This window comes from Martinezella rhizogenes (assembly GCF_027460065.1).
GTDB lineage: Bacteria > Pseudomonadota > Alphaproteobacteria > Rhizobiales > Rhizobiaceae > Agrobacterium > Agrobacterium rhizogenes_C.
This window is the reverse complement of record NZ_JAPYZZ010000001.1, coordinates 55324-170666: the sequence shown is the minus strand read 5'-3', so window position 1 is coordinate 170666 and position 115343 is coordinate 55324. Positions and strand designations below refer to the sequence as shown.

At 60.4% G+C, this 115343-nt stretch carries 105 protein-coding genes and 2 pseudogenes (2 of these 107 only partly in view); 65 read left to right on the top strand and 42 right to left on the bottom strand.

Features of this window, described 5'->3' with window-relative positions; genetic code table 11:
- From moaB to O8B93_RS00810, 4 genes are all read right to left on the bottom strand, one after another.
- On the bottom strand, positions 1-116 hold the 5' portion of the coding sequence (moaB, locus tag O8B93_RS00825; RefSeq protein WP_269707955.1) for a molybdenum cofactor biosynthesis protein B. 430 nt of this gene lie to the left of the window's left edge; only the first 116 of its 546 coding nucleotides appear in the window; it begins with the start codon at positions 114-116; its stop codon lies beyond the left edge, outside the window.
- Between the two features lie 26 nt (positions 117-142).
- Positions 143-1042: a 4-(cytidine 5'-diphospho)-2-C-methyl-D-erythritol kinase gene (locus O8B93_RS00820; protein ID WP_269707954.1), complete on the bottom strand. Its 900-nt coding sequence runs from the start codon at positions 1040-1042 to the stop codon at positions 143-145.
- Positions 1043-1048: 6 nt separating this feature from the next.
- The gene (locus O8B93_RS00815) at positions 1049-2893 is read right to left on the bottom strand and encodes a tetratricopeptide repeat protein (RefSeq protein ID WP_269707953.1); all 1845 of its coding nucleotides are present in this window, start codon (positions 2891-2893) and stop codon (positions 1049-1051) included.
- Positions 2894-3084: 191 nt separating this feature from the next.
- Positions 3085-4101, bottom strand: coding sequence for a polyprenyl synthetase family protein (locus O8B93_RS00810; protein WP_010971026.1), 1017 nt, complete (start codon positions 4099-4101; stop codon positions 3085-3087).
- Positions 4102-4212: 111 nt separating this feature from the next.
- Between O8B93_RS00810 and O8B93_RS00805 the strand changes: the two genes are divergently transcribed.
- From O8B93_RS00805 to O8B93_RS00760, 10 genes are all read left to right on the top strand, one after another.
- Complete coding sequence (locus O8B93_RS00805; RefSeq protein WP_065114928.1) at positions 4213-4443, top strand: putative signal transducing protein; 231 nt, start codon at positions 4213-4215, stop codon at positions 4441-4443.
- Between the two features lie 6 nt (positions 4444-4449).
- Positions 4450-5250: a tRNA1(Val) (adenine(37)-N6)-methyltransferase gene (locus tag O8B93_RS00800; protein ID WP_269707951.1), complete on the top strand. Its 801-nt coding sequence runs from the start codon at positions 4450-4452 to the stop codon at positions 5248-5250.
- Between the two features lie 87 nt (positions 5251-5337).
- Positions 5338-6207, top strand: a complete 870-nt coding sequence (locus tag O8B93_RS00795) for a S49 family peptidase (protein ID WP_269707950.1) — start codon at positions 5338-5340, stop codon at positions 6205-6207.
- Positions 6208-6227: 20 nt separating this feature from the next.
- A complete protein-coding gene (locus O8B93_RS00790; protein ID WP_269707949.1) occupies positions 6228-6422 on the top strand; it encodes an NfeD family protein in 195 nt (64 codons plus the stop codon).
- Between the two features lie 100 nt (positions 6423-6522).
- The gene (locus tag O8B93_RS00785; protein ID WP_269707948.1) at positions 6523-7485 is read left to right on the top strand and encodes a glycine--tRNA ligase subunit alpha; all 963 of its coding nucleotides are present in this window, start codon (positions 6523-6525) and stop codon (positions 7483-7485) included.
- Positions 7486-7563: 78 nt separating this feature from the next.
- Positions 7564-8115, top strand: a complete 552-nt coding sequence (locus tag O8B93_RS00780; protein WP_269707947.1) for a LemA family protein — start codon at positions 7564-7566, stop codon at positions 8113-8115.
- 88 nt (positions 8116-8203) lie between these two features.
- Entirely contained in the window at positions 8204-9481 is a 1278-nt protein-coding gene (locus O8B93_RS00775; protein ID WP_269707946.1) for a 3-phosphoshikimate 1-carboxyvinyltransferase, read from the top strand.
- Positions 9482-9503: 22 nt separating this feature from the next.
- The gene (locus O8B93_RS00770) at positions 9504-11441 is read left to right on the top strand and encodes a DUF2207 domain-containing protein (protein WP_269707945.1); all 1938 of its coding nucleotides are present in this window, start codon (positions 9504-9506) and stop codon (positions 11439-11441) included.
- Between the two features lie 98 nt (positions 11442-11539).
- Positions 11540-13906: a glycine--tRNA ligase subunit beta gene (gene glyS, locus O8B93_RS00765; RefSeq protein ID WP_269707944.1), complete on the top strand. Its 2367-nt coding sequence runs from the start codon at positions 11540-11542 to the stop codon at positions 13904-13906.
- Positions 13907-14137: 231 nt separating this feature from the next.
- On the top strand, positions 14138-14632 hold the full coding sequence (locus O8B93_RS00760) for a 2-thiouracil desulfurase family protein (protein WP_269707943.1): 495 nt from the start codon (positions 14138-14140) through the stop codon (positions 14630-14632).
- A 115-nt stretch (positions 14633-14747) separates the two neighbouring features.
- Here O8B93_RS00760 and O8B93_RS00755 read toward each other — a convergent pair whose 3' ends face one another.
- From O8B93_RS00755 to purD, 3 genes are all read right to left on the bottom strand, one after another.
- The gene (locus tag O8B93_RS00755) at positions 14748-16571 is read right to left on the bottom strand and encodes a methyl-accepting chemotaxis protein (RefSeq protein ID WP_269707942.1); all 1824 of its coding nucleotides are present in this window, start codon (positions 16569-16571) and stop codon (positions 14748-14750) included.
- A gap of 325 nt (positions 16572-16896) precedes the next feature.
- The gene (locus tag O8B93_RS00750) at positions 16897-17406 is read right to left on the bottom strand and encodes a plant virulence effector HPE1-like domain-containing protein (RefSeq protein ID WP_269707941.1); all 510 of its coding nucleotides are present in this window, start codon (positions 17404-17406) and stop codon (positions 16897-16899) included.
- 156 nt (positions 17407-17562) lie between these two features.
- A complete protein-coding gene (gene purD / locus O8B93_RS00745) occupies positions 17563-18834 on the bottom strand; it encodes a phosphoribosylamine--glycine ligase (protein ID WP_269707940.1) in 1272 nt (423 codons plus the stop codon).
- A 201-nt stretch (positions 18835-19035) separates the two neighbouring features.
- Here purD and O8B93_RS00740 point away from each other — a divergent pair, with 201 nt between their 5' ends.
- The 4 genes from O8B93_RS00740 to ubiA all read left to right on the top strand — a co-directional run bounded on the left by O8B93_RS00740 (position 19036) and on the right by ubiA (position 24910).
- Positions 19036-21360 (top strand): Tex family protein, encoded by a 2325-nt coding sequence (locus O8B93_RS00740; protein ID WP_269707939.1) that lies wholly within the window; start codon positions 19036-19038, stop codon positions 21358-21360.
- Between the two features lie 168 nt (positions 21361-21528).
- Complete coding sequence (locus tag O8B93_RS00735; RefSeq protein ID WP_269707938.1) at positions 21529-22785, top strand: SAM-dependent methyltransferase; 1257 nt, start codon at positions 21529-21531, stop codon at positions 22783-22785.
- 251 nt (positions 22786-23036) lie between these two features.
- A complete protein-coding gene (locus O8B93_RS00730) occupies positions 23037-23837 on the top strand; it encodes a MipA/OmpV family protein (protein ID WP_269707937.1) in 801 nt (266 codons plus the stop codon).
- A gap of 119 nt (positions 23838-23956) precedes the next feature.
- Positions 23957-24910: a 4-hydroxybenzoate octaprenyltransferase gene (ubiA, locus tag O8B93_RS00725; protein ID WP_269707936.1), complete on the top strand. Its 954-nt coding sequence runs from the start codon at positions 23957-23959 to the stop codon at positions 24908-24910.
- 76 nt (positions 24911-24986) lie between these two features.
- Here the strand turns inward: ubiA and O8B93_RS00720 are convergent, their stop codons facing one another.
- Complete coding sequence (locus tag O8B93_RS00720; RefSeq protein ID WP_269707934.1) at positions 24987-25553, bottom strand: DUF6101 family protein; 567 nt, start codon at positions 25551-25553, stop codon at positions 24987-24989.
- A 367-nt stretch (positions 25554-25920) separates the two neighbouring features.
- On the opposite strand from O8B93_RS00720, the gene O8B93_RS00715 reads away from it, so the two are divergent.
- On the top strand, positions 25921-28359 hold the full coding sequence (locus tag O8B93_RS00715) for a DUF1217 domain-containing protein (RefSeq protein ID WP_269707933.1): 2439 nt from the start codon (positions 25921-25923) through the stop codon (positions 28357-28359).
- Positions 28360-28400: 41 nt separating this feature from the next.
- Here the strand turns inward: O8B93_RS00715 and O8B93_RS00710 are convergent, their stop codons facing one another.
- A complete protein-coding gene (locus O8B93_RS00710) occupies positions 28401-29351 on the bottom strand; it encodes a LysR substrate-binding domain-containing protein (protein WP_269707932.1) in 951 nt (316 codons plus the stop codon).
- A gap of 202 nt (positions 29352-29553) precedes the next feature.
- On the opposite strand from O8B93_RS00710, the gene O8B93_RS00705 reads away from it, so the two are divergent.
- A complete protein-coding gene (locus O8B93_RS00705; RefSeq protein ID WP_269707931.1) occupies positions 29554-29847 on the top strand; it encodes a YjiS-like domain-containing protein in 294 nt (97 codons plus the stop codon).
- 172 nt (positions 29848-30019) lie between these two features.
- On the opposite strand, the gene O8B93_RS00700 is transcribed toward O8B93_RS00705, so the two are convergent.
- The 7 genes from O8B93_RS00700 to O8B93_RS00670 form a co-directional block, all read right to left on the bottom strand.
- On the bottom strand, positions 30020-31393 hold the full coding sequence (locus O8B93_RS00700) for a glutamate--cysteine ligase (RefSeq protein WP_269707930.1): 1374 nt from the start codon (positions 31391-31393) through the stop codon (positions 30020-30022).
- A 118-nt stretch (positions 31394-31511) separates the two neighbouring features.
- The gene (locus O8B93_RS00695; protein ID WP_269707929.1) at positions 31512-32249 is read right to left on the bottom strand and encodes a 16S rRNA (uracil(1498)-N(3))-methyltransferase; all 738 of its coding nucleotides are present in this window, start codon (positions 32247-32249) and stop codon (positions 31512-31514) included.
- A gap of 18 nt (positions 32250-32267) precedes the next feature.
- A complete protein-coding gene (locus O8B93_RS00690; protein WP_269707928.1) occupies positions 32268-33773 on the bottom strand; it encodes an inorganic phosphate transporter in 1506 nt (501 codons plus the stop codon).
- Positions 33774-33935: 162 nt separating this feature from the next.
- Positions 33936-34376, bottom strand: coding sequence for an NUDIX hydrolase (locus O8B93_RS00685; RefSeq protein ID WP_269707927.1), 441 nt, complete (start codon positions 34374-34376; stop codon positions 33936-33938).
- A 270-nt stretch (positions 34377-34646) separates the two neighbouring features.
- Positions 34647-35417: an HAD family hydrolase gene (locus O8B93_RS00680; RefSeq protein WP_269707926.1), complete on the bottom strand. Its 771-nt coding sequence runs from the start codon at positions 35415-35417 to the stop codon at positions 34647-34649.
- Positions 35414-36760, bottom strand: a complete 1347-nt coding sequence (locus O8B93_RS00675; protein WP_269707924.1) for a glycosyltransferase family 4 protein — start codon at positions 36758-36760, stop codon at positions 35414-35416. Before O8B93_RS00675 ends, O8B93_RS00680 begins: the two co-directional genes overlap by 4 nt.
- A 103-nt stretch (positions 36761-36863) precedes the next feature.
- Positions 36864-37637, bottom strand: coding sequence for a FadR/GntR family transcriptional regulator (locus tag O8B93_RS00670; RefSeq protein ID WP_269707923.1), 774 nt, complete (start codon positions 37635-37637; stop codon positions 36864-36866).
- Between the two features lie 36 nt (positions 37638-37673).
- Between O8B93_RS00670 and O8B93_RS00665 the strand changes: the two genes are divergently transcribed.
- Positions 37674-37943 (top strand): hypothetical protein, encoded by a 270-nt coding sequence (locus tag O8B93_RS00665; protein ID WP_269707922.1) that lies wholly within the window; start codon positions 37674-37676, stop codon positions 37941-37943.
- Positions 37930-39204 (top strand): DUF3422 family protein, encoded by a 1275-nt coding sequence (locus O8B93_RS00660; RefSeq protein WP_010971050.1) that lies wholly within the window; start codon positions 37930-37932, stop codon positions 39202-39204. The genes O8B93_RS00665 and O8B93_RS00660 overlap by 14 nt, the downstream gene beginning before the upstream one ends.
- 164 nt (positions 39205-39368) lie before the next feature.
- Here the strand turns inward: O8B93_RS00660 and O8B93_RS00655 are convergent, their stop codons facing one another.
- Entirely contained in the window at positions 39369-40268 is a 900-nt protein-coding gene (locus O8B93_RS00655) for a LysR family transcriptional regulator (protein WP_269707920.1), read from the bottom strand.
- Between the two features lie 111 nt (positions 40269-40379).
- Here O8B93_RS00655 and O8B93_RS00650 point away from each other — a divergent pair, with 111 nt between their 5' ends.
- From O8B93_RS00650 to glcF, 4 genes and pseudogenes are all read left to right on the top strand, one after another.
- The gene (locus O8B93_RS00650) at positions 40380-41831 is read left to right on the top strand and encodes an FAD-linked oxidase C-terminal domain-containing protein (RefSeq protein WP_269707919.1); all 1452 of its coding nucleotides are present in this window, start codon (positions 40380-40382) and stop codon (positions 41829-41831) included.
- Positions 41806-42063, top strand: a pseudogene (locus O8B93_RS00645) (FAD-binding oxidoreductase); the annotation flags it as partial. The gene O8B93_RS00650 and the pseudogene O8B93_RS00645, both read left to right, overlap by 26 nt.
- Before the next feature lie 473 nt (positions 42064-42536).
- Positions 42537-43751: a glycolate oxidase subunit GlcE gene (gene glcE, locus O8B93_RS00640; RefSeq protein WP_269707918.1), complete on the top strand. Its 1215-nt coding sequence runs from the start codon at positions 42537-42539 to the stop codon at positions 43749-43751.
- Positions 43752-43754: 3 nt separating this feature from the next.
- Positions 43755-45056: a glycolate oxidase subunit GlcF gene (glcF, locus tag O8B93_RS00635; RefSeq protein ID WP_269707917.1), complete on the top strand. Its 1302-nt coding sequence runs from the start codon at positions 43755-43757 to the stop codon at positions 45054-45056.
- Between the two features lie 244 nt (positions 45057-45300).
- Here the strand turns inward: glcF and O8B93_RS00630 are convergent, their stop codons facing one another.
- Together O8B93_RS00630 and O8B93_RS00625 are read right to left on the bottom strand one after the other, a co-directional pair.
- Entirely contained in the window at positions 45301-45960 is a 660-nt protein-coding gene (locus tag O8B93_RS00630; protein WP_269707916.1) for an outer membrane beta-barrel protein, read from the bottom strand.
- A 259-nt stretch (positions 45961-46219) separates the two neighbouring features.
- Positions 46220-46996: a L,D-transpeptidase gene (locus O8B93_RS00625; protein ID WP_269707915.1), complete on the bottom strand. Its 777-nt coding sequence runs from the start codon at positions 46994-46996 to the stop codon at positions 46220-46222.
- A 238-nt stretch (positions 46997-47234) separates the two neighbouring features.
- Here O8B93_RS00625 and O8B93_RS00620 point away from each other — a divergent pair, with 238 nt between their 5' ends.
- Both O8B93_RS00620 and O8B93_RS00615 read left to right on the top strand, forming a co-directional pair.
- On the top strand, positions 47235-47864 hold the full coding sequence (locus O8B93_RS00620) for a DNA-3-methyladenine glycosylase I (RefSeq protein WP_269707914.1): 630 nt from the start codon (positions 47235-47237) through the stop codon (positions 47862-47864).
- Complete coding sequence (locus O8B93_RS00615) at positions 47861-48301, top strand: hypothetical protein (protein ID WP_269707913.1); 441 nt, start codon at positions 47861-47863, stop codon at positions 48299-48301. Before O8B93_RS00620 ends, O8B93_RS00615 begins: the two co-directional genes overlap by 4 nt.
- 10 nt (positions 48302-48311) lie before the next feature.
- On the opposite strand, the gene O8B93_RS00610 is transcribed toward O8B93_RS00615, so the two are convergent.
- Complete coding sequence (locus tag O8B93_RS00610; protein ID WP_269707912.1) at positions 48312-49355, bottom strand: YeiH family protein; 1044 nt, start codon at positions 49353-49355, stop codon at positions 48312-48314.
- An 81-nt stretch (positions 49356-49436) separates the two neighbouring features.
- On the opposite strand from O8B93_RS00610, the gene O8B93_RS00605 reads away from it, so the two are divergent.
- Positions 49437-50354 carry a LysR family transcriptional regulator gene (locus O8B93_RS00605; RefSeq protein ID WP_010971057.1) on the top strand — a complete coding sequence of 306 codons (918 nt, stop codon included), beginning with the start codon at positions 49437-49439 and terminating at the stop codon, positions 50352-50354.
- A gap of 25 nt (positions 50355-50379) precedes the next feature.
- Here the strand turns inward: O8B93_RS00605 and O8B93_RS00600 are convergent, their stop codons facing one another.
- From O8B93_RS00600 to relB, 3 genes are read right to left on the bottom strand one after another with little or no spacing between them, the layout of a single operon-like run.
- A complete protein-coding gene (locus O8B93_RS00600; protein WP_269707911.1) occupies positions 50380-51144 on the bottom strand; it encodes a hypothetical protein in 765 nt (254 codons plus the stop codon).
- 6 nt (positions 51145-51150) lie between these two features.
- Complete coding sequence (locus O8B93_RS00595) at positions 51151-51420, bottom strand: type II toxin-antitoxin system RelE family toxin (protein ID WP_144575703.1); 270 nt, start codon at positions 51418-51420, stop codon at positions 51151-51153.
- On the bottom strand, positions 51404-51631 hold the full coding sequence (gene relB / locus O8B93_RS00590; RefSeq protein ID WP_010971060.1) for a type II toxin-antitoxin system RelB family antitoxin: 228 nt from the start codon (positions 51629-51631) through the stop codon (positions 51404-51406). The genes O8B93_RS00595 and relB overlap by 17 nt, the downstream gene beginning before the upstream one ends.
- 156 nt (positions 51632-51787) lie before the next feature.
- On the opposite strand from relB, the gene hisS reads away from it, so the two are divergent.
- From hisS to hisG, 3 genes and pseudogenes are all read left to right on the top strand, one after another.
- Positions 51788-53293 carry a histidine--tRNA ligase gene (gene hisS, locus O8B93_RS00585; RefSeq protein ID WP_269707910.1) on the top strand — a complete coding sequence of 502 codons (1506 nt, stop codon included), beginning with the start codon at positions 51788-51790 and terminating at the stop codon, positions 53291-53293.
- Between the two features lie 85 nt (positions 53294-53378).
- Positions 53379-54451: pseudogene (locus tag O8B93_RS00580) on the top strand (ATP phosphoribosyltransferase regulatory subunit).
- Positions 54448-55140, top strand: coding sequence for an ATP phosphoribosyltransferase (gene hisG, locus O8B93_RS00575; RefSeq protein WP_269707909.1), 693 nt, complete (start codon positions 54448-54450; stop codon positions 55138-55140). Before O8B93_RS00580 ends, hisG begins: the two are co-directional and overlap by 4 nt.
- Positions 55141-55198: 58 nt before the next feature.
- Here the strand turns inward: hisG and O8B93_RS00570 are convergent, their stop codons facing one another.
- The 4 genes from O8B93_RS00570 to groES all read right to left on the bottom strand — a co-directional run bounded on the left by O8B93_RS00570 (position 55199) and on the right by groES (position 58722).
- A complete protein-coding gene (locus O8B93_RS00570) occupies positions 55199-55645 on the bottom strand; it encodes a DoxX family protein (protein ID WP_269707908.1) in 447 nt (148 codons plus the stop codon).
- A gap of 155 nt (positions 55646-55800) precedes the next feature.
- Positions 55801-56235: a hypothetical protein gene (locus tag O8B93_RS00565; RefSeq protein WP_309568485.1), complete on the bottom strand. Its 435-nt coding sequence runs from the start codon at positions 56233-56235 to the stop codon at positions 55801-55803.
- Between the two features lie 482 nt (positions 56236-56717).
- Complete coding sequence (gene groL / locus O8B93_RS00560; RefSeq protein WP_269707906.1) at positions 56718-58352, bottom strand: chaperonin GroEL; 1635 nt, start codon at positions 58350-58352, stop codon at positions 56718-56720.
- A 73-nt stretch (positions 58353-58425) separates the two neighbouring features.
- The gene (gene groES / locus O8B93_RS00555) at positions 58426-58722 is read right to left on the bottom strand and encodes a co-chaperone GroES (protein WP_003522946.1); all 297 of its coding nucleotides are present in this window, start codon (positions 58720-58722) and stop codon (positions 58426-58428) included.
- A 370-nt stretch (positions 58723-59092) separates the two neighbouring features.
- On the opposite strand from groES, the gene O8B93_RS00550 reads away from it, so the two are divergent.
- The 4 genes from O8B93_RS00550 to O8B93_RS00535 all read left to right on the top strand — a co-directional run bounded on the left by O8B93_RS00550 (position 59093) and on the right by O8B93_RS00535 (position 64944).
- Positions 59093-59941, top strand: coding sequence for a TIGR01459 family HAD-type hydrolase (locus O8B93_RS00550; protein ID WP_269707905.1), 849 nt, complete (start codon positions 59093-59095; stop codon positions 59939-59941).
- A 59-nt stretch (positions 59942-60000) separates the two neighbouring features.
- Complete coding sequence (locus O8B93_RS00545; protein ID WP_269707904.1) at positions 60001-60981, top strand: bifunctional riboflavin kinase/FAD synthetase; 981 nt, start codon at positions 60001-60003, stop codon at positions 60979-60981.
- Between the two features lie 272 nt (positions 60982-61253).
- On the top strand, positions 61254-64163 hold the full coding sequence (gene ileS / locus O8B93_RS00540; protein WP_269707903.1) for an isoleucine--tRNA ligase: 2910 nt from the start codon (positions 61254-61256) through the stop codon (positions 64161-64163).
- A 142-nt stretch (positions 64164-64305) separates the two neighbouring features.
- Positions 64306-64944 (top strand): hypothetical protein, encoded by a 639-nt coding sequence (locus O8B93_RS00535; RefSeq protein WP_269707902.1) that lies wholly within the window; start codon positions 64306-64308, stop codon positions 64942-64944.
- Between the two features lie 70 nt (positions 64945-65014).
- Here O8B93_RS00535 and O8B93_RS00530 read toward each other — a convergent pair whose 3' ends face one another.
- Positions 65015-65473 carry a nucleoside deaminase gene (locus O8B93_RS00530; protein ID WP_010971070.1) on the bottom strand — a complete coding sequence of 153 codons (459 nt, stop codon included), beginning with the start codon at positions 65471-65473 and terminating at the stop codon, positions 65015-65017.
- 71 nt (positions 65474-65544) lie between these two features.
- Here O8B93_RS00530 and O8B93_RS00525 point away from each other — a divergent pair, with 71 nt between their 5' ends.
- The 3 genes from O8B93_RS00525 (at position 65545) to O8B93_RS00515 (ending at position 69097) form a co-directional block, all read left to right on the top strand.
- Positions 65545-67545: a pseudouridine synthase gene (locus tag O8B93_RS00525; RefSeq protein ID WP_269707900.1), complete on the top strand. Its 2001-nt coding sequence runs from the start codon at positions 65545-65547 to the stop codon at positions 67543-67545.
- A complete protein-coding gene (gene rsmD / locus O8B93_RS00520) occupies positions 67526-68083 on the top strand; it encodes a 16S rRNA (guanine(966)-N(2))-methyltransferase RsmD (RefSeq protein WP_269707899.1) in 558 nt (185 codons plus the stop codon). The genes O8B93_RS00525 and rsmD overlap by 20 nt, the downstream gene beginning before the upstream one ends.
- Positions 68084-68170: 87 nt before the next feature.
- Positions 68171-69097 carry a patatin-like phospholipase family protein gene (locus O8B93_RS00515; protein WP_269707898.1) on the top strand — a complete coding sequence of 309 codons (927 nt, stop codon included), beginning with the start codon at positions 68171-68173 and terminating at the stop codon, positions 69095-69097.
- A gap of 192 nt (positions 69098-69289) precedes the next feature.
- On the opposite strand, the gene O8B93_RS00510 is transcribed toward O8B93_RS00515, so the two are convergent.
- Positions 69290-71119 (bottom strand): monovalent cation:proton antiporter-2 (CPA2) family protein, encoded by a 1830-nt coding sequence (locus O8B93_RS00510; protein ID WP_269707897.1) that lies wholly within the window; start codon positions 71117-71119, stop codon positions 69290-69292.
- A 116-nt stretch (positions 71120-71235) separates the two neighbouring features.
- Here O8B93_RS00510 and O8B93_RS00505 point away from each other — a divergent pair, with 116 nt between their 5' ends.
- From O8B93_RS00505 to lpxK, 6 genes are all read left to right on the top strand, one after another.
- On the top strand, positions 71236-72582 hold the full coding sequence (locus O8B93_RS00505) for a TldD/PmbA family protein (RefSeq protein WP_269707895.1): 1347 nt from the start codon (positions 71236-71238) through the stop codon (positions 72580-72582).
- A gap of 93 nt (positions 72583-72675) precedes the next feature.
- Positions 72676-73482 carry a 3'(2'),5'-bisphosphate nucleotidase CysQ gene (locus O8B93_RS00500; RefSeq protein ID WP_269707894.1) on the top strand — a complete coding sequence of 269 codons (807 nt, stop codon included), beginning with the start codon at positions 72676-72678 and terminating at the stop codon, positions 73480-73482.
- Between the two features lie 61 nt (positions 73483-73543).
- Positions 73544-73783, top strand: coding sequence for a DUF4170 domain-containing protein (locus tag O8B93_RS00495; protein WP_080825864.1), 240 nt, complete (start codon positions 73544-73546; stop codon positions 73781-73783).
- A 214-nt stretch (positions 73784-73997) separates the two neighbouring features.
- Positions 73998-75320 carry a lipid IV(A) 3-deoxy-D-manno-octulosonic acid transferase gene (gene waaA, locus O8B93_RS00490; protein ID WP_269707893.1) on the top strand — a complete coding sequence of 441 codons (1323 nt, stop codon included), beginning with the start codon at positions 73998-74000 and terminating at the stop codon, positions 75318-75320.
- A complete protein-coding gene (locus O8B93_RS00485; protein ID WP_269707892.1) occupies positions 75314-76051 on the top strand; it encodes an HAD family hydrolase in 738 nt (245 codons plus the stop codon). Before waaA ends, O8B93_RS00485 begins: the two co-directional genes overlap by 7 nt.
- A 356-nt stretch (positions 76052-76407) precedes the next feature.
- Positions 76408-77448: a tetraacyldisaccharide 4'-kinase gene (gene lpxK, locus O8B93_RS00480; protein ID WP_269707891.1), complete on the top strand. Its 1041-nt coding sequence runs from the start codon at positions 76408-76410 to the stop codon at positions 77446-77448.
- Between the two features lie 180 nt (positions 77449-77628).
- Here lpxK and O8B93_RS00475 read toward each other — a convergent pair whose 3' ends face one another.
- Positions 77629-77850 (bottom strand): DUF2093 domain-containing protein, encoded by a 222-nt coding sequence (locus O8B93_RS00475; protein ID WP_269707890.1) that lies wholly within the window; start codon positions 77848-77850, stop codon positions 77629-77631.
- 151 nt (positions 77851-78001) lie between these two features.
- On the bottom strand, positions 78002-79834 hold the full coding sequence (gene mutL / locus O8B93_RS00470; RefSeq protein ID WP_269708615.1) for a DNA mismatch repair endonuclease MutL: 1833 nt from the start codon (positions 79832-79834) through the stop codon (positions 78002-78004).
- Positions 79835-80242: 408 nt separating this feature from the next.
- On the opposite strand from mutL, the gene O8B93_RS00465 reads away from it, so the two are divergent.
- Together O8B93_RS00465 and O8B93_RS00460 are read left to right on the top strand one after the other, a co-directional pair.
- A complete protein-coding gene (locus O8B93_RS00465) occupies positions 80243-81862 on the top strand; it encodes a response regulator (protein ID WP_309568491.1) in 1620 nt (539 codons plus the stop codon).
- Positions 81863-81948: 86 nt separating this feature from the next.
- On the top strand, positions 81949-83301 hold the full coding sequence (locus tag O8B93_RS00460) for a putative bifunctional diguanylate cyclase/phosphodiesterase (protein ID WP_080825850.1): 1353 nt from the start codon (positions 81949-81951) through the stop codon (positions 83299-83301).
- A 63-nt stretch (positions 83302-83364) separates the two neighbouring features.
- On the opposite strand, the gene O8B93_RS00455 is transcribed toward O8B93_RS00460, so the two are convergent.
- Genes O8B93_RS00455 through O8B93_RS00440 form a run of 4 tightly spaced genes read right to left on the bottom strand, consistent with a single transcriptional unit; the run spans position 83365 to position 86580 of the window.
- Positions 83365-84252 (bottom strand): SMP-30/gluconolactonase/LRE family protein, encoded by an 888-nt coding sequence (locus O8B93_RS00455; protein ID WP_269707888.1) that lies wholly within the window; start codon positions 84250-84252, stop codon positions 83365-83367.
- A 4-nt stretch (positions 84253-84256) separates the two neighbouring features.
- Positions 84257-84886 (bottom strand): 2-dehydro-3-deoxy-6-phosphogalactonate aldolase, encoded by a 630-nt coding sequence (locus tag O8B93_RS00450; protein ID WP_269707886.1) that lies wholly within the window; start codon positions 84884-84886, stop codon positions 84257-84259.
- A gap of 15 nt (positions 84887-84901) precedes the next feature.
- The gene (locus O8B93_RS00445; RefSeq protein WP_269707885.1) at positions 84902-85816 is read right to left on the bottom strand and encodes a 2-dehydro-3-deoxygalactonokinase; all 915 of its coding nucleotides are present in this window, start codon (positions 85814-85816) and stop codon (positions 84902-84904) included.
- Positions 85816-86580: an SDR family NAD(P)-dependent oxidoreductase gene (locus O8B93_RS00440; RefSeq protein ID WP_269707884.1), complete on the bottom strand. Its 765-nt coding sequence runs from the start codon at positions 86578-86580 to the stop codon at positions 85816-85818. Before O8B93_RS00440 ends, O8B93_RS00445 begins: the two co-directional genes overlap by 1 nt.
- Before the next feature lie 118 nt (positions 86581-86698).
- On the opposite strand from O8B93_RS00440, the gene O8B93_RS00435 reads away from it, so the two are divergent.
- The 14 genes from O8B93_RS00435 (at position 86699) to O8B93_RS00370 (ending at position 100366) form a co-directional block, all read left to right on the top strand.
- A complete protein-coding gene (locus O8B93_RS00435) occupies positions 86699-87538 on the top strand; it encodes an IclR family transcriptional regulator (RefSeq protein ID WP_269707883.1) in 840 nt (279 codons plus the stop codon).
- A 211-nt stretch (positions 87539-87749) separates the two neighbouring features.
- Positions 87750-88490 carry a helix-turn-helix transcriptional regulator gene (locus tag O8B93_RS00430; protein ID WP_269707882.1) on the top strand — a complete coding sequence of 247 codons (741 nt, stop codon included), beginning with the start codon at positions 87750-87752 and terminating at the stop codon, positions 88488-88490.
- Between the two features lie 78 nt (positions 88491-88568).
- Complete coding sequence (locus O8B93_RS00425) at positions 88569-89792, top strand: CmpA/NrtA family ABC transporter substrate-binding protein (RefSeq protein WP_309568484.1); 1224 nt, start codon at positions 88569-88571, stop codon at positions 89790-89792.
- 117 nt (positions 89793-89909) lie between these two features.
- Positions 89910-91061 carry an Mrp/NBP35 family ATP-binding protein gene (locus O8B93_RS00420; RefSeq protein WP_269707880.1) on the top strand — a complete coding sequence of 384 codons (1152 nt, stop codon included), beginning with the start codon at positions 89910-89912 and terminating at the stop codon, positions 91059-91061.
- A 336-nt stretch (positions 91062-91397) separates the two neighbouring features.
- Complete coding sequence (locus O8B93_RS00415) at positions 91398-92375, top strand: magnesium transporter CorA family protein (protein ID WP_269707879.1); 978 nt, start codon at positions 91398-91400, stop codon at positions 92373-92375.
- Between the two features lie 15 nt (positions 92376-92390).
- Entirely contained in the window at positions 92391-94310 is a 1920-nt protein-coding gene (locus O8B93_RS00410; RefSeq protein WP_269707878.1) for a potassium transporter Kup, read from the top strand.
- A 347-nt stretch (positions 94311-94657) separates the two neighbouring features.
- A complete protein-coding gene (locus tag O8B93_RS00405; protein ID WP_269707877.1) occupies positions 94658-95821 on the top strand; it encodes a cell wall hydrolase in 1164 nt (387 codons plus the stop codon).
- Between the two features lie 270 nt (positions 95822-96091).
- The gene (locus O8B93_RS00400; protein WP_269707876.1) at positions 96092-96457 is read left to right on the top strand and encodes an AtpZ/AtpI family protein; all 366 of its coding nucleotides are present in this window, start codon (positions 96092-96094) and stop codon (positions 96455-96457) included.
- Between the two features lie 64 nt (positions 96458-96521).
- On the top strand, positions 96522-97271 hold the full coding sequence (locus tag O8B93_RS00395; RefSeq protein ID WP_269342220.1) for a F0F1 ATP synthase subunit A: 750 nt from the start codon (positions 96522-96524) through the stop codon (positions 97269-97271).
- Positions 97272-97344: 73 nt separating this feature from the next.
- The gene (locus tag O8B93_RS00390) at positions 97345-97572 is read left to right on the top strand and encodes a F0F1 ATP synthase subunit C (RefSeq protein WP_003494147.1); all 228 of its coding nucleotides are present in this window, start codon (positions 97345-97347) and stop codon (positions 97570-97572) included.
- A gap of 79 nt (positions 97573-97651) precedes the next feature.
- A complete protein-coding gene (locus tag O8B93_RS00385) occupies positions 97652-98293 on the top strand; it encodes a F0F1 ATP synthase subunit B (protein WP_269707875.1) in 642 nt (213 codons plus the stop codon).
- 1 nt (position 98294) lies between these two features.
- Positions 98295-98780, top strand: coding sequence for a F0F1 ATP synthase subunit B (locus O8B93_RS00380; protein ID WP_004440269.1), 486 nt, complete (start codon positions 98295-98297; stop codon positions 98778-98780).
- Between the two features lie 280 nt (positions 98781-99060).
- On the top strand, positions 99061-99522 hold the full coding sequence (locus tag O8B93_RS00375; protein WP_269707874.1) for a pyridoxamine 5'-phosphate oxidase family protein: 462 nt from the start codon (positions 99061-99063) through the stop codon (positions 99520-99522).
- 181 nt (positions 99523-99703) lie between these two features.
- Positions 99704-100366, top strand: a complete 663-nt coding sequence (locus O8B93_RS00370) for a GAD-like domain-containing protein (protein WP_269707873.1) — start codon at positions 99704-99706, stop codon at positions 100364-100366.
- 68 nt (positions 100367-100434) lie between these two features.
- Here the strand turns inward: O8B93_RS00370 and O8B93_RS00365 are convergent, their stop codons facing one another.
- Both O8B93_RS00365 and O8B93_RS00360 read right to left on the bottom strand, forming a co-directional pair.
- A complete protein-coding gene (locus O8B93_RS00365; RefSeq protein WP_269707872.1) occupies positions 100435-101088 on the bottom strand; it encodes a ribonuclease HII in 654 nt (217 codons plus the stop codon).
- 333 nt (positions 101089-101421) lie between these two features.
- Positions 101422-102579: a PA0069 family radical SAM protein gene (locus O8B93_RS00360; RefSeq protein ID WP_269707871.1), complete on the bottom strand. Its 1158-nt coding sequence runs from the start codon at positions 102577-102579 to the stop codon at positions 101422-101424.
- A 289-nt stretch (positions 102580-102868) separates the two neighbouring features.
- On the opposite strand from O8B93_RS00360, the gene O8B93_RS00355 reads away from it, so the two are divergent.
- Entirely contained in the window at positions 102869-103387 is a 519-nt protein-coding gene (locus tag O8B93_RS00355) for a glycosyl transferase (protein ID WP_269707870.1), read from the top strand.
- A gap of 15 nt (positions 103388-103402) precedes the next feature.
- On the opposite strand, the gene O8B93_RS00350 is transcribed toward O8B93_RS00355, so the two are convergent.
- From O8B93_RS00350 to O8B93_RS00340, 3 genes are all read right to left on the bottom strand, one after another.
- Positions 103403-104830 carry an FAD-binding oxidoreductase gene (locus tag O8B93_RS00350; protein WP_269707869.1) on the bottom strand — a complete coding sequence of 476 codons (1428 nt, stop codon included), beginning with the start codon at positions 104828-104830 and terminating at the stop codon, positions 103403-103405.
- Positions 104831-104877: 47 nt separating this feature from the next.
- On the bottom strand, positions 104878-105855 hold the full coding sequence (locus O8B93_RS00345) for an L-threonylcarbamoyladenylate synthase (protein ID WP_269708614.1): 978 nt from the start codon (positions 105853-105855) through the stop codon (positions 104878-104880).
- A gap of 63 nt (positions 105856-105918) precedes the next feature.
- On the bottom strand, positions 105919-106527 hold the full coding sequence (locus O8B93_RS00340) for a DUF6656 family protein (RefSeq protein ID WP_269707868.1): 609 nt from the start codon (positions 106525-106527) through the stop codon (positions 105919-105921).
- A 332-nt stretch (positions 106528-106859) separates the two neighbouring features.
- Here O8B93_RS00340 and O8B93_RS00335 point away from each other — a divergent pair, with 332 nt between their 5' ends.
- From O8B93_RS00335 to O8B93_RS00320, 4 genes are all read left to right on the top strand, one after another.
- Positions 106860-108104 carry an aromatic ring-hydroxylating oxygenase subunit alpha gene (locus tag O8B93_RS00335; protein WP_010971101.1) on the top strand — a complete coding sequence of 415 codons (1245 nt, stop codon included), beginning with the start codon at positions 106860-106862 and terminating at the stop codon, positions 108102-108104.
- A gap of 7 nt (positions 108105-108111) precedes the next feature.
- On the top strand, positions 108112-109194 hold the full coding sequence (locus tag O8B93_RS00330; protein WP_269707867.1) for an FAD-binding oxidoreductase: 1083 nt from the start codon (positions 108112-108114) through the stop codon (positions 109192-109194).
- 270 nt (positions 109195-109464) lie between these two features.
- Complete coding sequence (locus O8B93_RS00325) at positions 109465-109929, top strand: BA14K family protein (RefSeq protein WP_269707866.1); 465 nt, start codon at positions 109465-109467, stop codon at positions 109927-109929.
- Positions 109930-110150: 221 nt separating this feature from the next.
- Complete coding sequence (locus tag O8B93_RS00320) at positions 110151-110675, top strand: BA14K family protein (protein WP_269707864.1); 525 nt, start codon at positions 110151-110153, stop codon at positions 110673-110675.
- Positions 110676-110721: 46 nt separating this feature from the next.
- Here O8B93_RS00320 and O8B93_RS00315 read toward each other — a convergent pair whose 3' ends face one another.
- Positions 110722-111717: a transporter gene (locus O8B93_RS00315; protein ID WP_173986380.1), complete on the bottom strand. Its 996-nt coding sequence runs from the start codon at positions 111715-111717 to the stop codon at positions 110722-110724.
- A 222-nt stretch (positions 111718-111939) separates the two neighbouring features.
- Between O8B93_RS00315 and O8B93_RS00310 the strand changes: the two genes are divergently transcribed.
- From O8B93_RS00310 to O8B93_RS00300, 3 genes are all read left to right on the top strand, one after another.
- On the top strand, positions 111940-113724 hold the full coding sequence (locus O8B93_RS00310; RefSeq protein ID WP_269707863.1) for an acyl-CoA dehydrogenase family protein: 1785 nt from the start codon (positions 111940-111942) through the stop codon (positions 113722-113724).
- A 10-nt stretch (positions 113725-113734) separates the two neighbouring features.
- Entirely contained in the window at positions 113735-114493 is a 759-nt protein-coding gene (locus O8B93_RS00305; protein WP_269707862.1) for a crotonase/enoyl-CoA hydratase family protein, read from the top strand.
- Positions 114494-114777: 284 nt separating this feature from the next.
- Positions 114778-115095: a hypothetical protein gene (locus O8B93_RS00300; protein WP_309568490.1), complete on the top strand. Its 318-nt coding sequence runs from the start codon at positions 114778-114780 to the stop codon at positions 115093-115095.
- Here O8B93_RS00300 and O8B93_RS00295 read toward each other — a convergent pair whose 3' ends face one another.
- On the bottom strand, positions 115096-115343 hold the 3' end of the coding sequence (locus tag O8B93_RS00295; RefSeq protein WP_269707860.1) for a class I SAM-dependent RNA methyltransferase. Its footprint extends 1003 nt past the window's final position; only the last 248 of its 1251 coding nucleotides appear in the window; its start codon lies beyond the right edge, outside the window — the gene reads right to left on this strand; it ends in the stop codon at positions 115096-115098.

Here is a 115343-nt window from a genome sequence, read left to right as displayed (position 1 = left end):
GCTTCTTCCAGCCTTGCGACGAGCGTGTCGCCGGACTTGTCGTTCTCCAGCGTGCGGCTGTCCGAAACGGTCAGAACCGCAATGCCAAGGGGAATGAAGGGTCTATCGCCTGCCATGGCCTTATCCTCGAAATATCCGGCCCTCAAATGGTCCGCGTTGCCTGAAAATACCAGCCGGGGCGTTTCTTCCGAAGCGATGTTTCCGCGTTTTGGGCGGCATCGAAGGAATGAAAAATCCCGAAACAGGTTGCCCCGGAACCGGACATGCGGACAAGGGCTGCCCCTTCCGCAGACAGCAGCCCGGTAATCTCCCCGATATCAGGCAGCATCGCCTGAGCCGGCGGCTGCAGATCGTTGCGGCTTTGGGCGAGAAAATCCATCCAGCCAGTTGTCGCCCAGCCAATCGTCGCAGGTGTGGGCAGGTGCGGATTGGCCTTGTTCTGCAATCGCCGGAAAATCTCCGGTGTCGAGACGGCCTTCATGGGATTGGCCAGAACCACGGAGAGTTCCGGCAGGTCGGTGAGGGCTTCGATGTCCTCGCCGATACCGCGCGCAATCAGCGGCCGGCTTGCAAGGCACATCGGGACATCCGCACCGAGTTTCAATGCGAGAGAGGCGAGTTTTTCCGGTGCGATCTCGGCATCCCAGTGCCGCAAAAGCCCCCGCAGCGTTGCGGCGGCATCCGCCGAACCGCCACCGATGCCCGAAGCAACCGGCAGGTTTTTTTCAAGGTGAATGTCGACCGGGCGGGCGGGCTGGCCTGTTGACGCGAGAGCGTCGCGCAACATGTCTCGGGCGCGGGTGACGAGGTTATCGCCACCATCGCCGGCGCTTAGAACATCGCCGAAAGGGCCGGAAATGGAGAAAGCGTCAGTTGTGGCGTCGCGAATGCGGATCACATCGCCGGCTGCGGTGAATGTCACCAGCGTTTCAAGCAGATGGTAGCCATCTGCCCGCTGACCGGTGACATGCAGCGCCAGATTGATCTTGGCCGGGGCCGCCTCGATTGTTTCGGTGGCCCCGGAAACCTCATGCAGGCGCATGCGGCGTCAGGATTTCTTGTCCGGCGTTGGGGTCGCCGGTGCCGGAGGGGCCGGTGGTTGCGGCGCCACGTCCTTCTTGGCGGTGTTTTCAGCGTCCTTTTCGACAGGCGGCAGGCCGTTGGCGATTTTTTCCTTCACCTTGGCCTTGTCCACATCGTCATTGTCGCCGATGAGCGCGCGGTTCCACTGATAAACGGCCTCGATCTTGCGGCCCACGCGCCAATAGGCATCGCCCAGATGGTCGTTGATGGTGGGGTCACCGGCCTTGAGCTCGATAGCGCGCTCTAGTTCCGTCACGGCCTGATCGAAATCGCCGAGGCGATAATGCGCCCAGCCGAGCGAATCGACGATATAACCGTCATTCGGCCGAAGCTCGACCGCGCGGCCGATCATCTTCATGGCGTCATCGAGATTGATGCCCTTATCCACCCAGGAATAACCCAGATAGTTCAGAACCTGCGGCTGATCGGGGTTAAGCTCCAGCGCCCGCTTGAAATTCGGTTCGGCCTTGTCCCATTGCTTCAGCCGCTCATAGGCGATGCCGCGCTGGAAGAACACCGACCAATCCGACTTCTGCGGCACGGCACCGATCACCTCGATAGCCTTGTCGTAGTTCTCGGCCATCGCCTTGTAGTCCTTGGCGTCGGAAAGAACGCTGCCATAAGCGAGGTAGGAACGGATGTCCTTCGGATCGGATTCAAGCAGCGACAGAAGATGCTTGCGCGACTCTTCCACCTTGCCGGTCTGTGCCAGCGTCAATCCGAGCTGCAGCTCGGAGATGCGGTGCATCGGTGAATCCTTCGGCACTTCGCGATAGAAGGTGATGGCACGCTCAGGCTGCTTCATAGCTTCGGCAAGACCGCCGAGAAGTATGAGCGTATCCGGGCTCTTTGGATCAAGGGCACGCGAGGTCTGTAGATAAAGGGTCACAATCTCTTCGGCGCCCTCGCGGTTCAACGCGCCGGCAATCGAGAACATAACGCTGGCCGCACCCTCCACCGCATTGGTAATCTGCTGCTCCGGCTTTTCACCCTTTTCGATCGCTTCGCGAAGCGCTTTCAGCGGCGCGTAATTCGGCGCGAAAGTGTCGCCGACGGCGATCGCATCCAGTGCCTTCTGCTTGTTGCCGGCGGAAGCCTCCAGCCGCGCAAGCGCCATGACCGCGCGCATATAGGTATCGGAGGCGGTGGCCCCGCCTTCGCGGTCCGTCACGGCTTCGTTCAGGCTCTTGCGGGCGGCTTCGACATTGCCGGAAACCAGGGCGATGGCCGCGGCATTGTATTTCTGGAAGATCGAAATCCAGCCCGGGCCCTTCATATTGTTGACGAGCGCCAGCGCTTCCTTCGGCTTGCCGGAACCGGCACGCGCCCAGGCGGTCAAAAGCGTGTTGACCATGCGGTCAAGATCGTTCGGACCGGTATATTTCAGGATTTTCTCGGCCTTGGTGAATTCCTTGTCCTTGATGGCATCGAGACCGCGCACGATGGTCGTGACGCGCTCCACCGAGGTATCGTCCTTCATCGAATCGGCGATCTTGGCGCCGGCCTCGAAATTACCGCTCAGAAGTTCGGCGATCATCAGCCGCTGGCGGATTTCCGAATTTGCCGGATCATATTCCAGCGCCTTCTTGTAGAGCGAAATCGCGGTAGGATAGTCCTGATCGACATCGGCATTGCGTCCGGCGAGGAAAGCGCCGGAGAAGGTGTTGACCTTGCCGGGATCGAAGGTAACGGCTTGATCTTCCGGTTTCGCCTTTGTCTCCGCAAAGCCGGGGCTGGCACCCGCGCCGATTGCGAGAGCGGCGGCAAGAGCCGCGCTGCAGAGAAGACGAAGTGCTGGTTTACGCCGCATGAGGGAACCTTTGCCTTTGTGCGAATGCACGGAAAAATCAGTTTCCATTGTTTGGTCACGATAGAATGGCTTTTTTGAAGCAACCCCGCAAGAAATTATGGCCTGTGCCACAATCACGCCTTGCGGGGAAACCGGCCCGGAACGTCGGGCGGATGGACCTGTCCATCCGCCTTTTGCTGAGGGCTTGAGCGTCAGTTGAGACGCTCGATGCAGAAGTCGATGACCTCGAGAAGCGCATTTTTCCATGGGCTCTGCGGCAACGGCGCAAGCGCGTCACGGGCGATCGTGCCGTAATGCGTGGCGCGACCGATCGTGTCGCCCAAGCCGTTATATTTGGTAATCAGACCGAGCGCCTTTTCCAGGTTCTCGTCGCTGCTTTCGCCCTTCTCGATGGCGTTGCGCCAGAAGGCGCGCTCATCCTGCGTGCCGCGTCGATAGGACAGGATGACCGGCAGCGTGATCTTGCCTTCGCGGAAATCGTCACCGGTGTTCTTGCCGAGATCGGCGGACTTGCCGCCATAATCCAGCACGTCGTCAACCAGCTGGAAAGCGAGGCCGAGATTCATGCCATAGGATTTCAGTGCGCTGCGGCTGGCCTTGTCCGTTTTGGCGACGATGGGGCCGACTTCGGCTGCGGCGGCAAAGAGGGCAGCCGTCTTGGCGCGAATCACCTGCAGGTAATCGTCCTCGGTCGTTTCCATGTTCTTGGCGACCGAAAGCTGCAGCACTTCGCCCTCAGCGATGACGGAAGCGGCGGTGGAGAGTACGTCGAGCGCGTCCAGCGAACCGACATCCACCATCATGCGGAAAGCCTGGCCGAGCAGGAAGTCCCCGACGAGAACGCTCGCCTGGTTGCCCCAGATGGTGCGGGCGGTGGATTTGCCGCGGCGCAGATCGCTTTCATCCACCACATCGTCGTGCAGAAGTGTCGCCGTGTGCATGAATTCCACGCTGGTGGCAAGCTTGATGTGGTTATCGCCCTCGTAACCGAACATCGAGGCCGAGGCGAGCGTCAGCATCGGCCGCAGGCGTTTGCCGCCGGAGGAGATAAGATGGTTGGCCACCTCGGGTATCATCTGGACATCGGAACCGGCCCTGGAAAGGATAAGCTGGTTCACCCGTTCCATGTCGGGACGGGTCAGGTCGACAAGCGGCTTGACGGATGCGAGTTTGTTTTTGCTTTCTTCAAGCGGTATGACGACGCCCAAGGGACAGGACTCCAGTTCGAATTTGAACTCGACAATAAAAACTGATGCCTTGTGCGGCAAGGGGCGAATTGCCGCTAGCCATTCAAAAAGATGGGAATTTAGGGCTTATCCATGCGTGAACTGATCCGTACCAACGATGCCGTGCTTCTTTCCTTCGCTGAAAGCCTGATGAAGGACGCCGGCATCCATTGCCTCATAGCCGATCAGGCGATGAGCATTCTGGAGGGATCGCTCGGCCTTCTGCCGCGAAGGTTCCTGGTGGAAGAAGATCGCGCCGACCAGGCCCGCCGCATTCTCATGGATGCCGGGCTGGGGGACGAGTTGCGCAACGAAGAGGCTTGAGCGGCGGTGGGCGACGGCATTTCCGAAACGATCGACGCGTTTCACCGGGGTCGGTTTCACATCATCCAGCCGAAGGGCAGGGGGCACCGGGCGGGCATGGACGCCATGCTTCTGGCGTCATTGGTGGCGGATAACCGCGCCTGCCGGATCGCCGATCTCGGCGCTGGCGCCGGTGCCGCCGGCATGGCGGTGGCGGCGCGGCTCGAAAAGGCCGAGGTGACACTCTATGAACGTTCCCCGGAAATGGCTGAATTTGCCCGCCGCGGTCTCGAATTGCCTGAGAATGCCGCTTTTTCGGCCCGCGTCGAGGTTCTCGAAGCCGATGTGACACTGCGGGCGAAAGCGCGTGTCGAAGCCGGATTGCCTGATGAGCATTTCCATCACGTCATCATGAACCCGCCCTATAATGACGCGGGCGACCGCCGCACGCCGGATGCCCTGAAGGCCGAGGCGCATGCCATGACGGAGGGCCTGTTCGAGGACTGGATCAGGACCGCGAGCGCGATCATGGTTTCGGGTGGGCAGCTTTCCCTGATTTCACGGCCGCAATCGGTGGCGGAGATCATCGCCGCCTGCGGCAGCCGCTTCGGCGGCATCGAGATCACCCTCATCCATCCCCGCCCCGGCGAGGATGCGGTGCGCATGCTCGTCACCGCGATAAAGGGATCGCGCGCACGGCTCACTTTCCGCACGCCGCTCATCATGCACGAGACCGGCAGTCATGCCTTCACGCCCTTCGTGGATGACCTCAATAATGGCCGCGCCGCCTATTCGCGCAATGTAAGGGCAATCCGGACGGCGTCATAAATATCGGGTGATGCCATCGGCAAACCATTGTGTTTTGCCGGGCGATACATACATCGATGACGATAGAGCAATTGCTGCGAGGATTGATTGGTGGGTTTTCTGAAGTATCTGGTGCCGAAACGCTTTCGCAAAAAAGAGCTCGTCATCCCCGTCGTGCGCATGCAGGGCGCGATCATGGCCGGCGGCAACCAGTTCCGCCCCGCCCTCAATCTCGCCTCCTATGCGCCGTTGCTTGAAAAGGCCTTTGCCGTCAAGGACGCCCCGGCCGTCGCCATCTCTCTGAATTCTCCCGGCGGTTCGCCGGTGCAGGCGCGGATGATCTATAACCGTATCCGCCAGCTTGCCGAGGAAAAGGACAAGAAGGTCCTGATCTTCGTGGAAGACGTGGCGGCCTCCGGCGGTTATATGATCGCACTTGCCGGCGACGAGATCATCGCCGACCCCACCTCCATCGTCGGTTCGATCGGTGTCGTATCCGGCGGCTTCGGTTTTCCGGAAATGCTGCGGAAGATCGGCGTGGAGCGCCGCGTCTATACGGCCGGCGAAAACAAGGTCATCCTCGATCCGTTCCAGCCGGAAAAGGAAGGCGATATCGATTACCTCAAGTCGTTGCAGGTCGAAATCCACAATGTCTTCATTGATATGGTCAAGATGCGCCGCGGCTCGAAGCTGAAGGGCGACGAGGCGATCTTCTCCGGCTTGTTCTGGACCGGCATGCGCGGCCTCGACCTCGGCCTGATCGACGGGCTGGGCGACATGCGGGAGGTTCTGCGCCGCCGTTACGGGACAAAGGTCAAGCTTCAGCTCGTCAGCGGCGGGCGCTCGCTGTTCGGCAAAAAAGTGCCTGGCGTGAATGCGGCGCTCGGCCTCAATGCAGAAAGGCTCGCGGCAGGCGCCGTCTCGGGTCTTGCGGAGGTTGCCGAAGAAAAGGCATTGTGGTCGCGTTTCGGTCTATGATGTCGCAGGAATAAGGCCTTATGGCGCAGCTCATTACAATTCTTCTTCTGGTGGTGGGGTCCATCATCCTCTATCGCCGCTTTGTTCGCGACGCGGAAAAGCTGTCGGCGAAATCGAAACAGCGCGAAAAGGAACGCCAGACCGGCGCCATCGGCACGCTGATCAAGGACCCCGAAACCGGCGAATACCGGGTGAAGCGCGAGGATGAGGCGTAAGGCTGCGGCTTTACGCATAAAACCTTGACCCCCACGCCCTGCCGTGGCACCAGTCCGCATCCGAAGTAAGTCACTGCTTACTTATCCTCCTAACGCCGCGATGACTGCAATGACCGATATTCCCGACCATATGAACCCGAAGCGTTCCTTTCAGGCACTGATCCTGACGCTGCACAATTACTGGGCCGACAAGGGCTGCGCGGTGCTGCAGCCCTACGATATGGAAGTGGGCGCGGGTACGTTTCATCCGGCGACGACACTGCGCGCACTCGGCCCGAAGCCGTGGAGGGCCGCCTATGTGCAGCCGTCGCGCCGTCCGTCGGACGGTCGTTACGGGGAAAACCCCAACCGGTTGCAGCATTATTACCAGTATCAGGTCATCCTGAAGCCCAACCCCTCTAATCTTCAGGAGCTGTATCTCGGTTCGCTGAAGGCCATCGGTCTCGATCCGCTGCTGCACGATGTGCGCTTCGTCGAAGACGACTGGGAAAGCCCGACACTCGGCGCCTGGGGTCTTGGCTGGGAATGCTGGTGCGACGGCATGGAAGTGTCACAGTTCACCTATTTCCAGCAGGTTTGCGGCATTGAATGCTCGCCGGTCGCGGGTGAGCTGACCTATGGTCTGGAGCGTCTGGCCATGTATGTTCAGGGTGTCGACAATGTCTACGACCTAAACTTCAACGGCCGCGAGGGCGAAGAGAAGATTTCCTATGGCGACGTCTTTTTGCAGGCCGAACAGGAATATTCCCGTCACAACTTCGAATTTGCCGATACGGCCATGCTGCACCGCCATTTCATCGATGCGGAAAAGGAATGCCTGGCGCTTCTCGCCGCCGGTGCGCCCGGTGACAACGACAATCAGCGCCTGCACAAATGCGTGTTCCCGGCCTATGACCAGTGCATCAAGGCGAGCCACGTCTTCAACCTTCTGGATGCGCGCGGCGTAATTTCGGTCACGGAACGCCAGAGCTATATCCTGCGCGTGCGCACGCTGGCGAAAGCCTGCGGCGAAGCCTTCCTGCTGACGGATGCCGGCGGGTTGAACTGGAACAGGGCCGCCTGACGATCTATCTAAGGCGGGCAACAGTCTAACGTGCGGATGCCGCTCATGGCGTCCGCGCCTCTTGAGGAGGGGTCGGGAATGTTCATCACGCTGGCAATCATCGCGGCAATCGCGCTTTACGTCGTCTTCATCTATAACGGCCTCGTCAAGGCGCGGCAGATGAAGGAAGAGGCGTGGTCGGGCATCGATGTGCAGCTGAAACGCCGCACCGATCTCATCCCCAACCTCATCGAGACCGTAAAAGGTTATGCGGCGCATGAAAAAAGCACCTTCGAGGAGGTGATTGCCATGCGCAACCGGGCGCAGGCCGTGCCGGCTGGCGATGTTGAAGGCCGGGCCCAGGCGGAAGGCCTGCTGTCGCAGGCGCTCGGCAAGCTCTTTGCACTCGCCGAAGCCTATCCCGATCTGAAAGCCAACACGAACTTTCTGGAATTGCAGCGGTCGCTTGAAACCATCGAAGGCGAACTCCAGATGTCGCGCCGTTATTACAATGGTGCCGCGCGCGATCTCAACGTCAAGGTGGAGAGCTTCCCGTCCAATCTGGTCGCCGGCCAGTTCGGCTTTACCAAGGCGCCCTATTTCGAGATCGACAATCCGGCCGACCGTGCCGTGCCGACGGTAAAATTCTGAGGACGCCCTTCCTCTGACGGTTTAAAAACCTCCTGCTCAAATTCCGATAATCCGGCTCCGTGCCGCATTCTTTGACAAGACGACGATCATGATCGAACTGACCATCACCCCGCCCGGCCACCCGCTTTCCGGCAAGGTCGAGCCGCCCGGCTCCAAATCCATCACCAACCGCGCGCTGCTGCTCGCCGGCCTCGCCAAGGGCAAAAGCCGCCTGACCGGTGCACTGAAGAGTGACGACACGCTTTATATGGCCGAAGCCCTGCGCGAGATGGGCGTGAAGGTGACCGAGCCTGATGCCACCACTTTCGTGGTGGAAGGCACGGGCGTTTTGCAGCAGCCGGAAAAGCCGCTTTTCCTTGGCAATGCCGGCACCGCCACGCGGTTCCTCACCGCCGCTGCCGCACTTGTCGACGGTGCCGTCATCATCGATGGTGACGAGCACATGCGTAAACGCCCGATCCTGCCGCTGGTGGAGGCGCTGCGCTCCCTCGGTGTCGAAGCGGAGGCGCCGACCGGCTGCCCGCCCGTCACCGTTTGCGGCAAGGGCACGGGTTTCCCGAAAGGCAGCGTCACCATCGATGCCAACCTCTCCAGCCAATATGTGTCAGCGCTTCTGATGGCCGCCGCCTGCGGCGACAAGCCGGTCGATATCATCCTCAAGGGCGAGGAAATCGGTGCGAAAGGCTATATCGATCTCACCACCTCGGCCATGGAAGCCTTCGGCGCGAAGGTGGAAAGGGTCAGCAACGCCATTTGGCGCGTGCACCCAACCGGTTACACGGCAACCGATTTCCACATCGAGCCGGATGCCTCCGCCGCCACCTATCTCTGGGGCGCGGAGCTTCTGACCGGCGGCGTGATCGATATCGGCACGCCGGCCGACAAATTCACCCAGCCGGATGCCAAGGCCTACGGCGTCATGGCAAAGTTTCCGCACCTGCCCGCCGAAATCGACGGTTCGCAGATGCAGGACGCCATTCCGACCATTGCGGTTCTGGCCGCCTTCAACGAGACGCCGGTGCGTTTCGTCGGCATCGCCAATCTGCGCGTCAAGGAATGCGACCGCATCCGCGCCGTCTCGCTCGGCCTCAACGAAATCCGCGATGGTCTGGCGCATGAGGAAGGCGACGACCTGATCGTGCATTCCGATCCGGCTCTGGCCGGCCAGACGGTCAAGGCTTCCATCGATACCTTTGCCGACCACCGCATCGCCATGAGCTTTGCGCTGGCGGCCCTGAAGATCGGCGGCATTGCGATCCAGAACCCGGCCTGCGTCGGCAAGACCTATCCGGGCTACTGGAAGGCGCTCGCCTCGCTCGGCGTCAACTATACGGAAAAGGAAAGCGCTGCCGAACCGCAGCACTGAAGCCATCAAGGAGGGATCGCCCGTGAAGACCATCGCCGCAAGACTTCTCGCGCTGTTCGTCTTGCTGGGCGCCGCCTTCCCGGCCTTTGCGGAGGAATTTATCCGCTCCTACCATTCCGTCGTCGAGGTGGCGGCGGATGGCAAGCTGACGGTGACGGAAACCATCACCGCCCGCGCTGAAGGCCAAAACATCAAGCGCGGCATCTTCCGCGATTTCCCGCTTTATGCGCTGGATGCGAATAACCGCCGCACCAAGGTGGATTTCAACGTCGTTTCGGTGGAGCGCGATGGCGCGCCGGAAAACTGGCGCACCGAAACGATCGATGGCGGCATCCGTATCTATACCGGCAGCGCCGACCGCTTTCTGCCGACCGGCGAACACATCTTCCAGATCACCTACACCACCGCCCGGCAAATCCGTTATTTCAGCGATTATGACGAACTGACCTGGAACGTCACCGGCAATGGCTGGCAATTCCCGATGGGCGAGATTTCCGCGACCATCACTCTGCCGCAGGGCGTCAAGGCCACCGATACGGCCGTCTTCACCGGTCCGCTGGGCGCGAAAGGCAAGGATGCCCGCATCCTCAGCGAAGGCAATGAAGTCTTTTTCGCCTCCACCCGTCCATTTTCGGTGGGTGAAGGCATGACGGTCGCCGTCAAGCTGGCCAAGGGGGCCATCGCCGCGCCTGATAGCTCGCAGGAGGCGGGCTGGTGGCTGCGCGACAATCTCGCCATCCTGCTTTCGGGCGGCGGGCTTTTCGCCGTGCTGCTTTATTACCTGCGGGCGTGGTTCGCGGTGGGCCGCGATCCGGCCAGAGGCGTGATCGTGCCGCGCTGGGATGCGCCGGAAGGGCTTTCCCCGGCTCTGGTCAATTATGTCGATAATCGCGGTTTTTCCGGCGCGGGCTGGACGGCGCTCTCTGCCTCGGCCCTTGACCTTGCGGTAAAGGGTTTCGTCGTTCTGGAAGACCTGAAGAATTCCATCGTCATTCGCCGCACGGAAAAGGCAACCGCTGCCGATCTGCCGACCGGCCAGAAGACGCTGCTTTCCTCCATCGGCGGCTCGGGCGAGACGCTGACCATCGACAAGGCCCATGGCGCGGAGGTTGAGAAGGTCGGCAAGCAGTTCCGCGCGGCGATAGAAAAAGAACATCGCGGCAAATATTACCGCAGCAATGCCGGTTACACCGTCTTCGGCATTCTTTTCAGCATCGCCATCATCATCGCGACGCTGGTGTTCGGCGATCTCGATGAAAGCGCCATTGCCGCCGTCCTCGTCTTCGGCTTTTTCGCCTTCTTCTTCAGCATCCTGTCGATTGGCATCGGCAGGCAGTTCTCGCGCGGCGCACCGCTGCGCAAGCGCATCGGTGGCATCGTCATGCTGGCCTTTGCCGGTTTCGTGGCCTTTTCGGCCATTGGCGGCATCGCCACGCAAATCCTGCTGGATGTGACGCACGATACAAAGTCGCTGGCGCTGGCCGCCATCGGCGGCATCGTGCTCACCAATGCACTGTTCCTGTTCCTGATGGGCGCGCCGACCCCGCTCGGCCGCAAGCTGATGGATGGCATCGAAGGCCTCCGAACCTATCTGACGCTGGCGGAAAAGGACCGGATGAACATGGCCGGCGCTCCTGCCATGTCGCCACAGCATTTCGAGACATTGCTGCCCTATGCCGTGGCGCTGGGCGTCGAAAAACCGTGGAGCCGCACCTTCGAGGCCTGGCTTGCAACGGCTGCCGCCGGTGCCGCTGCTGCAACTTATGCGCCCGGCTGGTATGCGGGCAGTCATTACGGCAGCTTTGGCGACAGGATCGGCGGCTTTTCCACCTCCATGGCCAATACCATTGCCTCCACCATTCCCCAGCCCGTCAGCTCTTCCGGCTCCAGCTTTTCGGGCGGTGGCGGCGGTGGTTTTTCCGGCTCTGGCGGCGGCGGTGGTGGCGGCGGCGGCTGGTGATGCGCGCTGGCGGTAATTTAACCGATAGCTGGTGACTTTTGCCGCTGGTCTTGCTAAGTCCGCGACACTCTTTTGCAACAGATTAAAGTCCTTATCCCATGCCCGATCTTCTGCTTGAACTTCGCTCCGAGGAAATCCCCGCCCGCATGCAGCGCAAGGCGGCGGGCGATCTGAAGAAACTCGTCACCGATGCCTTGGTGGAGAGAGGGCTGACCTATGAGGGCGCACGCGAATATTGGACGCCGCGCCGCCTGACGCTGGATATTCGCGGCCTCAACGCCCGCTCCGCCGATGTGCGTGAGGAGAAGAAGGGCCCGCGCACCGACGCCAATGAAAAGGCCATCGAGGGCTTTCTGCGCGGCGCCGGCCTCAACGATATCTCGGAAGCGCAGGTTGTTTCCGATCCGAAGAAGGGCGATTTTTACATCGCCATCATCAACAAGCCCGGCCGCCCGGCGGAAGAGATCATCGCCGAGGTGATGCCCGGCATCATCCGCTCCTTCCCCTGGCCGAAATCCATGCGCTCCGGCCCGGCCTCCATGCCGAAGGGTTCCAGCTATGCCGGCATCGAAGGCAAGGGCTCCGAAAGCCTGCGCTGGGTGCGCCCGCTGCAATCCATCGTCTGCCTGTTCGGCCCCGAACATGACGAAACGCAGGTCATTCCTTTCGTGATCGACGGCATCGTCGCCGGCAATGTCACCTATGGCCACCGTTTCCACGCGCCGGGCCCGATTACCGTTCGTCGTTTCGAGGATTATGTCTCAAGCCTCGAAAAGGCGAAGGTCATTCTCGATGCCGAGCGCCGCAAGGACATCATTCTGCACGACGCCAAGGATCTGGCCTTCGCCAACGGTCTCGACCTCGTGGAAGACGAGGGTCTTCTCGAAGAAGTCTCCGGCCTCGTCGAATGGCCGCAGGTGCTGATGGGCACCTTCGAGGAAGATTACCTGCAGATCCCCGCAGAAATCATCCGCCTCACCATCAAGACCAACCAGAAGTGTTTCGTCACCCGCAATCAGGGTGCGGAAGAGGGCCTTTCCAACCGCTTCATCCTGATCTCGAACATCGAGGCAAGCGACGGCGGCAAGGAAATCATCCACGGCAATGGTAAGGTCGTACGCGCCCGCCTGTCGGACGCCCGCCATTTCTGGAACCGTGACCAGGGCGATCTGCCCGATCTGGAAACGCTCAAAGATTCGGCTGCGAAATTCGGCCTCGACCTTAAAAAGCCGCTCGACCAGCGTATGGCGAAGCTGGATGCGCTGAACGTGACGTTCCATGCCAAGCTCGGCTCTCAGGGCGAGCGCGTTACCCGTATTCGCGAACTTGCAAAAGCGCTGGCCCCCGTCGTTGGTGCCGATGAAGCGCTGGTAGACCGCGCCGTGGTACTGGCGAAAGCCGACCTGCGCACGGAAGCCGTGGGAGAGTTCCCCGAGCTTCAGGGCCTGATGGGCCGCAAATACGCGACGCTTCAGGGCGAAAACGAAAGCGTCGCCGCCGCCATCGAAGACCACTACAAGCCGCAAGGCCCCTCGGATCGCCTGCCAGCCGGCAAGGTGGCGATCACGGTTGCTCTCGCCGACAAGCTCGATACGCTCGTCGGTTTCTGGGCCATCGATGAGAAGCCGACCGGTTCGAAGGACCCCTTTGCGCTGCGCCGTGCGGCGCTGGGTGTGGTGCGCGTTTTGCTGGAGCGGAATGTACGTCTGCCGCTAAGTGAAGCAATTCGAATTCCAATGATTTTGATCATGATGGAAATCGAGAATAAAGATCGTGAAGCTCGATTCCCGATACAGCAGTACTTTGATATCGCGTTTGCAAAACGACGTGAATGGACCGACGCTGAGCGCGCGGAAGAAGTTTCTCGGGTGTATGCTGATTATGTGAAGTTTACAGATGCACCCGATGACGGAGGAGAATTCCTTAGGAATGTGGCTGAGCGCCCCAGCGACCTTCTCTCCTTCTTCCACGACCGCCTGAAGGTCTATCTCCGCGATCTCGGCGCCCGTTACGATCTGATTGACGCGGTCCTTACGCCAGAATCGGACGACCTGCTAATGATCGCCCGCCGCGTCGAGGCGCTCACCGCGTTCATCACAGGCGAGGATGGCAGGAATCTTCTGGCGGGCGCCAAGCGCGCCACCCAGCTTCTGGCCGCCGAGGAAAAGAAGGGCACCGTGGTGGCCGATGGCGTCTCGGAAGAGCTCTTGAAGCTCGACGCCGAAAAGGCGCTCTACGCGGCGATCAAGACAGCCTCTGCCGATGCCGCCAAGGCCGTCGAAGGCGAGGATTTCCGCTCGGCCATGCAGGCGCTTTCGACGCTTCGTGCGCCCGTCGACAAGTTCTTTGAGGATGTGCTCGTTAATGACGAGGATGCGGCCATCCGCGCCAACCGTCTGGCGCTGCTGAAGGCCATCCGCGAGGCAACCGGTACGGTTGCGGATTTCTCGAAGATCACCGGGTAAGGGATCGTTGTGACCGGGCATGTCAGCGTGTGCGGTTCACCCCCCTCTGCCCTGCCGGGCATCTCCCCCTCAAGGGGGGAGATCGACCAGTCGCGACCTCTTAGCCACATTGAACGTTTCGGGAAGAGCGGGGAGCATGCCTCTCGCCGATCTCCCCCCTTGAGGGGGAGATGCCCGGCAGGGCAGAGGGGGGGTAAGCCACGGTCTCGACTGCCGCAGGATGAGTTCCCATTGACCCACACACATCCCAAGATACTCATCAGCGCCTGCCTCCTAGGCCAGCCCGTCCGCTACGATGGCAAGGGCAAACCCCTATCCCACCCAACAATAGAGCGCTGGCGAAGCGAGGGCAGGCTGGTGACCATCTGTCCGGAAATGGCCGGTGGCATGCCCGTGCCGCGCCCACCGGCGGAAATCGAGAAGGGGGCTTCCGGTCTCGATGTACTGGACGGTCGCGCCCGCGTGCTGGAGGTAACCGGCGGCGATGTCACGGCGGAGTTTATTGCCGGTGCGGAAAAGGCGCTGGCCGTCGCCATGGCCAGTGGCTGCACGCACGCACTGCTGATCGACGGCAGTCCGTCCTGCGGATCAGTCGCGATCTATGACGGTTCGTTCTCCGGGATCAAACACGCAGGTAATGGCGTGACGGCGGCGCTGCTCGAAAAAGCCGGTATCGAGGTCTTTTCGCCAGCCGATATCGACCGACTGGATGCGCTGACCCGTTAGAGTGTTTTGGAGCATTTCCGGACGGAAAACCGGGTTCCACTTTTCCTGGAAATGCTTGAAACAAAAGCGCCGGAGTTACCCCCGGCGCCGTTTTCGTCGATAGCTTCGGAGCGTATCACCCCGCCATGCGCATCTCGCGCGCCATGCCATGCAGTTGGTGGCCGGAAGAGACGCGGAAGCCGCGGATGAGGTTCAGCAGCTCTTCGGTGTCCACGGCCAGCGCTTCCGCCGAAGCCGTGGTTTCTTCCGCCATGGCCGCATTGTGCTGGGTGGCGACATCAAGCTGGTTGAGCGACGTGGAGATCGAACGCAGGGTCGTATCCTGTTCGGCTGCCGAATGGGCGATCTTGCTGACGATCTCGTTGGCGGATTTGATCTGGTCGGAGATGCGTTTCAGCGCGTCACCGGCCTCGCCGACAAGCCGCACGCCGTTTTCCACCTGGGCGGAAGAACGGGCAATCTGTTCCTTGATCTGCTTGGCGGCTGCGGCGGATTTCTGCGCCAGTTCACGCACTTCCTGCGCCACCACGGCAAAGCCCTTACCAGCCTCACCGGCACGCGCTGCTTCCACGCCGGCATTCAGTGCCAGAAGGTTGGTCTGGAAGGCGATGTCGTCGATCACGCCGATGATGTTGGAAATCTGATCGGAAGACTGTTCGATGCCGCTCATCGCAGTGATCGCCTCTTCCACAACCTGGTCGCTGCGCGTCGCTTCCGAGCTGACGGTGGTGACCCGCTTGGCGGCGTCAGCTGCACCTTCCGCCGTCTGGCGCACCGCGACCGTCAGTTCGTCGAGTGCTGCGGAGGTCTCTTCGAGATTGGCAGCCTGCCGCTCGGTGCGCTGCGAAAGCTCGTTGGAGGCCTTGCGGATTTCCTCCTTGGAGCCGCCAATATCGATGCTCTTGGAATTCACCTTGGCCATGGCGGCGTCAAGATGCGTCAGCGCCTCGTTGAAATTGTCGCGAAGCGCCGCATAACGGTTGCCGAGATCGCCGCAGCGCACGGTCAGATCACCACCGGCCAGCTTTTCCAGTGCCTCGCCGATGGTCGTGACGACACGCGCCTGCAACTCGGCTTCGTCGCGTTGCATGTCGAGATTGTTCTGGCGCTCGGCATTGAGCTGCCGCTGCTGTTCCTCCTCACGGCGCTGCATGGCATGGCGTTCACGCACCTTGTCCTGAAGCGAGGCTGTAGCCTTCGCCATCATGCCCACCTCATTGGTGAGGCCGGTGTGGGGAATGGAGAGCGAGACGTTCTCATTGGCCACTTCGCCGAGTGCACGGTGAATGTCGCCAAGCGGCTTCGAAATGCCACGGATGACGTAGAAAGCGGCGGCAAGCGCCAGCACGAAGATGAGCGCGCCGATCGACAGCGCCTTCATCACCTCGCCGCGAACCTGCGCATTCAGATCGTCGATGTAAACACCGGTCACGACAACCACCTGCCATGGCTCGAAGGCAAGGGCGTAGGAGCTCTTGGCGTAGTCATTGCCTTCCATGCCGGGCTTCGGACCGTAGAAATCCGTCTGCCCACCGCCATTGCGGCCAAGCCGCACCAGCTCGTCACGATAGGCAAAGCCCTTGCTGTCAGGCTTGCCCTTGTAGTTTTCCCCGACCCGCTTCGCATCGGGATGGAATTTCATCGTCACGTCGTAGTCGTAACCGAAGAGATAGCCGTCAGGGGTGAAGCGCATGGCGCTGACGGTCGCATAAGCCTGTTTCATGGCCTCGTCGCGCGAAAGCGTTCCGGCCTTTTCCTTGTCATGGAAGGATTGCAGGATGGAGATCGCCGATTGCACCTGTGTCCGCAGCATGCCGTAGCGTTCCTCATAGATCGCATCGGTGGCGGATTTCAGCTGGTAGAAGGTCGCCGCGGCGAAGGCGGCCATCAGGGCCACCACGAGAACGATCAGTTGACGGGAAATGGAAAGGTTCTTCATGGGCGCTCACAAGCGTTTGGGATCGCGCGTCGCAAAAACGCCGCGCGGTACCGATGTTTCGGAGAGGGGAGACGCGCATGATGCGCGATGAAAGGGCCGAAGCGCCTGCCCGCGCTATGGCCTCTTTCTGTGCTGCATTGCACTATAGACCCACTTAGCGGGGAAAAATTTGAATAAATATTTAATTAGTGAAAGCTTTATCAGGTCGGACTGGGAGAATAAGCGGCGGAGAAAGTAATATTCCCCTGATGGTTGCGGTATTGCTTGGAGAATGCAGCGAAAGCGCGATTATTTGACGTTTGTCATCAAAAGCGCCGCAGGCGGATCAATTGCCGCGCAATTGCAAATCCGGGAACTGGGGCGTGCCGATCACCGCGGCGTTGGCCGGCTTGGATGCATTGTCGCTGGAGATTGTCTTGACGGCTGCCGTGGTCGTCGTCACGTCGATGCCGGCGGGCGTTGAAACCGTTTCAGCGGGATGTGCTTCGGGTGCCGCCTCGTCATAGGTGGCGATTGCTGTGCTGGAGGGGGCCGTCATCCATGCCGGATTGGTGCTGACGAAGGTGACGGGCGCACCGCCAAGCCAGGCTTCGGTGCGCACCAGTGTGCGTTTGCCGTCGACTTCGTGCATTTCCGTGTGCTGCGTGCCCGGCTCGATGGAGGGAACGGCATAACTCTCTGCCGCGGGTTTGTTTTTCAACGGCTGGCAGCCGGCGCAATTCAGGCGAACGAAGCTGCCATTGGTGACGTGCACGCCATTGATATATTCGATGGAGGATGCCATCGCTGACCCGCTGGTCAGCACGACAATCGCTGTCAGAAAAAGACGCTGCATCGAAAACCCCCGAAAAGACGGCGCGGCCTCGCAATCGAGACACAATGCGCCATGCAATAGTGGGGCAAGTATTACCGGTCTTTCGTTTCCATCGGGTCAGCAAACTTGGTAAAAATTGAACGAAATAGTCGCTGCCGAGCCCATCTGCTTTAAGGATCAGGCCTTTTCGCGGGCAATGGCCTGCCAGCCGATATCGCGGCGGCAAAAGCCGTTTTCCCATTCAACCTTGTCGGCCAGCGCATAGGCGCGCGCCTGCGCTTCCGTCACGTTTCTGCCAAAGGCCGTGACATTAAGTACACGGCCGCCGGTCGCAACCAGTTTGCCGTCCTTCAACGCAGTCCCGGCATGAAACACCTTGGCTTCTTCGCTGGCCTCGGGAATATGGGCGATCGGCGTGTTCTTGTCGTAAGCGCCGGGATAACCCTTGGAAGCGAGAACCACGGTCAGCGCCGCATCATCGCGCCATTCCGCCTGCACCTTGTCCAGCGTGCCGGTGGCTGTGGCGTAGAGGATCGGCAAAAGGTCACTCTTGAGGCGCATCATCAGCACCTGGCATTCGGGATCGCCAAAGCGAACATTGTATTCGATCAGTTCCGGGCCCTTGGCGGTGATCATCAGGCCGGCGAAAAATACGCCGGAGAAAGGGTTCCCATCCTTGGCCATGCCTGAGATCGTCGGCTCGATGATCTCCTTCATGGTGCGCTCCACCATGGCTGGGGTCATGACAGGGGCGGGGGAGTAAGCGCCCATGCCGCCGGTATTCGGACCGGTATCGCCATCGCCGACACGCTTGTGATCCTGCGCGGTCGCGAGCGCCAGCGCCGTCTTGCCATCGGAAAGGCAGAAGAAGCTCGCTTCCTCGCCGTCGAGGAAGGCTTCCACCACCACCTCGGCACCGGCTGCACCAAACGCGCCGTCGAAACAGTCATCGATGGCGGCAAGCGCTTCGGCTTCCGTCATGGCCACGGTCACACCCTTGCCGGCGGCAAGCCCATCCGCCTTGATGACGATCGGCGCGCCCTGTGCACGGACATAGTCCTTGGCAGGTTCAGCGGATTTGAAACGCTGGTAAGCGCCGGTCGGGATATCGTAACGGGCGCAGAGGTCCTTGGTGAAACCCTTGGAGCCCTCGAGCTGGGCGGCGGCTTTCGAAGGTCCGAAAGTGGCGATGCCGGCGGCGCGCAGATCGTCCGCCAAACCCGCGACCAGCGGTGCTTCCGGGCCGATGACGATGAAGTCGATTGCCTTTTCCTTCGCAAAAGCGATGACGGCAGCGTGATCTTCCACGTTAAGCGAAACAAGTGTTGCGTGGTCAGCGATGCCGGGATTGCCGGGTGCGGCATAAAGCGCGTCGATGAGGGGAGACTGGGCGATTTTCCACGCCAGCGCATGTTCGCGTCCGCCGGAACCGATCAACAGAACTTTCATGGTCAATACCCCTGCAAATTCGCCAGTAACCTTGTGGCACGGGCGTTAAGGGCAGGGGGGCGAAAGGTCAAGGAGAAAGCGCCGTAAATGCCTGTCTTTCCCTTGAACTCAGCCTTTCCTGTGGAATCGTGGATACCTCTTGTTGTCACGCCACAATCAGACATTATGTTCGCCGCTCCAGACCTGACAGCAGAGAACCCCATGACCGCAGACAATGCCCGCCTCGCCTCGCTCATAGCCTCCGAAATCAATGCCCGCCCCGATCAGGTCAAGGCGGCGGTGGCATTGCTGGACGAGGGCGCGACCGTGCCCTTCATCGCCCGCTACCGCAAGGAAGTGACCGGCGGTCTCGATGACACCCAGCTTCGAACGCTGGCGGAACGCCTTGTCTATCTGCGCGAACTCAATGCGCGCCGCGCCTCCATCGTCGATTCCATCACCGGCCAGGGCAAGATGTCCGATGAGCTGATGGTGAAGATCATGCAGGCGGGCACCAAGGCTGAGCTGGAAGACCTCTATCTGCCCTATAAGCCGAAGCGCCGTACCCGCGCGGAAATCGCCCGTGAACGTGGTCTCGGCCCGCTCGCCGAAACCATCTGGGAAAACCGCGCTGCCGATCCGGCGAAACTTGCGGAGGCCTATATCCAGGGTGAGGTGGCCGATGTGAAGGCGGCGCTTGAGGGCGCGCGCGATATCGTTGCCGAAACAATGACGGAAAATGCCGATCTTCTCGGCCGCCTGCGTGATTACATGCGCCAGAACGCCACCTTCCGCGCCAGGGTGGTGGATGGCAAACAGGCGGCGGGCGAGAAGTTCTCCGATTATTTCGACCATTCCGAACGCTGGGCAACCTTGCCGGGCCACCGCGCGCTCGCCATGCTGCGCGGCTGGAACGAGGAAATACTGACACTGACGATCGATGTCGATGCGGATGATCCCTCGCCGGTGAAGCCGTCGCAGCGCACCATTGCTGCCGCCTTCGATATCCGCAGTGCCGGACCTGCCGATCAATGGCTCATGGAAGTGGCGGGCTGGACCTGGCGCGTGAAGCTTTCCATGTCGCTGTCGCTTGATCTGATGCGCGAATTGCGCGAGCGGGCGGAAGAAGAGGCGATCAATGTCTTTGCCCGCAATCTGAAGGATCTGTTGCTGGCTGCGCCTGCCGGTTCCCGCGCTACCATGGGTCTCGATCCCGGCATCCGCACCGGGGTTAAGGTTGCGATCGTGGATGGTACCGGAAAGCTGCTGGATACCAGCACGGTTTACCCCTTCCAGCCAAAGAACGACGTGCGCGGTACACAGGCTGAGCTCGCCTCGCTTATTCGCAAACACAATGTCGAGCTGATCGCCATCGGCAACGGTACGGGCAGCCGTGAAACCGAAAAGCTGGTGACCGATCTTCTGGCGCAGCTGCCGGCTTCCGCTTCCGGCGCAAAGCCCACCAAGGTCATCGTTTCGGAAGCGGGTGCATCGGTCTATTCCGCCTCCGAACGGGCGGCCGCCGAATTCCCCAATCTCGACGTGTCGCTGCGCGGTGCGGTCTCGATCGCCCGGCGTCTTCAGGACCCGCTGGCAGAACTGGTGAAGATCGAGCCGAAGTCCATCGGCGTCGGTCAGTACCAGCACGATGTCGATCAGGGCCGCCTCAGCCGTTCGCTCGATGCCGTGGTGGAAGATGCGGTGAATGCCGTCGGCGTCGATCTCAACACGGCCTCGTCGCCGCTTCTGGCGCGGGTCTCCGGTCTTGGTAGCTCGATTGCCGATGCCATTGTTGCCCATCGTGACCAGACCGGTCCTTTCGCCAGCCGCAAGGAATTGCTGAAAGTGCCGCGCCTTGGCCAGCGCACCTTCGAACAATGCGCCGGCTTCCTGCGTATTCCCAATGGCAAGGAACCGCTGGATTCCTCTTCGGTGCACCCGGAGGCCTATGGTGTGGCAAAGAAGATCGTCGCCGCCTGCGGCCGTGATCTGCGCTCGCTGATGGGGGACAGCGCGGCGCTGAAAGCGCTTGACCCCAAGCGCTTCATCGACGAGCAGTTCGGCCTGCCGACCGTCAAAGACATCATCGCCGAACTGGAAAAACCCGGCCGCGACCCGCGCCCGAGCTTCAAGACCGCGACCTTTGCCGATGGTGTGGATGAGATTACCGATCTTAAGCCGGGCATGCTTCTGGAAGGCACCGTCACCAATGTCGCGGCCTTCGGTGCTTTCGTGGATATCGGCGTGCATCAGGATGGCCTGGTGCATGTCTCGCAACTCGCCGACCGTTTCGTGAAGGACCCGCATGAGGTCGTCAAGGCGGGTGATGTCGTCAAGGTGCGAGTCGTGGAAGTGGATGTGAAGCGCAAGCGCATCGGTCTCACCATGCGCAAGGATGGCGGCGAGGCGGCGCCGCAGCCGATGCGTGAAAAGAACAATGCGGGCGCCATGCGCCACGCCACAGCCAAGCCGAAAGAACGCAACGAAGGGTCGCAATCCGGCGGTGCCCTCGCCGCTGCTTTGGCCGAAGCCATGAAGCGACGCTGACCTCTGGTTGAAATGTTTTTTGACAAAAAAGCCCTGCCGGATACGCCGGCGGGGCTTTTTGCTTGATGAAATCGTTCAATTTTTTTGAAATAAGACTATCTTGCAACTTGTGCTGAAAGGAATACGGTCAGCAAAATTGATAAGTGAGACTTAGCAATTGGGGGTGCCATGGCGTCGTCTCTGCATGTTCTTCTCGAAAAGATAATCAAGATCGGTGATCTCACCGTCAACAGCCCGGGCGGCAGCCGTACATTCGGCAACGGCACGGGAAAAAAGGTGGTTCTGAATTTCACGGACGAAGCCGCCATGCAGGAGATTGCCGCCGATCCGGCGCTCAAGCTCGCTGAAATGTACATGGAAGGCCGTGTGAAGGTCGCGGAAGGCGACATCTACGATTTCCTGGCGCTGGTGAAGGGTAACACTCTGAGCGAGGCGCTGTCCTTCGGCATGGTCTGGCGCGGCATGGCCCGCATCATCGCCGCCCGCATCAAGATGCGTCTGCCGGTCAATCACAACAAGAGCAATGTCGCCCATCACTACGATCTGAGCGCCAAGCTGTTCGATCTCTTCCTTGACGAGGACTGGCAATATTCCTGTGCCTATTTCAATCCGCCCGGCATCAGTCTCTATGAGGCGCAGGTTGCGAAAAAGCGGCACATTACTGCCAAGTTGATGACCGAGCCGGGCCAGAGCGTTCTGGAAATCGGTTCCGGCTGGGGCGGCATGGCGATGTATATTGCCGAAAGCGCCGGTGCCGACGTGACCGGCATCACGCTCAGCGAAGAACAGCTCCGCGTTTCGCGCGACCGCGCGACAAAGCGCGGGCTTGCCGGCAATGTCCGCTTTGAATTGCAGGACTACCGTTATCTGCCGGCTTCGAAGAAATATGACCGCATCGTCTCCGTCGGCATGTTCGAACATGTCGGACCGACGCATTATCGCGATTATTTCGACAAGGTGGCGGAGGTGCTGGACGACAAGGGCGTGATGGTGTTGCATTCCATCGGTCAGCCCAGCCCGGCGCTGGCGACCAATCCCTTCATCGAAAAATATATTTTCCCCGGCGGCTATATTCCTTCGCTCGCCGAGGTGCTGCCGGCAATCCAGAAGTCCGGGCTGCTGGTGAAGGATATCGAAATCCTGCCGATGCATTACGCGCATACGCTCCGGCACTGGCGGGAACGTTTCGTGGCGCGCAAGGCGGAAGCGGTGGCGCTTTATGACGAGCGTTTCTTCCGCATGTGGGAGTTTTACCTGGCGGGGTCGGAAATGGCCTTCACCCACGAAAACTTCCATATTTTCCAGATTCAGCTCGCCAAGGACCGCGATGCCGTGCCGCATAATCGCGATTATATCGCGCAGAACGAGGCGAAGCTGCTGGAGTTCGAAAAGACGCGCCCGCCACTGGAGAAGGTGACGTTCTGAAGACGGCGGACGACCGTTTCCGCACATGCGACGTCATCCTCGGGCCTGTCCCGAGGATCTATCCACGTTGCAGAAGATAGGGCCCTCGCAGATGCTCGGGACAAGCCCGAGCATGACGGAGGATAGGTTTGGCGCCCTGTCGCGAGCCTTGCAGTGGTGTTCTGCTTCTCCCCACGCTGGTTAATGGAATGGAAAGACAATCCCTCTAATTCTACGGGCACCTGTCTGTATTGCGTTTCTGGGGTTGTTTCATGTTCAAGCCATCAGCGGCCGTCGCCGCCTGTGTCCTGTCGCTTTTTGCCGTGGGCAATGCCCATGCGGAAGGCTGGTTTTCCGGCGACTGGTATCTGAAGCTCGGCGGCGCCGGTTTCAGCGCGCCGAAGTACCAGGGCGACAACAAGAATGAATTCGGTTTCTCGCCCATCATTTCGCTTGGCCGTCAGGGGCAGGGTGCGCGTTTCACCTCGCGCAACGACAGCGCTTCGATCTCGCTTCTGGACAATGGCCCGATCAGCATGGGTCTCGCCGGCAAGCTGGTTTCCCCCCGTGACCAGAAAGATTCCGACGATCTGAAGGGCATGACCCGCATCAAGCGCGGCGGTGAACTCGGCGGTTTCGCCGAGGCCTATCCGACCGACTGGCTGCGCATTCGCGGCGAAGCCCGTCAGGGTATCCGCAGCCACAGCGGCGTGGTGGCGGATCTCAACGCCGATGTCTTCACCGATATCGCCCCCGGTATCCAGATTTCGGCCGGTCCGCGTGCGACCTGGGTGAGCAGTAAATATAACGAGCGCTATTATGGTGTCAGCGCAGCCCAGACGGCCGCCGGCGCGCCATCGCCCTATAGCGCGGGCGGCGGCCTGCATTCCGCCGGCGTCGGCGCAGCCATCACCTGGAAGGTCACCGAAAACGCGGAAGTGGGCTCGTTCGCGGAATATCGCCGCCTGATGGGCGATGCCGCCGATAGTTCGCTGGTGCGCGAACGTGGTTCGAAGAACCAGTTCATCGTCGGTGTTCAGGCGAGCTACAAGTTCAATTTCTCGCTGCCCTGAGTGAACAGCCGATAGGCACATGTGAAGCCCCGTTGCGAAGCCGCAGCGGGGCTTTTTGCATGCGCGGTGGCGTGCTGAAATCCATTCCGCTTTTTTCCCCGATGCTGTAGAACCATCCCATGGTTCACCACAGCGATTTGTCAGACCGCGTTTCCGACGCGCCATCCAACAACTGGGTCTATCGGATTTTGCCGAGGCCCCTCTGGCCCTATGCGCAACTGGCGCGGTGGGATCGTCCCATTGGCTGGCAATTGCTGATGTGGCCGTGTTTCTGGGCCGCAGCCCTCGCGGCCAATGCAGCGGTGGCGACGGGCGGCTTTTCCTGGGTTACGCTGATCTGGCATCTCGTGTTGTTCTTCATCGGATCGGTGGCGATGCGCGGCGCGGGCTGCACCTACAATGATCTCGCCGACCACAAGATCGACATGGCCGTAGCGCGCACCCGCTCGCGGCCGCTGCCATCGGGCCGGGTGAGCCGCAGGCAGGCCAAGATTTTCATCGTGCTGCAGGCTCTTGCCGGGCTGGCCGTGCTTTTACAGTTCAACGGTTTTGCTGTTATCACCGGCATAGCGTCGCTCGTGTTTGTTGCGATCTATCCCTTTGCCAAACGCTTCACCAACTGGCCGCAATTTTTCCTTGGGCTCGCATTTTCCTGGGGTGCGCTGATGGGCTGGGCCGGGCAGTTCGGTTCTCTCGCCTGGCCAGCTGTCCTGCTTTATGTCGGCTCCATCGCCTGGACGATCGGTTATGATACAATTTACGCCCATCAGGACAAGGAAGACGACACGGCCGTGGGCATCGGCTCGACCGCCCTGCTGTTTGGAGAAAACACACATCGCTGGCTGGTTTTCCTTTATGGCACAGCCCTTGTCATGATTTTCCTGTCGTTCTGGACGGCGGGCGTTAACATCATTGCCTATAGCGGCCTTGCCGTTGCCGCCATCATGCTGTTCCGGCAGGTCTGGGTGCTGGATATCGATGACGTCGACCAATGCCTTGTCCTGTTCAAATCCAACAACCGTGTCGGCGTGCTGATTTTTGCCGGCCTCATCCTGCCGCTGCTGCTGGCGTAAGCTGCGGGAACAGGGAATACGAAAAAGCCCGGTCGCGACATCCGCACCGGGCTTTTGTGTTCTGGACTGAAGAAGATCAGTTGCGGGCGATGATTTCCTTGCCCTCGATCTTCATGCTCATGCCGAGCGAACCGGTGGAGCGGCGAACGAGGAAGCGCGGACGGCGATCCGCGAAATAGGAATGGCGACGGCGCGGGCGGGTATTCTGGGTGCGCACCTTGCCGAGATGTTCTTCCAGCGGACGGGCAACGCCATCGGCTTCCACCATCAGCATCGGAATGCGGTAGGCCTCGGACCAGCTGCGCCAGTCGGCAGCGATATCGCAGAGATCATGGGCGACCAGCAGCGGAACGCAGAGATCCGGATCGTCATGGTGCAGCTCCAGCGTTACGGTGACCTGACCGTCGCCATGGTCGATGGCGCGGGCGGCGACACCCTTGAAGGCGCGGGCTGGCAAAGCGAAGGATAAAGGCAGGCCGGAAGAGGTGAGAACCTTTCTCAGAACGGCGCCCCGTTCATCGAGAGTGACGGCGACATCGGTCGCGCCATTGCCTTTTCCATAGGTGACCTGTTGCGGAAAACGTGCCGGGTCTAACCTGAGTGTGGCGACGGCCCAGTCGGGCTTCAGAACGGTCTTGGTCATGTTTAATCTACCCTTGTTTTACCTGAGAGCCGGTTTCCGGTCTTCTCATCGGGACTTTTCGTCCTCTGATGTCAGGAGATTATCCGCCGCCTGTTCGAGACTGCTTAAAAATCGCGGTTAAGAAAACTTTGCATTCCCAAATGGTTAGCAAAACCCACTGTGGCATGGTTTCGCTTCGGTAAAGCAGATCGAGACAATGCGATTTTTATCGCGGTCAAAACTGTGCTCTTTCAAGCTACGGGCAAGGCGCGTCATGCATAGTGATGCCAAGGCTTGCCGTGCGCCCGGATGGGTGCGCGAGGGGTGGATTTAAAAACCGGAGCTTCTGGTGTCCCGAGGGATGCGCGGCGCTCCAGGGGGCATTCGGATGGTATCGACTTTTCTCAGCTACGACCTCATCAACCGCGATATGAAGTCAAGCATTTCGCGCGTGTCGCAGCAGGGGCTCGTGGAGCGGCAGACGAAATATTACAAGGAGAACATCGGCAATGTGAAAAGCGTCGATGAGTTCCTCGGTAACTACCAACTCTATTCCTATGCCATGGATGCCTTCGGTCTCGGCGAGATGACCTATGCCAAGGCCTTCATGAAAAAGGTGCTGGAAAGCGATCTGAACGACCAGAACAGCTTCGCCAACAAGCTGACTGACGAACGGTATCGGGAATTTGCCGCCTCCTTCAACTTCACGGCGTCGACGAAGACCGTCCAGACGGATGCACAGCTCGACAAGATGATCGGGCTTTATGATGCGTCGATCACCGATTTGAACGGCAGCCTTGCGGAAGAGACGCGTTATTACAAGGCGATCATCGGCACGGTGACGAATGCCGACCAGCTGCTGCGCAATGACCGCACCCGCGCCTATATCTTCCAGGTCTTCGGCATCGATGAGAAGACCTATTCCTACGCCCATATCAAGGGATTGATGACGAGTGACGTCAATGATCCCGATAGCTACATCAACCAGAAATACGGCGCGGCCTATAATGACGCGGTCGAAAAGCTGACGATGAAGGGCAATATCGAGCTACATGCACAGGTCACGGACCGCATTACGGCGATTGATGCCGACCTTGCCGGCACCGGTCTGACGGCCGAGGAGCGCACGAAGCTCGAGGCGGAGAAGGTGACCCGCCAGGACCAGCTGACCCAGCTCGAAGCGGTTCTGCCGCCAAAGGATCAATGGGACGCGAAACTCACCGCCATCAAGGCGGAGCAGACGACGCTGTCGAACACCGTCACGCAATATAACAAGATGGCGCAGATCGCCAACGCCTTCGAGTTCAAGAATGACGGTACGGTGGATGCCGGCGGGGCGCAGACGGCGGACAAGCTGAAGGCCATCACGGACTCCTATATTGGCAGCGCGCCGCGTGTGACGCCGACCGTCGCGACGCTGAATCGCGATTATTTCGAATCGAAGATTGGTTCCGTCACGACGGTAGAGGAACTGATGTCGGATGCGCGGCTTCTGAGTTACGTCAGAACGGCCTTCGACCTTAACGACCTGACCATCGTGCCGGCAACGATCAAGAACATCCTCACCAGCGATCTCAGCGACCCGAACAATTACATCGCGACCATGGGCAAGAACGACAAGCGTTACCTCGCCCTGAAAAACGCATTCAATTTTCTCCCGGATGGGACGCTCGCGGCCGGCACGACGCCCCAGACGACGACCCAGACCGCGACGACCACCAGCGGTTACATGACCCATTACAACGATGCGGACGACGCGGCTGACGCAAAGGCGCTTTCGCTGTTCAAGAGCAGCATAAGCAAGGTCAAGACCGTCAATGATTTCCTCGGCACCAATGCCGTCTATACCTATGCGTTGAGAGCTGTCGGTCTCGATCCCGCCAAGGTGAACATCTCCGATATCCAGAAGGTGCTGACCAGCGACCTGCAGGATAAGAAGAGCTATGTTTATACGCTGAAGGACGACCGGTATGTGAAGCTTGCCGAACTCTTCAATTTCACCAAGGACGGTTCCATCGGTTCACCCATTCTGGCGCAGTCGGAAATCGAGTTGCAGACCATGTCGGCCGACTACATCAAGAAGAAATCGGCTTTCGGTACCGACAAGGACAAGGAAGCCGCCAAGACCGAGGCGAAATATTTCTCGGGCGAGATGCAGAAGATCAAGACGCTGAGTGAATTCCTGGCCAATGACCGCCTGACCAAATTCGCGATGGAATCGCTCGGTATCGACCCCAAGAGCGTCACGAAGGAACAGCTGCAGAAAATCTTCACCTCGAACCTCGATGACAAGAACAGCTACGTCAACAAGGAGATGGACCCGGTCTTCCGCCGCCTCGTCACCGCCTTTAATTTCGATACGGAAGGCAAGCTGCTTCATGAAGACCGCAGTGCGATCCAGACCCGGCGCGGCCTCTATGAAACGCTCGACAATTATCTGACCCAGACCCTGGAATCGCAGGCAGGCGAAGAAAACGCCGGCGTGCGACTGGCGCTTTATTTCAAGCGCATGGCGGCCGGGACGACCTCTTATTATTCTATCCTCGCCGATACCGCGATCCAGAACTTCATCAAGACCACCTTCGGCATCCCCGATGAACTCGGCAATGCCGGTGTTGATACGCAGGTGGCGATGATGAAGAAGTACTTCGACATCAAGGATTTTCAGGACCCGGACAAGGTCAAGAAGCTGATTGCCCGTTTCACCATCATGTATGACAACAAGCAGAACGTCGCCGATCCGATCATGACGCTGTTTAATGGCAGCGGCTCGGCGGGTATCAGCGGTGATACGCTGCTGGCGGTCGCAACGTTGCGGGCACGATAAGCCGAAAAGAGAAAGGCCGGGCTATCCGGCCTTAGGCATATTCACCACCCCGGCAGCATATGCCCGGCACGCAGCCGCGGCATCTTGGGGTAGGTCTTCACATCATTATCCATCTCATCGACAACACTCATCGGCGAGATATTGTCGAGGCAGGCGGTGATGTGGTCGGTAATCGCGTTCACCAGCGAAGGCGAGAGGCCGGGGCGCTTCATCAGGCCGATCTGCACCGGCGGCAGAGGCGGGAAACCATCGGCGGCGGTCAGAACCTTCATGCCGGTGCGCAAGGCCGATTCCGGCAGTACCGAAACGGCCATGCCCGCCAGCACCGCGGCGGCGACCACGGTGGAAGACCAGCTTGTGAACAGCACCTGATAATCCCGCCCGTCGGCATCGAGCGCCGAACAGGCAAGCTGACGCCAGTGGCAATCGCGTCGCCCGACGGCGAGCGGCACCGGCGCATCGTCCTTCAGCGGGTGGTTGGCGGAGGCGACCCAGCAGAGCGGTTCGGTTCGCACCACGTCGGAGGAGCGGGCACGGGGATTATGGGTGACGAGCGCGATATCCAGTTCACCGCGCGCCATTTTTTCGGCAAGGCTGACCGAGGGTTCGCAGACGATATAAAGCTCGACATTCGGGTGGGTCTTGGCGAAGCGCCCGATGATTTCAGGCATGTAGCGGTCGGCGTAATCGTCAGGGGTGCCGATGCGCAGCGTGCCTTCCAGCCGGTTGTCGTCGAAGGCCGCGATCGCCTCATTGTTGAGGCGGATGATGCGGCGGGCGTAATTCATCAGCTTTTCGCCCTCCGCCGTCAGGCGGTTGCCACGTCCGTCCTTGGCGAAAAGCTGTTTGCCGATGCGCTCTTCCAGCCGCCGCATCTGCATGGAGACGGCGGATTGCGTCTTGAAAACGCGGTCAGCGGCTTTGGTAAAGCTGCCCGTATCGACGATGGCGATGAAGGTATGCAGCTGGTCTATGTCGAGAGGTGCGGACATGGATGGTCATCCATCAGAATGATTGATGTCTCACATTAGAAACATTCGTTGGACTGATCAATAGTCTTGCGACATTTTGACACCAAGCAAATCAGTATCAACAAGGGCCGACGGGATGTCGGGCCCCCAACCCAAGGCAGCTTCTCGCGCGTGGTGCGTCGGGGGCGGTGCCGCATCGTGCCGTTACGAAAGGATAAGTATCATGCGCACGGCAGAACGGAGAATGGAACTGGAACTCGCAACCGCACGGCCGGGGGACGCCTGGCGTCGCGCCGCTGTCCTCGGTGTTTCCGGCGTTAAAACCTTCGTCAAGCGCATCTACAATCGTATCGTGGCCAATGGTCTCACGGAACTTGATGACCGCCTTCTTGCCGATATCGGTCTGGTGCGGTCGGATGTCAGTGATGCTCTCAATACCGGCCTGTTGGAAGATCCGACGGCCCATCTCACCCGTGCTGCGCGCAAACGCGCGGTCACGCGTTTCAAGACGCTTTGAAATTCCGCCTCCGGCAGACCTCCAGCTGCCGGACGTGGCTTCCAGCCGCAAGGTTTTCCCCGCAGGGTGATTTGCCAATAACCCTGCCTTTGCCCGGTGTCAGGCCCCTCGGCCGCGCCGGGCTTTTTTATGGCCCGGCTTTACCTCACCGGCGCAGCTTACCGGCAATGCCTCAATACTGATATTCCTCGAACACCGGCAGCACCGAACCGCCCCAGCGGCCGTTATAAAGCGCGAGCAGGTCTTCGGCGAGCGTGGTCTTCTTGGCCAGAACCTCGTCCAGCGATGACAGGAACACGGTCTCGTCCTGGCCTTCGCCATTCAGCCGCTTGCGGTTTTTCAGGCCGGTACGGGAAATGTCGAGGACCTCGCGGGCGATGCCGAGAAGCGGCTTGCCGGCAATCTCGGCCGCCAGCCCCTTGGCGGGCACGGCGTTACGAAGCGCGATCACCTCATCGAAGCTCCAATTGGCGGTCAGCGCATCGGCAGCGTCGAGGGCCTCCTGATTATAGAGAAGGCCGACCCAGAAGGCGGGCAGGGCGCAGATGCGCCGCCAGGGGCCACCATCGGCGCCGCGCATTTCGAGGAAACGCTTCAGGCGCACATCGGGGAAGAGGGTGGAGAGATGGTTTGTCCAGTCGCCCATGGTCGGTTCCCATGCGGCGATTTCGCCCTTCAGCGCCCCGTTCATGAACTGGCGGAAGGTGACATGGGTGCAATCGTGATATTTGCCGTCGCGCACGATGAAATACATCGGCACGTCGAGAGCCCATTCGACATAGTCCTTGAAGCCGAAATCGTCGTTGAAGGTGAAGGGTAGCACGCCGGAGCGGCGATTGTCGGTATCGCGCCAGATATCGCCGCGCCAGGAGAGGAGACCGTTCGGCTTGCCTTCGGTAAAGGGCGAAGAGGCGAAGAGCGCCGTCGCCAGCGATTGCAGCTTCATGGAAACGCGCATCTTCTGGCGCATATCCGCTTCGGAGGAGAAGTCGAGGTTAACCTGGATGGTGCAGGTGCGGTACATCATGTCGAGACCCTTGGTCCCGACCTTCGGCATATAGCGCGTCATGATCGCGTAGCGCGATTTCGGCATGCGCGGCGTCTCGTCATAGCTCCAGAGCGGGCTGCCGCCAATGCCAAGGAAACGGATGCCCATCGGTTCGGCCACTTCGCGCAGGGTCGCCAGATGCTGGTTGGATTCCTTGCAGGTCTGGTGCAGGTTTTCGAGCGGCGCGCCCGACAGTTCAAACTGGCCGCCCGGCTCGATGGAGATGGCGCCCATGCCGTGCTGTTCGCCAAGGCCGATGATGTTGTCACCGTCCATGATCGGCTCCCAGCCGAGCTTTTCCTGCATGCCCTTCAGGAGCGCTGAAATGCTGGCCTCGCCGAAATAGGGAACCGGGCTGTTATCCTCGCGGAAAAAGGCGAATTTTTCATGTTCGGTGCCGATGCGGAAATCGGCTTCAGCCCTGCAACCGCCCGCCAGATAATCTGTAAGCTCCGTGACGGAGGAGAGGGGTGTCTGGTCGGTCGTGTCGCGTGCCATGGCTTACCTTGTTATGACGTCAATGTTGCGGCGAGGCATATGATTGGCAGATAGGGCCGGATCGTATCCGGTGGCAAATGAATTTCTTTTAAAGATGCATGCAGTGCAATGGTGCCCCTCAGTTCCAGTCGCCGATAACAGCCTGAATGACGGCGAGCGCGGCGACGGCGGCCGTATCGGCCCGCAATATACGCGGCCCGAGCGGGATGGGGGTGACGAAGGCAAGGCTGCGCAGCAACTCCCGTTCCTCCTCGGAAAAACCGCCTTCCGGGCCGACCAGCAGCGCGATCTTGCGTTCCTTGACGGCCTGCAGGATCGGCAGCGGATTTTGGCCTTCATCGCCTTCGTCGCAATAGATGATGCGACGATCACTAGGCCAGGTCTCCAGCATGTCTTTCAGCTTCACCGGCTCTGCCACTTCGGGCAGGGACAGAATGCCGCATTGTTCGGCGGCCTCGATGGCATTGGCACGCAGTTTTTCGGTATTGTGGATCTTGCCCTGAACATGCTGCGTCATCACCGGTTGCAGCAGGCCGGCACCCATTTCCACTGCCTTCTGCACCAGATAATCCATGCGCCCGATTTTCAGCGGCGCGAAGAGATAGTGCAGGTTCGCCGTCTCCGGCTGCGGCCGCGTCTGTTCGAGCGGAACGAGGACGATTTTCTTGCGGCTCGGGAAGGCGAGTTTCGCCTTCCATTCGCCGTCGCGGCCGTTGAACAGCAGGATTTCCGCGCCGTCGGTCATGCGCAGCACATTGGCCAGATAGTTGAACTGTTCGGCCGTCGCCTCCTGCGCCACGCCCTCGGTGAGGGAGGCTTCGATGAACAGGCGTTGCATCCGGAAATTTGCGCGCATGGGATTTCGGTTTCAGCGTCAGAGGAAAAGGAAGGACAGGAGCCAGTAGAGCAGCGCCGCAAGTGTTGCGCTTGCGGGAACGGTGACCACCCAGGCGGCGATGATCGTCATGAAATGCGAGCGCCGGACAAGATAACGGCGGCGCACCTCGGAAGGATTGTCCAGATATCTAGGGGTGCGGCGGGGTTCGCCCGTGCCCGACTGGACGAGTTCCTGCCGCCGTCGTGACGCCTGTGTGTACCATTCGCGAAAGAAGCCGACGCCGAACACCGCGCCGATTGCCGTATGGGTGGTGCTGACAGGCAGCCCAAAGCGTGAGGCGACGAGAACGGTCAGCGCCGTGGCCACGGAAACGCAGAAGGCGCGCATCGGATTGAGCTTGGTGATCTGTTCACCGACAAGGCGGATGAGGCGTGGGCCGTAGAGAAGAATACCGCAGGACAGCCCGAAAGCACCGACCAGCATCACCCACAGTGGCGCACGCGCGGATGTCTGCACCGCTTCATCATGCAGGGCCCGCACGATGGCGACGACAGGACCGATGGCGTTCGATACGTCATTTGCCCCATGGGCAAAGGACATCAGGCCTGCAGCGAGAACGAGCGGCCACTGGAACAATATCCGCAGCGACTGGTTGCGGTTTTCCAACCCTTCCGACTGTTTGCGGATGATCGGCACGCAGAGCCGCCAGGCGAGAAGGCCCGTCACCAGCCCTATGACACTGGCATGGCCAAGCGAGACATGCATGAGCTGGCGCAATCCGACCCAGATAAGATAGGCCATGAAAACGCCTGCCATCAGGCCGATGAGAACCGGAACCCACCGTCGCGCCGCATCGATCTTGTCCTCGCGGTAAATGATGAATTCCTTGATGAAAGCAAGGATGGCAATGGCGATGGCGGCACTGATGAAAGGCGCCAGCACCCAGGCAAACGCGATGCTGCCGAGTGACACCCACTCGACCGCTTTCGCCCCATAGGCGGCCATACCAGCGCCGGCAACCCCGCCGACCACTGTGTGGGTGGTGGAAATCGGTGCTCTGGTCCAGGTCGATATGTTGACGAGAAGGCCGGCGGCAAGAAGCGCCGAGAGCATCGCCCAGGAAAATGCAGTCCTGTCGGGAATGGTCTCAACGTTGATGATGCCGCTTGAAATGGTCTCGACGACATTGCCGCCGGTGATCAGCGCGCCCGCGATCTCACAGATGGCGGCGACAATGAGCGCGACGGCAAGCGGCATCGCCTTGGCGCCGACCGCCGGGCCGACATTGTTCGTCACGTCGTTTGCGCCGATATTGATGGCCATATAGGCGCCGATGGCAACGGCCGCGATGATGATGACGGCGCCGGCGGTGCCGGTGACGAAAGCGCCTGCGAAGACGGCCGCGAGCACAACGAACATGAACCCCGCGCCAAGGCCGGCAAGCTGCTGCGTGACGTGCAGCGTCGCTTCTTCGACACGGGTAATCTTGTCGAGATCCTTGTCGAGCGTCGGCTTCATGTTCGATGGCGGCTTCGTTGCCATTCACACCTCGTTTGCCAGCATTCCCTTTCGTCCGGCAGCGTCGCAGGTTGAAGGCAATTTACAGAAAGACTGTTACATCGCGCACATCGTTCCAAAAGAAAAGACGGGAAGAGCAGATGTCGGAGAACCAAACTCCACATTGCCACTCTTCGGGTGCTGGCGCTATTTCGAATGCGCCATCCGCTTGTCGAAAGCGAGCATAAGCGCCTTCAGTTCCGGCTCGTTGACGCGTTTGCCGGCTTCCCCGGGGCTGACCCATTCCAGCCGTCGTGAGTCTTTTTCGGGAAAGCTGTCCCGCATTTCCGAAACTTCGAGCAGATGCACCTGGACCTTGCATGGCACGTTGATGCCGCTGTTCAGCTTCTTCTCATATTCGTAATAACCGAAAGGCGCCTTTTCCACCGTGCCTTTGACACCGGCTTCTTCATAGGCTTCCTGTTCGGCCACCGCATGGGCCTTCTTGTTGGCCATCGGCCAGCCCTTGGGAATGACCCATCGTCCGGTGTCACGGCTGGTCAGCAGCAGCACTTCCGGCGCCGGATTGCTCTTGGACAATCGATAGCACAGCGCTGCATATTGCTGTCGCGGCGGTCTGCGCAACATCAAGCCAACATCTGTCGCCAATCGATTCAAAATCTTCAATCCGAATAAATCCTCTTCGTCGGGTAGTGATAATTGCTAATATAGAGACGCTGCAAATTCCGCCAATCCCCTTTATCCATAACCCACTACTGTCTTCATGCTGATGAAGCCTTTGGGCACCGGGATGTGGTCGATTTGCGAACAAATTTCGAGCGGGTGGTTCTCCGGTCAGACAGCGGATGCGGTAACGCTGTCTCTGCCTGCCTTCAAGCCATTCGAAATGCAAACCCGCTATGAATTATGGCCGGTACTGCTTTGACCGGGGTTCAGTCCCCAGTGCCGGAGGCCTTCGATCACACCGTCAGCTTCTTTCGCGGTCGAATGAAAAAAGCGATTGTCCTGATGTGCCAGCGAGACAAGCTCAGGCAGGGCATTGCCCACGATCACGCCGCGAATAGACTTCAACTCAAACATCGCCCGATCATTGCCAGTATCACCTGACACCACTGATTCGTCGAGGCCGATGCGCAATTGTCCACATAACCATGCAAGTGCCGCGCCCTTGTCGGCGGCCTTGGGCAATATGTCGAGGTCGCGGTTGCTGGAATAAACGATACGGGCGTCTATATCGGCCGCACGAAGCGCTGCTTCAATCTCGACAAGCGAAGCGGCATCGGCGTCATGCAGGAACCAGCTCGATTTCAGTCCGTGCTGGTAACGCTCCTCCTGCATCGTCACGCCCGCAATGCCGGTCATGACATCGGCAATCGTCTGTGGATCAAAGCCGGTGCCGAGGGACTGTATATAGGCGGTTTCCAGCTCGCTGCGCTTTTTTGCGTGCAACATAGTGCCGACGCCGCCGATGATGTAGTCCGGCTGCGGCAGCGGCACCTCGTCCAGAAGGGCAAGCTGATCGTCGATCAACCGGCCGCTGTTGAAGACCAGAATCGGGCGAATATCCTCCGGCAGCGAATGCCAGAAGTCGCGGAACCGCCGTGTAGCGTCGTTATCGCCAACGACGGTCCCGTCGAGATCGGTGGAAAGAAGACGAAGCGGTTTCAATCGCCGTCATTCCATGGTTCGGCCCAGTCGGCTTCTTCCAGAACCGGCATCATGGTCCTGCCTTCCACGAGCGCGAGAAGTTGCTGGGCAATACCGGTCCATGTGAACAGGCTGCGCGCCTTGTGCGCGCCCATGCGCGACAGCCGTCCGTAAAGCCGCTCATGCTTGAACGGCTTCATCATGGTGATGCCGAGATCTTCCTTGTCGAAAGGATCGGCAAATAGCGCATGTCGCCCATAGCTGATGGCGCGGAACAGCCCGCCATGGATGGTGACGACGGTCGGCGTGCCGCTCGCCATCGCCTCGATGGCAGTCATGCCGAAGGGCTCATAGCGGCTGGAAAGCACGAAAAGATCGGCAGCGCGATAGATATCCGGCAGGTCCTCATCCGCGACATAACCGGAGAAAGCCACCTTATCTTCCAGACCGAGCGATTTCACCCGTTCCTTCAGCTGGTTCAGGATGGTGGTTTCCTGCTCGTCCATATTCTCGCCGCCGACGGCCAGATGCAGACGGGCTTCAGGCTCGCGCTCGGCAAGCACGGAAAAGCCGTCGATCAGCAGGTCGTACCCCTTGTTGGTCGCAAGCCGCCCGAGCGCCAGCACCACTTTGCCCTCGAAGCCGAAACGCTGCCGGATCATCTGCCGCGTTGCATCCGAAACCGGGAAGAAGCGGTTGTCGTCATAGCCGGGCGGGATCATGTGGATATGTTTGCGCTTCTGCCCGTAATCCTCGATCAGCACATCGAGCTGCACCGGCGTGGTGGCGATCACCATGTCACAGCTGCGATAGATGATCAGCTCATGCTGGATGCGTTCCCTGAAGTTGAACTCCAACTCGAACGTATCGGATTTTTCCGGGTAGTCGGTCTCCATCTGGCGTTTCTTCCAGATGCCGAGCGAATGCGGCGTGTGCAGATGCGGGATTTTCAGAGCTTCGGAAAGCCGCTGCCCAGCGACGCCTGCATCCCAGTAATGGCTGTTGATAAAAGAATAATTCAGGTCGTTTTTCTTGATGAAACGCAGCGCGTTCTCGCACCATTCCATCAGGTGCCGGTGCAGATATTCCTTGGGAATGAAATCGCGTCCGCCGCAGGGAATGCGCACCACACGGACGCGCTCGTCAACCTCGTCGAATTCCGGCTGGTCTTCGAAGCGGCGGGTATAAAGATCGACGGTATAACCGAGCTGGCCGAGTTTGCGTGCAAGCTCAAGCACATACACCACCTGTCCACCAGTGTCGGCAGCGCCCAGTGGCGGGTGCGCGGCGACATAGCCATGCGTCGATATGAGAGCTATCCGCGGATAGCGTTCAGTTTCGCTCGTGGTTGTCATGGGTCCCATCTTGGTAAATTTTTCCAATTAACCCGATAAAAAGACCAAAGAGCACAAAAGGTTCCATCAAAAGCGGAATAAAATGGATGGCAGATTTCGCCGGAGGGCGTTTTCAGCTGCTGCGCTGCTGCTGTCGCAGGCGGGAAATCCGGTCCCATTCGCGCGCCTGATGCGCTCTCGATGTCGTCTCCACGATGAAGTCGATATGGGCTTCCGCTGCCGCCCTTGCCGCTGCCGGGTCGCCGGCAGCGATGGCGTCATGAATGGCGATGTGCTGCCTTAACACTTCGTCATGGGCGCCGGCGATGGTGAAGATGAGGTGACGGTTATAGAAGATGTCGTCGCTCAGGAGCCTGTAGCAGGATCGTAGCGTATGCATCAGCACGATATTATGCGCCGCCTCGCCAATCGCGTTGTGGAATTCCACATCGCCCGAGAGCTCCTCTTCGAAACGGCCCGCCTCATGGGCCTCCCGCATTTTGTCGACGATGGCGGCAAGGTTTTGCCTGTCCGGCTCCGTTGCGCGCTCCGCGGCAAGTTCGGCGGCCATGCCTTCGATGGTGCGGCGATATTCGAGAAAATCCCGCGTCGCCCGGCTGTGGCGGGTAATCAGCGCGCTCAAGGGGTCGGAAAACACCGGTCCGACAATATCGGCCACATAGGTGCCGCCGCCATGCCGGCTGGTGAGAAGACCGCGGGTTTCGAGTTCCTTCAGCGCTTCCCGAAGGATCGGGCGTGATACATCCAGCTTCTGCGCCAGTTCCCGCTCGCCGGGCAGCCGGTCGCCATCGCGCAATATGCCGTCGAGGATCAGTTCCTCGAAACGTAAGATTACCTCCTGCGATGTGCGGCTGTGTTCGATGCGCGCAAATAGCGTTTCGTCCATCGCAGAACTCTCCGGCGAAATGCCGCCCCTTATGTGATGAGCGGTAAATTATCAGCGAAGCATCGTACTGGTCAATTATTCTATCCAGTTCCCCCTTGCATGGTGCCGCGCCTGCGGCAACGCGGCATCTGCCTTTTCGAATTGGCTTTTGTTAAAGCAGCAGTCGGACAGGGTGATGATGGTGGATTTTTCTGCAAGGTGGATCAAAACAATTACATCGGCTTCGATAGCAGTATTTTCATTGCAATCGATGTTTTAGAAATCCGGCGACAAAAGAGGGGACGGTATCGCAATGGCCAAGGGTAGATTTGCATTCGCGAGCGCGCCGGAGAGATCGCTGGCTCTGGGCGAGGTTCATGCGCGGCCGACCGTGCTGCTTGCACCGTCGCGCATCATAGTCCAGCTTGCCTTCATGATGGATGGCGGCTCCGCCGTGCACCATTCGGTCATTGCGGAAATGTCGCGCAGCCGCGGTGTCGCGCCGCCGGAGCGCGATGCCCGCCACCACGCCATGCCCTGGGGGCAGGGGACGCTGCGCTGGGAGCGGCACACGGAATTCTCGACGTGGTTCTGGGACGGTCCCGCGCCGGAAAAGTTTGGCGGCGAGATTGCCGGCGACCCTTTCGGCGACAGCTTTTCGCCGCCCGGTTCGCTGATCTCGGGTGTGCGGCTGGAAATCCGCCCGGAAAACGGCGTTACCTCGCAGGCGCAGGCGATGTTTGAGCCGACCAGCCTCTGTCATAGCGATGTGCGCGACGGGCAGGCGGCGATCCTCACCGATTTCCGGCAGGATCGCGATGGGTTGACGCAGATATTGGTGATCGACCGGGGCTTGAGTGATTACAGCCGTGGCGCGCTGGTGCAGCGGCTGCTCGATATCGAGACCTATCGCACGCTCGCCATGCTCGGCCTGCCGATGGCGCAGACGCTGTCGCCGGAAATTCGCCGCATCGAAGATGGCCTCACCGGCATAACCCAACGCATGAAAAGCGACGCTCGCGACGAGGCCGATGCGCTGCTGGCCGAAATGACCCGGCTTGCCGCCGAGCTGGAGGCCAATGCCGCGCTCAGCCTTTATCGTTTCGGCGCCAGCCGCGCCTATGACGGCATCGTGCGCGAACGCATCCGGGCGCTCGCGGAAACGCCCGTTCAGGGCCATGAGACCATGGGCAGCTTTCTGGAACGGCGCATGGCGCCGGCCATGCGCACCTGCCAGTCGGTGGAGGAGCGTCAGGCCAACCTGTCGCGCAAGCTCTATCGCGCCACCGCGCTGGTCAGAAGCTGGATCGACGTGGAACTGGAGCGGCAGAATACCGTGCTGCTCAACACCATGAACAAACGCGCCGCCATGCAGCTTCGCCTGCAACAGACGGTGGAAGGGCTGTCGGTCGCCGCGATCTCCTATTATGTCGTCGGGCTCATCGGTTATCTCACCAAGGCGATCAGCCATGACGTGCTGCCGGTCGATCCGGCCGTCGTCACCGGTATTTCCGTTCCCTTCGCGGTGCTTGGCGTCTGGTGGGTCGTGCGCCGCATCCGCCGCTCCCATGCGGAAGGCGGGCATTGAACGACACCCCACCTCCCTCATTCCTGTGCTTGTCACAGGAATCCAGTCGACGCGCGTCTGCGCGGCGGGAGAGTCTTTTCAGCCCAAGGACTTGGGCTGGCTGGATCCCTTTGACGAGCACAGGGATGAGGGAAGATTGGTGGTGATGGCGCGACTTAACCGCCTCAGCCCTGCTCCCAATAAGGTGAGGGCCCGTAAAGCCCAGCGAGATAATCTATGAACAACCGCACCTTGGCGGGCAGAAACTGTCGGCTCGGATAGACCGCAGACAGCGTCACATTGCGCGACCCCTCATAACCGGGCAGCACCTGCACCAGTTTTCCGCTGCGCAATTCATGGCCGATATCCCAGGTGGAGCGCAGCGCGATACCAAGCCCTGATATCACCGCCTCGCGGATCACCTCGCTCGAATTGGTGACCAGCATGCCTTCCGGCCGGATACTTAACGCGCCGCCCGGTCCCTCCAGCCGCCAGATATCATTATTATGCGCCGGCAGGCAGCGGTGTTTCCTCAGGTCCTCGATCGTCGCCGGCATGCCGTGCGCGGCCACATAATCAGCCGAAGCGCAAAGCACACGCCGCACCGGCGCCAGCCTTCGGGCGACAAGGCTCGAGGAATTGAGGTCGGCAATGCGGATCGCCAGATCGTAACCGCCTTCGATGATATCGATGAACTCGTCGCTGAGCACCAGATTGACTGAGAGATCAGGATGCCGTTCCATGAAACCCTTCAAATGCGGCGCGATATGCATGCGCCCGAAGGAGGTGGGGGCGGACACCTTCAGCGTGCCGTTGACGGTGTTGGCCCGGCCGGACACAAAATCCTCGGCCTCTTCAAGCCCCGCCAGCACGGCCAGCACCCGCTCGTAAAATCCCTGTCCGGCTTCGGTCAAAGAGATTTGCCGCGTCGTGCGCTGGAAAAGCCTGGCGCCGAGCTTTTCTTCCAGCCGCTTGATGCGTTTGGAAATCACGGCGGGCGAATAACCAAGCTCCTTGGCGGCCAGGGACATGCTGCCGGAGGTGGCAACGCTTGCGAAGACTTCCAGATCGCCCAGATTCGTCACAGTTGACCCCGATTGTTTCCAGAATGGAAAAAATCCTTAGCATTTGATTGCGCCGTTTCAAAGTGGTAAAGAAAGAATACCAGTTGGGGGGATGTGCATGGAGGAGGGGCGGTGACTCAGCCGATCAAGTTTCTGGAGCCGCGCGCCAAGGTCGTCGCGAGCCGCGACCGCATCATCGCTGATCTCAAGGATATTCTGCCGGCGGACTGTCTTGTGCACGAGCCGCGCGAACTCGTGCCTTTCGAAACCGATGCCTTCGTCTCCTATCGCCGCCTGCCGCTGGCCGTGGCACTGCCGAAAACGACGGAAGAGGTGGCGGCGGTGATGAGATATTGCCACCGTTACGGCATTTCCGTCGTGCCGCGTGGCGCCGGCACCTCTCTGTCCGGCGGCGCCATTCCGCAGGAGGATGCGGTAGTGATAGGTCTTTCGAAAATGGCCTCTATCCTCGATCTCGATTTTTACAATCGCACGGCGCGGGTGCAGGCGGGTGTTACCAATCTTTCCATTTCCGATGCGGCCGGGCCTGAGGGTTTCTTTTATGCGCCCGATCCCAGCTCGCAGCTTGCCTGCACCATTGGCGGCAATATCGGCATGAATTCCGGTGGCGCGCATTGTCTTAAATATGGTGTCACCACGAATAATCTGCTCGGCGTGAAAATGGTGCTGGTGGATGGCACGGTGCTGGAACTGGGCGGCAATCACCTCGATGCGGCAGGTTACGACCTTCTCGCACTCGTCTGCGGCTCGGAAGGCCAGCTCGGCATCGTCACGGAAGCGACGGTGCGGTTGATCGCCAGGCCGGAAGGGGCGCGGCCCGTGCTGTTCGGTTTCGAGACCTCCGAAGAAGCGGGCTCCTGCGTGGCCGATATCATCGGCGCGGGCATCATCCCTGTTGCAATCGAATTCATGGACAAACCGGCCATCGAGATTTGCGAGGCTTTCGCCAAGGCAGGCTATCCGCTTGACGTCGGTGCGCTTCTGATCGTTGAGGTCGAAGGCTCCGAGGCGGAAATGGACGCCATGCTGGCCGATATCGTCACCATTGCCAGAAAACACGGCGTGAAGACGGTGAAAGAATGTCAGTCGGCTATGGAGGCGGCGGCTATCTGGAAGGGCCGTAAATCCGCTTTCGGCGCAACCGGCCGTATCGCCGATTATATCTGCATGGATGGCACGGTGCCGCTCTCCCAGCTTTCTTATGTGCTGAAAAAGACCAGCGAAATCACCGACCGTCTCGGCCTGCGCGTTGCCAATGTCTTCCATGCCGGCGATGGCAACATGCACCCGCTCATCCTGTTCAACGCCAATGACCCTGATGATGCGGCCCGCGCGGAAGAGGCGGGCAATGAAATATTGAAGCTTTGCGTCGATGCGGGCGGCTGTCTCACCGGTGAACACGGTGTCGGCATCGAAAAACGCGACCTGATGCGCCACCAATATGGCGAGGCCGATCTTGCCCAGCAGATGGCGGTGCGGGCGGCTTTCGACGAGGGCTGGCTGATGAACCCTTCCAAGGTGTTTCCGCTGGAGGGNCCCGCTCATCCTGTTCAACGCCAATGACCCTGATGATGCGGCCCGCGCGGAAGAGGCGGGCAATGAAATATTGAAGCTTTGCGTCGATGCGGGCGGCTGTCTCACCGGTGAACACGGTGTCGGCATCGAAAAACGCGACCTGATGCGCCACCAATATGGCGAGGCCGATCTTGCCCAGCAGATGGCGGTGCGGGCGGCTTTCGACGAGGGCTGGCTGATGAACCCTTCCAAGGTGTTTCCGCTGGAGGGGAGAGGGTGATGGGTGTGAGATTTGTGACGCTTGCGGGTGTGGCTTACCCCCCTCTGCCCTGCCGGGCATCTCCCCCTCAAGGGGGGAGATCGATATGCCGCACTCGCTCGTTCCATGGGCTGGGTGTTCTCCGCTTGCCGATCTCCCCCCTTGAGGGGGAGATGCCCGGCAGGGCAGAGGGGGGTGCCCCTCGCGCAAACCTCGCTGTCCCATGCCCGGAGCCCGCAGCCCCATGCTGACCCCCTACGCAGAAACCCAGGTCGCCGACATCATCCGCGACCACGCGACCCGAAAAACCCCGCTGAAAATCATCGGCGGCAACACCCGTGCCGGTTTCGGCAATGCGGTGGCGGCAGGTGAAACGCTCTCCTCCCGCGCAATGGCTGGTATCGTCGCCTACAACCCCGCCGAAATGGTCANAGGGCAGAGGGGGGTGCCCCTCGCGCAAACCTCGCTGTCCCATGCCCGGAGCCCGCAGCCCCATGCTGACCCCCTACGCAGAAACCCAGGTCGCCGACATCATCCGCGACCACGCGACCCGAAAAACCCCGCTGAAAATCATCGGCGGCAACACCCGTGCCGGTTTCGGCAATGCGGTGGCGGCAGGTGAAACGCTCTCCTCCCGCGCAATGGCTGGTATCGTCGCCTACAACCCCGCCGAAATGGTCATGACCGTAAAGACCGGCACGCCACTTGCCACCGTCGAGGCCGCCCTTGCGCAAAACCGGCAGATGATGGCCTTCGAGCCGATGGACCATCGTCCGATCATGGGCACCGAAGGCGAACCGACCATCGGTGGCGTCTTTGCCGCCAATGTTTCCGGCCCGCGCCGTTACGTTGCGGGTGCGGCGCGCGATAGTCTGCTTGGCATCCGTTTCGTCAATGGCAGCGGAGAGATCATCAGGGCCGGTGGCCGGGTGATGAAGAATGTCACCGGCCTCGATCTGTCTAAATTCCTGGCTGGTTCTTTCGGCACGCTCGGCTTCCTGACAGAGGTGACCTTCCGCGTGCTACCGAAACCGCCGGCGGAAAAAACCGTCGTCGTATCCGGGCTGGATGACGAGGCAGCGACGCGCATCATGGCGGCGGCGATGGCGATGAGTGTCGAGGTTTCCGGCGCGGCGCATCTGCCGGAAAGTGTCCGCTCCCGCTTCATCGATGGCGCCCTGCCGGAAGGCCCGGCGACCATTCTGCGGCTGGAGGGGCTCGCCGCCTCGGTGGAGGCGCGCGCGGCCAAACTTCTCTCCGTCATGGATCGGGTCGGTCCATGGACTTTGCTGGAGGGCGAGGAAAGCAGGCTTTTGTGGCGGCATGTGCGTGATGTCGCGCCCTATGCCGGGCAGGGTGCAAAACCGCTCTGGAAAGTCTCGGTCGCACCTGCAGCAGGCCACCGGCTGGTCGCGGCGCTGCGCATGGAAGCGGGCATCGATGCCTTCTACGACTGGCAGGGCGGCCTCATCTGGATGCAGATGGAAGCGGACCCGGAGGCCGATTTGCTGCGCGGCGCGATCCGTGCGCTTGGCGGCGGCCACGCCACCTTGCTGAGGGCGAGTGACGCGGTGCGCGCAACGGTGCCTGCCTTCGAACCGCGCCCCTCGGCGGAAGCGCTGCTTTCGGCGCGCATCCGGGAAAAGCTCGATCCCGCAGGCATCTTCAATCCCGGCAAGATGGCCGCAGCGCTAGAAAGGGCCGTCTGAACCATGCAAACATCCTTCACGCCTGAGCAGCTGGCCGATCCGCATGTGGCGGAATCCGAGAAAATCCTGCGCAAATGTGTGCATTGCGGTTTCTGCACCGCCACCTGTCCCACCTATGTCACGCTTGGCAACGAGCTGGACAGCCCGCGTGGCCGCATCTACCTCATCAAGGACATGCTGGAAAACAGCCGCCCGGCCGACCGCGAGGTCGTCACCCATATCGACCGCTGTCTTTCCTGCCTCGCCTGCACCACCACCTGTCCCTCCGGTGTGGATTACATGCATCTGGTCGATCACGCCCGCGCCCACATCGAACAGACCTACAAGCGCCCCTTCATGGACCGGCTGATCCGCAATCTTCTGGTTGCCGTCCTGCCGCATCCCGGCCGCTTCCGGCTGGCTCTGCATCTGGCAAGGCTGGCGCGGCCCTTCTCTGGTCTGCTTGCCAAGTCTCCGGCGCTGAAGCCGCTGCAATCCATGCTCGCTCTTGCCCCCGCTGCGGTGCCGCCGGTCTCCGCATCTGCCCGTCCGGGCGCACGGCCGGCGGAAGGCGAAAAGCGCGGACGTGTCGCCATCCTCACCGGCTGCGCCCAGCCGGTGCTCGATCCTGGAATTAACGAGGCGACGCTGCGTCTGCTTGCCCGGCTCGGCATCGAGGTCGTGGTGCCAAGAGGTGAGGGCTGCTGTGGTTCGCTGGTGCATCACATGGGCCGCGAGGAAGAGGCGCTCACCTCCGCCCGGCGTAACGTCGATGTCTGGACACGGGAGATGGAAGAGGGCGGTCTGGACGCCATCATCATCACCGCGTCTGGCTGCGGCACCACCATCAAGGATTATGGCCATATGCTCCGGCTCGATTCTGCCTATGCCGAAAAGGCCGCGCGGGTCTCGGCGCTTGCGAAAGACATCACCGAATATCTCGCCACTCTCGATCTGCCGCAAAGGCAGAGCCAGGGGCTGACGGTCGCCTATCATTCCGCCTGCTCCATGCAGCATGGCCAGAAGATCACGCTCGCGCCAAAACAATTGTTGAAGGCGGCGGGTTTCACGGTGCGCGATCCGGCAGAGGGGCATCTGTGCTGCGGCTCGGCCGGAACCTACAACATCCTGCAGCCGGAAATTTCCAGCAAGCTCAAGGCGCGCAAGGTGAAAAATATCGAGGCCACGCGGGCGGATGTCATCGCGACAGGCAATATCGGCTGCATCACGCAGATCGAAACCGGCACGGATATGCCGATCCTGCACACGATCGAATTGCTGGACTGGGCCTATGGTGGGCCGAAGCCGGCGAGGCTTTTGGTTTAGGAAGTGGTGCATCGACAAGGCCGTGATCCGGCGTCGTGGCGCCAAGGTTGAGGCAGGTGCGCCTTTCTCGGGCTTCTCCTCATCCCTGTGCTCGTCACAGGGATCCAGCCAGCCCAAGTCCTTGGGCTGAGAGGAGTCTTTGCGCCGCGCAGACGCACGTCGGCTGGATTCCTGTGACGAGCACAGGAATGAGGTTGAGGGGACACCCGCGCCTGCCGGAAAGCCCCCGTTTGCCACGCCAATACTAGAACTTATAAGCCACGCCGAAATTCACCGCATTGGTGATGATGTCAGTCTTCAACGAGCCGCCATTGTCGATATCCACGTCGACGAAGGAATAGGTGCCCTTATATTCCACGAAGGTCGACCAGCTGTCGGTGATGCGGTAGCTGAGGCCGGCTTGCGCCTGCAGGGTGGCACCGCCGAACTGGTATTCGAAGGTCTTGCCTGACGGGCGGTACACTTCCACATGCGGCACGTTTATGCCGACGCCGGCACCCACATAAGGGGTGATCGGCAGGGATTCCAGCGGGAAGCGATAGAGTGCATTCAGCGTCAGAAGGTTCAGGCCGTCGGTGAATTCGAAATGCGACCAGCCGGAACGGGCAAGCGTCTCGTCGTCGGCATAGACCTTGTCATGGGTGAAATCGAGCGAGATACCGAAATTTTTGAGCTGGCCCTCATCGAACCAGTAGGTGCCGCGCACGCCCCAATAGGGTGGGTTGGAGAAGGACTTGCCTTCCCATCCGGCGCGGAAATCCGGCCCGTCAGACACCGTCACATCGCTGTGTGGCGCGCTTTGCCAGCCGCCATAACCGGAAATTTCAAATTCGCCTGCGGTTGCGGCAGAGAAGGAGACGCCGCTGAAGAGCAGGGCGCAAACAAGTAAAGTATGGCGCGACATTTAAGAGAATCCGAATTGATATCAGAAATGCACCAAACCGCTTTTTGATAACATTTGAATGACAGAAACGAAAAACGGGCGGTCAGTTGACCACCCGTCTTAAGGCCGTTCCATCATCCCCTCGGAGAGGTCCGGCGCCTGGCGTCCCCCGCCAAGTTCGTTCAATTCAAGTGAGGATTGTACCGCTGCGAGACAGCAATTCAAGCGGATAAGCCCTTATGCCGGCCTTACGAGGTACGGAATGGCCGAACCGTTGCTGTCATATCACTATGACCCGGGTTCCGACGTTGACGCGCTCGTAGAGATCGGTGACATCCTCGTTGCGCATGCGGATGCAGCCGGAGGAATTGTTGCTGCCGATCGTCCAGGGCTGATTAGTGCCGTGGATGCGGTAAAGCGTCGAGCCGAGATACATGGCGCGCGCACCCATCGGGTTGGCCGGGCCGCCTTCCATGAAGGCCGGCAGGTAATGTCCCTTGGCCGCCTCGCGGGTGATCATTTCCTTCGGCGGGGTCCAGCTCGGCCATTCCGCTTTGCGGGTCACCTTGTGGGTTCCGGCCCATTCAAAGCCGGGCTTGCCAACGCCGACACCGTAACGGCGGGCCTTGCCATCGGCGAGGACGAGATAGAGGAAGCGGTTCGGCGTATCGATGACGATGGTGCCGGGTTTTTCGGCGGTCTGATAACTCACGATCTGCGGCAGGAATTGCGGCGCGATCTGCGTGCGCACCGGTGCGTTGGGGCGCACGGCGGCATTCTGCACCCGCGCCGGACGCTGTGATGTGACGCCGGAACTGGGGCGTTGCGGCATGGCGACCTGACGCTGCTGGAACAGCGGCTGGCGTGCGGAAGGTGCGCGCGGATAAACGACCGGGCGCACATTGCCGCGGCCGCCAAGCTGGGTAACCCAGGGGGCGGAAAGGTCCGGGCTGACGACGACGGGCGGGCGCTCGCGATACCGCTCATTGGCCATCGCGGCCGGGACGGCGAGGGTGGAAACGAGGCTCAGCGCCAGAAAAACGGACTTCATCGGCATCGGGTGGACTCTCTCTGCGGGATGTCGCAACAATGGAAATCGCGGGAGCATTCACCCGCTTTGCCGGACACGTTCGCACCTCGACGCCAGCGAATCGTAAATGGCTGTTCATTAAAAAGCGCTTCATTAGGGAAAGCTGGATTTAAGGTTAGCGCCCGGTTTTGAAACGTGGTGAATGAGTGGTAAGCGCGCAGGTTCACACCACCTGCGGGTGGGAGCGAAAAGGGATTGTCAGCGGATGAGCGAAGCGGGACTTGAAACGGGTGCGGATGGCCGCGTGCGGTGTTTCTGGCAGCAGGGGCTGGAGGATTACAGCCGTTATCACGACGAGGAATGGGGTTATCCCGTGACTGACGATCGCCGCCTGTTCGAGAAGATCTGCCTGGAAGGTTTCCAGTCCGGACTTTCCTGGCTCACGGTCCTGCGCAAGCGCGAGGCGTTCCGGCTTGCCTTTGCCAATTTCGAATTCGAAAAAGTGGCGGAGTTCGGTGATGCCGATATCGAGCGCTGCCTTGCCGAGAAGGGCATCATCCGCCATCGCGGCAAGATCGTTTCGACCATCAACAATGCCCGCCGTGCCATGGCGCTGCGCGATGAATTCGGTTCGCTTGCGCGTTATTTCTGGAGTTTCGAACCCGCCGCCGCAGAAAGGCCGCAAAGGCTGGACTATGCGACGTTAAGGGCCAACCCCACCAGCGCCGCCTCCATCCGCCTTTCCAAGGATTTAAAAAAGCGGGGCTGGACCTTCGTCGGCCCGACGACCGTCTATGCATTCATGCAGGCCATGGGTATGGTCAACGACCATATTGAAGGCTGTCATTGCCGCCAGCCGATAGAGGTCATGCGGCGGGAGTTTGTACGTCCATGAAGGTAACCTCCCTTCTTCTGGCGCTCACCATGGCCGCCGCCGTTCCGCATCCGTCTTTTGCGGAAAGCCGCAATGTCGATGGAATCTGGCTCGATGACGGTGAAAGGCTGAAGGAAGTGGCCCTGCCGCCGGTGGGACCGCTGACGCTGGATGGCTGGACGCGGCGCGGGCGTGGCGACGTCTATCGCCTGAAGGTCAAGGCTGGGCAGACGGTGAAGATCGAGCTTGCCGCGTCAAGCGAATTTGTGCTGATGGCTGTCTTCGATTTTTCGACGCCGGATGAGGACGCTATCTTCTTCAGCGATTCCCAGGGCAAGATCGCGACGCTGACACCGAAGGCGGATACCGAATGGTTGATCCGCCCGACACTCATTCTGGGATCGCCGCGCCGTGGCCTTGGCGCGCATTATACGTTGACGGTCAGCACCGGGACATAACGGCGCGCCCTCAGGCCGCCTGTGTCAGCACGATCAGGCTGAAACTCAGAACACCCAGCAGCACGAGCGACAGGCTGGCGGCAATGATGACCTTGCCACCGGCATGGCGAAGGCTGCGAATATCGACCGATAGTCCGAGAGCCGCCATCGACATGATGGTGAGGATGTTGGAGAGCGAGGCGACCGGGGAAAGCAGCATCTCGGGGATGAGGCCGAAGGAGCGCGCCATGATCATCAGCACGAAGCCGATGATGAACCACGGAACCATCTGCTGCAGCTTCAGGCGTCCCTTGCCGGACTGGCCATGGATAACGGAGAGGGTGGCGATGACCGGACCCAGCATCAGCACGCGGATGAGCTTGACGATGGTGCCCGTCTGCACGGCTACGGCTCCAAGCGGTGCGGTGGCGGCCAGAACCTGCGGTACGGCATAGACCGTCAGGCCGGCGAAGATGCCGTATTGGGTGGCATCGAGGCCGAGGAGCTGCGGCAGGAATGGCATCAAAAGCACGGCGACAACGCCGAGAACCGCGGTGAAGGCGATCGAGGCGGCGACATCTTCCGGCTTGGCGCCGATGGCGGGTGCTGCTGCTGCGATGGCGGAATTGCCGCAGATGGAATTGCCGCAGGCGATCAGCGTCGCAAGCTTGGGTGGCAGCCCCAGCATCCGCCCGGCGGCGTAGCTGAAGACGAGCGACAGCGCCACGATCAGCGCGATGCCGCCGATCAGCAGGCCCCCGGCGCCTTTGAGAATGGAAAGGCTCAAGGATGCACCGAGAAGCGCCACGGCGATTTCGAGCAGGGTCTTGGCACTGAACTTTATACCCGCCGAAGCGACTGAAGGCAGCGACACCAGCGAACGCAGCAGCGTACCGATCAGGATGGCAAGTACGAGATCGCCAAGCCATGCGTGACCCGCAATCCGCACCTGAAAACGCTCTGCCAGAATGGCGGCGCAACTGACCGCCGCGCAGATGAGAATGCCCGGCAGAAGCGGGGTGAGCCAGCGCAGCGAAAACTGAAAGGGATGGGCGAGGGTGCGATGTTGTGCCATGCACAGACAATGCCGCAGCCGCCTGTTTTATTCTATCAAATAATATGGCATATACCGTTCGATAAAATCGAATGAAACGCCATGACCTTCGAACAACTCCGTATCTTCATCGCCGTCGCCGAACGCGAACATCTGACCCGCGCCGCCGAAGCCATCGGCCTCACGGCTTCCGCCGTCAGTTCCGCCATCAAGAATCTAGAGGCCTTTTATAATGTCGAGCTGTTCCATCGGGTCGGCCGCAACATTGAGTTGACCGAAAGCGGTCGGGCATTTCTGGGCGAGGCCAAGGCGACGCTGGCACGTGTGCGCAATGCCGAATTGATTCTCTCCGAAATGGGCGGGCTGACACGCGGCGAAATCACCGTCTGCGCCAGCCAGACGATTGCAAGCTACTGGCTGCCGCCGATCCTGATGCAGTTCAAGAAACTCTACCCCGGCGTCACGGTCCGGCTGGATATAGGCAATACCAAGACGGTGACACAGGCGGTGCTGGATGGTCTGGCGGAGGTTGGTTTCATCGAAGGCAAGATTGACGAGCCGGCACTGATGGTGCAGCCCGTCGTGTCGGACAAGCTTCTAGTCGTCACCGGTTCGGCCCACCCTTTCGCTGACGGCCGTTATCTGACCGCGCTCGATATGCTTTACGGCACCTCGTGGGTTCTGCGAGAACAGGGCTCCGGCACCCGCTCCGCTTTCGAGGCGGCGGTGCGGCAGATGGGGGTGGATCCGGCTGAGCTTTCCGTCATGCTGGAGTTGCCATCCAACGAGGCGGTGGTGATGGCTGCCCGCTCCGGCGGTGCGGCCACCGCAGTCTCCGCTTCCGTCGCGTCACTCTTTCTGCGGCAGGGCCTGCTGGTCCGCGCCGGCATCGATCTGCCTGCACGCAATTTCGCTCTGTTGCGCCACAAGGAGCGCCATACCAGCCGCGCGGCGATGGAGCTGGAGCGCCTCAGCCGGGCGGCCTCCGAGGACTACAAGGCGGGTCTTGCGGGGTTGTAGGACGCAGATGCAAGGCGCGTGAAGATCATGTCATTTCCCGCGCAATGACGCGATGCACGATGCGATAATCCTGGCTTTCCTCCCCGAAGGGCGCGAGCGGCCAGTCCCATGCGGCGGCAGGTGAGGCAATCTCGATGCCATGCAGCAGGTCTCCATGCTGCTGAACGCTTCCATCCTTGCCGATGACATCGAAGGCCGTATCCGTGATCAGACAGACCTTGCAGGGCAGGCCGGCCAGTGCATCGACATGCGTATGGATGAGCTTTGGCAGGAGGTCATCCGGCGCAGTCGCGATTTTCTCCCGCTCCAGCCGATGCTGCGCGCCCGTGCCGATCTGCGACAGGAGGTTAGCCGAGACGACGAAATCGAGATAAGGCACCCGCCGCAGGAAATCGAGCGGTTCCGCCGGCCGTCCGGCAATGAGGTCATCGAAGCCGGAAAGGTCGCGATTGGCAATGCGGATGTTCTTTTTGGCATTGAACCGCAGCTTCGCCTGCACACTGGCAAGATGCACCAGATCGACAAGAACGACGGTATCGAACATCGCCACCAGCGCATCATGGGGCACATCCCGCAGCAGGCCGGACCCCAGCACGACGGCCGTCCGTCGCTGCTTCAGCTTTTTCGCCGATTGCAACACGAATTGCCGGCTGTTGTTCTCATGCTCCGCCCAGGCTTTCGCGCAGCGATTGGCGCGCGCCCAGAGGTTGACGGAATAGCGGACATGCGGCCGGAATTCTTTCGGCGTGACCGCACGGGTGGCGGCATATTGCAGTGCTTCGAGGATCATGAATGCCTAACGGTAAATTTCACGGCGATGGCCGATTTCGACCACCAGAACGACCAGCTTGTGGTCCTGTATATCGCAGATGATGCGGTAATCGCCCACCCGGTAACGCCAGAAATTTCCGAGCTCGGAACCCTGTAGGGCAGCACCGGTTTGGCGCGGGTCGTCCAGCGCCGCCAGCCTTTCATGGAGAAAGCTGCGGATACGCCGGCGCACTTCCGGATTTATTTTGCGCATCTCTTTCTGGACAAGCGTGTGATATTCAATTGTCCAGATCACGCCAGAACTCCTCGGCGCTTATAATCTTCGATTCTCCGCGCTGAATGCGCCGCGTCGCCTCTTCGGCAAGATAGAGGTCTTCCATATCCTCGATATGTTTCTCGATCGCCTCGCGAATGTAATAGGCGGAGGTGCGGCCGGTGCGTTCGGAAAGCGCTTTCAGCCGCTCATAGGTCTCATCCGGCAGGCGAATGGCCGTCTGTTTGCTCATTGCTTGCGTCCTTTCCGACTAAAATGGGATACATGCATCCCATATAGCACGGCTTGCCCTGCGCTGCCAGCAAAACCAAAGCCTTTGCGGCTTGCCGCACCGGGCTTCATCCTCTAATACACCGGCATAATTTCAGGAAAATATCGGATCGGCATCATGAGCGAAAAAGCAAAAAAGCCACAGAAACTGAAAGCCCGCCTGCCGCGCGGCTTCGTGGATCGTTCGGCTGCCGATATCCATGCCACCAATGAGATGGTCGACAAGATCCGTAGGGTATACGAGCTTTACGGCTTCGATCCGATGGAAACCCCTCTGTTCGAATATACCGATGCACTCGGCAAGTTCCTGCCCGATAGCGACCGCCCGAACGAAGGCGTGTTTTCGCTGCAGGACGACGACGACCAATGGATGAGCCTGCGGTATGATCTGACGGCACCGCTTGCCCGCCATGTCGCTGAGAACTTCAACGAAATTCAGCTGCCCTTCCGCACCTATCGCGCCGGTTACGTGTTCCGCAATGAAAAGCCAGGCCCCGGCCGCTTCCGGCAATTCATGCAGTTCGATGCCGATACAGTCGGTGCTGCCGGCGTGCAGGCCGATGCGGAAATGTGCATGATGATGGCCGATACGCTGGAAGCGCTCGGCATCGCGCGCGGAGACTATGTGATCCGCGTCAACAACCGCAAGGTGCTCGATGGCGTCATGGAAGCCATCGGGCTCGGCGGCGAGGACAATGCCGGCCGCCGTCTGAACGTGCTGCGCGCCATCGACAAGCTCGACAAGTTCGGCCCGGAAGGGGTGAAGCTGTTGCTCGGCCCCGGCCGCAAGGATGAATCCGGCGACTTCACCAAGGGCGCGGGTCTCGGCGACGAGCAGATTGAAAAAGTTCTGTTTTTCGTCGGCATCAAGGATTATGCGCAAAGCGCCGATGATCTCGCTAAACTGGTTGCGGGCACATCGAAGGGTGAGGAAGGCGTTGATGAGCTGAACATCATTGGCGCTCTGGTCACCAGTGCGGGTTATGATGCGACGCGCATCAAGATCGACCCCTCCGTTGTGCGCGGTCTCGAATATTACACCGGTCCGGTCTACGAGGCCGAACTGACCTTCGACGTCACCAATGAAAAGGGTGAAAAGGTCGTGTTCGGTTCGGTCGGCGGCGGCGGGCGTTACGATGGCCTCGTTTCGCGCTTCATGGGCCAGCCGGTTCCGGCAACAGGCTTTTCCATCGGCGTCTCGCGCCTGATGACCGCGCTGAAGAACCTCGGCAAGCTTGGTCAGGTCAAGCCGCTCGCGCCGGTGCTCATCACCGTAATGGATGGCGATGTGGAGAGCATGGGCCGTTACCAGCGCTTCACGCAGGCGCTGCGCGCCGAGGGCATCCGCGCCGAAATGTACCAGGGCAACTGGAAGAAATTCGGCAACCAGCTGAAATATGCCGATCGCCTCGGCTCTCCCATCGCCATCATCCAGGGCGGTGACGAGCGCGCCGAAGGCATCGTGCAGATCAAGGATCTGATCGAAGGCAAGCGCCTCTCCGGTGAAATCGAGGACAATGCCAGCTGGCGCGAGGCGCGTGTGGCGCAGGTCAGCGTGCCGGAAGCCGAGCTGGTCGCGAAGGTCCGCGAGATTCTGGAGCATCAGGCAGAGGAGTGGCAGTAGCGCCTCTTGCTAATCTCCCCCCTTGTGGGGGAGATGCCCGGCAGGGCAGAGGGGGGTATCTCGCGGCTTGCACAGGAAATATTCCATGCCCCTGATCGACATGCCGGAATTTGCCGGAGAGCTACTGGAAGAATTTGCCGCGCGCCGCACAAGTCGCCTGAACACGCCTGTCATCCAGCCCGCCGAACCGTTTCTGGATATGGCCGGCGAGGATTTGCGCCGTCGTATCTTCATGACGGAGAGCGAAACGGGTGAGAGCCTCTGCCTGCGCCCCGAATTCACCATCCCCGTCTTGAAGTCTTTCGCCAGCGCCGCGAGGGTGCGAGCGAGTTTTATCAGGCTGGCATCGAAGACCTTGGCGATACCGATATTGCCGCCGCCGATGCCCGCGTCGTCATCGACGCGACCGCCATTCTACAGCGCCTTCTGCCGGGCCGCTCGCTTGCGGTGACGCTGGGCGATCAGCAGGTGTTCGAGGCGGTGGTTGCCGCCCTCGGTTTGCCGCTCGGCTGGCAGAAGAGGCTGGTTCAGGCCTTTGGCGACATGGCGCAGCTGGACGCGTTGCTGGAAAGCCTCGTGCACCCCAAGCCGATGACGGGGCTAGACGCCCGGGTCGCCGGCCTGCTGGCGACGGGCGACGAGGCAGTGCTGGTCGATTATCTCGATACGGTGATGCAGGAAACCGGCTATTCCACCAATGCCAGCCGCTCGCCGCTCGAAATCGCCCGCCGTCTGCGGGAGAAGCTCGCGCTCGCGGCGACGCGCCTGCCGGATGAGAGTTTCGAACTGCTCAAGCAGTTCCTGGCCTTGCAGGCGCCTTTGCCGCAGGCCTCGCAGGTTCTCGGCGATTTCGCCGCCAAGGCGAAGTTGAAGCTGGACGGCGCACTTTCCGCTTTCGATAAACGCGTTGCGGCCCTTGCCAATGCCGGTGTCGATCTTGAAACCGTCACCTATGGCGCCGCCTTCGGCCGTCCGCTCGATTATTATACCGGCCTTGTTTTCGAGGTGGTGGAGGCGGGCAGCGACAGCGTGCTGGCTGGCGGCGGCCGTTACGACCGGCTGCTCACGCTTCTCGGCGCACAGGAAAAAATACCGGCCGTGGGCTTCTCGCTCTGGCTGGATCGCATCGAAGCGGTGCGTGGGAGCGACAAACCATGATCACCATCGCATTGCCATCAAAGGGCCGGATGAAGGAAGACGCCTCGGCCGTTCTGGAACGCGCCGGGCTGAAGGTTGCGGCTGTCGGTAACGATCGCTCCTATCGCGGCCGCATCGAAGGACGTGACGATATCGAGATCGCCTATCTGTCGGCCTCCGAGATCGCCCGGGAGATCGGCGCCGGCACGGTGGATTTCGGTGTGACCGGTGAAGACCTGGTGCGCGAGGGACTGACCAATGCCGATGCGCAGGTGGAGTTCTGCGCCCGCCTCGGTTTCGGCCATGCGGATGTGGTCGTCGCGGTGCCGGAAATCTGGCTGGATGTGGACAGCATGGCCGATCTTGGCGACGTGGCATCCGAATTCCGCGCCCGTCATGGCCGCAGGCTTGCCATCGCCACCAAATATTGGCGGCTGACGCAGCAGTTCTTTTCGCGCCAGCACGGCATCCAGCTTTACCGCATCGTCGAAAGCCTGGGCGCCACCGAAGGTGCGCCCGCGGCAGGGCAGGCGGATATCATCGTCGATATCACGTCCACCGGCTCGACGCTGAAGGCCAACCATCTGAAAATCCTCTCCGACGGCATCATCGTCCGCTCGGAAGCCTGTTTCGTCCGTGCCCGCAAGCCGGAGCATGAAGGCGATGCAGCGGTTCAGGAAATCGCGTCGCGTATCAAAGCGGCCGTCTGATCAAACAAAAAGCCGCCGGAGCGATCCGGGCGGCTTTTTTGTTGGTCTGTTTGTTGGCTTACGCGTGGGCCAAAGCCGCACCGCGCTTGGCGTCGACCGAGTAGGCACCTGCGCCGAAGGTTGCGAGCAGGATGTAAGCGCCGGCGAGGGTGATGTTCTTCATCAGCATGATGCCGTTCAGTGCATTGATCCAGCCGAGAGCCGGGTCCGGCCAGCCGGGAACGGCAACGGTACCGCTGTGGAAAACGAGACCGGTAAAGACACAGAAGACAGCAAGCGCCCAGGCGGCAATTTTGGTCTGGAAGCCGGCGAGAATGGCAAGACCGGCCACCAGCTCGAAGAGACCTGCGAGATAGGCAAGGGCGGTTGCGGCGGGCATGCCTGCGCCCGTGATCATGCCGGCCGTACCGGTCGGGTCGGTGAGCTTGCCGAAGCCGGAATAGATGAAGATGAAGGAAAGCAGAATGCGGGCGATGAGAACGAGAGCGTTCTGGCTGCTGGACATGGAGTATCTCCGGTAAGTGATCGGCATGTCGCCGATGTGCTGCATGGCAATGTCTGGAGATACTAATGGCTGAAAATCACTCATCCAGAAAGATGAACGGCAGACGACAAATTGTCTTCATTTAGTGAACGATAGGCGAGTGTCGGCGCGTAGCCTTAGGCGGCGAAGCGAATATCTTCGAAACGCGGGAACAGGAAAAGCCCTGATATGCGCCCCTGCTGCCCCTCTTCAAAACCGGACGATTCACCCATGCAGATGACCGGTTGCCGCATCGCCGGCAAGATGGATACACTTGTCGAGAAACAAAACCGTGAGGGTTCCGTGGAAACCTGCTCGAAAAGCTCCAGCACGCGGGCATGGTCAACGCGGTCGTAACAGCGCACAAGGCTGAGCAGTCCGCATTCGCCCGGCGGCAGGCCGTGCATGAAGGAGGTGTGTTCGCCGAGCCGGATGACACCGCTGGAAAGTTCGCTGCTCCACTCCTCCGAAATGAAAAAATGGGACAGGGTGCGGGGATCGGGCGTGGTCGTCACCGCCGCCGGCAGAGCATCGTTGCGTCTTGATATTTCAAACAAATCGCGCCCCCGCATGAACACATGCCAGCGTCACCATTTCTAGCGACACTGCCAAGTTTAACCGTTACCGCCACCCGCAGTCGAACGTGCTTGCCCAGCATCGAACCCCTTCAATGCTCGCCGTCCCGTCGCGGAACCCTTACGGGGGCTGACTTATAGTTTATTTTTCTCCACCGACAACAACCAGTCAGAGAGAAAATCAAAAATATTATGTATTCCTTCTTCAAAATCGCGAGAGATATGAAAAAGCACAACTAAATAGCGCACTTATAAGTAAGGTAAAATGGGAAACGACGCGCCCCGCGGCGCTGTGATTCGCCCATCGTGATGTCATTATTGCACGGTTTGCCCAGCATAAGCCGGGTAAAGTTATGGGTGTCCCAAAAAGAAACAATATTCGGGTCGTTGGTTAGGTGCAGGGCCGCCATGAGGGCAGGGCGGCAACGAAAAAGGGCGATCCGAAGACCGCCCTTTCCTCATTCCGGTGACAGGACTGATTAGAAGTCCATGCCGCCCATGCCGCCGCCCGGCATTGCCGGCATCGCAGCTTCCTTCTTCGGAAGTTCGGCGATCATGGCTTCGGTGGTGATCAGCAGCGAAGCAACCGAAGCTGCGTTCTGCAGAGCCGTGCGGACAACCTTGACCGGGTCGACGATGCCGAGCTGGATCAGGTCGCCATATTCGCCGGTCTGGGCGTTGTAGCCGTAGTTGTCTTCGTTCTTGTCGAGGATCTTGCCGACAACGATGGAAGCTTCGTCACCGGCGTTTTCTGCGATCTGGCGAACCAGAGCCTGCAGAGCCTTGCGGACGATGTTGATGCCGGCTTCCTGGTCGTCGTTCACACCCTTGGCGGTGATCTTCGTGGAGGAACGCAGCAGGGCAACGCCGCCGCCCGGTACGATACCTTCCTGAACAGCAGCGCGCGTCGCGTTGAGAGCGTCGTCGATGCGGTCCTTCTTTTCCTTCACTTCAACTTCCGTCGAACCGCCTACGCGGATAACGGCAACGCCGCCAGCGAGCTTGGCAAGACGTTCCTGCAGCTTTTCGCGGTCGTAGTCGGAAGTGGTTTCTTCGATCTGGGCCTTGATCTGGGCAACACGGCCTTCGATGTCGGACTTCTGGCCGGCACCGTCAACGATCGTGGTGTTTTCCTTGGAGATCGAAACCTTCTTCGACTTGCCGAGCATGTCGAGGGTAACGCTTTCGAGCTTGATGCCGAGGTCTTCGGAAATGACGGTACCACCGGTCAGGATGGCGATGTCTTCCAGCATGGCCTTACGGCGGTCGCCGAAGCCAGGAGCCTTGACGGCAGCGATCTTGAGGCCGCCACGCAGCTTGTTGACGACGAGCGTTGCAAGAGCTTCGCCTTCGACGTCTTCAGCGATGATGACGAGCGGCTTGCCGGTCTGAACGACAGCTTCGAGAACCGGCAGCATGGCCTGGAGGTTCGAGAGCTTCTTTTCGTGCAGGAGGATGTAGGCGTCTTCGAGGTCCGCAACCATCTTTTCCGGGTTGGTCACGAAGTAGGGCGACAGGTAGCCGCGGTCGAACTGCATGCCTTCGACGACTTCGAGTTCGGTTTCGGCGGTCTTGGCTTCTTCAACGGTGATGACGCCTTCGTTGCCGACCTTCTGCATTGCTTCAGCGATGTCGAGACCGATCTGACGCTCGCCGTTTGCAGAGATCGTGCCGACCTGTGCAACTTCTTCAGACGTGTTGATCTTCTTGGCCTTAGCCTGAAGGTCCTTGACGACTTCAGCAACGGCGAGATCGATGCCGCGCTTCAGGTCCATCGGGTTCATGCCGGCGGCAACTGCCTTTGCACCTTCGCGAACGATGGCCTGGGCCAGAACCGTTGCGGTGGTGGTGCCGTCACCGGCGATGTCGTTGGTCTTGGAGGCAACTTCGCGAACGAGCTGTGCGCCCATGTTCTCGAACTTGTCTTCCAGTTCGATTTCCTTGGCGACCGAAACGCCGTCCTTGGTGATGCGCGGAGCGCCGAAGGACTTGTCGATAACGACGTTACGACCCTTCGGGCCGAGGGTTACCTTCACTGCATCAGCAAGAACGTCGACGCCCTTGAGCATCTTTTCGCGCGCTGTGCGGCCGAATTTTACTTCTTTGGCTGCCATGTTCAAAACTCCTGGTTTCGAATGGCCGGAACGGGTCCGGCTTGAAATTTAAGGAAGGACGGGTTCGGCCAGATCAGCCGATGATGCCCATGATGTCGGCTTCCTTCATGATCAGAAGGTCTTCGCCGTTGAGCTTGACTTCGGTGCCCGACCACTTGCCGAACAGAACGCGGTCGCCAGCCTTGACGTCGAGAGCGACGACCTTGCCGGACTCATCGCGTGCGCCGGAACCGACGGCGACGATTTCGCCTTCCTGCGGCTTTTCCTTGGCGGTATCGGGAATGATGATGCCGCCCTTGGTCTTGGCTTCGGATTCAACGCGACGAACGACGACGCGATCGTGAAGCGGGCGGAAATTGGTGCTTGTCATTGCCTAATCCCTCGATCAAATGACTTCAGGAACCTTTTGGAGGTTCCCGTGATGGGTGTTAGCACTCCCCTTGTTGGAGTGCCAGCGAAGCCGAGATAAGGAGCCCTTCTGCCTGAGTCAAGAACGGCCTGTCGGAAAAATTTCGTGGCTTATGGTTATCAGCGTTCCATGACAGAAATTTCCCACGCGGAGCTGAGTGCCACGACAGGGTTCTTTTCGCAGCTTATGGCCGTCGCTGTTCTCGGCGGTATTTGTGTCGATGCTGTGTCAGGTGGGCCGAAGGCCGGGCGCGGGGCGCTTTTTTCCTTGCCATCGGCGTCCTGCTTTGCCATGTCACGCATACCCTTTTCTCGCAGCCGGAAAGCATCTCATGGCCCATCGCATTCTCACCCTCGGCGAAATCACTGATGGGTTCGACGTTATTCTTTCGGATGTCTGGGGCGTGCTGCACAATGGCGTCAGCGCCTTTCCGGATGCGGCTGTTGCGCTGCACGAAGCGCGCAAGGCCGGCAAGACGGTGGTGCTCATCACCAATTCGCCGCGTCCGGCCCCCGGCGTCATCGCCCAGCTGCGTGTGCTCGGCGTGCCTGATGAGGCCTATGATCGCATCATCACCTCGGGCGATGTCACCCGTGGCCTGATCGCGGAAGGCCCGAAAAAAGTCTTCCTGCTCGGCCCGGAGCGGGACATGCCGCTGCTGGAAGGTCTCGATGTCGAATGTGTCGCCGAGGCAGAGGCGCAATCCGTGGTCTGCACCGGCTTCTTTGATGATGAGACGGAAACGCCTGAGGATTATACGGAAATGCTGAAGGGCTTCATTGCCCGTAAAGCTCCGATGATCTGCGCCAACCCCGACCTGGTGGTGGAGCGCGGCGAGCGCATCATTCCCTGCGCCGGCGCCATGGCGGCCTATTACGAACAGCTGGGCGGCGAAGTCCGCATTGCCGGCAAGCCGCATGCGCCGATCTATGAAGCCTGTCTTGCAGCGGCCAAAGACGTGCGCGGCGCCTTCGCCAAGGATCGTGTGCTGGCCATCGGCGATGGCATGCCGACGGATGTGAAGGGCGCGATCGCGAGTGGCCTCAACCTTCTTTACATCAGTGGCGGCATTCATGCCGCCGAATATACGCTGAACGGCCAGACGGATGAGGCGCTTCTGAACGCCTATCTCAAGGGGCAGGGTGCTGCTCCCGGCTGGTGGATGCCCCGTCTTGCCTAAAGGTCTTCTTGCTTAAAGGGCATCCAGCTTAAGCTGGCGAAAACAATGGATCGACTGCCATGACCGTCTTTCATCGCAATGAAAAAAAAGAGCCGTTGCCGGAAGCTCTTCGCGGTGGCGTCATCGCGATCGGCAATTTCGATGGCGTACATCGTGGCCACCGCGCCGTGCTGGACCGTGCTCTGGAACTGGCGGAAGCCCGCGGTGTTCCCGCCCTGGTCCTGACCTTCGAGCCGCATCCCCGCTCCGTCTTCCGTCCTGATACACCTGTCTTTCGGCTGACGCCCGCGCCGTTGAAAGCCCGTATTCTCGAGGCGATCGGTTTCCGTTCCGTCATCGAATATCCCTTCGACCGGGAGTTTTCGCAGCGTTCGGCGGACGAATTCGTCCAGTCCATACTGGTCGATTGGCTGGGTGCCAGTGCCGTCGTCACCGGTTTCGATTTCCATTTCGGCAAGGGCCGCGAGGGCGGCCCGGCATTCCTGATGGCAGCGGGCAAACGCCACGGCTTCGACGTCACGCTGGTGGATGCCTTCCGCGACGAGGGGGCGGATGTTGTTTCCTCAAGCCGTATCCGTTCGCTTCTGTGCGAGGGCGATGTGGCGGGTGCCGCCGGTCTGCTCGGTTATCGCTTTACCGTGGAGAGCGAGGTCATCGGTGGCCAGAAGCTCGGCCGCACATTGGGATACCCCACCGCCAATATGGCGCTGGCGCCGGAAACAGAACTGAAGGCGGGCATCTATGCCGTGCGGTTCCGTCGCCCCGATGGTTCGATCCACGATGGCGTCGCGAGCTTCGGTTACCGCCCGACGGTGACGGAGAACGGCGCGGCGTTGCTCGAAACCTTCGTTTTTGATTTTTCGGGCGATCTTTATGGGGAAGTCTGTTCGGTGTCTTTCTTCGGCCACCTGCGCGACGAGCTGAAGTTCGACGGGCTCGATCCGCTTGTCGCCCAGATCAGGCGTGATGAGGAAGAGGCAAGGGCGATGCTGTCGGGCGTGCGTCCGCTCAGCGAACTGGACGTGAAGATCGCGTTCTGATCGTCTTCGGCCGGCTGCGACTTGGCGTCGCTTTTCTCTTCCTTTTTGGTGGGAAACCGCATAAACAACCGTCCATGTCCCAATACCGGTTGAAATTTGCAATTCAGATTGGCCGAATTATTGGCCCGGCCTTCCGCCCGCTCTGAGAGAGCCGGAAGGTCCGGGATTTTGGCGCTTACATGACATGTGACATATGGCATGGCGCTTTCCGAATTTGCCCTCTTTGCAATTGAGATGGCGCGACTGATACGGCGCGCAACAACGGTACGATTATGAGCGACACCGCAGAAAAACTGGACTATTCCACCACCCTCTACTTGCCGCAGACGGATTTTCCGATGCGCGCCGGCCTGCCGCAGAAAGAACCGGAAACGGTGAAGCGCTGGCAGGACATGGGCCTGTATAAAAAACTCCGCGCTTCCGCCGCCGGCCGCGAGAAATTCGTGCTGCATGACGGCCCGCCCTATGCCAACGGCAACATCCACATCGGCCATGCGCTGAACAAAATCCTGAAGGACGTCATCACCCGCTCGTTCCAGATGCGCGGTTACGACGCCAATTACGTACCGGGTTGGGATTGCCACGGCCTGCCGATCGAATGGAAGATCGAGGAAGCCTACCGCGCCCGGGGCAAGAACAAGGACGAGGTTCCGGTCAACGAGTTCCGTAAGGAGTGCCGTGAGTTCGCTGCCGGCTGGATCAAGGTCCAGTCGGAAGAGTTCAAACGTCTCGGCATCGAGGGCGACTTCGAAAACCCCTATACGACGATGAACTTCCACGCCGAAGCCCGCATCGCCGGCGAACTCCTGAAGATCGCCCGGAGCGGCCAGCTTTATCGCGGCTCCAAGCCGATCATGTGGTCGGTCGTCGAGCGCACGGCGCTTGCGGAAGCCGAAGTCGAGTATCATGACGTCGAGAGCGACATGATCTGGGTGAAATTCCCGGTCAAGGACGCGGCTGCCGCTCTTTCCGGCGTCTCCGTCGTCATCTGGACGACCACACCGTGGACCATCCCCGGCAACCGCGCCATCGCGTTTTCTTCGCGGGTCGAATATGGCCTGTTCGAAGTCGAAAGCGCGCAGAATGATTTTGGTCCGCAGCCGGGCGAAAAACTGATCTTCGCCAAGAAGCTCGCTGACGAGGCCGCAGCCAAGGCGAAGCTGACCTTCAAGCTCGTTCGCGATGTGAAAAGCGAAGAACTGGCGGCCATCACCTGCGCCCATCCTTTGGCGTCGCTCGGTTACGATTTCCCGGTCCCGCTTCTCGATGGCGATCACGTCACCGACGATGCCGGTACGGGTTTCGTGCACACGGCGCCCAGCCATGGCCGCGAGGACTTTGACGTCTGGACCGCACATCAGCGCGAGCTGGAAGCGCGCGGCGTCTCGCCGGCCATCCCGTTCCCGGTCGGCGACGATGGTTTCTACACCGAAGACGCCCCCGGTTTCGGCCCGTCGGCCGAAGGCGGAGCGGCTCGCGTCATGGACGACAACGGCAAGAAGGGCGATGCCAATGAGCGCGTCATCAAGGCGCTGATCGCTGCCAATAACCTGTTTGCCCGTGGCCGCCTGAAGCACAGCTATCCGCATAGCTGGCGCTCCAAGAAGCCGGTGATCTTCCGCAATACGCCGCAGTGGTTCGTCTATATGGACAAGGAACTCGGCGACGGCACGACGCTGCGTTCGCGTTCGCTCGATGCCATCGACCAGACCCGCTTCGTTCCGGCTTCCGGCCAGAACCGTCTGCGCGCCATGATCGAAGGTCGTCCCGACTGGGTTCTGTCGCGTCAGCGCAGTTGGGGCGTGCCGATCGCGGTCTTCGCCGACGAGCAGGGCGAGGTTCTGGTCGACGAGGCCGTCAACGCCCGCATCCTCGAGGCTTTCGAGGCTGAAGGCGCCGATGCCTGGTTTGCCGAAGGCGCCAAGGAACGTTTCCTCGGCAAGGACCATGACCATGCCAAGTGGCAGCAGGTCATGGATATCCTCGACGTCTGGTTCGACAGCGGTTGCACCCATACCTTCACGCTGGAAGACCGCCCGGACATGAAATGGCCGGCAGATGTCTATCTCGAAGGCTCGGACCAGCATCGTGGCTGGTTCCATTCGTCGCTGCTTGAAAGCTGCGCGACGCGTGGCCGCGCGCCTTACAATGCCGTCGTTACCCATGGCTTCACCATGGATGAGCAGGGCCGCAAGCAGTCCAAGTCTCTCGGCAACGTGGTCGCACCACAGGACGTGATGAAGGAATCCGGCGCGGATATCCTGCGTCTGTGGGTTATGACGACGGATTATTGGGAAGACCAGCGTCTGGGCAAGGCCATCATCCAGACCAACATCGATGCGTATCGCAAGCTGCGTAACACGATGCGGTGGATGCTCGGCACGCTCGCCCACGACAAGGGCGAGGAGATCGCCTATGCCGATCTGCCGGAGCTGGAAAAGCTGGTGCTGCACCGCCTGTCCGAGCTGGATAAGGTCGTGCGCGACGGCTACGACGCCTTCGACTTCAAGAAGATCACCCGCGCTCTGATCGATTTCGCCAATGTCGAGCTTTCGGCTTTCTATTTCGACATCCGCAAGGACACGCTGTATTGCGACGCGCCGTCGTCGCTGAAGCGCCGGGCATCGCTGTCGGTCATCGCCAAGCTGTTCGATTGCCTCGTCACATGGCTCGCGCCCATGCTGCCCTTCACCACGGAAGAAGCCTGGCTGTCGCGCTATCCGGATGCGGAATCGGAATCGGTGCATCTCGCCCAGTTCCCGGCAATCCCGGCGGAATGGAAGAACGACGCGCTGGAAGCCAAGTGGGAAAAAATCCGCAAGGTCCGCACCGTCGTGACGGGCGCGCTGGAAGTCGAGCGCCGCGAAAAGCGTATCGGCTCCTCGCTGGAGGCGGCTCCGGTCGTCCACATTGCCGATGCCGATCTTCTGGCGGCGCTGTCTGGACAGGACTTTGCCGAAATCTGCATCACCTCGGCCATATCTGTGGTGGGCGATGAGGGCCCGGCCGATGGCTTCCGCCTGCCGGAAGTGGCGAAGGTCGTGGTTGAGCAGAAGCTGGCGGAAGGCGTGAAATGCGCCCGTTCGTGGCGCATCACCACCGATGTCGGCTCCGATCCGCAATATCCCGACGTATCGGCCCGCGATGCGGCAGCGCTGCGTGAGCTTGCCGCACTCTCGTAATGAAAATGGCCGGATGAATTGCGCTTTGCCTCTTCATCCGGTACACCTGCCTGAAAATGGCCGGATTTGCACGGCAATGCGGGCTGCCGCCTGCCGAAAGACGATGTCTGGCGAAGTGGGACGGACGGCTGGAAGGGTTTCAATGAAGACGATGCAGGGTAATGCGCAGGGTTTGGGCATGTTTCGCACGGTTGTTGGCGTGACAGTGATGGGCGTGCTGCTGGGCGCCTGCACCAGCCCGACCTACGGTACGGGCAAGACCGCGGCGGAGCAGCTTGTCGACGATCTCGGCAACGCCACCTCGATCACCGGCGACCAGAGCAAGCGCAACCTGAAATACGGCCCCCGCCCGGGTCTCGTCGTTCCCGCCCAGGCCCGTGCCGAACAGCTCACCACGCCGCAGCAGAACATGGCCAGCCGCGAAAACAACCCCCAATGGGTCGAATCGCCGGAAGAGACCCGCGAACGTCTGCGCGATGAGGCGGATGCCAACAAGAACAATCCGCATTACCGCTCGCCGCTGCTCGCCGGCAACGGCACCGCCGGCCAGATGACCGAAAGCCAGAAATGGGAAGCCTTCCGCAAGGCCAAGGCCGATGCCCAGGGTGGCTCCGTCGTTAATGCCCAGCGCAAGTTCCTGACCGATCCGCCGGCTGAATATCGCAGCGTTCCGCAGGATCAGCTGACCGATCTCGGCGAGCCCGAGCAGAAAAAGGAAAAGCGCCGCAAGAAAGAAGCGGCTGTCGCCAACACCGGCAAGAGCTGGTGGAACCCCTTCTGACAAAAATGACGGGCTGATAAAATGACGGGCTGATGGCCTGCGGGAAAGCTTGGCGCCTCCCGCCGGCCGCTTAGTCGTCGAGACGTTTCTCGCGGAAGAATTGCCGCAGGATTTCAGCACTTTCGCTTTCCGCCAGTCCCGAATAGACATCAGGCGCATGGTGGCAGGTCGGCTGGCTGAAGAAGCGCACGCCACTCTCCACCGCGCCGCCCTTCGGGTCTTGCGCGCCATAATAGAGCCTGCGGATACGGGCGAATGAAATCGCCGCCGCGCACATGGTGCAGGGCTCCAGCGTAACGTAAAGATCGGCACCGGGCAGGCGCTCCTGTCCCAGAGCCTCGCAGGCCATGCGGATCACGGCGATTTCGGCATGCGCCGTCACATCGTTCAATTCACGGGTGCGGTTGCCGGAACGGGCAATGACGCGGCCATCCAGAACAAGCACGGCGCCGATCGGAACCTCATCCCGCTCGCCGGCGGAACGGGCTTCGACAAGCGCCAGTTCCATGAAATGCGTCCTTTCGGCCATTGCGGTTCAATTTCCTCTTAACCCTTGTGCTTGGACCTGATAGGACAGCCCAAACAACAGGCAAATAGCAAATGACTTTTAAAGACAAGCCGAAGCGTGACGGCGGCAAAACTTTTGGCGGCGACAGGAAGCCGAAAGGCCCCGGCAAACCCGCTGCAGAGCGTGAAAAGAAACCGGCGCAAGCCAAGGCTGCGCCCGCTTCTGCCGCCACGGCCGAGGTGGTTGGTGCCGGCAAGCCCGAGCGTATCTCGAAAATCATGGCGCGCGCCGGCGTTGCCTCGCGCCGCGATGTCGAGCGCATGATCATGGAAGGCCGCGTGTCGCTGAACGGCGTCTTGCTGGATACGCCGGTGGTCAACGCCACGCTGTCAGACAAGATCGAAGTGGACGGCATGCCGATTCGCGGTGCGGAGCGCACCCGCCTCTGGCTCTACCACAAGCCCGCCGGCCTGGTGACGACCAATTCCGACCCGGAAGGCCGTCCTACCGTTTTCGACAATCTGCCGGGTGAACTGCCGCGCGTGCTCTCCATCGGCCGCCTCGATATCAACACCGAAGGCCTGCTGCTGCTCACCAATGATGGTGGCCTTTCCCGCGTGCTGGAACTGCCGACCACCGGCTGGCTGCGCCGTTACCGCGTGCGCGCCCATGGCGAGGTGGATCAGGCAGCCCTCGACAAGCTGAAGGACGGTATTGCCGTCGATGGCGTGCTTTACGGCGCTATCGATGCGACGCTCGACCGCACCCAGGGCCACAATGTCTGGATCACCATGGGTCTGCGCGAAGGCAAGAACCGCGAAATCAAGAATGTGCTCGGCGCACTTGGTCTTGAGGTCAACCGCCTGATCCGCATTTCCTACGGTCCGTTCCAGCTGGGCGATCTGCCCGAGGGCAAGGTGCTGGAAGTGCGCGGCCGCATGCTGCGTGACCAGCTTGGCCCGCGCCTGATCGAAGAGGCCGGCGCCAATTTCGACGCGCCGATCTACAATACATCTGTCGACGATGAGGAAGAGGCGCCGGTCAAGCGCGCCAAGTCCGAATGGGCAAAGAGCGACGCGCCAGAAGGCAAGCCGCGTTTTGAAAAGACAGCCGGCAAGCCGGAAGACCGCCGTGAAAAGGCGCTTGGCCGCCTTGATACAAAGCGTGGCGACAAGCCTGCCGGAAAATTCGGTGGCAAGGGCCGCAATGACGAAGAGGGCGATGATCGTCGCCCCCGCCAGCCTGCCGGCACCAGCCGCACCGCCAATGTCTGGATGGCGCCCGGCGCAAAGCCCACCCGCGACGGCAAGGAGCGCAAGTCTTCTGCCCGCGCCGAAGCCGAGAGCCTGTTCAAGAAGCCGTCCGCCCAGGATGAAGCCCGCCGTAACGTCGTGCGGCATGCTGACGCCGAAGGCGAGTGGATTCGTTCGGACTCTCCCCGTGAAGAAGAAGGTGGCCGCGGACGCGGTGACCGTCCTGGCCGCGGCGAAAAGAGCTTTGGCGATCGCGGTGGACGCGGCGGAAAATCTTTCGGTGGTAAACCTTCTGGCGACAGACCCTCTGGCGACCGGCCTTTCCGGGATCGCCCGCGTGAAGATGGCGACCGCCCCCGTGGCGAGCGCCCTGCACGCGGCGCAAAGAGCTTCGGTGATCGCCCTGCACGCGGCGACAAACCCTTCGGCGACCGTCCCTTCCGTGACCGGCCCCGCGAAGACGGCGATCGCCCGCGCAGCGACCGTCCGCGTGGCGAGAAGAGTTTTGGCGATCGTACCGCGCGTGGTGAAAAGCCATTCAGCGAACGCCCGTTCCGTGACAAGCCTCGCGAAGAGGGGGATCGTCCCGGCAGTGACCGTCCACGCGGCGACCGGCCTTTTGGAGACAAGCCGAGAGGTGCAAAACCCGGCGGCAGGCCCGCATCGGGCAAGCCGTCATTTGGCAAGTCCGGCGAGCGTGGCGAACGTTCCGGTTTTTCGGGCAAGGGTAAAGGCCCCGGCGGCAATGGCCCCGGTGGCGGCAAGCCGGGTGGCAAAGGCCCGGGTGGCAAACCTTCTGGTGGCAGGGGAATGACACGTAATGCGGATCGTAGGCGGTGAGTTCCGCGGCCGGACACTGGCCGCGCCGAAATCGAATTCCATTCGTCCGACTATCGACAGGACGCGGGAAAGCCTCTTCAACATCCTGAGCCACGCCTATCCGGAAAGTCTTGACGGTACGCGCGTGCTGGACGTTTTTGCCGGAACCGGCGCGGTGGGGCTGGAAGCCCTGTCGCGCGGCTGTCGGGTGGCGCTCTTCGTCGAAAACGGCGTCGAGGGCAGGGGGCTGTTGTGGGAAAATATTGATGCGCTCGGCCTGCACGGCCGCGCCCGCATCCTGCGGCGTGATGCCACCAAGCTCGGTGGCGTCAACAATATCGAGCCCTTCGATCTTCTCTTCGCCGATCCGCCCTATGGCCATGGCCATGGCGAGAAGGCTTTCGCGGCAGCCCATGGCGGCGGCTGGCTGAACCCCGGCGCGCTCGCCATCCTGGAAGAGCGCGGCGATGTGACGGTCACGGTCGAGCCTGCGTTCAAGCTGCTTGAAAGCCGGATTTTTGGCGATACGAAGATGCATTTCTACCGCTACGAGCCCTGACGGGAGACTTTCCCGCCACGCCACGGTCTTGTCTTGTTTGCGCAATAGGCAGAGCCTTTACCGTGGTAAACTTCTGGGGTCTTTTGCATGGAGCAGGCTGGCAACGAGGGGATCAGGATCGTCAGCGCCGGAGAAGAGGTCCCCGGGCGCGACGGTCAAAAAGGCCATGAGCCGACATTCGGACTGGCGCTCGGCGGCGGCGGTGCGCGCGGCATCTGCCATATCAATGTCGTCGAGGCGCTTGACGAACTCGGCATCCGGCCGGTCGCAATCTCCGGTTCCTCCATCGGGTCCATCATCGGCGCGGGCATGGCTGCCGGCATGTCAGGCCGCGACATCCGCGAGTACACGCTCGAACTCATGGGCCGCAAGGGCTCCGTCGCCAACCGGCTCTGGAGCCTGGGTCCCGCTTCGATGCGCCACGCAGCCCATGGCTTTCGCTTCGGACAGTTCAATCTCGAACTTATTCTTCACGCCTTGATGCCACAGGCGTTGCCGAAGGAGTTCTCCGAACTCGCCATTCCGCTGAAAGTCATAACAACCGATTATTATGCCCAGACCGAAGTGGTGGTCGAAAGCGGTGAGATCATTGAGGCGCTGGCGGCCTCAGCCGCCATTCCGGCGCTTTTCATGCCGGTTCGTATCGACGGTCGCATCATGATCGATGGCGGCATCTTCAATCCGGTCCCCTATGAGCATCTGCTTGACCACGCCGATATCGTGATCGGCGTTGATGTCGTCGGTGGCCCGGAAGGGGATGGAACCACCATGCCCAGCCGATTGGAAAGCCTGTTCGGCGCCAGCCAGTTGATGATGCAGGCCGCGATTGCCCTCAAGCTCAGATTGCGCCCGCCACACATTTTCCTGCGCCCGCCGGTGCACCGCTTCGGCGTGCTGGATTTTTTGAAGTCGGAGGAGGTACTGAATGCTTCGGCCGGCATCAAGGATGATCTGAAACGGCAGATCGAGATGCAGGTGGAGCTGTTTCATCGCGGGCAGGGTGTGGAGGCTTGAATAATCGCTACGAACGGGCGGGTGCTGCGCGTTTCTTCTCCCCGTCGGGGAGAAGGTCGCGGCAGCGGGATGAGGGGGCGAGGGTAGAGAGTTACGGCAACGTTGCCCCCTCATCCGACCCTTCGGGCCACCTTCTCCCCGGCGGGGAGAAGAAACAAGTGGCGCGCTCCCAGCTACGACCCTGAACTCAATTCACAGCGAAACTTCCGTCTCGTTGTCCTCCATATCCTCTTCCTCCTCCCGCTTCTCAGCCTTGTTCTTCGGTTTCATCAGCGGTTCCGGCTTCACTTCGCGTACCGGCTTGTTGTGCAGCATCTGCCGTCCAGCCGCGAGTCCCTCCACGGCCTGAAGCTCCAGCCGCTGTTCGTCCCGTTCGCGGATATCGTCGGAGATGGCGAGCGCCCGCTCACTATCCATATCAAGCCCTTCCAGAATGCGCCTGCCGAACAGAAGGCCGGATTCCAGCGTCTCGCGGATTTCATATTCCACGCCCTTTTTCCTGAGGTCGAGGGAATGAATGCGGTCATAGGAGCGGGCATAGATGCGCACGCTTGGAAATTCCGACTGGATCATGTCGATGATACGGTCGGTGACCTCCTTCTTGTGGGTGCAGACAGCCACCAGATCGGCGCGTTCGATACCGGCTGCGATCAGCACATCCTTGCGGGTGCCATCGCCGAAAAAGATGCGGAACCCGAAACGGGCGGCCTGACGCACACGGTCGGCGGAACTGTCGATGACAGTCACGTCGCGGCCGCCGGCAAGCAGGATCTGCGAGGCGATCTGGCCGAAGCGGGAAAAGCCGATCATCAGCACATCCGCGCCCGCCCCGTCGAAATCCTCCTCAAGCTTGTCCTCTTCCGCATCCTCCGCGGTCAGCCGTCGCGAAATCACCGCCAGAACCGGCGTCAGCGCCATGGAGAGCGTGACGACGGCGACGAGGATCGAGGCCGTGGCCTGCGGAAACAGCCCGGACGCGGCGGCCGTGGTGAAAAGCACGAAACCGAACTCGCCGCCCTGCGCCAGAAGCAGCGCGATGCGGCTCGACGCATAACGCGACGAACCGGCAATACGGCAAAGGCCATAGATCAGGGCCGCCTTCACCGCCATCATGACAGGCACGGCGATGAGGATGAGGACGATGTGCTCGTAGACGATATTGATATGCAGCGACATGCCGACGGCCATGAAGAACAGCGCCAGGAACAACCCGCGAAACGGCTCTATATCGGCCTCCAGCTCGTGCCGGTAAGAGGATTCCGACAGCATCAGCCCCGCCAGCAGCGCACCCATGCCCATCGACAGGCCCACCATCTCCATGATGGCGGCCGCGCCGATGACGACAAAAAGGGCGGCCGCGATCATCACTTCGCGCGCACCCGTGCGGGCAATGATCTGGAACATGGGGGTGAGAAGATAACGTCCCGCCAGCACCATGCCGGCCACCGCGACGACCGAGGCGACGAGATCGTAAGCCATGGAGTCTGTCGGCACATCCGGCCGGTTTGAGAGAATGGTGACGAGCGCCAGCAGCGGCACGATGGCAAGATCCTGAAACAGCAGGATCGAGAAGGAGCGGTTGCCGTGCCGCGTATTCATGTCGCCGTCGTCTTCCAGAATCTGCAGCGCAAAAGCGGTGGAGGAAAGCGCAAGGCCGAAACCTGCAACCACGCTTCCCCGCGCGTCGATCAGCCCCGCCCACCAGGCAATTACCGCCAGCGCGCTGCCCGTCACCAGCACCTGCGCCAGCCCGAGACCTAAAATATCGCGCCGCATCTGCCAGATGCGCGAGGGTTTCAGTTCCAGCCCGATGATGAAGAGCAGAAAAACGACGCCCAGTTCCGAGACATTGAAAATGTCCTTCGCATCCGTGACGAGATGCAGGAACGGCCCGATGATGATGCCCGCCACCAGATAACCCAGCACGGTGCCAAGGCCGAGCTTGCGGAAAACCGAGGCCGCAATGACCGCGCCGGCCAGAAGCAGCAAGGGTTCGGAAAAGAGAGCGTCGTGCTCGGTCATGCGGGCGGACTTTCAAATAGGGTGGCGATGGAGCCGTCTGAAGAGAGAAAGCGGCGTTTCGCCCTTGATGCGGGGTTGCTGGCACAATAAATGGAACAGGAATGAAAGGCCAACTCATGTCCTCAGAAATAGATTCTTCCAAACTTCTCGACCGCGCCAGCCAGCTTGTCGATCTTGCCCGTGCCGCCGGTGCGGATGAGGCGGATGCCGTTGTCGTCCGCTCCCGCTCGCAATCGGTCGGTGTGCGGCTCGGCAAGGTGGAAAGCACTGAATCCTCCGAAAGCGACGATTTTTCCCTGCGCGTCTTCGTCGGCCGCCGGGTGGCGAGTGTTTCGGCCAATCCGGGCTTTGATCTGAAGACCCTTGCCGAGCGGGCCGTCGCCATGGCGAAGGTTTCGCCCGAAGACCCCTTTGCCTGCCTTGCGGACAAGGAACGGCTGGCGACATCCTATGACGATCTCCAGCTTTTCGACGCGACGGAAGTTTCGGCGGATCAGCTGCGGGAAGCGGCACTTGCCTCGGAAGAGGCCGCACTTGCGGTCAAGGGCGTCAGCAATTCCTCCGGTGCCGGTGCATCAAGTGGCATGGGCGGGCTCGTCCTCGTCACCTCGCATGGCTTTTCCGGCAGTTATATGGGCAGCCGCTTCGGCCGGTCCGTCAGCGTCATCGCCGGCGAAGGCACGAAGATGGAGCGCGACTACGATTACGACAGCCGTCTTTATTATGCCGATCTGGATGCAGCCGAAGAAATCGGCCGCCGCGCCGGTGAGAAAGTCGTGCGGCGCGTTGGCCCACGCCAGGTCGATACCGGCAGCAACATCACGGTGGTGTTCGATCCACGCATTGCCCGCGGTTTCGTCGGCGCCATTGCCGGTGCGATCAATGGTGCTTCGGTTGCCCGCAAGACCAGCTTCCTGCGCGACAAGATGGGCCAGCAGATTCTGAAAAAGGGCCTTCATCTCACCGACGATCCGCAGATCGTGCGTGGTCCGTCCTCCCGTCCGTTTGACGGCGAGGGTGTCCGGGGTGAGAAGATGACGATGATCGAGGATGGTGTTTTGAAACACTGGTTCCTCTCCACCTCGGCGGCGCGGGAACTCGGCCTTGAAACCAACGGCCGCGGCGTGCGCGGCGGCACCTCGGTCTCGCCGGCCTCCACCAACCTGGTGCTGGAGCCGGGCGAGCTGTCGCCCGAAGAATTGCTGGCGCAGGTTGGGTCAGGTTTTTACGTCACCGAACTGATTGGCCACGGCGCCAACATGCTGACAGGCGAGTATAGCTGCGGTGCCAGCGGGTTCTGGATCGAGAACGGCGAAAAATCCTTCCCCGTGTCCGAAGTCACCATCGCGTCAAACCTGAAGGACATGTTCATGCGGGTGACGCCTGCCAATGATATCGACCGCAAATATGGTGTTGCGGCACCGACGCTCGCCATCGAAGGCATGACGATCGCCGGCAAGTGATGCGGCCTGCGGGTTGTTTTCGCCGGCACTTTATGTGCAAGTGCGAAGAGAAAAACGGGCGCGCCGTTTGAGGCGCGCGGAAAAGACGGCAAAATGAACGATATGGCTGAGGCCCGCTGGGCCTCCGATTTGAGGCTGGTGCTTGAGGCCGCCCGCAAGGCGGGCGAGACGGCGCTGGGTTTCTTCCGCAAGGACCCCGAGGTCTGGTGGAAGAATGGCGGGCTTTCGCCGGTCAGCGCGGCCGACTACGCCGCCAACGAAATCCTCGAAACCATTCTACGCTCCGCCCGGCCGGATTATGGCTGGCTTTCCGAAGAGACGGATGACGATACGGACAGGCTATCCCGCTCCACCGTTTTTGTCGTCGATCCCATCGACGGAACCCGCGCCTTCATCGGCGGTCGGGATACCTGGTGCGTCAGCGTTGCGGTGGTCCATGAGGGCCGGCCGGTCGTCGGCGTGCTCGTCGCGCCGGCGCTGGCGGAGGAGTTCACCGCGGTGGAAGGCGGCGTGGCGTTGAAGAACGGAGCCGCCATCTCGGCAACCCGTGACAATGGCGGAACCTTTCATCTTGCCGCAGCGGCAGAAGCGATCGCGCATCTGCCGGAAGCCTTGCGCAACACCGTGGAGCGTATTCCGCACGTCCCCTCGCTTGCCTACCGGCTGGCCATGGTGGCGGATGGCCGCATTGACGGAACGCTGGTCAAGGCCAATTCCCACGAATGGGATCTGGCCGCTGCCGACCTCATTCTGGAAAGAGCAGGCGGGCAGCTTGTCGGTCTCGATGGAAAACCTCTGATGTATAATCGCTGCGAGGTGAACCACCCCGCATTGTGCGCCGCAGCAAATTATGCGCTGCCTGCACTTTTGAAAGCGTTTTCACATCTGTCTGACAGTTGACGTTTGCCGGGAAATCCCGCAGATGAAGGCCTCTCTCAGCGTTTAAGAAAGAGATAAAGACATGACGGAAACTGGCAAACCGAAACAGCTGCTGCACCTCGTCTTCGGCGGCGAACTTGAAAACCTTCAGGATGTTCAGTTCCGGGATTTGAACGCACTCGATATCGTCGGCATCTATCCGGATTACGCTTCTGCGCTGACCGCATGGAAGTCCAAGGCGCAGATGACGGTTGATAACGCCCATATGCGTTATTTTATCGTGCATATGCACCGTCTTCTCAATCCCGACGACAAAAATTGAGTCCTTTTGCCCTTGCGTTGTAATACTATTGGGTGAAGGCGAGCTTTTCCGTGATTCCTGCCGTTCAACGGCAGGCCGATAGCTCCGGCACGAGAAAATGTGATCGCGCTTTCATTTCCGATGATAAAAAATGACGCAATTTAAGAAGAAGTAGGCGGCGACAACAACAAGAACAGGGGCAGGCTTTGCGCGGAATGATCAAGGGCAGAATGTCATGAGCAGCCGTATCGCACGTTTCGCTCTTTCGGGTTACCGGATTGCCGGTATCGCCGCCTATCCCTTTGCCAGACCCTATCTTTCCTATCGGGCGGCGAAGGGCAAGGAAGACAAGCGCCGCCGGCTTGAACGTTTCGGTTACGCCAGCGCAGAGCGCCCGCGCGGGCCGCTCGTCTGGTTCCATGCCGCAAGTGTCGGCGAAACTCTTGCCCTCATCCCGCTGATCCGCGAAATCCGCAAGCGCGATATCTTCGTGCTTTTGACCACCGGCACCGTCACCTCGGCTGAACTGACCCGCACCCGGCTTGGCGACGACGTGATCCACCAATATGTGCCGCTCGACATCAAGATCGCGGTCAACCGTTTCCTCACCTATTGGGCGCCGGATGCCGCCATAACAGCGGAATCGGAAATCTGGCCGGTGACGATGATGGAACTGGAGCGTCGGCACATCCCGCAGATAAGGGTCAATGCGCGCCTTTCCGATCGTTCCTTCGACCGCTGGAAGGCCCGCCACGACATTGCGGAATCGCTGTTTTCCAAGCTGGCGCTGGTGGTTGCACAGTCCGATCTCGATGCCGAACGTTTCCGTGATCTCGGCTCCTGGCCGGTGGTGATATCAGGCAATCTGAAGGGCGACACCGATCCGCCGCCCTGTGACGAGGCCCTTCTGGAGAGCTATCGCAAACAGGTCGGCAATCGCAAGACATGGGCGGCGATCTCCACCTTCGATGGCGAAGAAAAGGCCGCAGCGACCGTGCATGCAGCGATCAAGTCGCGCAATGGACAACTGACCATCATCGTGCCGCGCCATCCCGAGCGTGGCGATGATGTGGAGGCCATGCTGAAGGGCATGAACCTTTCCGTCGCCCGCCGCAGCCGCAATGATGTGATCACCCCGGAAACCGATATTTTCCTCGGCGATTCCATCGGCGAAATGGGACTTTACCTGCGGTTGACCGAGCTAGCCTTCGTCGGCCGGTCTTTGACGGCGGAAGGCGGGCAGAACCCGCTGGAGCCGGCCATGCTCGGCTGTGCCGTATTGTCGGGCGCGCATGTGCAGAATTTCCGTGAGGCCTATCAGAAGCTGATCCGCGCCGGCGGTGGTCGTATCATCCGTGATGTCGAGATGCTGGCCAAGGCGGTGCATTATCTGCTGGTTAACGACAATGAGCGTTACAAGATGATCGATGCCGGCAACCGGGTCATTCAGGATATGCGCGGTGCGCTGTCCTCCACCGTCAAGGCGCTGGAACCCTATATCAACCCGCTGACCGTTTCGGCCAAGCTGCAACCGCGGAGCGCCATCGGTTCATGGTAGCGAATATCGAACTTGATGCGACGCCGTCGATAGCCGCTGTGCTTTTCGACAAGGACGGAACCCTTTTAGGTTATGACGCGAGCTGGGGACCTGTGAACCGCGAACTTGCGTCGATAGCCGCCAAGGGCGACGCCGCACTCGCCGACCGGCTTCTCATCGCCTGCGGCATGGACCCCGTTACCGGCCATGTGGTGCCCGACAGCCTGCTCGCCGCCGGCAACACGGCGGAAATCGCCGCCGGTCTGGTCGCCGCCGGTTCGCCCTGCGATGTTGTCGAACTAACGCAACGCCTCGACCGGCTGTTTACCGAGGCTGCGGATAAATCCGTGCCCGTCACCGACCTCAAGGCGTTTTTCGCACGGCTGAAGGCGCGCGGCTACAAGCTCGGCATCGCCTCCAGCGACAATGAAAACTCAATCCGCCAGACGGCCGTCCGTTTCGGTTTTGAAGCAGATATCGATTTTGTCGCAGGTTATGACAGCGGTTACGGCACCAAACCGCAGCCCGGCATGGTTCTCGGTTTCTGCGAGGTGATCGGATTTCCGCCGGAACGTGTGGCCGTTGTCGGCGACAATAACCACGATCTGCATATGGCGAGAAACGCCGGCGCCGGTCTGCGCATCGCTGTTCTGACGGGAACCGGCTCGCGCGAAAGCCTCGGTGCGGATGCGCATTATTGCTTTGATGACATTACCGGGCTAGAGGCGCTGCTGCCGGAACGGGTTGTTTGAAGCGGTAAGCGCGCGCGGCTTTCCGCGCGCCTTTCATTGTCGCGGTACTCTCTATGTCCCGTCATACCGGCCCTGAGCCCGTATCCAGCCGACGGGCGTCTGCCCGGCGAAAGGACTTTTCTCAGCCCAAGGACTTGGTCTGGCTGGATACCGGCTCGAGGCCGGTATGACGATAGAATGGATATCGCGGCGCACGGTTTGAGGCTCCGTGTTGAAGTACGGCAGCCCGTGTCGGACCGATGTGTGAAACCCGTCTATTCCGATTTTGCAATTTACGGTTTTTTCTGGCAAACAACCTCCCAGATATGAAATGGCGAACGCAATGCCGTGGGCGATGCGGCCGGGAGCGGGAATAGATGGTTTCTGAAGCGCCGCCCTTCTGGTGGCAGAAAGCGGGCTGGCAGGCATGGCTCCTGTCGCCTTTCTCGCTTCTCTACGGCAAGATCGCCGGACGGCGGATGCGGACGGCAAAGCGGGCAAGCGTGTCCGTTCCGGTGATCTGCATCGGCAATTTCACTGTCGGCGGAGCGGGCAAGACACCGACAGCGATGGCAATCGCCCGGGCTGCTACCGCTAAAGGCCTTAAACCCGGTTTCCTCAGTCGCGGTTATGGCGGCACGCTTGACGTCACCACTCTGGTCGATGCGCAGCACCACCGCGCCGCCGATGTCGGCGATGAGCCCCTTCTCCTTGCGCGCGAGGCAGTTACTGTCATTTCGCGACGGCGCGTGGAGGGCGCGCACCGGCTTGTGAAGGAAGGCGTCGATATCATCATCATGGATGACGGGTTCCAGAGCGCCCGCCTGACGCTGGATTACGCGCTGGTTGTCATCGATACGGTGCGCGGCATCGGCAATGGCCATCTCGTGCCCGGCGGCCCGGTGAGGGCGCCGCTGGCCGAGCAGATGCGGCAGATGACCGGATTGCTGAAGGTGGGCAAGGGCCACGCGGCCGATCCGCTGGTAAGGCAGGCGGCAAAGGCCGCCAAACCCGTCTTCGTCGCCGCGATCACACCGCAGGAGCCGGAGGATTTCGGGGGGAAGCGTGTGCTGGCTTTCGCGGGTATCGCCGATCCCGCGAAATTCTATCGCACCGTCGAGGCGCTTGGCGGCGACATCGTGCTGAGCCGCTCCTTCCCGGATCATCATCATTTCAGCGATGACGAAATAGACGATCTCCTCAAGGATGCCCGCAAGGAGAATTTGCAGCTGGTGACGACCGCCAAGGATGCGGTGCGGCTCAACGGACATCACGGCCGGGCGGAAGAGCTGCTTTGGAACAGTCAGGTTATCGAGATCGATATGGTGTTCGATGACCCCAATGCGGCCTCGACGATCATCGAGACAGCGGTGAATAACTGCCGCGCCCGCCTGCTGCGGGAAAATGCGCGGCCGTAATTGTGGAGCAACAATATTCCGTCATACCGGCCTTGAGCCGGTATCCAGTCAGCCCAAGTCCTTGGACTGAAAGAACTCTCCCGACGCGCAGACGCGCATCGGCTGGATTCCGGCTCAAGGCCGGAATGACGGAAGAGGGATGTGTCCGAAAACCAAATCGTAGTGCGCTACAGGGCGCGTTCAGGCCGGCAAACCGCCAGCCTTCCGTTCCGCCTCCAGCGAAGCCGCCGCATCAACGTAAGCCTCCTGCCGCGCCACGCTCCAGTAGCGTAACTCGTCGAGGGGAATGGTTTTACCTGTCATCGCGCAGAGAACATGCGAGCCGGTCTGGACGATGCGGAAGTCCCCGTCGAGATATTCGATGACGGCGAGGCGGTTGCCGCCTCCTTCAAATCTGTTCATCCGTTTTCGTCTCCTGCTCTGTCCTGCAAGGGCACCCAGTCCGAAACGGCGTAGCGTTTTCCTGAACAATCCGGATGCTCCAATGTCCCAAATTTATATAGCTCGGCGCGGCGCAAGGCCAGCCCCGCCTGCCTGCCGTTCAATGAAGGCGTCAGCTGCGGCCGAAGAGCCGTTCTATATCGGAAAGTTTCAGTTCGATATAGGTCGGCCGGCCGTGATTGCATTGGCCCGAACCCGGCGTGTTTTCCATCTGCCGCAGAAGCGCGTTCATCTCCTCCGGCCGCATGCGCCGGCCGGAGCGCACCGAGCCGTGGCAGGCCATTGTCGCGGCGACATATTCCAGCTTGTTGGCTAGCGTGGAAGCGGCGTCCCATTCGGCGATCTCGTCGGCTAGCTGGCGCACCAGCCCCTGCACGTTGACTTCGCCCAGCATGGCCGGCGTTTCCCGCACCGCGATTGCGCCCGGCCCGAAACGTTCGATGACGAGCCCCAGCGCGTCGAAACCGGCCGCGTGATCCATCAGCCGGTCGCAATCTTCCTCGGGCAGGTCGATGATTTCAGGGATGAGCAGCACCTGTGAGGGCGGCCGCCTCGAATGCAGGGCATTGCGCATTTCCTCGAACACCAGCCGCTCATGCGCGGCATGTTGGTCGACGATGACGAGGCCGTTTTCCGTCTGCGCGATGATGTAGTTCTCATGCAGTTGCGCCCGTGCCGCCCCAAGTGGATAAAGCACCGGCTCCGGTGAAGGGCTTGCGGAAGCCTCATAAGCATCGCGTGGCTCCGCCCGCGCTGTCGGCATGGTGATATCGGAAAAGCGCGATTGCACCGCTTCGGCAAATTGCATGTCTCCGGAAACGGCGAGCGGCCGCGACGGCGAGGTCGCGGCGGACCATGGCGCGGAAGCCGGCATGGAAGGTGAGGGCCGCAGGCCGGACGGGCTGTAGCCGGGACGGAAGGCGTTCATCACCTGGCTGGCGCCCGTCGTCGCCGCCCTGTCGCCGTCACGCGTCAGCGCCTGCCGGATCGCCCCGACGATCAGCCCGCGAATGAGGCCGGGATCGCGAAAACGAACGTCGGATTTCGCCGGATGCACGTTCACATCCACAAAGGCAGGGTCGAGCGTGATGGACAGCACCGCCACGGGATAGCGCCCATGCGGCACGGTTTCGGCATAGGCGCCGCGAATGGCCGATAAAAGCAGCTTGTCCTGCACCGGCCGGCCATTAACGAAGACATATTGATGCGCCGAGTTGCCACGGTTGAAGGTCGGCACGCCGGCAAAGCCGGTCAGCGTCACATCCTCACGCCCGGCATCGATTTCGATCGCGTTATCCTTGAACTCCGCACCAAGGATCTGCGCCATGCGGGCGAGATGATCGTCGCCGGTCGAGGGAATTTCGAGCGTCGAACGGTCAGTGCCCGAGAGCACGAAGCGGATATGCGGAAAGGCGATCGCCATGCGCTTGACGACCTCGGTGATGGCGGCGGCCTCCGCCCGTTCCGTCTTCAGGAATTTCAGCCGCGCCGGGGTGGCGAAAAACAGGTCGCGCACCTCAACGATGGTGCCGGCATTCGAAGCGGCGGGCCGCACCTCCGACACCTTGCCGCCGGTGACCGAAATAACCGAACCCTGTTCGGCACCCTGTTGCCGGCTGGTGATCGTCAGCTTGGCGACCGAGCCGATGGAGGGCAGGGCCTCGCCGCGAAATCCGAGCGTGCGGATGTCATCCAGCGTCGTGGAAATTTTCGAGGTGCAATGACGCCTAACCGCAAGTTCCAGATCGGCAGGTGACATGCCGGAGCCGTTATCGGTAATCCGCACCAGCCCCTTGCCGCCGCCCGCCGTGGCGATCTCGATGCGGGTCGCGCCCGCGTCGATGGCGTTTTCGACGAGTTCCTTCGTGGCGCTGGAGGGTCTTTCGATGACCTCGCCGGCGGCGATCTGGTTGATGAGGGTTTCTGAAAGCTGCTTGATGGCCATGATCGTCATTTTCGCGGATTCGCGGCGGCTTCGAAAGCAAAAAACCGGGGCGGCGGACATTTGCACATGTTTTGCGGGTTTCCGGGCATTTGATCATTTCGCTCAAGAGGGGGTTAAGCGTTAATCCGCCTTTAATCGGCCACGAATATGGTGGGGCGGCTTGAAATGACCGCAGAAACGAGGCCCCCTTTGCCGGGTGGTGTGTGACGTCGACTATGGGTGAGCGTCATCTTCTCCTCAAGACTGCTTCAAGTGGCGAACCCTGATGTCTCTTTTTCGGAATTTGTCGTTTCATCCCGGCATTTGCCCTGGACGATTCCAATAGAAACATAAGCCTGATCCAGAAAAACAGGTGGGAGTTTGCAGTTGAGTGATTTGGCGTCCTCTGGCGCGGGCGTTCATACGGTGATGCTTGATGCCCTTTGCGACGCGCTTGGCGCGGCGATCGTCGTTTACGACCGGAACGATCACATTATTTTCGCAAGCCGGAAACTCCTGAGCTTTTTTCCGCTGGAAGAGGCCGTCGCCAGTCCGGGCGCGCGCCTGCGCGACTATCTGAGCGCGCTTTACGATTGTTATCTGCTGGAGACGGAAAGTCTCTCCACCAATGCCCGCCAGCTCGGGCGGGAAGAATGGATCGGCGAGCGGCTGGCGCTGCACTGGAAGGAACGGTCGGAAAAGACCGAGCGGCTGAAGGGAGAGCGCTTCCTGCGCTTTGTCATGAACCGGCTGCCGTCCGGTCTCGGCATTAGCGTGGTTGCCGATATTTCCGAACAGAAGAAACGGGAAGAGCAGTGGCGCCTCGACCTGGAGCGTGTGCAGCTCATCGAGGACATTCTCGACAATCTGCCGTTTCCGGTCCTCGTCAAGGATCGAAACCTCGCTTATGCGGCCGTCAACAAAGCCGCCTGCACCATGGTTGAAACCAGCGCCGAAAGCATTCTCGGCCGCACCGTTTTTGATCTGCATTCGCGCAAGGTCGCCCGCCGGATCGATGCCGCGGACCGCGTGGTGCTGGATAGCGGCACGCCGAGCATCATTCCGGAAAGGGTGAGACGCCTCAACGGCGAAGAGGTACTAACGATCACCCGCAAGCAGCGTGTGGGCAGGCCCGGCCGCTATTTTCTGGTAACAACGATGGAGGACGTGACCGCTCTCGCCACCATCGATGCGAACGGCATGCCTGTCATCCCTTCGCTGGAACATGTTCCCTTCGTTGCCTCCACCTATGGCAAGGACGAGGAAACGGACAGCCGCAGCGGGCTTTTGAAGAGCAAGGCGGTGCTGATCGTCTCCGAAAACACACGCTTTGCGGAGGCCGCAGGCCGGCGGCTGACTGCCGGCGGCATGGACCATGCGGCGGTGACGAGCGAGGACGAACAGCGCGCCTTCATCGATGTCGCTGCCTCCGCCGGCGTGAGCATCGATGTTGTTGTTGTCGACGCCCAGATGAGCGTCGCATGCCTCGATATTGCCGCTGCGCATGACCTGCCTGTCGTCACCATCGAGGAAGATGAGATCGATGCATCGCTCATGCATTATCTCGCTGTCGGGCTGAAATCATCACCGAAGGAGAAAGCCGAGGACGAGGACTGGGAGATCATGACCGACGACCTGCCGGAAATGCTCAGAACCGGCAGCGTCTGCGACATTCTTCTCGTTGAGGACAACAGGGTCAACCAGATCGTCTTTTCGCAAATCCTCGAGGGGCTGGGACTTTCCTGGCGGCTTGCCACCTCGGGCGAGGAGGCCTTGCGCCTTTTTGTCGAACAGTCGCCATCCGTCGTCCTTCTTGATACCACGCTCGGTGATATCGACGGTTTCGAGGTTGCGCAACGCATGCGCGATCTGGCCGGCGACAAACATATTCCCATCGTCGGTGTCATCACCCATGCCTTCGAGGGCGATCTCGACAAATGCCTGGCGCACGGCATGGACGACATGCTGCTGAAACCCGTAAGTCCTGACATGGTCGAGGCGGTTTTCCTGCGGCTTATCGGCAAGGATGTCCTGCGGCTGCAGGCCTGAAATTTCCATTGCCGGGAGGCTATGGCTTTTTTAATACTTGCCCTGCATTGTGAGCGCGGTCGACACAGGATTCACGAGATGCAGGAATGAAACGGGCAGAGCCGCAATCGTTGCAGGTCAGCCAGAACGAGCTGCAGGCGATGGCCTACAGTGATCCGCTGACGGGGCTCGGCAACCGCTACCGTCTGCGAGACAAGATTCGCATGCTTGCCAGTGAACGATCCAGCGATCCGGCGCCCTTTACGGTCGGCATTGCCAATATCGACGGTTTCAAACCCATCAACGATCTTTTCGGCGTCCAGGCGGGCGACGAAATCCTGTGCCAGGTGGCGCACCGGCTGAAGGCCTGCATTCCCGATGGCGCCATCGTGACGCGCCATGACGGTGACGAATTCGCCTTCGTGCTGCCGCTGGTTTTCGAGCGCACCGGCGCGGAGCGCATTGGCAACATGATCAAGGACGTGCTGTCGGCCCCTTACGATCTCGGCGATCGCAACGTCCGCCTGTCCTCCTCTTTCGGTTTTGCCATTTATCCCTTCGCGGGCGATGAATACGAGGATCTGCTGAAAAGCGCCGAGACCGCGCTCTACCGCTCGAAGCGACGCGGCCGGGGCCAGATCACCGTCTATTCGCGGGAAATCGCGCAGGAGATGAAGCGCGCCACGCAGCTGGAACAGGCGCTTAGAAACGCCATCATCACCGATGCGATCGACGTGCATTTCCAGCCGATCGTCCGGCTGGAGGAGGCGAAGGTCATCGGTTTCGAGGCGCTCGCCCGCTGGAACGATCCCGATCTCGGTTTCGTGTCGCCGGCGGTCTTCGTGCCGCTTGCCGAAGAGCGCGGTTTCATCGATGCGCTGTCGGAAGCCCTGCTGCGCAAAGCGGCGGAAGCGGCCCTGTTTTGGCCACGTGAGCTTTTCCTGTCCTTCAACCTGTCTTCCGCGCAATTGATGGACCCGAGCACATCGGACAATATTCTCTCCATTCTCTCGCGTGTCGGGCTTGATCCGCATCGGCTGGAGCTGGAGATCACCGAAACGGCGGTCATGACATCCGCCGATACCGCGCAGCGCATCATCAGCGAATTGCAGAGTGCAGGCGTCCGCATCTCGCTCGACGATTTCGGCACCGGCCAGTCGAGCCTTGGCCGCCTGCGCGATTTCACCTTCGACAAGGTGAAGATCGACCGCGCCTTCGTCTCCCGCATCAGCAGCGACCGCCCCTCCGAACACATCATCAAGGCCATCGTCGCCATGTGCGAGGGACTTGATCTCGAGGTCGTGGCCGAGGGGATCGAGGAGCGGGTGGAGGAGGAAAAGCTGCGCGCGCTTGGTTGTGCCATGGGGCAGGGCTATTTCTACGGCCGCCCCGCCGACGCCGCCGCGACCCAGCGTTACCTGCACGAGAATTATCGCGAGATATTGTCGGATATTTCCTGAGACATTCCGGGTTCAGTGACATTCGCGGACCGGCCGCGAATGTCCAGGGGAGCCTTCCGCGCCTCAGAGCCTGTAAAGCGGCTCGAACCGGCCTTTGACCTCGATACCGAGTTCGAACGTCAGACCATGCTGCGGATTTGCGGCAATGGCGTCGTCATCGAGATGTTCGCGGGCGGAGGTGACAAGCAGGCGCGAAGCGTCGGGGCCGATGAAGGCCGGGCAGGTTGTCTGTTTGCCGGGCACCTCGTATCGGGCGATGTGATTGCCATCCGTATCGTAACGATCGACCGCACCTTCACCCCAACGGGCGTTCCAGATATGCCCTTCGGCATCGCAGACCGATCCGTCCACGCCGCCCTTGATGCCGGTGGAATCGATGAAGACGTCAGCCTTGCCGGTCGGAACGCCGGTCTCAGCATCAAGCGGCACCCGCATCAGCCTGTTCACCTTGGTATCGACATAATATCCCGTTGCGCCGTCGGGGGAGAAGCAGATCGAATTCGGAATGCTGATATCCGCGAAAAGCTTCGTCACCGTGCCCTTGGCAATATGATAGATGCTGCCGGCGCCGGTCTCTGCCTTGCGGCCCATGGTGCCGATCCACAGCGCGCCGGATGGGTGCATGCGCCCGTCATTGGAGCGGTTGCCGGGCAGGTCGCTTTCCAGCTCCGCATGCAATGTCAGCACGCCGGTGGCGGTGTCGCGCAGGAAAAGCCCATCATCGGAGGCGATCAGCTGCTTGCTGTCGCTGATCTTGGCGAGTGCGCTGCCCATGAAGGGCAGGGCGTGCACGGTCTTACGGCCGGAGGCAAGATGCAGCTCATGCAACTCGCGCTCGAGAATATTGAACCACCAGGCGGTGCCGCTGACCGGGTCGAAGGTTGGGCCTTCGCCAAGCAGCATTGGCGTTTCGTCCAGAACACGTCCTGCAAAGGGAAAAACGGTTGCCAAGCTCTTATCCTCCGATGGCTGCATCATAGGCCGTAAGTGTGACGATGGCGCGTTCACGCACCTCCGCCGCTGTCATGCCGGGCTTGTAAAGGCTGGTCCCAAGACCGAAAGCCAGAATGCCGGCCGAGGTATAGTCGGAAAAATTCTTGTCCGAGACACCGCCGACTGCGGCGATGATCAGGTCTTTCGGCAGGATCGTCCTGATGGCATTGATGCCGGCCGGGCCGATGATGCTGGCGGGAAAGAACTTCAGCCCGGTTGCTCCGGCCTTTGCGGCCACCAGCGCTTCGGTGGGGGTGAGAACACCCGGCATCGTTACCATGCCTTTTTCCCGCGCGGCAGTAATGACCTCGGCATCGGCATTCGGGCTCACCATCAGCTTTCCGCCCGCCGCATCCAGCGATGCCACGTCTTCCACGCTGAGCACGGTGCCGGCGCCGATCAGGCAATCGGCCGGCGCCATCCTAGCGGCGATCTCGATCGAGCGGAACGGATCGGGCGAGTTGAGCGGAATTTCGATGGCGCGAAAGCCGGTCTCGATCAGCGCGCCGACGACGCCTTCGGTTTCCTCGGGTTTCAGGCCGCGCAGAATGGCGATCAGCGGATATTTGATGGAAGGGAAGGGAATACGCATGGTCGATCTTTCTTCTTATGGCCAGATGGCATTTGCAGCGGCCAGCAATCCGCGCCGCACGGCTTCGTCTGCATCAATGACCGTATAGTGGATATCAAGGGCGGTGAAGGCACCTTGATAAAGCGCGCCGAGTGCGCCGGAGCCGATCAGCACCACCGGCGTCTCGCGCTTTGCCTGCGAATGAGCGCCAGCGATTTCCAGCCCGATCATGATGCCGGAAAGCCTTGCCTTGGCATCGGTCGCGGTCAACCCGTGCAGCAATTGGCCGGATCGCAGGGTGAACAGGCGATTGGTGGCAAGCTCGGGATGGGCGTAGATATTACGAACGGCCGCCGTGAAAGCCTCATGCGCGCCGGTGAAGGCTTCGGCCTCTGCCACCGCGTGCGAAAGAATTGTCTGTTTGGAGATGGCTTCGAAGAGTTCGCCGGTCATGAAGGTGGCGAAGTGGGTCACGCCGCCATCCTTGACTGTCACCCATTTGGAATGGGTGCCGGGCATGCAGACGAGTTTTTCTCCACTATCTCCTGAAGAAAGAGCACCGAGCAATTGCGTTTCTTCACCACGCATCACGTCGGGCGCTTCTTTGTCCCGCTGCGCGAGACCCGGCAGGATGCGCACGTCCCGTGCCTGACCCGGCACCCGAACGGCACCTTTCAGAACTGCTGAAAGCGGGGCCGGCACATCGATATAACCCGCCTCGACCCAGCCCTGCCGCGCACCCGCCATGCCGCAGACGAGAACCGGCAAATCTGACGGCGCGCCGATGGCGTCGAGATGCGCTTGCAACACGTCGGCAAAACCTGTCCGCATGGCGGTCGTCATGCCTTCCGCGCTGCGCCGTTCGGCAAGCACCGCGCCCGATCGGCTGAGAAGCCAGAGCCGGAAACTGGTCGTGCCCCAGTCAACGGCGATAAAAGCGGGTTCGGACATTATAAAAGGCCTCCGTCTACGATAATGGATTGCGCCGTGATGGCGCTCGATGCCGATGATGCGAGAAACAGGCACGGCCCGGAAAGATCGGCAGCGACGAGCGTCCGCTTCAGGCACTGCCGCGCCGTGGTGGCCGTGATGCCCTCATCCGTCAGCCAAAGTTCCTTCTGCCGCTCCGTCACGATCATGCCCGGCAGGAGCGTATTGACGCGGATATTCTCCGGCCCCAGCCTGCCGGCAAGGCTCTTTGTGAGGCCGATAATGCCGGCTTTTGCCGCTGCATAGGAAGGCAACTCGCCCATGTTCAGCAGAAACGAGATCGACGAAAAATTGACGATCGACGCGTTCTTCGCCTGTCGCAGATGGGGAAGGGCCGCCTGAACCGTGAAGAACATCTGCTTGAGATTGACTGCCTGATTGGCGTCCCAATAGGCTTCGGTGACGCTGTCTACGTCGTGACGATCATCCCATGCGGCATTGTTGACCAGCACCTTGATACCGCCGGTGGCGGAGGCAGCCATATCCACCGTGCGCTTGATGGCTTGGATATCCCTGAGATCGGCCCTGAAATAATGGACCGGGTGAGGCACCGTCGCCGCAAGCCGTTCCACAAGCGCTACGCTCGGCTCTTCGGCGATGTCGATGAACGAAACCCTCGCCCCCTGCATCGCGAAGGCTTCGACCAGCGATGCCCCGATGCCCGAACCGCCGCCCGTGACGAGCACGCCCGCATCCTTGAGGTCTGGAAATTGGGCTTGCATCATCGGCTTTATCTCGTCCACGGAAAGCTTGATTGTTCCATTATTTGGAACTAGATTTTACTAAATGGAATTATTCTCTTGGCGTTACGCTTATGTCAAGGCAGATGACGGTGGATGTGCGATGCCCAACGATAAAAAAGCCAATGGCGGAAAGCACGATGCGGTTCCGGTCTCGCAACAGAAAACCGAAAATACCACAGGTACGCTCGGCAAGGTCGTCTCGCTGCTGGAACTGATCGCCTTTGCTGAAAAGCCGATGCGTTTTACCGATGTCGTCGAGGCCTGTGGCCAGCCGCGCGGCACGGTTCACCGCCAGCTCGCCCATCTCGTTGCCGAAGGCCTGGTGGATCATACGGCGGATCAGACCTATGCGGTTGGGCTGAGGCTCCTGCAACTGGCGGCGAAAGCCTGGAGCGGCAATGATCTGCGCAGCGTCGCGGCCCCCCATCTTTCGGCGTTGCAGGAAGCGACGCAGGAATCCGTGCATCTCGCCGTTCTGAACGGCGGGCAGGTCACCTACCTCGACAAGATGGAAGGCCGCCATACATTGCGCATGCATTCGCAGGTCGGCAAAACCTCGCCGGCCTATTGCACGGGGGTGGGCAAGGCGGCACTGTCGCTGCTGCCCGCCGATGAGCTGGCGGAACTGGCTGCAGGAATGGAGTTTCACCGTTTCACGGAGGCGACGCTGATAACGCCGGAAGCCCTCATGGCCGATATCGCCGCCATCAGCGACAATGGTTATGGTTTTGACCTACAGGAACACGAGATCGGAATTCATTGCGTCGCCGCGCCGGTCCGGGCGCCGGGCCGCAATTTTCTGGCGGCGATCTCGGTCACCGGCCCCGCCTACCGGGTGGATGCGGAGCAGCTGCGCAACTGGGGGCCTCTGGTGCGCGAAACGGCGGATAAAATCTCTGCGGAACTCGCCTGCAGATTATCCCCGGTTGCGGATGATTGAGAGAAAACGGCGCGCACCTGTCGGATTTTCCCCGCCAAACCGGCTGGCAGGACACCCATACATGTGCGTTAGACATTATTTTCGACTATTCGGAATTAAACTTTCAACTTTTGTTTGCAGGAATCGATTTGCTGAGTAACATCCCCCACAATTTCCGGGCAGGGGCTGGGCCTTTGCGGCGGCATTTTCTCATTCTCGAAGAACAGCTTTGATGCAGAAAACAGAAACGGCCGCCGTTCAGTCGATTGGTGTGGATTGCGTTCGCGAGATCGCCGGTCTCAACACGCAGTTCGATATATTCCGCTTCCTGAAACGGCTGACGGAGGCCTGGGAGTTCCGCGCCTTCATGGTGCTTGACCTGTCGTCGGAACTGGCGAGCGAGTTGTCGCAATATACTGTTATCACCAGCTGGCCGGCCGAGCTTTTGCAGCGTTATGATGAAGAGGGCATGCTGCAAAACAGCAGGGTGATGGCGCAGCTGAAAAAATCGACCATACCCTTTTCCGTTTCCATGGATTTTCTGGTCGACGGCGAGGCGCATATCGCCAAAAAAACGGTGATCGGTCTGTTTGAGCGCTTCGAGATGATCAATTCAGTCTGGTTTCCCGTTCATGACGTCACCATGAGGCGGGGCGCCATATCCTTTTCCGGCAATAAAACGGTTCTGCCTGCCAACCGGCTTGCCGAACTTTTGTACATTTCCAGCCATGTCTTTGCCCGGCTATCTGAAATCCGCCGCCTGGACCTCAGGGTTCCCGAAACCTTGAGTGAGCGGGAGATCGACTGTCTGAACTGGACCGCCGCCGGCAAGACGAGTGCCGAAATCGCCGAGATCATGATGTTGTCGGAACATACCATCAATCACTACCTGAATCGCGCGACCAAAAAACTCGACACGGTCAACCGCACCCAGGCTGTCGCGAAAGCGCTGCGCGTCGGCCTGATAAAATAGCGAAACCGTAATTTTATCATTGTGATAAACCGCTTCCTGGGCGATCCTTCTTTCGAATCACCGGAAAGGAGAAATCGTTTGCCGGAACGGCATAAGGTTAAAGCGGGATTTTCTCCGACTATCGATTGCGCCGTGTTGATAGCCGCCGCCGAAAAAGGTTTTGCTGCCGATGAAGGCATAGAACTGGAACTTTTCCGAAAGCAGTCGGCACGCGCCGTTCTTGCCGCACTTGGCGGGGATGACATTCACATAGGGCATCTGCCCGCGCCGGTTCCGGTCGGCTCCTCTGTCGGCCTCGATGATCTGCCAGCCGATATTGTCGGCGTTTTCACGCTTTCCCTCGGCGGATCGGCAACGACGGTTTCCCATGGATTTTACGACGAGCTTTACCGCGAAGGGATGAAGCTGCCGGATCCGGCGGCCTTCGGGCGGGCCATGGCTCGTGTCTGCGCCGCGCGGCGCGCAGCGGGCAAAAATCCGCCGGTCTTTGCGGTGGAGGATATTGTCTCCACGCCCTTTTATACCCTGCGTTATCTGCTCGGAAGCTGCGGCGTGCTGCTCGGCCGGGACATGGAAATCGTCGAGGCCCTGCCGAAGGCAATGCCGGCCCTTCTGGAAAGCGGCAAGGTCGACGCACTCTGTACCGCCGAACCGGCCGGCAGCGCCGTGGTGCTCGGCGGCGCCGGGCGGATCGTCACCACCGGGGCGCTGATCTGGCATAATGCGCCGGAAAAGATACTGGCCGTGAAGAAAGGCTGGGCGGAGGAAAATGCCACCCTGCTGGAAGGGCTGCTGCGGGCGCTGTACCGTGCCGGCGAATGGTGTGCGAACGACGCCAACATCGAGGAGCTGGCGGGCATTCTCGCCGCCCCTCAATATATCGATGAAAACGGCGAATTCCTGCTGCCGGCGCTGACGGGCTATATTTCCACCTCGCAACGGGACATGCAGCGTTTTCAGGAATTCTTCGTGACGAGCGCCAAGGCGGCCAATTTTCCATGGCAGAGCCAGGCCCTGTGGTTCTTCAGCCAGATGTTGCGCTGGGGTGAGGTTCCCGCCGAGCGACGGCCGGAACCGGCGATGGTGGAGGCGGCGCGCAATGCCTATCGGCCGGATATTTTCCGCAAGGCCATGAAACCGCTTTTCGTGCCCGTGCCGGGTGCCAATCTGAAGCTCGAAGGCACGCTGAAGGAGCCGGTGCATGTTGGTGCCTCGCGCACGGGCCTCGTCCTTGGCCCCGACCGGTTTTTCGACGGCCGTGTCTTCGACCCGGAAACGCTCGATATGGATGACGAAATCTGAAACCGCAGCGTTAAATCGTCGCGAGTGCCTGCCGCCTGCGCTTTGGCATTGGCGAAGCGCTCCGGCTTGTCTATGGATGGCACGCAATACCCTGGGATGATGTAGCGGAGGAAGAACATGGCAGAGGTCAGCAGGAACCAGGTCGAAAAGGCGCTGGAAACGGTGATCTATCCCGGCAGCGGCAAGAACATCGTCGCACTCGGCATGGTCTCGGAAATCTTCATCGCCGACGCGAAGGCCTATTTCTCCATCACCGTTCCGGCCGACAAGGCCTCCGAAATGGAACCACTACGGCTTGCGGCCGAACGGGCGGCCAAAAGTGTGGACGGCATTGCCGGCGCGGTCGTCGCACTGACGGCCGATCGCAAGCCCGGCCAGCAGCAGCCGGCACCCGCGCGTCCCGCCGCTGCAACCGGCCGGCCCGCCGCCGCGCCCGGTCGGCCGACACCGCAGCCGGGCTCGTCTAAAGTGGGCGTACCGGGTGTCCGCGCCATCATCGCCGTAGCCTCGGGCAAGGGTGGCGTCGGCAAATCGACGACCGCAGTCAATCTTGCGCTTGGTTTGCAGGCGCTCGGCCTCAAGGTCGGCATGCTCGATGCGGATATTTACGGCCCCTCGCTGCCGCGACTCTTAAAAATCTCCGGTCGTCCGAAGCAGCAGGAAGACCGCATCATCCTACCCATGGAGAATTACGGGCTGAAGGTGATGTCGATGGGCTTTCTGGTGGATGAGGAAGCCGCGATGATCTGGCGCGGGCCGATGGTGCAATCCGCTCTGATGCAGATGCTGCGCGAAGTGGCCTGGGGTGAACTCGACGTGCTGGTGCTCGACATGCCGCCCGGCACGGGCGACGCGCAGCTCACAATCGCCCAGCAGGTGCCGCTTGCCGGCGCGGTCATCGTCTCCACGCCGCAGGATCTGGCACTGCTCGATGCGCGCAAGGGTATTACCATGTTCCGCAAGGTGGAGGTGCCGCTGCTCGGCGTCATCGAGAATATGAGCTATTTCATCGCGCCGGATACGGGTGCGCGCTACGATATTTTCGGCCATGGCGGGGCGAAGGCGGAAGCGGAGAGGATCGGCGTGCCGTTCCTCGGTGAAGTGCCGCTCACCATCTCCATCCGCGAAATGTCGGATGCCGGAACCCCGGTCGTGGTTGCCGAGCCGGATGGCCCGCAGGCCGCGATCTACCGCGATATCGCGGAAAAGGTCTGGGCGCGGATGGGTGCGGACGAGAGAAAAGCCGCACCGAAGATCGTTTTCGAATAGTGCGGTTTCCCGCCGGCGCAAATGGACATGCGCCGGTGCGCTTTGAATAATCCTTTTAAAACAGAAGATTAATTGCCAGTATCGAGCATGTTTTCGGGATTTGAACTCCAGAGATGCTTCGCCTGCAATGCTGTCGCGAAAAAATATGGCTTGATTGCATCTCGCTTTGGGCGCATACGCCTGCGCCGTTTGGCTCTTGGTCCATCGGGCTGGCGCGATTGTGATATCCCGTCTGGTTCGTTGTTCCCTGAAGTGTCGTCCAAAGGTTTGCCGACCGCAAACAGGATATGTTAAGCAGCATTGCGGCGAGCCTGCGATGTGGAGCGGAGAAACGGATTGATAAATGCCTATCGCGCCAATTGCGAGGCGATCAGCCTGTCGGCACACGACGGCTCCGGATCGATTCCCGACGACATCGTCTGGATCGATCTCGTCAATCCGGACAGAGCCGAAGAGCAGCGTGTTGAAAACCTGCTGGGCGTGGAACTGCCAACGCGCGAAGACCTCAAGGATATCGAGCCTTCCAGCCGCCTCTATATGGAAGACGGCAATGTCTTCATGACCGCTTCTCTGGTGTGGAAGGCGGATTCGGACGATCCGCGCCTCACCGATGTCGCCTTCATTCTGATTGGCAAGCGTCTGGTGACGATCCGTTACGCCGAGCCGAAATCATTCCATCTTTTCATCGCCGCCATCACCCGCGCGCCGCACGAGATGCGCAGCGGCACGGCGCTGCTGTTGAAACTGCTGGAAACCATCGTTGACCGCACCGCGGAAATTCTCGAAAATTCGGTCACCGGCATCGACAATCTCGCCGCCGACATTCTCGGCAGCCAGGCGCGCAGCAAGCGCAAGGCACCCCGTTATCTCGAAGATCGCCTGACCAACATCGCCGCCTATCACCGGCTGATCTCGAAGCTCCGCGTCAGCCTCGCATCGCTGGCGCGGCTGCAGACCTTCCTGTCCACCAGCGACCAGGCGCGCGAGGACAAGGGGGCAAAGGAACAGGGCAAGTCTATCGGGCGCGATATCCAGTCGCTGAACGAACATGCCTCCTTCGTTTCCGGCAACCTGACCTTCCTGCTCGATGCCTCGCTCGGCATCATCAACATCGAGCAGAACGGCATCATCAAGATTTTCTCGATCGCTTCGGTGGTCTTTCTACCGCCCACGCTCGTGGCTTCGATTTACGGAATGAACTTTCAGCTCATGCCGGAGTTGAACTGGACATTTGGTTATCCAATTGCGCTGGTCGTCATGCTGATGTCGGCAATCATCCCGTTTCTCTTTTTTCGTTGGAAGGGCTGGCTCTGAAGAGCCAGGATCATCATGTCTCAAATCGTCGACAAGGACGTTGCCGAGAAACCGGATGCCGATGACTCGCACAAGAACAAGGGGCTTTACGCTGCCATCCTTGGTTCGATCGGCGTCGTTTACGGTGATATCGGCACCAGCCCGCTTTATGCCTTCCGCGAAGCCCTGAAGCCGATCGCCTATGATGGCGTGACGCGGGAGGAGGTCGTTGGCCTGACATCCCTGATGATCTGGTCGCTGACGATCATCGTGACCTTCAAATATATCACGCTCCTGCTGCGTGCGGACAATGACGGCGAGGGTGGTACGCTGTCGCTGCTGGCGCTGCTGATGAAGACGGCGGGCACGCATCGCGGCGTTCTCATCGTGCTCGGTCTCATCGGCGCCGCCCTGTTCCTGGGTGATGCGATGATCACGCCGGCGCTATCGGTGCTTTCGGCGGTGGAAGGTCTGAAACTCGTCACACCTGCCATGGACGACTTCATCATTCCGATATCCGTCTGCATCCTCATCGGCCTCTTCGCCATCCAGTCGCATGGCACGGGAACGGTTGCGAAGTTCTTCGGACCGATCACAGCGGTCTGGTTCCTCGTCATGGGGCTTGCCGGTCTCATCCATATCGCAGACGATTTCGGCATTCTCTTCGCCTTCAATCCCTGGCATGCGGTGGAGTTTCTGGCCAATGAAGGCTTTTACGGCGTCGTCGTGCTCGGTGCGGTCTTCCTGACGATAACAGGTGCTGAAGCGCTTTATGCCGATCTTGGCCATTTCGGTCGCCGTCCCATCCAGTGGGCATGGTTCTGTCTGGTTTTCCCGGCCTTGACGCTGAACTATCTCGGGCAGGGCGCGCTGGTGCTGAAAGACCCGGCGGCCATGTCCAATCCGTTCTACCTGATGTTCCCGCAATGGGCGATCCTGCCGGCCGTCATTCTGGCCACCGCCGCCACCATCATCGCCAGCCAGGCAGTGATAACGGGCGCGTTTTCGCTGGTGCGCCAGGCGATCCATCTTGGTTACCTGCCGCGTATGGAAATCCTCTTCACCTCAGAAACCAATACCGGGCAGATCTACCTGCCGGCGGTCAACACCATCCTTTTGTTCGGCGTCGTCGCACTGGTGCTCACCTTCAAGAGTTCGGATGCGCTGGCCACCGCCTACGGTATTTCGGTTACCGGCGCGATGGTCGTCACCAGCCTGATGTTCTTCGAATTCGTGCGCAAACGCTGGCAGTGGTCGGTCTGGCTGGCAATTGCTGTGCTGGCGCCGCTGCTGCTGCTGGAGCTGATCTTCCTCGGTGCAAATCTGCTCAAGATCCATGACGGCGGTTACGTGCCGGTGCTGCTGGCAATTGCCTTCACCGTCATCATGACCACCTGGCAGCGCGGATCGAGAATCCTTTTCGCCAAGACCCGCCGCGGCGATGTGCCGTTGAAGGCCTTCGTCGCTTCGGTGGAAAAGGAAAGCGCCCATGCGCCGGTGCGCGTGCCGGGCACCGCGATCTTCCTGACTGGCGATCCGGAGGCAGCACCGGCGGCATTGCTGCACAATCTCAAGCATAACCATGTGCTGCACGACAAGAACGTCATCCTGACGATCCGTACCGAGGACCAGCCGCGCGTTCACCCCGAAGATCGTTATACACTGACGAAGCTGAGTGATCGTTTTGCCGTGGTCGAGCTGCATTTCGGCTTCATGGAAACCCAGAACGTTACCCAGGCGCTGGGCTATCTGCGACGCACCGGCTACAAGTTCGACATCATGTCGACTTCTTTCTATCTCGGCCGCCGCAAGCTGGTGCCGGATCCGAAATCCGGCATGCCGGGCTGGCAGAACCGTCTGTTCATCGCGCTTGCCGAAACCGCCGCCGATCCCTCGGACTATTTCCGCCTGCCGGCCAACCGCGTGGTGGAACTCGGTTCTCACGTCGTCGTCTGACAGAGCCTTTCGGCGGCGCTGGGGCTCCTGTTTCTCCGTCATGCCGGCCTTGAGCTGGTATCCAGCCAGCCCAAGTCCTTGGGCTGAAGGGAGTCTTCTCGCCGCGCAGACGCGCGTCGGCTCGACGCCTGAATAACGGATGTGGAAATGCCCAGTCGGACAATTATAGCTGGCACATGCAAGCTCGATACACCGCCACGCCCATTAGAATATCATCACACATTAACGTGAAGCCGCATCCGCGCGCGGCGTTAACCAAGCATCAAGGTTAATAAGAGATTCTCGAACACCTGTAGCAAATATGGTTGTCGGTGTTCGGAGTGCTGGTTTTGCGTTCGAAAAGTGTAATGCGTCGTCGGTCCTCCGCGTCCCGTGAGGCATGGACCTCCAGATGGACCTCGCCCGTCGTCTTCGGCCTTGCCGCCTGGCTTGTCTTTCCTTCTCTTGCCGCCCGTGCGGATCTGGCCTCGCTTCTGGCGGGGCTGGACAATGGCGGTGAGCAATGGCGCATGGTGCTGACCGCCTCTCCGGCCGGTTCGGTGCACAATGCCGCGCTCACCTTCAACGATGCGGCAGGCGATGCGGCGCTGCATGGCGGCGGCATGACCCTGCCCAATGGCAGCAAGGTCGCTTTCGTCACCAACAAGAAGGGTGAGGCAACGACACCGGATAGCGAACGCGTCAACCGCGCCGCCAAGAAAGGCCGCATCGTCGCAACCGAAATCATGCAGCCACCCAAGGCCTTCACTGCCGGCTCCGTGCTGCAGCGGACCTCGATGCTGGATATCGAGCCGCTGAAGCGCAAGGACCGCACGGCCTTCGTCAAGCCGAAGCGCGGCAAGGACGTCGAACTCGCCTCCTTCTATTTCCGCCGCGACGAAAAGAAGGCGGACAAGAGCGTCTCGCCGATGCTGGCGGAACTCGTCACCAACCGTACCCCGGATATTCTCGCCACGGCTTACGCGCCGGCTGCGCCCGATTTCGCCCGTGAATCGCCTTTCGACGCCATCCTCAAAAAGCCGGAGGCCGGTCGTTTCGTGCCGCAGATCAGCGCGGACGATCATGCATGGGCGGCCACCCCGCTGCCGGCCGAAGTCTTCTCCGCAGCCGAGCAGCAATGCCTCGCCTCCGGCATCTATTTCGAGGCGCGCGGAGAATCGGTCAAAGGTCAGGCGGCCGTTGCCCAGGTCATCCTCAACCGCGTGCGCAACCCCGCTTATCCGAAAACCATCTGTGGCGTGGTCTATCAGAACAAGGACTGGCGTAACCGTTGCCAGTTTTCCTTCGCCTGCGACAATATAAAGGACCGGGTGAATTCCGAGCGCCATTGGAAGATGGCCCGTGAAGTGGCCATGGCCACCACAGCCGGCAAGATCTGGCTGACGGAAGTCGGCTCCGCGACTCATTATCATGCCGTCTATGTTCGCCCCGCCTGGGGAAAATCCATGAAGAAGGTCGGCCGGATCGGCCTGCACGTATTTTACCGCACCTATGGTGGCGGCTGGAGCTGATACCACCGCCAATTTGTCGCATTTTGCGTGTCAAAAATGCCGATTCCCTCGCGAAACATCGCCGCCAAACCGTGATTTGGCATTAAGATGTTGTTATAAAACGATAAATTTGTGTCGAAACAAGCTGCGCCAGTGCCTTGACTAGCGAAGCCCCTAAAACTATGTTGCGCGCGACTTCAGAGCGGGCTGGAACAGGCTTAATCCGTCACCGTTTACAACTCCAAAGGGTTCTGGCATGGCTGGAACGGAGAAAATGGGTGGGATTCTAAGATGACTGGCAACCGTGACGATAGTCTGGACGAGCGTCGCAAGCGCCTTGCCGAAGAACTGGCAAAGGTGAAGGCGGAGGATGAGGCGGAAGTGAGGGCGGAGACCAACGCTGCGGAAAGCCGGAAGGGCTTTGCGATGGCGGTTAAGCTCTCATCGGAGTTCATTTCGGCCATCGTGGTCGGCGCTATGCTGGGTTATCTTCTGGACTATTTTGCCGGCACGACGCCGTGGGGGATGATCGTTCTTCTTCTTCTCGGTTTCTGCGCAGGCGTATTGAATGTGTTGCGCTCCACGGGCGCGGTGGCAAAGCCGCCGCTGCTTGAGAAGGCGGACAAGCGAGACGAGGGTGGAAAAGGCGGTGTTTAAGCTGTTTTTTCTGGCAGTTGATGTGGTGCCGCGGCATGCGGCGACAAGTTAAAGAGGGCAGCCGGTGTCAAACGATCCGACCCATCAGTTCCTGGTGCAGCCGATCATTCCGATCGAAATTGGCGGCGTCGATTTTTCCTTCACCAATGCGTCGCTTTTCATGGTCGCGACCGTGGCTGCCGCTTCCGGTTTCCTTTATTTCGCAACGTCGAACCGCGGTCTGATCCCGACCCGCATGCAGTCCGTTGCAGAAATGTCCTATGAATTCATCGCCTCCATGCTGCGCGAAGGTGCCGGCAAGAAGGGCATGGTTTTCTTCCCATTCGTCTTCTCGCTGTTCATGTTCGTGCTGACGGCAAACCTTCTTGGCATGTTCCCGTATTTCTTCACGGTCACCAGCCAGATCATCGTCACTTTCGCGCTTGCCTGCCTCGTCATCGGCACGGTCATTGTTTACGGTTTTTACAAGCACGGCCTGCACTTCTTCGGCATCTTCGCCCCCTCGGGCGTGCCCAAGGCGCTTTTGCCGCTTGTCGCGTCAATTGAAATGATCTCGTTCCTGTCGCGCCCGATCAGCCTTTCGGTTCGTCTTTTTGCGAACATGCTGGCCGGCCACATCACGCTCAAGGTTTTCGCAGGCTTCGTCGCCTCCATGGGTGCGCTCGGCGCACTCGGCGTCGGCGGCGCTGTCCTGCCTCTCATCATGACGGTCGCAATGACCGCTCTCGAATTTCTCGTTGCCTTCCTGCAGGCTTATGTGTTCGCGGTACTGACTTGCATGTACCTGAACGACGCCGTGCATGGTGGTCACTGAGAAGTAAAGTCGCTGGCCCCGGCAACGGGCGCCAAAAAACAGCCGCAACAACCTATATCTCAAGGAGTCTCACATGGAAGCGGAAGCAGCAAAGTACATCGGCGCAGGTCTCGCATGCCTCGGCATGGCTGGTACGTCCCTCGCACTCGGCCGTATCTTCGGTGATTACCTCTCCGGCGCACTGCGCAACCCCTCTGCTGCCGACAGCCAGTTCGGCCGTCTGGTATTCGGCTTCGCCGTTACGGAAGCTCTGGGCATCTTCTCGCTGCTCGTAGCTCTCCTTCTCCTGTTCGCTGTCTGATAACGGCATCAGGTCTGGATCACGGCCCGCGAATGGCGTGCCGTGATCCTTCGCATTTGCAGTCCCCCTGGAGGTGAGCATGTTCGTGACCGAGGCTTATGCCCAGTCAGCACCGACCGTAGGTGAAACGCATACGGAAACTCCGGCTGTCGGTCAGCCGCAACCGGAAGCCACGCACACGGAAACCGGTGTAGCGCACGGCGCCGAACACGGTGCTTCCGGCGTTTTCCCGCCGTTCGACCAGTCTACTTATGCATCGCAGGTCCTGTGGCTGGCGATCACGTTCGGCCTTTTCTATCTGCTGATGCAGAAGGTCATCGTTCCGCGCGTCGGCGGCATTCTCGAAAACCGTCACGGACGCATCGCACAGGATCTCGACGAAGCGGCACGGCTGAAAGCCGAGGCTGACGCAGCCGTCGAAACCTATGAAAAAGAACTCGCGGCAGCCCGCGCCAAGGCAAGCTCGATCGGCGCCTCAGCACGCGACGCCGCCAAAGCGAAGGCCGATGCCGACCGCGCCGCGATCGAAGCCGGTCTTGCTGAGAAGCTCACCGCCGCCGAAAAGCGTATTGCCGGCATCAGGGATCAGGCATTCGCCGATGTCGGCGCCATTGCCGAGGAAACCGCGACCGCGATCGTCGACCAGCTGGTTGGCGCCAAGGTCAAGGATACCGACGTCAAGGCCGCCATCGCCGCCGCTTCTGCCGTGAAGGGAGCCTGACATGGCATTTGATGCATCATTTTTCGCCCTCGTCGGTCTTGTCCTTTTCTTTGTCCTGATTGCCTATCTCAAGGTTCCGGGCATGCTCTCCAAGTCTCTGGACGAGCGCGCACAGAACATTCAGGACGAGCTGGCTGAAGCCAAGCGTCTGCGCGAAGAGGCCCAGCACCTGCTGGCCGAATATCAGCGCAAGCGCAAGGAAGCTGAAGCGGAAGCCGCCGGCATCGTTGCCGCCGCCGAACGCGAAGCCGCAGCACTCACCGAAGAAGCCAAGCAGAAGACGGAAGAATTCGTCGCCCGCCGCACGGCTCTTTCGGAACAGAAGATCAAGCAGGCCGAAGAAGACGCCATCGGCGCCGTCCGCGCCGCCGCCGTCGACATCGCCATCGCCGCTTCCGAGAAGCTGCTGGCCGAAAAGACCACGGCTGCCGCAAAGGCCAAGCTTTTCACCGCCACGATCGGCGAAGTGAAGTCTAAGCTGAACTGAGATTTACATCAGACCTTCCGTGGTCTTGTAATCTGAAACCCCTCCAGTCCGCTGTGAGGGGTTTTTTCTTTCTGCCTGTAGGGCGCCTTCGCCTTTGAACAAGCGCCTTATGGCTCTCTTCCACTTCCGACAAGTATCTCTCCACCGCCAATGACGGTTGCAACATATTGAGGTTCAGCGATAGCTTCGCCGGAAGGTTGGTGTATCGGGTGGCGGAAGCGATTGATTGAATTGCAAAAGATCGGCTCGCGTCGGCGCTGGATTAAAAGGGAGGAACATTATGAAGATCAACGACGCGATCAGAGCCGATATGGAAAACTCGGTACTCTGCTGGCTGGCGACTGTCGATGATGACGGCACTCCCAGTGTGACACCGAAGGAGATATTCACCAGCCACGGCGAAGAACATATTGTCATCGCTGACATTGCTTCGTCGCATAGCGTCCGCAACGCGATAGCCCGCCCAAAAGTCTGTGTCAGCTTCGTTGATGTATTTCGGCAGAAGGGGTTCCAACTTACCGGCAATGCCAGAATATTGGCACCCGGCGACGCCGATTTTCAGGCGTTTGGTGCCGATCTCCTGCGTATGGCGGGCAAGGATTTTCCGATACGGAATATTATTGCGGTTGAGATCGAAAGCGTATCCCGCATATGGGCACCGAGCTACAAGCTGTTTCCCGAACGCAGCGAGAACGAGAGAATGCAGAGCGCTTATGAGACCTATGGGGTTCGGCCTGTCTAGGCGCCTTGGTATCAACATGGCCACACTCAGGCGGGGTTGGGAGATGAATGTCCTGCGCTCCAACATCTGATTTGTGCCAGTTGCGGTGATCATCTCCTTAGGAGCATATTCTTCTTGAGGTGCAGTGCGTAGTTGAATCCCCAACTTATCAAAAAGACGTAAGTCCCAGATCGGAGGCACAGTGGAAAATTACAAGGTAAGGCTTGCGTCGATTGTTGAGGATTTTGGTGCTCCAGAGGGCGGGGAAGTAGTGGACGTGGAGCGCTACCGAGGAAAGGTACCGGAGGCAGTCATTGATTTCTGGGAGCAGAATGGCACTGGGACCATCATGGATGGCTACTTCCAGTTCTGCAATCCCTCCACATACGCTCCAATCATGAGGCTTATTTTCGACAGCGACCAGGAGATCAGGCCTGAACAGACGCATGTGTTGGGCTTCGGCGCATTCGGAACAATAGTTGCCTGGAATGAAGTTCATCAAAATTTGTCTGTTGATCTCGTGAATGGCAAAGTTTCGTGCCAAGCCCTTGTCAGCGGGAAGACCTTTGATCCCAATATCGCTGTGACGAGCGATTTGATGCTTCTCGATGATCCTACGTTCGACGAATACGATGCCGACGCCAAAAAGCTATTCGAACGTGCGAAAGGGAAACTGGGCACGATCGACGTGGGAAAGATTTATGGGTTCAGACCGATCCTCGCATTTGGCGGTAATCGCGATTTGGCCAATCTGGCTATCCATGAAGCAGTTCCGCATATGGCTATCCTTGCGCAGGCACAGGAGATGCAACTGATGGACAACGCACCCTTCCCGCCACAGCCTTTGCGTACGGTCAATCAATAAACTGGGCCAAGCCGCAGCTTCGGCCCAATAGCGGAAGTTATGGTTAGGCCGCCCCTACACCGCCGCAATCAACCCTGCTTCAGCGGCCGAAAACTCATCCTATGCAGTTCGCAAGGCCCGTGGCTTTCGATGGCGCGCAGGTGGGCCGGCGTGCCGTAACCGGCATGGCCTTCGAAGCCGTAAGAGGTGTGCACCACGCCGGCACGTTCCATCATGCGGTCGCGGGTCACTTTGGCGATGATCGAGGCGGCGGCGATGGAGAGGGAGCGGGAGTCGCCCTTGATGACGGCCTTGGCTTCGCAGGTGATACCCGGTGGCCTGTCGCGGCCGTCGGCCAGCACGAGGGCGGGGGGAATTTCGAGGCCGAGCACGGCGCGCCGCATGGCGTCGAGGCTGGCGCGGAGAATGTTCATGCTGTCGATCAGGCCGGGGCCGGAGGAGGCGACCGACACGATCGAGGTTTCCATGATCTGCACAAAAAGGCTTTCGCGCTTCTGCCTGCTCAGCTTCTTGGAATCGTCCATGCCCTTGGGAATATTATCCGGATCGAGAATGACGGCTGCCGCAACCACCGGGCCGGCAAGTGGCCCCCGGCCTGCCTCATCCGTGCCAGCCACGGGCCAGAGGCCCTTCCTTTTGGCCTCCAGTTCGAACGAGAAGTCCGGGCCGGTATCGACAAGGTCGAAAAGAGCAGGAGAATCGGGTGTGGCGGTGCGTTTCATGCGGCGAAACTCGCATACACACCCGATCTCCTGCAAGCCCCCGGAAGCGGGCGATGACAGGCGCGGTGAGCCGGGGTCAAGGGGCGTGGCTCACCGTGCCCCTCAGGTCATCATGACCTTTGATCCTCCAACGGGGCAGCGGAGGAAAAATGATCGCACGCGAGGCGGCGGGTTCCGGGGGCAATGTCCGGCAGGCCAGGGAAAACCCGCCGGGCATTTGGTCAGGAGCATGGCCGGTCAAACGAAGGACCGGCGCTGCTCATAATATTCTTCCTGATATCAGCACGTCGCCAAGACGGCTTGGACCAACAGGCAGCGCCGTCAGCGCCGGTTTCAAAGCAGTGACAATTGCACCCCGGCACCACCCGGCGGCACGAAGAGATCGTCGCGCAGGTGAATGCCACGGCGGATGAGACCAAGCCTTTTCGTCGCCATTTCGAAACGCCGACCGATCTGCCAGGCATAGGGGCCTTCACCCTTCATACGCTTGCCGAATTCCGCATCATAATCCTTGCCGTCACGCATGGAGCGCACCAGCGACATGACGTGGCGATAACGGTCCGGATAGTTGCGCAGCAGCCAGTCGCGAAAGAGCGGACTCACCTCCAGCGGCAGGCGCAGCAACACATAGGAAGCCTCGGTCGCCCCCGCTGCCTTGCCGGCCTGGAGAATGCGTTCGATCTCATGATCGTTGAGGGCGGGAATGACGGGCGCCATCATCACGGCGACCGGAATGCCGGCCTCCGTCAGTGCCTTGACCGCCTCCAGCCGTTTATCCGGCGTGGCAGCGCGCGGTTCCATGTTGCGTGCGAGCTTACGATCCAGCGTCGTTACGGAAATACCAACCTTGACGAGGCCCTTCTTGGCCATCGGCGCCAGAATGCCGATATCCCGCCTGATCAGCGCCGATTTGGTGACGATGGCGACAGGGTGATCGGCCTCGGCCAGTACTTCCAGTATCTGCCGCATGATGCGCCATTCGCGCTCGATCGGCTGATAGGGGTCGGTATTGGTGCCAATGGCGATCACCCGCGGCTTGTAGCCCGGTTTCGCCAATTCCCGTTCCAGAAGCTTTGCCGCATCCGGCTTGGCGAAGAGCTTCGACTCGAAATCGAGCCCGGCCGAAAGCCCCATATAGCTGTGGCTGGGCCTTGCAAAACAATAGATGCAGCCATGTTCGCAACCGCGATAGGGATTGATGGAACGGTCGAACGGAATATCGGGAGATTCGTTGCGTGTGATGATGCTGCGCGGTTTCTCCACCTGCACTTCGGTGCGGAATTCCGGCATATCCTCAAGCGTCTGCCAGCCATCGTCGAAAACCTCCCGCTGCAAGGCCTCGAAGCGCCCGTCCGGGTTCAACCCGGCGCCCCTGCCGCGACGACGGTCGATCTCGATGCGCAGGCCGGATGCATCGGCAAGCGCATTGGCAATATCAGGCATATGGCTCGGCTGAAAGGCAGCCTGCCCGTCAAGCGTATGGTTTCTCATCTGGATGCTCCCAGAGCGCTGCACGCCATCAAGGCACGCTCAACGCCCTAAACCGTTTCCATCCGGAGAGGCGTTTCCTCGCCGTCCGAATGATTAAATTCCTACATCAGGAATGAGAACAATACAAGAACAAAATTGTGAAAATACGACCGGCCACATGGCCCGAAGCGTAAATGGCGGAAGCCGGATGGTTCCTCGACGCCGGTGCAATGTGCCGCACGGATCGGGCTATTCTCCATCGCAAAGAGGCCAGTGGCAATTTATTGTGCGATGCGTTAGAGCTATGCCTATGTTGACAGTCTTAATGGAATGCCGGGATCAGGAACCGGAACTGGCGCACACGCTGTCCGCGCTTGTCACCGGTGCTGTGGAAGGGCTTGTGAGCGATGTGGTGATCCTCGATCACGGTTCGCGCGATGGATCATCGCGCGTGGCCGATGCCGCCGGTTGCCGCTTTTATGGGCAATGGGACATTCAGGAAATCCTGCATTCCGCGCGTGGCGGCTGGCTGTTGTTGATCGAGCCCGGTGCGCGCCCGCAGGCAGGCTGGATCGACGAAATCCTCGAATATGTCGCGATCTGCCGCGACCCTGCACGGTTTTCGCCGTCGCGTTATCACCGGCGGAATATCTTCAGCCGGATGTTACACCGCGCACCGCCGCTGGAACACGGATACCTCCTGCCAAAGACACAGGCCCTTTCAATCGCCAAATCAGGCATGAGCCTGACGGAACTGGTTGACGGGCAGAAGCCGCGCCGCCTGAATGCGGAAATGGTGCCGGCCTGGGCTTTGCGAACACCGGCCTGAGGCCGGGAGGTTATCTTATCCCACAAGAACCTTGCCGGGGTTCATGATGCCCGCGGGGTCGAAGGCGTGTTTGATGCGATGCATCAACTCCATTTCGATGCCGGGCCGGATAGCCGCGAGTTCGTCGCGCTTCAACTGACCAATGCCATGTTCGGCCGAAATCGAGCCGCCGAGCGATAGGACTATGCCGTGCACGATCTCGTTCATGTCCCGCCAGCGGCCCAGGAATTCGGCCTTGTCGGCGCCGACCGGCTGGGAGATGTTGTAGTGTATGTTGCCGTCGCCGAGATGGCCGAAGGCGCAGATGCGGGCGCCGGGAATGGCGGCGAGCACGGCCTTTTCCGCCTTGGCCATGAATTCCGGTATTTTCGAAACCGGAACGGAAACGTCGTGCTTGATCGATCCGCCCTCCGGCTTCTGCGCATCCGACATGCTTTCACGCATGTGCCACAGCGCCTGACGCTGCGCTTCCGATGCGGCGATCACCGCATCCTCCACCAACCCGGCCTCAAAACCACGCTCCAGCAGCGATTGCATCATCGTGTCCGCCGTCTCCGCAGAATCGGAGGTGGAGATATCGATGAGTGCGTACCAATCATGCGGCTGTCCCAGAGGGTCGCGCACGCCGGGAATGTGCCTGGCGGTAAATTCGACGCCGATTCGTGGCATGAGTTCAAAGCCGGTCAGCGCTGTGCCGCAGAGGTTTGAGGCCATTTCGAACAGTTTCAGCGCATCTTCGGTGGAGGCAAGGCCGGCAAAAGCGACCTGATGGCCGAGCGGCTTGGGGAAAAGCTTGAGCACCGCGCCGGTGATGACACCCAGCGTGCCCTCGGAGCCGATGAAGAGATCGCGCAGGTCGTAACCCGTATTGTCCTTTTTCAGCCGGCGCAGCCCGTTCCAGATTTCGCCCGTTGGCAGAACCACTTCGAGCCCGAGGCACAGCTGGCGCATATTGCCGTAGGCCAGCACCGCCGTGCCGCCGGCATTGGTGGCGAGATTGCCGCCGATGCGGCAGGACCCCTGCGAACCGAGCGATAGCGGGAACATGCGATCCACCGAATCGGCGGCCTTGTGAATGTCATCGAGAATGCAGCCGGCATCGGCGACGATGGTGTTGGCGACAGGGTCGATGTCGCGGATGCGGTTCATGCGCTCCAGCGACAGGATGATATCGGTGCCGTCAGCGCGCGGCGTCTGGCCGCCCACAAGGCCGGTATTGCCGGTTTGCGGCACGATGGGCGTGCCGGTTTCGCTGGCGAGTTTCAGGATGGCGGCAACGTCTTCAACCGAACCCGGCTTGAGGAGCAGCGGCGAAATACCGCGATAAAGTCCGCGATTTTCCACCAGGCGCGGCGCCATTTCCGCCGGGTCGCGCACCGCATTTTTTTCGCCGACAATGGCGGTGAAGCGGTCGAGGATATCGGAGGAGGGGATGGCGTTCATGGACGTCTCGCTGTCTTTTGAAACATGGGCGAAAGGGTTGAGTACCGTCAGCCTCGCGGCGCGGCGGCGCGGGAAAGGCGGTCGTTGATCGCCTCTCCGAGACCATGGGGTGGAATGGCGGTGATGGCGATGGTGTCCGCGCCGCTCGCATCGGCGGCTTTCAGATAATCGAAGAGGTTGGCAGCGGCCTCGGCAAGATCGCCTGAGGGGCTGAGATCGAGAATGATGCGCGCGGTCTCTTCTCCTGATATGGCGATGCCGCCGAAGCGGATCAGCGCTTCATCAGGCAGAACCGACGTGGCGCCGAGGCGGACAGTGGCGCCCGGCGCATAATGCGAGGCCAGCATTCCCGGCGCCTCGATGGCGGCCGCGGCTTTTTTCGGTCGTTCGAGCCTGACGCCGGCAACGCGCTCGATTTCCTCGGTGACGATGCCGCCCGGGCGAAGCAGCCGCACCCGGCCATCCTCCTCCACCTTGACGATGGTGGATTCGACACCCACGGCGGCGGCACCGCCATCGAGAATGAGATTGATCTTGCTGCCAAGGTCAGCCTCCACATGGGTCGCACTTGTCGGGCTGATCTTGCCGGAACTATTGGCGCTGGGGGCGGCCAGCGGTTTGCCGAACCGGCGGATAAGATCGCCGGCAAAACCCTGCGGCACGCGAATGCCGACCGTATCCAGCCCGGCCGTCGCCAGCGAATGAATTTCGCTCTCCGGTTTCAGCGGCAGAACTAATGTCAGCGGGCCGGGCCAGAAGGCCTCTGCGAGTTTCCGCGATATCGGGTCGAAAACCGCGTAACGCTCGGCCATGGCGATATCGGCCATATGGCAGATCAGCGGGTTGAACTGCGGGCGGCCCTTGGTCTCGTAAATACGGGTGATGGCAGCGGGATTGGTGGCGTCGGCGGCAAGGCCATAGACGGTTTCCGTCGGCAGCGCGATGGGCCTGCCGTCCGCAAGCTCGGCCACGGATGCCCGCAGTGCTGTTTCCCGCTCGTTTTCGATGTTGATATGACGCGCCATGATGCTGCCTTTCAGGGCGGTCAATAGCGTATTTCAGGCCGGGATGGAAAGTGCTATCGCGCTTTATATCGCCCTGATGATCCTGCGCATCTCTTCCGAACGCGCGCCCAGCATGAGCACGTTTTTCAGCGCCACACGCGGATCATGCGTCTGGAACAGCAGGCCGCCGCGATGGAAGGAGGTGTCGATGGCGATCTCGTGATCGGGAAGCGCATTGATGGCGACCGCGAAATACATGCGCGAGTAGCGCGCATCGATATTTTCGAAGAAGTTTTCTGCCCCGCTCAGCTCGGCGAAGAAATTCGCGAAATAAAAGGACCAGAGCACATGGCGCTCGGCATCGAAGCTCGTTTTCGCCGCCGTGACATGGCAATAGCCGAGATGCGGCCGATCGTTGAGCAGATGGTGAAAAACCATCTTCGGGAAACGGATGGACTGGTGAAAGGTGTTGAGACGGCTGTGGGTGGCATCGGCGGCGGCTTCCAGCTTCCGCCCGGTCAGCGCAGCCACATCGTCATGGCTGTAATAGACACGTTCCCTGGGCAGCCAGCGCTCTTCATAACGGCTGATGCGACCCGTGCGCAGGAAGTCGGAATGCGCGGTCTTCGATCGTATCGGCGTGACCGAATGCCTTGCCGCATCGAAATAGCGTATGCGTGTCGCCTTCTCCACCAGGAGCGCCTCCGTTGCTGTCGTTCCTTCAATATAGTTTAGGGTGCATTAATACTCCGTTGCGCCGCACCTCCCGTTTTTTAATGGGTGGAGAGGCGGGCAGGCGCTATCATGCGTCATATTGCGACGTCGTTTCCGGCGCTGAATAGACGTCGGATTTCCCAGCGGAATGGGCAACGGCGGCGAATTGCGCATGTCGCAATTTGTCGCCAATGCGGAAGCCGATGTCGCTGTTTGTGCTGCCGCAAATGACCGCCGGTGTTTAGATGAGGACATGCTTCCGCAACCCCGCAAATGGTGCCGGGCAGGGCGGTTTGATCGAGGATTTGGCCATGGAATTGCGTGACACCGTATTGCGCCAGCTGAAAAACCGCCGCGAAGGCTTCAGCCTGGAGCAGCCGTTCTACACGGACCCGGATTATTTCAAGCTGGATATGGAGACGATCTGGTATCGCGACTGGCTGTTCGTAGGCCATGATTGCGAAGTGCCCAAGTCCGGCAACTACATGACCGTTCAGGTCGGCGCATACTCGGTCGTCATCGTTCGCGGACGCGACGGGCAGATCCGCGCCCTGCAAAATTCCTGCCGCCATCGCGGTTCGCGCGTCTGCAGCGCGCAGAAGGGTCAGGCCGCCCGTCTCGTCTGTCCCTATCACCAGTGGACCTATGATCTGGATGGCAAACTGCTGTTCGCACGCCATATGGGCGAGGAATTCGACAAGGCGGAATTCGGCCTGAAGCCCGTCGCCTGCGAGACCGTTGCCGGTTACGTCTTCATCTGCCTTGCCGACCAGCCCGCCGATTTCGCGCCGATGCGCGCCGAGGTCGAAAGCTACATGGCCCCGCACCGCATTTGGGAAGCCAAGGTCGCGCATGAAAGCACCATCATCGAAAAGGGCAACTGGAAGCTGGTCTGGGAAAACAACCGCGAGTGCTACCATTGCGCCGCCAACCACCCCGAACTCTGCCGCACCTACCCTGAAAACCCGAGTGTGACGGGGACGGATGGCGGTGCCAGCGATCCCGAAATCGGCGGCCACTGGGCGCGCTGCGAGGCCGCCGGCCTGCCGAGCCGCTTCAAGATCGATCCGAAGGGCCAGTTCCGTGTTGCCCGCATGCCGCTGATCGGCGAGGCGGAAAGCTACACCATGTCGGGCAAACGCGCCGTGCGCCGGCCGCTGTCGGAGGATGTCAGTATCAGCCATATCGGCGCGCTGTTGCTGTTCCATTATCCGACGACCTGGAACCACTTCCTCGGCGACCACACCATTTCTTTCCGGGTGCTGCCGCTCAACGCCAATGAGACCATGGTCACCACCAAATGGCTGGTGCACAAGGATGCCGTCGAAGGGGTGGATTACGATCTCGAAGACCTCACCCACGTCTGGAACGAGACCAACGACCAGGATCGCCGCATCGTCGAGGAAAATGCCTTCGGCATTCGCTCGCCCGCTTATCAGCCCGGTCCCTATTCCATGGAAGACGAGGGCGGCGTGATGCAGTTCGTCAACTGGTATTCCGATTTCATGGTCGATCGCCTCTCCGGCGACAAGGCCCGGCTTTCGGCTGTAGCGTGATGCGAAGATGAATATGGTTGTGACCTACAAGCACATAGACGAGATGAAGCCGTGGAGCGACAAGCTCCAGCTGCTGGAATGCATTTCAGTGACGCCCGAGACATCGGACGTGATGACGTTCCTGTTCCGCTCCGAGGATCAGAACTGGTTCCGTTATCTGCCGGGCCAGTTCGTCACGCTGGAATTGCCCGTGGGTACGGAGCCCGTTTACCGCACCTACACATTGTCCTCCAGCCCGTCGCGGCCCTATGCGCTGTCGGTCACGGTGAAGGCGCAGGCCACCAGCATCGGCACGCGCTGGATGTTCGATAATCTGAAGCCCGGCATGAAGATCCGGGCGCTCGGACCGCTCGGCGACTTTTCCTACGTCAAGCATCCCGGCGACAAATATCTGTTCATCTCGGCAGGCTCCGGTGTCACGCCGATGATGTCGATGGTGCGCGACATGAGCGACCGCGCGCCGCAGAGCGACATCACCTTCATCAACTGTTCACGCACGCCCGGCGATATCGTCTTCCGTCACGAGCTGGAATATCTCGCCCGTTTCATGCCGAACCTGTCGCTCGGCTTCATTGTCGAGAAATGCGGCCGCACCGATCTCTGGTCCGGCCTGAGGGGCATGGTCGACAAGGCCAAGATTGCGCTGCTGGCGCATGATTTCATGGATCGCACCGTCTTCTGTTGCGGTCCGGAGCCGTTCATGGCCGCCGTCCGCTCGATGCTCGACGCATCCGGCTTCGATATGAGCCGCTATCATCAGGAAAGCTTTGCGCCGGCCGCTCCGGTCAGCGTGGGTGAAACAGTTGTCACCGGTGCCGACGGCGAAGCGCTGTCGATGGTGGGTTTCACCCTTTCCGGAAAAGAGATGCCCTGCCAGCCCGGCCAGACGGTTCTGATGACGGCGCGTGCCGCCGGTGTTCGTATCGGCGCCGCCTGCGAATCCGGCATCTGCGGCACCTGCCGGGTACTGAAGCTCTCCGGCGAGGTGGAGATGAACCACAATGGCGGTATTCTCGATGATGAAATCGAGGAAGGCTATATTCTTGCCTGCTGCTCACGGCCGTTGACCGATGTGAAGGTGGAGGCGTGACGTCAGCATCTCCCAAAACTGTCATCGGTTTTGGGAGACATGTATAAGCTGATCGCTTTGGCTTTTCCGGGAAAAGACAAAGCGATCAGGCTGCGTGTCATCTTTCCCATCTTTCACCGGATAGTTGTCATGGAACTAAATTTCCCTAAACTCGTTTGCACGTCATCGAATTCTTCTCGGGTGTAGAAACGGGGGCTGACCCTTATCTCCGGCAAGAGTGAGTGGGTGAAAAGGCGCGGTCCAACGCGCTGAAGCAAACGGAGGAAGATCATGATGAATTTCCGGACAACGAGCATCGCTACAGCGATGATCGTGTTCATCACCAGCTTTACGCCGTCTCAGGCGTTTCAGGTGCCTGTCCCGATGCCTAAGCCGGCGGTTTCCACTGATAATGTGGTGCCGGTGCAGTATCGCGAATGGGACCGCCGTTATGACCGCAGGCATGGCGACCGCATGTATCGCCCGCGCCCGCCGCGTGACGGCTATTACAACGGCCACCGCGGCTATCGCGATCGTCGTCCGGGCTACCGTTATCATAACGGCTACTGGTTCCCGCTGGCAGCCTTCGCCGCAGGCGCGATCATCGGCGGTGCCATGCAGCAGCCGCGCCCGACCTATGGCGGCAGCCATGTTTCGTGGTGTCAGAACCGCTGGCGGTCGTATCGAGCCTACGACAACAGCTATCAGCCGAGCAGCGGTCCGCGCCGCATATGCGTATCGCCCTACAGCCGCTGATAGGTTTTCGAAAGCCCGGATCTTGATCCGGGCTTTTGTTTTGCAGCTGCCCGATTGGGTAAACGAAGCGTGATGAGACCGTTAATGCTGGGTTCAGGCGAAAACGCCTAGCCTGCAACCTGGAATGTCCAGCCAGACCGAAAAACTGGCCGAATGAGAAGAGAAAAGTGTTATTATTCACGGAGAACGGGCTTTTGACCGTCGTGAATGGAGGAAGTCAGATGAAAAGCTATATCAAGAATATCATGGCTGTCGGTCTTTCTGCGATTGTGGTTGCGGGAGCGATTGTTCCGGCGGAAGCAGCGATGCCATTGCAGACCGCGCCGAAGAGCGTTGAGACCGCAGGCAATGATGCCAGCAACAATGTCGTGAATGTCCAATATTGGCGCGACCGCGATGGTCGCGGCGACTGGGGTGACCGTCGCGGCTGGTATGGCGGCCATCGTGGTTATCGCGATTACCGCCCGGGCTATCGTCACCATGACGGTTACTGGTTCCCGCTCGCAGCCTTTGCGACGGGTGCGATCATCGGTGGCGCCCTGTCGCAGCCGCGAGAAGTCTACCGCCCGGTTCCGGAATATCGTCCGCGCCCGGTCTATCGTGAATATCGCCCGATCCGCCGGGGAGGCATGAGCCAGGCGCATGTGAACTGGTGCTATGGCCGCTATCGTTCCTACGATGCCTATAGCAACACGTTCCAGCCCTACCATGGCCCGCGCCAGCCTTGCTATTCGCCTTACAGCTGATAGATTTAAGGCTGAAGTTGACAGAGCCGTCCGGTCACCTTTGCTGTCACAAAATCCGCGCCCGTTTCAGGACGAACCAGGCGAGCGCCACCGAAATCACGATGAAGATGCTGGCTGCCATGGTGCCGCCAGTGCCAACGGTGAACGGCAACTCATCCGTATTCATGCCGAAGAAACCGGTCACCAGCGATGGCGGCAGCAGGAATGCCGTCATCAGCGACAGGATATAAAGGTGCCGGTTGGTTTCAGACGAGAGTTTGGAATCGATTTCTTCATGCAGCAGCCTTGCACGCTCCTGCAGCGCATAGACGTCGTGATCGACAGCCTCGAGCCGTCCCATCAGGCGGGAAGCGACATCCTCGAAACCGTCAGGCATCTCGTCGTCATCGGCGGCCGAAGCGCGCCGCATCAGGGTGAGCACGGTGCGCAAATGCCGGTGCAGGCGCACGACCGTGCGGCGCAGCGGGGCAAGGCGCCGCCGCTCGTCGCGGTTCTCGCTGTCATAGACCATGTCCTCGATGGCGTTGAGCTCTTCCGTTGTCTCCATCACCAGATTGATGAGCGACCGCTGGAATTCGGCCACGAGACCTTCGAAAACATGCGATGGTGTGAGGTAGCGGTTGGAATTCTTGTCGACCGCCGCTTTCAGCCGGTCCACCGAATGCAGCGGCTGCAGGCGGGTGGTGATGATGAAGCGATCACTCACCGCAAAATGCAGCCAGCCGAAATCGCGCGTTTCCTTGTCGAACTCGCGCTGGAAATCGACCAGCGTGCCATAGAGCGATTTTTCATCGACCACGATGGAAGGGTGTGTCTCATGGGTGGTGAGGCTCGCCCGTGCCGCTGGGTCGAGGCCGACGATCGTTTCGAGGAAGCCGGCAACCCGCTGGTCGGCGAGATTGAGATGCAGCCAGTAGAACCCCTCATATCCGGTCATCTCGTCGAAGCCGGCATCGGGCGCCAGCCGGCGGCACGGGGCTTTCCCGGGCTGGAAGTGATAGGCCCAGACAAGGCCGGGAATGGTGGGCGTTATGAGATCCATCGTGGCAGTCCTGACCGGCGGGGATGGGAGGAGGGGAGGCGTCCGTCGTTCCGGGGTGGGAGCGGCAGCGGCGAGGCGCATGTCATCGCATGCTGAGCAAATTCACATGACAGTTTTATAACAAACCTGTCGAAATCGCGGGAATTTTCAAATTGACGTTTACGTAAAAATCATTTAGCCCGAGGGCAGTAGCAAGATGCAAGAGCTTCGGGAGGAGGCAGCATGTATAGCGCGCCGGTGGATGATATCGCCTTTACACTCAAGCATGTGGCGGGTCTTGAAGACGCGCTCTCAAAGGGTGTGCTGGGAGAGCTGAGCGAAGATCTCGTCGATGCCATTCTTGAGGAAGCCGGCCGTTTTGCCACCGGAGAGATCGCCCCGCTCGCCGATATCGGTGACCGTCAGGGCGCGAAGCTTGCAGATGGCAAGGTGACGACGCCGGACGGATGGGCCGATCTTTATCACCGCTGGGCGGAAGCGGGCTGGAACAGTCTGACGGCGCCGGAAGAATTCGGCGGCCAGAACCTGCCGCATATGCTGAATGTCGCAGCGCTGGAAATGTGGAATTCCGGCTCCATGGCCTTTGCGCTGGCGCCGACGCTCACCATGGGCGCGGTGGAAGCCATCGTTACCCATGGCAGTAACGATCTAAAGCGAACCTATCTGCCGAAACTCGTATCCGGCGAGTGGACCGGTACCATGAACCTCACCGAACCCCATGCAGGATCGGACCTTGGTGTGCTGAAGACCCGGGCGGAGCGCAATGGTGACGGCACCTATCGCATCTTCGGCCAGAAGATTTTCATCACCTGGGGCGAACACGATGCAGCGGATAATATCATCCACCTCGTTCTCGCCCGTCTGCCGGATGCGCCGGCCGGCACGCGCGGCATCTCGCTGTTCCTCGTGCCGAAATTCCTGCCCGATGAAAAGGGCGCACCGGGCAACCGCAACGACCTGTTTTGCCATTCGCTGGAGCACAAGCTCGGCATTCACGGCTCACCCACCTGCACGATGATCTTCGGCGACGGCAAATTCGGTGACGAAAAGGGCGCTTTGGGCTGGCTGATCGGCGAGGAGAACAAGGGCCTTGCCTGCATGTTCACCATGATGAACAACGCCCGCCTTGCGGTCGGCATGCAGGGCGTGGCGATCTGCGAGGCGGCGACCCAGAAGGCGATCGAATACGCGAAAGAGCGTACACAGGGCAAGGCGCCCGGCTGGCAAGGCTCCGGCATGAGCCCGATCATCGAACACCCTGACATCGCCAGAACGCTTCTGACGATGAAGGCGCTGACTCAAGGGTCGCGGGCGATTTCCTTCAGCTGCGCCCATGCCATCGACATGGCGCATGCGACCGAAGACGCCACCCAGCGCACTCACTGGCAGGAGCGCGCTGCTCTTCTCACGCCGATTGCGAAATCCTTCTCCACCGATGCCGGTGTGGATGTCGCCTCCATGGGCATTCAGGTGCATGGCGGCATGGGCTTCATCGAGGAGACAGGTGCTGCGCGTTATCTGCGCGATGCCCGCATCGCGCCGATCTACGAGGGCACCAACGGCATTCAGGCCATCGATCTGGTGCTGCGCAAGCTGCCGCTCTCCGAGGGTGCACAGGTGCGCGGTTTCATTCGCGAATTGAGTGAAATTGCCGCCCGGACGGCCGCGTCTAACCGCGATGACCTTGGCGAGACCGCCCGTTATCTTGAAGCCAGCCTCAACGATCTGGAAACGACGACCGACTGGCTGCTCTCCCGCATCAAGGCTGGGGAAACCGAAGCTGCGCTTGCCGGTGCCACGGCCTATCAGCGGCTCTTCGGCCTGGCTCTGACAGGTGCCTATCTCGCCAAGGGCGCATTGGTCTCCGTCGATGATGGCAGGGGCGGGCATCGCGCCGCACTTTGCCGTTTTGCGGCGGAAAACCTGCTGGCGGAAACGGCGGCGCTGAAGGATCGCGTTATATTAGGCGCGGCAAGCCTTGCCGCCGCCCGCCCCCTGTTGGCTTGAGGAGTTTCAGATGTCGGACGATCATATTCTCGTTGAGCCGGTTGGCCATGCGCCTGAGGTTCTGACCATCCGCTTCAACCGGCCGGAGAAGAAAAACGCCATCACCGATGCGATGTATCTGCGCATGGCCGAGGCCCTGTATGCCGCCAATGCGAACCCCGAAATTCGGGTCGTCGCCTTTCTCGGCACGGAAGGCTGCTTTTCCGCCGGCAATGACATGGCCGATTTCCTGGCCTTCGCCATGTCGGGCGGCAAGGGCAAGCTTGCGGCACTCGAATTTCTGAAAGCGCTGGTCGCCTTCGAAAAACCATTGGTTTCCGGCGTGGACGGGCTCGCCATCGGCATCGGCACGACGCTGAACCTGCATTGTGACCTGACGGTCGCCTCCAGCCGCAGCCTGTTCAAGACACCCTTCGTGGATCTGGCACTGGTGCCGGAAGCGGCCTCCAGCCTGCTTGTGCCGAAACTCATTGGCCACCAGCGCGCATTTGCGCTGCTTGCCATGGGTGAGGGTTTTTCCGCCGAACAGGCGTGGCAGGCCGGGCTGATCTGGAAAGTCGTCGCGCCAGAACATGTAGAGGCCGAAACGCTGGCGCTCGCCACCCGTCTTGCCGCCAAACCGCAGCAGGCGCTGAAGATCGCCCGCGATCTGGTGCGCGGCAACCCGCAGGACATACTTGCCCGCATCGAAGAGGAAGGCCGCCATTTCATCGCGCAGCTGCAGAGTGCGGAAGCACGCGCTGCCTTCGAGGCCTTCATGCGCCGCTGAGCGCTCAAGAAAACGGGGTCGTTGCTTGCCGTCAGAGAGTGTGCCGCTTGTTTCTTCTCCCCGTCGGGGAGAAGTCCGCGGCAGCGGGATGAGGGGGCGAGGGCAGAGATGTGCGGTGAGGGTTCCCCCTCATCCGACCCTTCGGGCCACCTTCTCCCCGGCGGGGAGAAGAAACTCGCGGCGATGCCGAGCAAGGCCGCTGTGCTTGTGAATGCGGATTATGTATGGTCGTCCAACCGGTCCCGCAACGTTGGATCGCAACCCTGCTTCCGAAGGCCACCCGTATGCGTCACGTCGTTTTCGCCCTGTCCGTCTTCCTCTCCGCCACAACCCTTGGCGAAGCGGCAGCGATCACGCCGCCGCCTGTGGCTTCCGGCAACGATATCATTCTGGCGCAGTCTTACGATGATGGTAGCCAGGACTATTACTCCGGCAGCAATCGCGATCGCATGCGCCGCGCGCGTTTCGTCTGCGTCATCACCCCGCCGGAGAGCGCCAATCGCCGCCGGCCCTATATCTGCCCGCTGGAACGGGGTCGCGTCGGTGGCGCCTGCCGCTGCTCGGGCGTCGTCGGCAACGGCACGGTCGATACCGCCTGGTGATTATTTCTCCAGCACCGCCACTGCTTCCACATGCGGCGACCACAGGAACTGGTCGACCGGCGTGACGCGGGTGACGCGGTAGCCGCCTTCCGTGAGGATAGCGAGATCGCGTGCGAGTGTTAGCGGATTGCAGCTCACCGCAACGATCTTCTTCACCGTGCTGCGGGCAAGTTCCTTGCACTGGAATTCCGCACCCGCACGCGGCGGATCGAACACGACGGCATCGTAATTCTTGAGTTCGCTTGTCA

Bases quoted from the DNA above. Each gene is read 5' to 3' on its own strand.
- relB (WP_010971060.1), bottom strand. From the start codon at position 51,631: ATGAGCAAACAGACGGCCATTCGCCTGCCGGATGAGACCTATGAGCGG.
- O8B93_RS00785 (WP_269707948.1), top strand. From the start codon at position 6,523: ATGACTGCAATGACCGATATTCCCGACCATATGAACCCGAAGCGTTCC.
- O8B93_RS00610 (WP_269707912.1), bottom strand. From the start codon at position 49,355: ATGGCACAACATCGCACCCTCGCCCATCCCTTTCAGTTTTCGCTGCGC.
- O8B93_RS00330 (WP_269707867.1), top strand. From the start codon at position 108,112: ATGAATATGGTTGTGACCTACAAGCACATAGACGAGATGAAGCCGTGG.
- O8B93_RS00675 (WP_269707924.1), bottom strand. From the start codon at position 36,760: ATGGGACCCATGACAACCACGAGCGAAACTGAACGCTATCCGCGGATA.
- O8B93_RS00730 (WP_269707937.1), top strand. From the start codon at position 23,037: ATGTTCAAGCCATCAGCGGCCGTCGCCGCCTGTGTCCTGTCGCTTTTT.
- O8B93_RS00365 (WP_269707872.1), bottom strand. From the start codon at position 101,088: ATGAAACGCACCGCCACACCCGATTCTCCTGCTCTTTTCGACCTTGTC.
- ubiA (WP_269707936.1), top strand. From the start codon at position 23,957: ATGGTTCACCACAGCGATTTGTCAGACCGCGTTTCCGACGCGCCATCC.
- O8B93_RS00350 (WP_269707869.1), bottom strand. From the start codon at position 104,830: ATGAACGCCATCCCCTCCTCCGATATCCTCGACCGCTTCACCGCCATT.
- O8B93_RS00525 (WP_269707900.1), top strand. From the start codon at position 65,545: ATGACTTTTAAAGACAAGCCGAAGCGTGACGGCGGCAAAACTTTTGGC.
- O8B93_RS00545 (WP_269707904.1), top strand. From the start codon at position 60,001: ATGACCGTCTTTCATCGCAATGAAAAAAAAGAGCCGTTGCCGGAAGCT.
- O8B93_RS00400 (WP_269707876.1), top strand. From the start codon at position 96,092: ATGACTGGCAACCGTGACGATAGTCTGGACGAGCGTCGCAAGCGCCTT.
- O8B93_RS00605 (WP_010971057.1), top strand. From the start codon at position 49,437: ATGACCTTCGAACAACTCCGTATCTTCATCGCCGTCGCCGAACGCGAA.
- O8B93_RS00300 (WP_309568490.1), top strand. From the start codon at position 114,778: ATGCGTCACGTCGTTTTCGCCCTGTCCGTCTTCCTCTCCGCCACAACC.
- O8B93_RS00475 (WP_269707890.1), bottom strand. From the start codon at position 77,850: ATGAACAGATTTGAAGGAGGCGGCAACCGCCTCGCCGTCATCGAATAT.
- O8B93_RS00615 (WP_269707913.1), top strand. From the start codon at position 47,861: ATGAAGGTAACCTCCCTTCTTCTGGCGCTCACCATGGCCGCCGCCGTT.
- hisG (WP_269707909.1), top strand. From the start codon at position 54,448: ATGATCACCATCGCATTGCCATCAAAGGGCCGGATGAAGGAAGACGCC.
- O8B93_RS00355 (WP_269707870.1), top strand. From the start codon at position 102,869: ATGTTGACAGTCTTAATGGAATGCCGGGATCAGGAACCGGAACTGGCG.
- O8B93_RS00430 (WP_269707882.1), top strand. From the start codon at position 87,750: ATGCAGAAAACAGAAACGGCCGCCGTTCAGTCGATTGGTGTGGATTGC.
- O8B93_RS00495 (WP_080825864.1), top strand. From the start codon at position 73,544: ATGACGGAAACTGGCAAACCGAAACAGCTGCTGCACCTCGTCTTCGGC.
- glcE (WP_269707918.1), top strand. From the start codon at position 42,537: ATGCTGACCCCCTACGCAGAAACCCAGGTCGCCGACATCATCCGCGAC.
- O8B93_RS00685 (WP_269707927.1), bottom strand. From the start codon at position 34,376: ATGTTGCGCAGACCGCCGCGACAGCAATATGCAGCGCTGTGCTATCGA.
- O8B93_RS00565 (WP_309568485.1), bottom strand. From the start codon at position 56,235: ATGCGGGGGCGCGATTTGTTTGAAATATCAAGACGCAACGATGCTCTG.
- O8B93_RS00465 (WP_309568491.1), top strand. From the start codon at position 80,243: ATGCTTGATGCCCTTTGCGACGCGCTTGGCGCGGCGATCGTCGTTTAC.
- O8B93_RS00665 (WP_269707922.1), top strand. From the start codon at position 37,674: ATGAGCGGTAAATTATCAGCGAAGCATCGTACTGGTCAATTATTCTAT.
- hisS (WP_269707910.1), top strand. From the start codon at position 51,788: ATGAGCGAAAAAGCAAAAAAGCCACAGAAACTGAAAGCCCGCCTGCCG.
- O8B93_RS00550 (WP_269707905.1), top strand. From the start codon at position 59,093: ATGGCCCATCGCATTCTCACCCTCGGCGAAATCACTGATGGGTTCGAC.
- O8B93_RS00790 (WP_269707949.1), top strand. From the start codon at position 6,228: ATGGCGCAGCTCATTACAATTCTTCTTCTGGTGGTGGGGTCCATCATC.
- O8B93_RS00820 (WP_269707954.1), bottom strand. From the start codon at position 1,042: ATGCGCCTGCATGAGGTTTCCGGGGCCACCGAAACAATCGAGGCGGCC.
- O8B93_RS00315 (WP_173986380.1), bottom strand. From the start codon at position 111,717: ATGGATCTCATAACGCCCACCATTCCCGGCCTTGTCTGGGCCTATCAC.
- O8B93_RS00710 (WP_269707932.1), bottom strand. From the start codon at position 29,351: ATGTCCGCACCTCTCGACATAGACCAGCTGCATACCTTCATCGCCATC.
- purD (WP_269707940.1), bottom strand. From the start codon at position 18,834: ATGAAAGTTCTGTTGATCGGTTCCGGCGGACGCGAACATGCGCTGGCG.
- groES (WP_003522946.1), bottom strand. From the start codon at position 58,722: ATGACAAGCACCAATTTCCGCCCGCTTCACGATCGCGTCGTCGTTCGT.
- O8B93_RS00815 (WP_269707953.1), bottom strand. From the start codon at position 2,893: ATGCGGCGTAAACCAGCACTTCGTCTTCTCTGCAGCGCGGCTCTTGCC.
- O8B93_RS00670 (WP_269707923.1), bottom strand. From the start codon at position 37,637: ATGGACGAAACGCTATTTGCGCGCATCGAACACAGCCGCACATCGCAG.
- O8B93_RS00505 (WP_269707895.1), top strand. From the start codon at position 71,236: ATGTCCTCAGAAATAGATTCTTCCAAACTTCTCGACCGCGCCAGCCAG.
- O8B93_RS00345 (WP_269708614.1), bottom strand. From the start codon at position 105,855: ATGGCGCGTCATATCAACATCGAAAACGAGCGGGAAACAGCACTGCGG.
- lpxK (WP_269707891.1), top strand. From the start codon at position 76,408: ATGGTTTCTGAAGCGCCGCCCTTCTGGTGGCAGAAAGCGGGCTGGCAG.
- O8B93_RS00715 (WP_269707933.1), top strand. From the start codon at position 25,921: ATGGTATCGACTTTTCTCAGCTACGACCTCATCAACCGCGATATGAAG.
- O8B93_RS00515 (WP_269707898.1), top strand. From the start codon at position 68,171: ATGGAGCAGGCTGGCAACGAGGGGATCAGGATCGTCAGCGCCGGAGAA.
- O8B93_RS00660 (WP_010971050.1), top strand. From the start codon at position 37,930: ATGGCCAAGGGTAGATTTGCATTCGCGAGCGCGCCGGAGAGATCGCTG.
- mutL (WP_269708615.1), bottom strand. From the start codon at position 79,834: ATGGCCATCAAGCAGCTTTCAGAAACCCTCATCAACCAGATCGCCGCC.
- O8B93_RS00380 (WP_004440269.1), top strand. From the start codon at position 98,295: ATGGCATTTGATGCATCATTTTTCGCCCTCGTCGGTCTTGTCCTTTTC.
- O8B93_RS00435 (WP_269707883.1), top strand. From the start codon at position 86,699: ATGCCCAACGATAAAAAAGCCAATGGCGGAAAGCACGATGCGGTTCCG.
- O8B93_RS00695 (WP_269707929.1), bottom strand. From the start codon at position 32,249: ATGCGCGCAAATTTCCGGATGCAACGCCTGTTCATCGAAGCCTCCCTC.
- O8B93_RS00375 (WP_269707874.1), top strand. From the start codon at position 99,061: ATGAAGATCAACGACGCGATCAGAGCCGATATGGAAAACTCGGTACTC.
- O8B93_RS00780 (WP_269707947.1), top strand. From the start codon at position 7,564: ATGTTCATCACGCTGGCAATCATCGCGGCAATCGCGCTTTACGTCGTC.
- glcF (WP_269707917.1), top strand. From the start codon at position 43,755: ATGCAAACATCCTTCACGCCTGAGCAGCTGGCCGATCCGCATGTGGCG.
- O8B93_RS00720 (WP_269707934.1), bottom strand. From the start codon at position 25,553: ATGACCAAGACCGTTCTGAAGCCCGACTGGGCCGTCGCCACACTCAGG.
- O8B93_RS00485 (WP_269707892.1), top strand. From the start codon at position 75,314: ATGGTAGCGAATATCGAACTTGATGCGACGCCGTCGATAGCCGCTGTG.
- O8B93_RS00530 (WP_010971070.1), bottom strand. From the start codon at position 65,473: ATGGCCGAAAGGACGCATTTCATGGAACTGGCGCTTGTCGAAGCCCGT.
- O8B93_RS00305 (WP_269707862.1), top strand. From the start codon at position 113,735: ATGTCGGACGATCATATTCTCGTTGAGCCGGTTGGCCATGCGCCTGAG.
- O8B93_RS00405 (WP_269707877.1), top strand. From the start codon at position 94,658: ATGCGTCGTCGGTCCTCCGCGTCCCGTGAGGCATGGACCTCCAGATGG.
- O8B93_RS00500 (WP_269707894.1), top strand. From the start codon at position 72,676: ATGAACGATATGGCTGAGGCCCGCTGGGCCTCCGATTTGAGGCTGGTG.
- O8B93_RS00735 (WP_269707938.1), top strand. From the start codon at position 21,529: ATGGCGTCGTCTCTGCATGTTCTTCTCGAAAAGATAATCAAGATCGGT.
- O8B93_RS00510 (WP_269707897.1), bottom strand. From the start codon at position 71,119: ATGACCGAGCACGACGCTCTCTTTTCCGAACCCTTGCTGCTTCTGGCC.
- O8B93_RS00625 (WP_269707915.1), bottom strand. From the start codon at position 46,996: ATGCCGATGAAGTCCGTTTTTCTGGCGCTGAGCCTCGTTTCCACCCTC.
- O8B93_RS00630 (WP_269707916.1), bottom strand. From the start codon at position 45,960: ATGTCGCGCCATACTTTACTTGTTTGCGCCCTGCTCTTCAGCGGCGTC.
- O8B93_RS00805 (WP_065114928.1), top strand. From the start codon at position 4,213: ATGCGTGAACTGATCCGTACCAACGATGCCGTGCTTCTTTCCTTCGCT.
- O8B93_RS00600 (WP_269707911.1), bottom strand. From the start codon at position 51,144: ATGATCCTCGAAGCACTGCAATATGCCGCCACCCGTGCGGTCACGCCG.
- O8B93_RS00310 (WP_269707863.1), top strand. From the start codon at position 111,940: ATGTATAGCGCGCCGGTGGATGATATCGCCTTTACACTCAAGCATGTG.
- O8B93_RS00775 (WP_269707946.1), top strand. From the start codon at position 8,204: ATGATCGAACTGACCATCACCCCGCCCGGCCACCCGCTTTCCGGCAAG.
- O8B93_RS00570 (WP_269707908.1), bottom strand. From the start codon at position 55,645: ATGTCCAGCAGCCAGAACGCTCTCGTTCTCATCGCCCGCATTCTGCTT.
- O8B93_RS00705 (WP_269707931.1), top strand. From the start codon at position 29,554: ATGCGCACGGCAGAACGGAGAATGGAACTGGAACTCGCAACCGCACGG.
- O8B93_RS00450 (WP_269707886.1), bottom strand. From the start codon at position 84,886: ATGCGTATTCCCTTCCCTTCCATCAAATATCCGCTGATCGCCATTCTG.
- O8B93_RS00750 (WP_269707941.1), bottom strand. From the start codon at position 17,406: ATGCAGCGTCTTTTTCTGACAGCGATTGTCGTGCTGACCAGCGGGTCA.
- waaA (WP_269707893.1), top strand. From the start codon at position 73,998: ATGAGCAGCCGTATCGCACGTTTCGCTCTTTCGGGTTACCGGATTGCC.
- ileS (WP_269707903.1), top strand. From the start codon at position 61,254: ATGAGCGACACCGCAGAAAAACTGGACTATTCCACCACCCTCTACTTG.
- O8B93_RS00385 (WP_269707875.1), top strand. From the start codon at position 97,652: ATGTTCGTGACCGAGGCTTATGCCCAGTCAGCACCGACCGTAGGTGAA.
- O8B93_RS00360 (WP_269707871.1), bottom strand. From the start codon at position 102,579: ATGAGAAACCATACGCTTGACGGGCAGGCTGCCTTTCAGCCGAGCCAT.
- O8B93_RS00325 (WP_269707866.1), top strand. From the start codon at position 109,465: ATGATGAATTTCCGGACAACGAGCATCGCTACAGCGATGATCGTGTTC.
- O8B93_RS00535 (WP_269707902.1), top strand. From the start codon at position 64,306: ATGAAGACGATGCAGGGTAATGCGCAGGGTTTGGGCATGTTTCGCACG.
- O8B93_RS00440 (WP_269707884.1), bottom strand. From the start codon at position 86,580: ATGATGCAAGCCCAATTTCCAGACCTCAAGGATGCGGGCGTGCTCGTC.
- glyS (WP_269707944.1), top strand. From the start codon at position 11,540: ATGCCCGATCTTCTGCTTGAACTTCGCTCCGAGGAAATCCCCGCCCGC.
- O8B93_RS00460 (WP_080825850.1), top strand. From the start codon at position 81,949: ATGAAACGGGCAGAGCCGCAATCGTTGCAGGTCAGCCAGAACGAGCTG.
- groL (WP_269707906.1), bottom strand. From the start codon at position 58,352: ATGGCAGCCAAAGAAGTAAAATTCGGCCGCACAGCGCGCGAAAAGATG.
- rsmD (WP_269707899.1), top strand. From the start codon at position 67,526: ATGCGGATCGTAGGCGGTGAGTTCCGCGGCCGGACACTGGCCGCGCCG.
- O8B93_RS00335 (WP_010971101.1), top strand. From the start codon at position 106,860: ATGGAATTGCGTGACACCGTATTGCGCCAGCTGAAAAACCGCCGCGAA.
- O8B93_RS00755 (WP_269707942.1), bottom strand. From the start codon at position 16,571: ATGAAGAACCTTTCCATTTCCCGTCAACTGATCGTTCTCGTGGTGGCC.
- O8B93_RS00320 (WP_269707864.1), top strand. From the start codon at position 110,151: ATGAAAAGCTATATCAAGAATATCATGGCTGTCGGTCTTTCTGCGATT.
- O8B93_RS00690 (WP_269707928.1), bottom strand. From the start codon at position 33,773: ATGGCAACGAAGCCGCCATCGAACATGAAGCCGACGCTCGACAAGGAT.
- O8B93_RS00700 (WP_269707930.1), bottom strand. From the start codon at position 31,393: ATGGCACGCGACACGACCGACCAGACACCCCTCTCCTCCGTCACGGAG.
- O8B93_RS00740 (WP_269707939.1), top strand. From the start codon at position 19,036: ATGACCGCAGACAATGCCCGCCTCGCCTCGCTCATAGCCTCCGAAATC.
- O8B93_RS00620 (WP_269707914.1), top strand. From the start codon at position 47,235: ATGAGCGAAGCGGGACTTGAAACGGGTGCGGATGGCCGCGTGCGGTGT.
- O8B93_RS00445 (WP_269707885.1), bottom strand. From the start codon at position 85,816: ATGTCCGAACCCGCTTTTATCGCCGTTGACTGGGGCACGACCAGTTTC.
- O8B93_RS00410 (WP_269707878.1), top strand. From the start codon at position 92,391: ATGTCTCAAATCGTCGACAAGGACGTTGCCGAGAAACCGGATGCCGAT.
- O8B93_RS00420 (WP_269707880.1), top strand. From the start codon at position 89,910: ATGGCAGAGGTCAGCAGGAACCAGGTCGAAAAGGCGCTGGAAACGGTG.
- O8B93_RS00390 (WP_003494147.1), top strand. From the start codon at position 97,345: ATGGAAGCGGAAGCAGCAAAGTACATCGGCGCAGGTCTCGCATGCCTC.